Annotated in this window: 104 protein-coding genes, 6 tRNA genes and 1 pseudogene (2 of these 111 only partly in view); 40 read left to right on the top strand and 71 right to left on the bottom strand. The window is 67.6% G+C overall.

Going from position 1 to position 113549, the window contains the following annotated elements:
* On the bottom strand, positions 1 to 13 hold the start of the coding sequence (locus EII42_RS05510) for an ABC transporter ATP-binding protein (protein WP_125171111.1). 1748 nt of this gene lie to the left of the window's left edge; 13 of the gene's 1761 nt are visible here — the first part of the coding sequence; the start codon lies at positions 11 to 13; the stop codon falls past the left edge of the window.
* A protein-coding gene (locus EII42_RS05505) for a glycosyltransferase family 4 protein (protein WP_125171110.1) crosses the window boundary here: on the bottom strand, positions 1 to 1145 show its 5' portion. Its footprint begins 4 nt before the window's first position; only the first 1145 of its 1149 coding nucleotides appear in the window; its start codon is at positions 1143 to 1145; its stop codon lies beyond the left edge, outside the window. Before EII42_RS05505 ends, EII42_RS05510 begins: the two co-directional genes overlap by 17 nt.
* The gene (locus EII42_RS05500) at positions 1142 to 2347 is read right to left on the bottom strand and encodes a glycosyltransferase (protein WP_125171109.1); all 1206 of its coding nucleotides are present in this window, start codon (positions 2345 to 2347) and stop codon (positions 1142 to 1144) included. Before EII42_RS05500 ends, EII42_RS05505 begins: the two co-directional genes overlap by 4 nt.
* Positions 2344 to 3525 carry a glycosyltransferase family protein gene (locus EII42_RS05495; protein WP_125171108.1) on the bottom strand — a complete coding sequence of 394 codons (1182 nt, stop codon included), beginning with the start codon at positions 3523 to 3525 and terminating at the stop codon, positions 2344 to 2346. Before EII42_RS05495 ends, EII42_RS05500 begins: the two co-directional genes overlap by 4 nt.
* A gap of 321 nt (positions 3526 to 3846) precedes the next feature.
* A complete protein-coding gene (locus EII42_RS05490) occupies positions 3847 to 4443 on the bottom strand; it encodes an ATP-dependent Clp protease proteolytic subunit (protein WP_125171129.1) in 597 nt (198 codons plus the stop codon).
* Positions 4444 to 4484: 41 nt separating this feature from the next.
* Positions 4485 to 5051 (bottom strand): ATP-dependent Clp protease proteolytic subunit, encoded by a 567-nt coding sequence (locus tag EII42_RS05485; RefSeq protein WP_125171128.1) that lies wholly within the window; start codon positions 5049 to 5051, stop codon positions 4485 to 4487.
* 169 nt (positions 5052 to 5220) lie between these two features.
* Positions 5221 to 6582: a trigger factor gene (gene tig, locus EII42_RS05480; RefSeq protein ID WP_125171107.1), complete on the bottom strand. Its 1362-nt coding sequence runs from the start codon at positions 6580 to 6582 to the stop codon at positions 5221 to 5223.
* 138 nt (positions 6583 to 6720) lie between these two features.
* Here tig and EII42_RS05475 point away from each other — a divergent pair.
* Together EII42_RS05475 and EII42_RS05470 are read left to right on the top strand one after the other, a co-directional pair.
* Positions 6721 to 6791: transfer RNA gene (locus tag EII42_RS05475), tRNA-Gly, on the top strand.
* 199 nt (positions 6792 to 6990) lie between these two features.
* Positions 6991 to 7365 carry a cytidine deaminase gene (locus EII42_RS05470; RefSeq protein ID WP_125171106.1) on the top strand — a complete coding sequence of 125 codons (375 nt, stop codon included), beginning with the start codon at positions 6991 to 6993 and terminating at the stop codon, positions 7363 to 7365.
* 45 nt (positions 7366 to 7410) lie between these two features.
* Here EII42_RS05470 and EII42_RS05465 read toward each other — a convergent pair whose 3' ends face one another.
* Complete coding sequence (locus EII42_RS05465; protein ID WP_125171105.1) at positions 7411 to 8019, bottom strand: hypothetical protein; 609 nt, start codon at positions 8017 to 8019, stop codon at positions 7411 to 7413.
* Between the two features lie 102 nt (positions 8020 to 8121).
* Between EII42_RS05465 and EII42_RS05460 the strand changes: the two genes are divergently transcribed.
* The 3 genes from EII42_RS05460 to EII42_RS05450 all read left to right on the top strand — a co-directional run bounded on the left by EII42_RS05460 (position 8122) and on the right by EII42_RS05450 (position 10198).
* Positions 8122 to 8194: transfer RNA gene (locus EII42_RS05460), tRNA-Pro, on the top strand.
* Between the two features lie 208 nt (positions 8195 to 8402).
* On the top strand, positions 8403 to 9728 hold the full coding sequence (locus tag EII42_RS05455; protein WP_125171104.1) for a DUF2254 domain-containing protein: 1326 nt from the start codon (positions 8403 to 8405) through the stop codon (positions 9726 to 9728).
* Between the two features lie 29 nt (positions 9729 to 9757).
* A complete protein-coding gene (locus EII42_RS05450; protein WP_125171103.1) occupies positions 9758 to 10198 on the top strand; it encodes a hypothetical protein in 441 nt (146 codons plus the stop codon).
* 3 nt (positions 10199 to 10201) lie between these two features.
* Here EII42_RS05450 and EII42_RS05445 read toward each other — a convergent pair whose 3' ends face one another.
* From EII42_RS05445 to EII42_RS05425, 5 genes are read right to left on the bottom strand one after another with little or no spacing between them, the layout of a single operon-like run.
* Positions 10202 to 11611, bottom strand: a complete 1410-nt coding sequence (locus EII42_RS05445) for a tyrosine phenol-lyase (protein ID WP_125171102.1) — start codon at positions 11609 to 11611, stop codon at positions 10202 to 10204.
* A gap of 50 nt (positions 11612 to 11661) precedes the next feature.
* On the bottom strand, positions 11662 to 12399 hold the full coding sequence (locus EII42_RS05440) for an alpha/beta fold hydrolase (protein ID WP_125171101.1): 738 nt from the start codon (positions 12397 to 12399) through the stop codon (positions 11662 to 11664).
* A 2-nt stretch (positions 12400 to 12401) separates the two neighbouring features.
* Positions 12402 to 13697, bottom strand: a complete 1296-nt coding sequence (locus tag EII42_RS05435; RefSeq protein WP_125171100.1) for a hypothetical protein — start codon at positions 13695 to 13697, stop codon at positions 12402 to 12404.
* The gene (locus EII42_RS05430; protein ID WP_125171099.1) at positions 13646 to 14479 is read right to left on the bottom strand and encodes an Fpg/Nei family DNA glycosylase; all 834 of its coding nucleotides are present in this window, start codon (positions 14477 to 14479) and stop codon (positions 13646 to 13648) included. Before EII42_RS05430 ends, EII42_RS05435 begins: the two co-directional genes overlap by 52 nt.
* The gene (locus EII42_RS05425) at positions 14480 to 14920 is read right to left on the bottom strand and encodes a ribose-5-phosphate isomerase (protein WP_125171098.1); all 441 of its coding nucleotides are present in this window, start codon (positions 14918 to 14920) and stop codon (positions 14480 to 14482) included.
* Between the two features lie 50 nt (positions 14921 to 14970).
* Between EII42_RS05425 and pepN the strand changes: the two genes are divergently transcribed.
* Positions 14971 to 17523, top strand: a complete 2553-nt coding sequence (pepN, locus tag EII42_RS05420) for an aminopeptidase N (protein WP_125171097.1) — start codon at positions 14971 to 14973, stop codon at positions 17521 to 17523.
* Positions 17524 to 17568: 45 nt separating this feature from the next.
* On the opposite strand, the gene EII42_RS12880 is transcribed toward pepN, so the two are convergent.
* Positions 17569 to 17721 (bottom strand): hypothetical protein, encoded by a 153-nt coding sequence (locus EII42_RS12880; RefSeq protein WP_158676416.1) that lies wholly within the window; start codon positions 17719 to 17721, stop codon positions 17569 to 17571.
* Between EII42_RS12880 and pyrR the strand changes: the two genes are divergently transcribed.
* From pyrR to EII42_RS05395, 5 genes are all read left to right on the top strand, one after another.
* Positions 17720 to 18235 (top strand): bifunctional pyr operon transcriptional regulator/uracil phosphoribosyltransferase PyrR, encoded by a 516-nt coding sequence (pyrR, locus tag EII42_RS05415; protein WP_125171096.1) that lies wholly within the window; start codon positions 17720 to 17722, stop codon positions 18233 to 18235. The genes EII42_RS12880 and pyrR overlap by 2 nt on opposite strands.
* Positions 18232 to 19134: an aspartate carbamoyltransferase catalytic subunit gene (locus EII42_RS05410; RefSeq protein WP_125171095.1), complete on the top strand. Its 903-nt coding sequence runs from the start codon at positions 18232 to 18234 to the stop codon at positions 19132 to 19134. The genes pyrR and EII42_RS05410 overlap by 4 nt, the downstream gene beginning before the upstream one ends.
* Positions 19131 to 20384, top strand: coding sequence for a dihydroorotase (locus EII42_RS05405; protein ID WP_125171094.1), 1254 nt, complete (start codon positions 19131 to 19133; stop codon positions 20382 to 20384). The genes EII42_RS05410 and EII42_RS05405 overlap by 4 nt, the downstream gene beginning before the upstream one ends.
* A gap of 143 nt (positions 20385 to 20527) precedes the next feature.
* Positions 20528 to 22360 (top strand): DUF294 nucleotidyltransferase-like domain-containing protein, encoded by a 1833-nt coding sequence (locus EII42_RS05400; RefSeq protein ID WP_125171093.1) that lies wholly within the window; start codon positions 20528 to 20530, stop codon positions 22358 to 22360.
* A gap of 1 nt (position 22361) precedes the next feature.
* On the top strand, positions 22362 to 23036 hold the full coding sequence (locus tag EII42_RS05395; protein ID WP_125171092.1) for an exonuclease domain-containing protein: 675 nt from the start codon (positions 22362 to 22364) through the stop codon (positions 23034 to 23036).
* On the opposite strand, the gene EII42_RS05390 is transcribed toward EII42_RS05395, so the two are convergent.
* The 3 genes from EII42_RS05390 to EII42_RS05380 are packed head-to-tail and all read right to left on the bottom strand — an operon-like array spanning position 23014 to position 26417.
* The gene (locus EII42_RS05390; protein ID WP_125171091.1) at positions 23014 to 23727 is read right to left on the bottom strand and encodes an NAD-dependent deacylase; all 714 of its coding nucleotides are present in this window, start codon (positions 23725 to 23727) and stop codon (positions 23014 to 23016) included. The genes EII42_RS05395 and EII42_RS05390 overlap by 23 nt on opposite strands.
* Before the next feature lie 36 nt (positions 23728 to 23763).
* Positions 23764 to 24588: a thioesterase family protein gene (locus tag EII42_RS05385; RefSeq protein ID WP_158676415.1), complete on the bottom strand. Its 825-nt coding sequence runs from the start codon at positions 24586 to 24588 to the stop codon at positions 23764 to 23766.
* 2 nt (positions 24589 to 24590) lie between these two features.
* Positions 24591 to 26417: a long-chain fatty acid--CoA ligase gene (locus EII42_RS05380; RefSeq protein ID WP_125171089.1), complete on the bottom strand. Its 1827-nt coding sequence runs from the start codon at positions 26415 to 26417 to the stop codon at positions 24591 to 24593.
* A gap of 133 nt (positions 26418 to 26550) precedes the next feature.
* Here EII42_RS05380 and EII42_RS05375 point away from each other — a divergent pair, with 133 nt between their 5' ends.
* On the top strand, positions 26551 to 27036 hold the full coding sequence (locus EII42_RS05375) for a MarR family winged helix-turn-helix transcriptional regulator (protein WP_125171088.1): 486 nt from the start codon (positions 26551 to 26553) through the stop codon (positions 27034 to 27036).
* Between the two features lie 7 nt (positions 27037 to 27043).
* Positions 27044 to 29767, top strand: a complete 2724-nt coding sequence (locus tag EII42_RS05370; RefSeq protein ID WP_125171087.1) for an FAD-binding and (Fe-S)-binding domain-containing protein — start codon at positions 27044 to 27046, stop codon at positions 29765 to 29767.
* 554 nt (positions 29768 to 30321) lie between these two features.
* Here EII42_RS05370 and EII42_RS05365 read toward each other — a convergent pair.
* Both EII42_RS05365 and EII42_RS05360 read right to left on the bottom strand, forming a co-directional pair.
* Complete coding sequence (locus tag EII42_RS05365; protein WP_125171086.1) at positions 30322 to 32121, bottom strand: ABC transporter ATP-binding protein; 1800 nt, start codon at positions 32119 to 32121, stop codon at positions 30322 to 30324.
* Positions 32118 to 33908 (bottom strand): ABC transporter ATP-binding protein, encoded by a 1791-nt coding sequence (locus EII42_RS05360; RefSeq protein WP_125171085.1) that lies wholly within the window; start codon positions 33906 to 33908, stop codon positions 32118 to 32120. The genes EII42_RS05365 and EII42_RS05360 overlap by 4 nt, the downstream gene beginning before the upstream one ends.
* A gap of 549 nt (positions 33909 to 34457) precedes the next feature.
* Between EII42_RS05360 and EII42_RS12875 the strand changes: the two genes are divergently transcribed.
* Genes EII42_RS12875 through EII42_RS05345 form a run of 4 tightly spaced genes read left to right on the top strand, consistent with a single transcriptional unit; the run spans position 34458 to position 37667 of the window.
* Positions 34458 to 34997: a hypothetical protein gene (locus EII42_RS12875; protein WP_158676414.1), complete on the top strand. Its 540-nt coding sequence runs from the start codon at positions 34458 to 34460 to the stop codon at positions 34995 to 34997.
* Positions 34994 to 36016 (top strand): peptidoglycan-binding protein, encoded by a 1023-nt coding sequence (locus tag EII42_RS05355; RefSeq protein ID WP_158676413.1) that lies wholly within the window; start codon positions 34994 to 34996, stop codon positions 36014 to 36016. The genes EII42_RS12875 and EII42_RS05355 overlap by 4 nt, the downstream gene beginning before the upstream one ends.
* On the top strand, positions 36007 to 36633 hold the full coding sequence (locus EII42_RS05350; protein ID WP_125171083.1) for an ABC transporter ATP-binding protein: 627 nt from the start codon (positions 36007 to 36009) through the stop codon (positions 36631 to 36633). Before EII42_RS05355 ends, EII42_RS05350 begins: the two co-directional genes overlap by 10 nt.
* Complete coding sequence (locus EII42_RS05345) at positions 36624 to 37667, top strand: FtsX-like permease family protein (RefSeq protein ID WP_125171082.1); 1044 nt, start codon at positions 36624 to 36626, stop codon at positions 37665 to 37667. The genes EII42_RS05350 and EII42_RS05345 overlap by 10 nt, the downstream gene beginning before the upstream one ends.
* A 12-nt stretch (positions 37668 to 37679) precedes the next feature.
* Here EII42_RS05345 and EII42_RS05340 read toward each other — a convergent pair whose 3' ends face one another.
* Complete coding sequence (locus EII42_RS05340; RefSeq protein ID WP_125171081.1) at positions 37680 to 38309, bottom strand: hypothetical protein; 630 nt, start codon at positions 38307 to 38309, stop codon at positions 37680 to 37682.
* 198 nt (positions 38310 to 38507) lie between these two features.
* Here EII42_RS05340 and EII42_RS05335 point away from each other — a divergent pair, with 198 nt between their 5' ends.
* Both EII42_RS05335 and EII42_RS05330 read left to right on the top strand, forming a co-directional pair.
* Positions 38508 to 39458: a hypothetical protein gene (locus EII42_RS05335; protein WP_125171080.1), complete on the top strand. Its 951-nt coding sequence runs from the start codon at positions 38508 to 38510 to the stop codon at positions 39456 to 39458.
* 23 nt (positions 39459 to 39481) lie between these two features.
* Positions 39482 to 39964, top strand: a complete 483-nt coding sequence (locus EII42_RS05330) for an RNA polymerase sigma factor (RefSeq protein WP_125171079.1) — start codon at positions 39482 to 39484, stop codon at positions 39962 to 39964.
* A 60-nt stretch (positions 39965 to 40024) separates the two neighbouring features.
* On the opposite strand, the gene ettA is transcribed toward EII42_RS05330, so the two are convergent.
* From ettA to EII42_RS05300, 6 genes are all read right to left on the bottom strand, one after another.
* Positions 40025 to 41704 carry an energy-dependent translational throttle protein EttA gene (gene ettA / locus EII42_RS05325; RefSeq protein WP_125171078.1) on the bottom strand — a complete coding sequence of 560 codons (1680 nt, stop codon included), beginning with the start codon at positions 41702 to 41704 and terminating at the stop codon, positions 40025 to 40027.
* 39 nt (positions 41705 to 41743) lie between these two features.
* Positions 41744 to 43225 (bottom strand): GTPase, encoded by a 1482-nt coding sequence (locus EII42_RS05320; protein ID WP_158676412.1) that lies wholly within the window; start codon positions 43223 to 43225, stop codon positions 41744 to 41746.
* Positions 43222 to 44880 (bottom strand): ABC transporter, encoded by a 1659-nt coding sequence (locus EII42_RS05315; RefSeq protein WP_125171076.1) that lies wholly within the window; start codon positions 44878 to 44880, stop codon positions 43222 to 43224. The genes EII42_RS05320 and EII42_RS05315 overlap by 4 nt, the downstream gene beginning before the upstream one ends.
* Positions 44877 to 46172 (bottom strand): PrsW family intramembrane metalloprotease, encoded by a 1296-nt coding sequence (locus EII42_RS05310; protein ID WP_125171075.1) that lies wholly within the window; start codon positions 46170 to 46172, stop codon positions 44877 to 44879. The genes EII42_RS05315 and EII42_RS05310 overlap by 4 nt, the downstream gene beginning before the upstream one ends.
* Positions 46173 to 46247: 75 nt before the next feature.
* A tRNA-Arg gene (locus EII42_RS05305) sits at positions 46248 to 46323 on the bottom strand.
* A gap of 39 nt (positions 46324 to 46362) precedes the next feature.
* Positions 46363 to 47052, bottom strand: a complete 690-nt coding sequence (locus EII42_RS05300) for a hypothetical protein (RefSeq protein WP_125171074.1) — start codon at positions 47050 to 47052, stop codon at positions 46363 to 46365.
* Between the two features lie 32 nt (positions 47053 to 47084).
* Here EII42_RS05300 and orn point away from each other — a divergent pair, with 32 nt between their 5' ends.
* Both orn and EII42_RS05290 read left to right on the top strand, forming a co-directional pair.
* Entirely contained in the window at positions 47085 to 47708 is a 624-nt protein-coding gene (orn, locus tag EII42_RS05295; protein ID WP_125171073.1) for an oligoribonuclease, read from the top strand.
* A 63-nt stretch (positions 47709 to 47771) separates the two neighbouring features.
* Positions 47772 to 47847: transfer RNA gene (locus EII42_RS05290), tRNA-His, on the top strand.
* A 105-nt stretch (positions 47848 to 47952) separates the two neighbouring features.
* Here the strand turns inward: EII42_RS05290 and EII42_RS13435 are convergent.
* Positions 47953 to 48193, bottom strand: a pseudogene (locus tag EII42_RS13435) (leucine zipper domain-containing protein); the annotation flags it as partial.
* A gap of 224 nt (positions 48194 to 48417) precedes the next feature.
* Here EII42_RS13435 and EII42_RS05285 point away from each other — a divergent pair.
* A complete protein-coding gene (locus EII42_RS05285) occupies positions 48418 to 50214 on the top strand; it encodes a hypothetical protein (RefSeq protein ID WP_125171072.1) in 1797 nt (598 codons plus the stop codon).
* A 332-nt stretch (positions 50215 to 50546) separates the two neighbouring features.
* Here the strand turns inward: EII42_RS05285 and EII42_RS05280 are convergent, their stop codons facing one another.
* Together EII42_RS05280 and EII42_RS05275 are read right to left on the bottom strand one after the other, a co-directional pair.
* The gene (locus tag EII42_RS05280) at positions 50547 to 51425 is read right to left on the bottom strand and encodes a nucleotidyl transferase AbiEii/AbiGii toxin family protein (RefSeq protein WP_125171071.1); all 879 of its coding nucleotides are present in this window, start codon (positions 51423 to 51425) and stop codon (positions 50547 to 50549) included.
* A complete protein-coding gene (locus EII42_RS05275; RefSeq protein WP_125171070.1) occupies positions 51422 to 52231 on the bottom strand; it encodes a hypothetical protein in 810 nt (269 codons plus the stop codon). The genes EII42_RS05280 and EII42_RS05275 overlap by 4 nt, the downstream gene beginning before the upstream one ends.
* A 177-nt stretch (positions 52232 to 52408) precedes the next feature.
* Here EII42_RS05275 and EII42_RS05270 point away from each other — a divergent pair.
* A tRNA-Lys gene (locus EII42_RS05270) sits at positions 52409 to 52481 on the top strand.
* A gap of 58 nt (positions 52482 to 52539) precedes the next feature.
* On the top strand, positions 52540 to 54108 hold the full coding sequence (locus tag EII42_RS05265; protein ID WP_125171069.1) for a GNAT family N-acetyltransferase: 1569 nt from the start codon (positions 52540 to 52542) through the stop codon (positions 54106 to 54108).
* A gap of 88 nt (positions 54109 to 54196) precedes the next feature.
* Here the strand turns inward: EII42_RS05265 and EII42_RS05260 are convergent, their stop codons facing one another.
* Together EII42_RS05260 and EII42_RS05255 are read right to left on the bottom strand one after the other, a co-directional pair.
* Positions 54197 to 54520, bottom strand: coding sequence for a co-chaperone GroES (locus EII42_RS05260; protein ID WP_125171068.1), 324 nt, complete (start codon positions 54518 to 54520; stop codon positions 54197 to 54199).
* Positions 54517 to 54849, bottom strand: a complete 333-nt coding sequence (locus EII42_RS05255) for a DUF3618 domain-containing protein (protein WP_158676411.1) — start codon at positions 54847 to 54849, stop codon at positions 54517 to 54519. The genes EII42_RS05260 and EII42_RS05255 overlap by 4 nt, the downstream gene beginning before the upstream one ends.
* Positions 54850 to 54901: 52 nt before the next feature.
* Here EII42_RS05255 and EII42_RS05250 point away from each other — a divergent pair, with 52 nt between their 5' ends.
* Positions 54902 to 55381, top strand: a complete 480-nt coding sequence (locus tag EII42_RS05250; RefSeq protein WP_125171066.1) for a peroxiredoxin — start codon at positions 54902 to 54904, stop codon at positions 55379 to 55381.
* Positions 55378 to 56028, top strand: a complete 651-nt coding sequence (locus tag EII42_RS05245; RefSeq protein WP_370318099.1) for a YigZ family protein — start codon at positions 55378 to 55380, stop codon at positions 56026 to 56028. The genes EII42_RS05250 and EII42_RS05245 overlap by 4 nt, the downstream gene beginning before the upstream one ends.
* On the opposite strand, the gene EII42_RS05240 is transcribed toward EII42_RS05245, so the two are convergent.
* Positions 56025 to 56435 carry a GNAT family N-acetyltransferase gene (locus tag EII42_RS05240; protein ID WP_125171064.1) on the bottom strand — a complete coding sequence of 137 codons (411 nt, stop codon included), beginning with the start codon at positions 56433 to 56435 and terminating at the stop codon, positions 56025 to 56027. The genes EII42_RS05245 and EII42_RS05240 overlap by 4 nt on opposite strands.
* A 66-nt stretch (positions 56436 to 56501) precedes the next feature.
* On the opposite strand from EII42_RS05240, the gene EII42_RS05235 reads away from it, so the two are divergent.
* From EII42_RS05235 to EII42_RS05220, 4 genes are all read left to right on the top strand, one after another.
* Entirely contained in the window at positions 56502 to 59027 is a 2526-nt protein-coding gene (locus EII42_RS05235) for an RNA helicase (protein ID WP_125171063.1), read from the top strand.
* Positions 59028 to 59089: 62 nt separating this feature from the next.
* Positions 59090 to 59722 carry a hypothetical protein gene (locus EII42_RS05230; RefSeq protein ID WP_125171062.1) on the top strand — a complete coding sequence of 211 codons (633 nt, stop codon included), beginning with the start codon at positions 59090 to 59092 and terminating at the stop codon, positions 59720 to 59722.
* On the top strand, positions 59719 to 60048 hold the full coding sequence (locus EII42_RS05225; RefSeq protein ID WP_125171061.1) for a hypothetical protein: 330 nt from the start codon (positions 59719 to 59721) through the stop codon (positions 60046 to 60048). The genes EII42_RS05230 and EII42_RS05225 overlap by 4 nt, the downstream gene beginning before the upstream one ends.
* Entirely contained in the window at positions 60048 to 60887 is an 840-nt protein-coding gene (locus EII42_RS05220) for a hypothetical protein (RefSeq protein WP_125171060.1), read from the top strand. Before EII42_RS05225 ends, EII42_RS05220 begins: the two co-directional genes overlap by 1 nt.
* 248 nt (positions 60888 to 61135) lie before the next feature.
* Here EII42_RS05220 and EII42_RS05215 read toward each other — a convergent pair whose 3' ends face one another.
* From EII42_RS05215 to clpS, 16 genes are all read right to left on the bottom strand, one after another.
* On the bottom strand, positions 61136 to 62425 hold the full coding sequence (locus EII42_RS05215; RefSeq protein ID WP_125171059.1) for a PQQ-binding-like beta-propeller repeat protein: 1290 nt from the start codon (positions 62423 to 62425) through the stop codon (positions 61136 to 61138).
* Positions 62426 to 62623: 198 nt separating this feature from the next.
* Positions 62624 to 63865, bottom strand: a complete 1242-nt coding sequence (locus tag EII42_RS05210; protein ID WP_125171058.1) for a hypothetical protein — start codon at positions 63863 to 63865, stop codon at positions 62624 to 62626.
* Between the two features lie 144 nt (positions 63866 to 64009).
* Positions 64010 to 69454 carry a carboxyl transferase domain-containing protein gene (locus tag EII42_RS05205; RefSeq protein ID WP_125171057.1) on the bottom strand — a complete coding sequence of 1815 codons (5445 nt, stop codon included), beginning with the start codon at positions 69452 to 69454 and terminating at the stop codon, positions 64010 to 64012.
* Between the two features lie 229 nt (positions 69455 to 69683).
* Positions 69684 to 70535 (bottom strand): carbohydrate ABC transporter permease, encoded by an 852-nt coding sequence (locus tag EII42_RS05200; RefSeq protein WP_125171056.1) that lies wholly within the window; start codon positions 70533 to 70535, stop codon positions 69684 to 69686.
* Positions 70532 to 71476: a carbohydrate ABC transporter permease gene (locus EII42_RS05195; RefSeq protein WP_125171055.1), complete on the bottom strand. Its 945-nt coding sequence runs from the start codon at positions 71474 to 71476 to the stop codon at positions 70532 to 70534. Before EII42_RS05195 ends, EII42_RS05200 begins: the two co-directional genes overlap by 4 nt.
* A gap of 60 nt (positions 71477 to 71536) precedes the next feature.
* On the bottom strand, positions 71537 to 72832 hold the full coding sequence (locus tag EII42_RS05190) for an ABC transporter substrate-binding protein (protein ID WP_125171054.1): 1296 nt from the start codon (positions 72830 to 72832) through the stop codon (positions 71537 to 71539).
* Between the two features lie 750 nt (positions 72833 to 73582).
* Positions 73583 to 73664 (bottom strand) — tRNA-Leu (locus EII42_RS05185).
* Between the two features lie 79 nt (positions 73665 to 73743).
* Positions 73744 to 74292 carry an RNA 2',3'-cyclic phosphodiesterase gene (gene thpR, locus EII42_RS05180; protein ID WP_125171053.1) on the bottom strand — a complete coding sequence of 183 codons (549 nt, stop codon included), beginning with the start codon at positions 74290 to 74292 and terminating at the stop codon, positions 73744 to 73746.
* A 9-nt stretch (positions 74293 to 74301) separates the two neighbouring features.
* Entirely contained in the window at positions 74302 to 75609 is a 1308-nt protein-coding gene (locus tag EII42_RS05175) for a DNA polymerase IV (protein ID WP_233558284.1), read from the bottom strand.
* The gene (locus tag EII42_RS05170) at positions 75606 to 76082 is read right to left on the bottom strand and encodes a dihydrofolate reductase (protein ID WP_125171051.1); all 477 of its coding nucleotides are present in this window, start codon (positions 76080 to 76082) and stop codon (positions 75606 to 75608) included. The genes EII42_RS05175 and EII42_RS05170 overlap by 4 nt, the downstream gene beginning before the upstream one ends.
* Before the next feature lie 8 nt (positions 76083 to 76090).
* Entirely contained in the window at positions 76091 to 76882 is a 792-nt protein-coding gene (locus EII42_RS05165; RefSeq protein ID WP_125171050.1) for a thymidylate synthase, read from the bottom strand.
* Positions 76879 to 77487, bottom strand: a complete 609-nt coding sequence (gene rdgB / locus EII42_RS05160; protein ID WP_125171049.1) for an RdgB/HAM1 family non-canonical purine NTP pyrophosphatase — start codon at positions 77485 to 77487, stop codon at positions 76879 to 76881. Before rdgB ends, EII42_RS05165 begins: the two co-directional genes overlap by 4 nt.
* Positions 77484 to 78206, bottom strand: a complete 723-nt coding sequence (gene rph / locus EII42_RS05155; protein WP_125171048.1) for a ribonuclease PH — start codon at positions 78204 to 78206, stop codon at positions 77484 to 77486. The genes rdgB and rph overlap by 4 nt, the downstream gene beginning before the upstream one ends.
* A gap of 193 nt (positions 78207 to 78399) precedes the next feature.
* Complete coding sequence (gene murI / locus EII42_RS05150; protein WP_125171047.1) at positions 78400 to 79200, bottom strand: glutamate racemase; 801 nt, start codon at positions 79198 to 79200, stop codon at positions 78400 to 78402.
* Entirely contained in the window at positions 79197 to 79805 is a 609-nt protein-coding gene (locus tag EII42_RS05145) for a DUF2017 family protein (protein ID WP_125171046.1), read from the bottom strand. Before EII42_RS05145 ends, murI begins: the two co-directional genes overlap by 4 nt.
* Positions 79802 to 80080, bottom strand: a complete 279-nt coding sequence (clpS, locus tag EII42_RS05140; protein WP_199729803.1) for an ATP-dependent Clp protease adapter ClpS — start codon at positions 80078 to 80080, stop codon at positions 79802 to 79804. The genes EII42_RS05145 and clpS overlap by 4 nt, the downstream gene beginning before the upstream one ends.
* Before the next feature lie 183 nt (positions 80081 to 80263).
* Between clpS and EII42_RS05135 the strand changes: the two genes are divergently transcribed.
* Both EII42_RS05135 and EII42_RS05130 read left to right on the top strand, forming a co-directional pair.
* Positions 80264 to 81601 (top strand): nicotinate phosphoribosyltransferase, encoded by a 1338-nt coding sequence (locus EII42_RS05135; RefSeq protein WP_125171044.1) that lies wholly within the window; start codon positions 80264 to 80266, stop codon positions 81599 to 81601.
* Positions 81598 to 82350, top strand: coding sequence for a hypothetical protein (locus EII42_RS05130; protein ID WP_125171043.1), 753 nt, complete (start codon positions 81598 to 81600; stop codon positions 82348 to 82350). Before EII42_RS05135 ends, EII42_RS05130 begins: the two co-directional genes overlap by 4 nt.
* Before the next feature lie 70 nt (positions 82351 to 82420).
* Here the strand turns inward: EII42_RS05130 and EII42_RS05125 are convergent, their stop codons facing one another.
* Genes EII42_RS05125 through EII42_RS05115 form a run of 3 tightly spaced genes read right to left on the bottom strand, consistent with a single transcriptional unit; the run spans position 82421 to position 84638 of the window.
* On the bottom strand, positions 82421 to 82879 hold the full coding sequence (locus tag EII42_RS05125; protein WP_125171042.1) for a hypothetical protein: 459 nt from the start codon (positions 82877 to 82879) through the stop codon (positions 82421 to 82423).
* Between the two features lie 14 nt (positions 82880 to 82893).
* Positions 82894 to 84321: a hypothetical protein gene (locus tag EII42_RS05120; protein ID WP_125171041.1), complete on the bottom strand. Its 1428-nt coding sequence runs from the start codon at positions 84319 to 84321 to the stop codon at positions 82894 to 82896.
* Positions 84318 to 84638, bottom strand: a complete 321-nt coding sequence (locus EII42_RS05115) for a hypothetical protein (RefSeq protein WP_125171040.1) — start codon at positions 84636 to 84638, stop codon at positions 84318 to 84320. The genes EII42_RS05120 and EII42_RS05115 overlap by 4 nt, the downstream gene beginning before the upstream one ends.
* 67 nt (positions 84639 to 84705) lie before the next feature.
* On the opposite strand from EII42_RS05115, the gene EII42_RS05110 reads away from it, so the two are divergent.
* The gene (locus EII42_RS05110) at positions 84706 to 85308 is read left to right on the top strand and encodes a hypothetical protein (protein ID WP_125171039.1); all 603 of its coding nucleotides are present in this window, start codon (positions 84706 to 84708) and stop codon (positions 85306 to 85308) included.
* A gap of 54 nt (positions 85309 to 85362) precedes the next feature.
* Positions 85363 to 85932, top strand: a complete 570-nt coding sequence (locus EII42_RS05105; RefSeq protein WP_125171038.1) for a hypothetical protein — start codon at positions 85363 to 85365, stop codon at positions 85930 to 85932.
* A gap of 151 nt (positions 85933 to 86083) precedes the next feature.
* On the opposite strand, the gene malQ is transcribed toward EII42_RS05105, so the two are convergent.
* On the bottom strand, positions 86084 to 88237 hold the full coding sequence (gene malQ / locus EII42_RS05100) for a 4-alpha-glucanotransferase (RefSeq protein WP_125171037.1): 2154 nt from the start codon (positions 88235 to 88237) through the stop codon (positions 86084 to 86086).
* On the bottom strand, positions 88237 to 88956 hold the full coding sequence (locus EII42_RS05095; RefSeq protein ID WP_125171036.1) for an RDD family protein: 720 nt from the start codon (positions 88954 to 88956) through the stop codon (positions 88237 to 88239). The genes malQ and EII42_RS05095 overlap by 1 nt, the downstream gene beginning before the upstream one ends.
* A gap of 69 nt (positions 88957 to 89025) precedes the next feature.
* Here EII42_RS05095 and EII42_RS05090 point away from each other — a divergent pair, with 69 nt between their 5' ends.
* Together EII42_RS05090 and EII42_RS05085 are read left to right on the top strand one after the other, a co-directional pair.
* Positions 89026 to 90111: a serine/threonine-protein kinase gene (locus EII42_RS05090; RefSeq protein ID WP_158676410.1), complete on the top strand. Its 1086-nt coding sequence runs from the start codon at positions 89026 to 89028 to the stop codon at positions 90109 to 90111.
* A 211-nt stretch (positions 90112 to 90322) separates the two neighbouring features.
* The gene (locus tag EII42_RS05085) at positions 90323 to 90565 is read left to right on the top strand and encodes a DUF3039 domain-containing protein (RefSeq protein ID WP_125171034.1); all 243 of its coding nucleotides are present in this window, start codon (positions 90323 to 90325) and stop codon (positions 90563 to 90565) included.
* A gap of 3 nt (positions 90566 to 90568) precedes the next feature.
* Here EII42_RS05085 and EII42_RS05080 read toward each other — a convergent pair whose 3' ends face one another.
* From EII42_RS05080 to EII42_RS05060, 5 genes are read right to left on the bottom strand one after another with little or no spacing between them, the layout of a single operon-like run.
* Positions 90569 to 90997: a type II 3-dehydroquinate dehydratase gene (locus EII42_RS05080; RefSeq protein WP_125171033.1), complete on the bottom strand. Its 429-nt coding sequence runs from the start codon at positions 90995 to 90997 to the stop codon at positions 90569 to 90571.
* Entirely contained in the window at positions 90994 to 92001 is a 1008-nt protein-coding gene (locus tag EII42_RS05075; RefSeq protein ID WP_233558283.1) for an SIS domain-containing protein, read from the bottom strand. Before EII42_RS05075 ends, EII42_RS05080 begins: the two co-directional genes overlap by 4 nt.
* The gene (locus EII42_RS05070) at positions 91998 to 92183 is read right to left on the bottom strand and encodes a Trm112 family protein (protein WP_233558282.1); all 186 of its coding nucleotides are present in this window, start codon (positions 92181 to 92183) and stop codon (positions 91998 to 92000) included. The genes EII42_RS05075 and EII42_RS05070 overlap by 4 nt, the downstream gene beginning before the upstream one ends.
* A gap of 10 nt (positions 92184 to 92193) precedes the next feature.
* A complete protein-coding gene (gene manB, locus EII42_RS05065) occupies positions 92194 to 93546 on the bottom strand; it encodes a phosphomannomutase/phosphoglucomutase (protein ID WP_199729802.1) in 1353 nt (450 codons plus the stop codon).
* Between the two features lie 12 nt (positions 93547 to 93558).
* Positions 93559 to 93918 carry a DUF3499 domain-containing protein gene (locus tag EII42_RS05060; RefSeq protein WP_255416242.1) on the bottom strand — a complete coding sequence of 120 codons (360 nt, stop codon included), beginning with the start codon at positions 93916 to 93918 and terminating at the stop codon, positions 93559 to 93561.
* A 38-nt stretch (positions 93919 to 93956) separates the two neighbouring features.
* Between EII42_RS05060 and EII42_RS05055 the strand changes: the two genes are divergently transcribed.
* Positions 93957 to 94370, top strand: a complete 414-nt coding sequence (locus tag EII42_RS05055) for a metallopeptidase family protein (protein WP_125171031.1) — start codon at positions 93957 to 93959, stop codon at positions 94368 to 94370.
* Between the two features lie 101 nt (positions 94371 to 94471).
* Here EII42_RS05055 and EII42_RS05050 read toward each other — a convergent pair whose 3' ends face one another.
* From EII42_RS05050 to EII42_RS05030, 5 genes are all read right to left on the bottom strand, one after another.
* Positions 94472 to 95701: a DUF5719 family protein gene (locus EII42_RS05050; protein WP_125171030.1), complete on the bottom strand. Its 1230-nt coding sequence runs from the start codon at positions 95699 to 95701 to the stop codon at positions 94472 to 94474.
* The gene (locus EII42_RS05045; protein WP_125171029.1) at positions 95698 to 98634 is read right to left on the bottom strand and encodes a glycosyltransferase family 2 protein; all 2937 of its coding nucleotides are present in this window, start codon (positions 98632 to 98634) and stop codon (positions 95698 to 95700) included. The genes EII42_RS05050 and EII42_RS05045 overlap by 4 nt, the downstream gene beginning before the upstream one ends.
* A gap of 11 nt (positions 98635 to 98645) precedes the next feature.
* The gene (locus tag EII42_RS05040; protein WP_199729801.1) at positions 98646 to 98906 is read right to left on the bottom strand and encodes a WhiB family transcriptional regulator; all 261 of its coding nucleotides are present in this window, start codon (positions 98904 to 98906) and stop codon (positions 98646 to 98648) included.
* A gap of 97 nt (positions 98907 to 99003) precedes the next feature.
* Positions 99004 to 99843: a hypothetical protein gene (locus tag EII42_RS05035; RefSeq protein ID WP_125171028.1), complete on the bottom strand. Its 840-nt coding sequence runs from the start codon at positions 99841 to 99843 to the stop codon at positions 99004 to 99006.
* Positions 99840 to 100913 (bottom strand): mannose-1-phosphate guanylyltransferase, encoded by a 1074-nt coding sequence (locus EII42_RS05030; protein WP_125171027.1) that lies wholly within the window; start codon positions 100911 to 100913, stop codon positions 99840 to 99842. The genes EII42_RS05035 and EII42_RS05030 overlap by 4 nt, the downstream gene beginning before the upstream one ends.
* Positions 100914 to 100946: 33 nt before the next feature.
* On the opposite strand from EII42_RS05030, the gene EII42_RS05025 reads away from it, so the two are divergent.
* A complete protein-coding gene (locus EII42_RS05025; RefSeq protein WP_125171026.1) occupies positions 100947 to 101594 on the top strand; it encodes a TIGR03089 family protein in 648 nt (215 codons plus the stop codon).
* On the opposite strand, the gene EII42_RS05020 is transcribed toward EII42_RS05025, so the two are convergent.
* Genes EII42_RS05020 through EII42_RS05010 form a run of 3 tightly spaced genes read right to left on the bottom strand, consistent with a single transcriptional unit; the run spans position 101560 to position 106040 of the window.
* Positions 101560 to 103593, bottom strand: coding sequence for a prolyl oligopeptidase family protein (locus EII42_RS05020; RefSeq protein ID WP_158676409.1), 2034 nt, complete (start codon positions 103591 to 103593; stop codon positions 101560 to 101562). The genes EII42_RS05025 and EII42_RS05020 overlap by 35 nt on opposite strands.
* A gap of 17 nt (positions 103594 to 103610) precedes the next feature.
* Entirely contained in the window at positions 103611 to 104576 is a 966-nt protein-coding gene (locus EII42_RS05015; RefSeq protein ID WP_125171024.1) for a glycosyltransferase family 2 protein, read from the bottom strand.
* A 9-nt stretch (positions 104577 to 104585) separates the two neighbouring features.
* A complete protein-coding gene (locus EII42_RS05010) occupies positions 104586 to 106040 on the bottom strand; it encodes an LCP family protein (protein ID WP_125171023.1) in 1455 nt (484 codons plus the stop codon).
* Positions 106041 to 106142: 102 nt separating this feature from the next.
* On the opposite strand from EII42_RS05010, the gene EII42_RS05005 reads away from it, so the two are divergent.
* Together EII42_RS05005 and EII42_RS05000 are read left to right on the top strand one after the other, a co-directional pair.
* Positions 106143 to 107471, top strand: coding sequence for an LCP family protein (locus EII42_RS05005; RefSeq protein ID WP_125171022.1), 1329 nt, complete (start codon positions 106143 to 106145; stop codon positions 107469 to 107471).
* A 72-nt stretch (positions 107472 to 107543) separates the two neighbouring features.
* Positions 107544 to 109103 (top strand): proline-rich domain-containing protein, encoded by a 1560-nt coding sequence (locus tag EII42_RS05000; RefSeq protein ID WP_125171021.1) that lies wholly within the window; start codon positions 107544 to 107546, stop codon positions 109101 to 109103.
* A gap of 74 nt (positions 109104 to 109177) precedes the next feature.
* Here the strand turns inward: EII42_RS05000 and purE are convergent, their stop codons facing one another.
* The 5 genes from purE to EII42_RS04975 all read right to left on the bottom strand — a co-directional run.
* Positions 109178 to 109675: a 5-(carboxyamino)imidazole ribonucleotide mutase gene (purE, locus tag EII42_RS04995; RefSeq protein WP_125171020.1), complete on the bottom strand. Its 498-nt coding sequence runs from the start codon at positions 109673 to 109675 to the stop codon at positions 109178 to 109180.
* Positions 109668 to 110816 (bottom strand): 5-(carboxyamino)imidazole ribonucleotide synthase, encoded by a 1149-nt coding sequence (locus tag EII42_RS04990; RefSeq protein WP_255416241.1) that lies wholly within the window; start codon positions 110814 to 110816, stop codon positions 109668 to 109670. The genes purE and EII42_RS04990 overlap by 8 nt, the downstream gene beginning before the upstream one ends.
* A 27-nt stretch (positions 110817 to 110843) precedes the next feature.
* Complete coding sequence (locus tag EII42_RS04985; RefSeq protein WP_125171019.1) at positions 110844 to 111350, bottom strand: PH domain-containing protein; 507 nt, start codon at positions 111348 to 111350, stop codon at positions 110844 to 110846.
* A gap of 12 nt (positions 111351 to 111362) precedes the next feature.
* Positions 111363 to 112151, bottom strand: a complete 789-nt coding sequence (locus EII42_RS04980) for a biotin--[acetyl-CoA-carboxylase] ligase (RefSeq protein WP_125171018.1) — start codon at positions 112149 to 112151, stop codon at positions 111363 to 111365.
* Positions 112152 to 112230: 79 nt separating this feature from the next.
* Positions 112231 to 113549, bottom strand: a 1319-nt coding sequence (locus EII42_RS04975) for a tetratricopeptide repeat protein (protein ID WP_148098038.1), incomplete at its 5' end; no start/stop codon positions are given.

The raw sequence follows: 113549 nt of genomic DNA, 5'->3' as shown, positions 1-113549 counted from the left end.
GTTGTTTCTTCATCCCGCTCTCCTCGAATCCGCTCCAATACCTTCGCCCAGCTGTGTTCCCGCGCCATCAGTTCGCGTCCGGCCAGGCCCAGTCGGCGCGCCCGGTCCGGGGCGCTCACCAGGGAGTCGATGGCGCTCGCCAGGCTCTCGGGCTGCGACGGCGGCACGAGCAGCCCCGTCTCTCCGTCGGCCACGATCGCCGGAATCTGCCCGACGTTGCTCGCGACCACCGGCAGCGCGGCGGCCGAGTACTCGAACACCTTGAGCGGCGAGAAGTACTGGTCCTCCTGCTCCGGGTAGGGAGCCACTGCAACCCAGGCACCCGCCATCGCATCCGGGATCTCCGACGGCGCCACCGCCCCGACAAACTCGACGTCGACGCCCAACTCTGCGGACAATCCCTCCAGGCGGGCGCGCTCCGGGCCATCGCCGACGATGCGCAGCCGCCAGGGCTGACGGGCCAGCGCGGCGGCCCGAATCAGATCCTCCGTGCCGTGCCAGGGCTTCAGCGTGCCGACGAACAGCACCACCGGCTCCGGCCCCTGCTCCACCGGCCGAATCCGTTCCAGGTTCACCCCGTTAGCGGCCACGACGATGCGCTCGGCCAGGTCAGGATCTCCACCGACACGCAGGCACCAGTCCGCGACGTCCTGGGAAACGGTCGCCACCCTCCGGGCTGCCCGCAGCTGCGCGCGGAGTTCCGCCCAGCAGCGCTCCTCGTCGACCAGGATCCGGTGCTTCAGCTGTTCTTCGACGAGGGGAGCGTTCACCTCCAGATACCCGGGGATGCCAAGCTTGGCGCTCACCTGCGCCAGCACGGTCGAGAACAGCGAGTAACGCTCGTACACTGCCCGCGCGCCGGAGAGTTTGATCATCCGGGCGATCTGCTGGGCAGCGGCCGCCACTTCCCGTTCCCGGCTGGCGGCGCGCTCCCGCTCGGTGGCTCCCGTGCCCTTCCCCACCGGGATGTGAGTCACCGGCACGTCCGCCAGGTCGGCGGGGCGCTCGTCGCCGAGTCGCGTGCAGTAAATATGCACATCGTGGCCGAGCGCACGCCAGGCCCGAACGATCTCCTGGATGTGTACCGAGGCACCCTTCGTGCCGAATACGGGGATGCCAGGATCCACGCAAACGTAGGCGATCATCGGTTCACCGCCTGAACTTTGAGCGCCTGCACGGCCGAATCGTGCTCCTGCTCCACATAGGCTCGCCCGGAGCGCGCCACCTGACGGTACGGGAAGCTGGGGCTGGCCAGCGCAACCAGCGCGTCGCTCAGCGACGCGTGGTCGCCAGGTTCGAGGAGGATCCCCGTCTCCGGTTCCTCAATCGTGCCCCGGATCGCTTCCGGGATACCCGTAACCCGGGTGGAGACCACGACGACGCCTTTGGCCATCGCCTCCAACAGCACGGTGGGCAGACCATCCGCGTTGCCGTCAGCTCCGACGACGCAGGGCGCGGCCATCACGTCGGCCCACTCCAGCAACCGCACGATCTCGCTCTGCGAGCGAGGACCCAGGAAAGTGACGCAGTCGGCGACGCCGAGGACGTTCGCGAGGTGGGTGAGTTCACGCAGGAGGCCACCATCGCCCGCGATGCGCACATCGCACTCCGTGCCGCGGGCGCGGGCCTCGCTCACGGAGCGCAGCAGGATGTCGAATCCCTTCTTTTCCACCAGACGCCCGACCCCGCACACCTTGAGCGGCCCCTCAATCGGCTGCGGATCGGCGTAGGTGAAGCGGTCGAGCTCAAGCCCGTTGCGCACCAGCTCGACGTGCCCGGCCAACTCCGGGAACCGGGCCAGCAGATAGTCGTAGTTGTATTGGCTGATCGCAATCACCTTGTGTGCCCGCGTGAGCAGCGCACGCAGCAACGCCGGATCGACCTCCTCGTGGAAGATGTCCTTGGCGTGCGTCGTGACCGACCAGGTGATCCCTGTCAGCCCGGCCGCGATGCAGGCCACCCGGGCCGCCGAGGTGGCGAAGTGCGCGTGCAGGTGGGTGACGCCGTCGGAGTGCAGCCGCGACGCGATCTGCACGGCTTGCGCGATATCCCGCCCGTCGCTGCGTTCCAACACCGGCAGCAGTTCTTGGATGCGCTCGAACAGCTGAGGGACGCTCGCCCGCAGCGACAGCAAGGACTCGAACGGCGTCGGCAGCTCGATAGGATGCGAGAGGTGGGTCACGGGCGCCTGAACCATCGCGATCTCCGGATGGAAGCGAGCGTCGCTGGTGGGCCGGGTGGCGTAGATGCGCAGCCGCTCGCCGGCGGCCTCGCGCGCGAGTATCTCGGTGACAATGAAGGTCTCCGAAAAACGTGGGTAAACCTTCAGAACGTATGCGGTGGTCATGCCACGGCCTCCTTGCGGTGAGTGGTGAGGAGTTCGGCTGCGAGCTTCCCAACTCGGCTCAGCCCATCCAGGTGTAGTTGTGTCTTGCTTACGTGCTTGCCCACCGCGGAGGCGAACCAGCCGGTGAGCTGCTGCGGGGTGAGGGTTGCGGCGTCGAGGTAGTCGGCCGCGCCGACGGCGGCCAGCCCCTGCGCCCGGATGAGTTGCTCCTTGCGCGGCTCGCTGCGGGGCACCAGCAGGTGCGGGATCGGCAGAGACAACGCCTCGGTGACGGTGTTGTACCCGGCCATCGAGACCAGCGCCGCCGCGCCGCGCATGGTGGCCAGCCCGTCGGGCACCGTGCGCACGACCCGGGTTCCGGCTCCGGCTTGAGCGGCGATCTCGTGGTATTCCTCGTCGCTCATCTGCGGCCCGGTCACGACGATGTGGTCGTGCCCCTCGGGGGCGACGGCTCCGGCGGCTGCCCGGCAAAGCGCGCCGCCGTCGGCGCCGCCACCCACCATCGTGAGCACATAGGGCCGCTCGGCAGCCACGTCGCGCCGCGGCCGACCGTTCGAGAGGTATCCGGTGTGGGTGACGAGACCGGCCAGCTGGGTGGGCACCTCGCCGGTGCTTAGCGCGTCGTGCACCCGGGGGTCACCGTAGAGCCAGATCGCGTCGTACAGGTCAGCAACCAGATCAGGTGATCCCAAGCGACGCCATTCCGCTGCGGCGGCCTCCGGCTCGTCGAGCACCTCGCGCAGGCCCAGCACTATCGCCACCTGGGGGCGGTCCTCGCGCAGGCGGCGCAGCGCCCATTCGAACTCGCCGCGGAAGCCGAGCGCGTGCCGGTCCACGATCACCAGATCGGGTTCGAAGGCCATCATCGACGACGCCAACAGCTGGGAGCGGATCCTGACAAGCCGCGTCATGGAGACGTCGAGCCTGCGAGGCTGATAGCTGCCGGATTCCTTGCTCAGCCCGGGGAGAGAAACGTGATCGAAACCGGAGGGCAGCTGCTCGGAGACCGAGTCGAAACCGGTGAAGAGCAGCCCGGTGATCTGCCGGTCGGTCTCTGCCGGAATGTGTTCGCTCAAGGCGTGCGCCAGCGCCAGATTGCGGCGCACGTGGCCGAGTCCCAAAGAGTCGTGCGAGTAAAGTGCGATGCGCCACGGGCGCGGGTTACGCGACGAGAACATTGTCGCCTCCTTCCTGCTGGTAAAGAGTCAACCGTGTTCAGGTAACAGAGCTATGAGCCCTACCTGAGAGAACTCTCACAAAAGCCTCAGGATGTGCGACACCCAGTTAGTTGCCGCTCGGCCTTCCTCTTCCTCCGCACCGACCGTCCCCCGCATTCAACCGGCCGGGGTATCGTCTGCCCCGTCGGCCCCGGACTTCCCGCGTGGGCGCGTTCACCGCGTCGCAGTCCTGCTCCCCCCGCCGCTCTGGGCGACAATCGCCGCTGCGGGAAAAGAATTCGGCCCCGGAGCAGGATTTCCGGGGCCGAAGTGGTGACTGGTTCAGGATTGCTTGCGCGGGACGAAAATGTCGTCGATGATGCCGTATTCCTTGGCTTCCTGCGCGGTCAGGAACTTGTCACGCTCGATATCCCTGGAGATCTTCTCCACGCTCTGGCCGGTGTCGTCGGCGAGCATCTGCTCCATGAGTGCACGGATGCGCAGGATCTCGCGCGCCTGGATCTCCAAATCCGACGACTGCCCGCGGCCGCCCTCCGTCGCGGGCTGGTGGATCAGGATCCGCGAGTTCGGCAGCGCGAACCTCTTTCCCTTCGCCCCCGCGGCGAGGATCACCGCTGCCGCCGAGGCGGCCTGCCCCAGGCACACGGTCTGCACCTCGGGCTTGATGTAGCGCATGGTGTCGTAGATTGCGGTCAGCGCTGTGAAGGAGCCTCCGGGCGAGTTGATATAGATCGAGATCGGCCGGTCGGCGTCCATTGACTGCAGGCACAGCAGCTGGGCCATCACCGCGTTGGCGATCTCGTCGCTGATCGGAGTGCCGAGGAAGATGATCCTGTCCTCGAAGAGCTTGGTGTACGGGTCGATGCGGCGCATCCCGTAGCTGGTGCGCTCCTCCCACTGCGGGATGTAGTAGTCCATCGTCGGGCGCAGCGCAGCGCCGCCGGAGAGCGTCAGGTCGTTCACTTGTTGGGTCCCTCCGACTTGATTTGCGACGCACGCTCGTAGACGTGGTCGATGAAGCCATATTCGAGTGCCTGCTCGGCGGTGAACCAGCGGTCGCGGTCCGAGTCCACCTCGATCTGCTCGACGCTCTGGCCGGTGTGTTCGGCGATGAGCCGCGCCATCGTCTTCTTGATATGCAGCGACTGTTCCGCCTGGATGCGGATGTCCGACGCGGTGCCTCCCAACCCGCCCGACGGCTGGTGCATCATGATGCGGCTGTGCGGCAGCGCAAACCGTTTGCCCCGAGTACCCGCCGACAGCAGGAATTGTCCCATGGACGCCGCCAGGCCCATCGCCACCGTCGCCACGTCGTTGCTGATCCACTGCATGGTGTCGAAGATGGCCATGCCGGCGTCCACCGAGCCGCCGGGCGAGTTGATGTACAGGTAAATGTCGCGCTTGGGATCCTCCGCGTTCAGCAGAAGCATCTGCGCACAGATCGCGTTGGCGTTCTCGTCGCGCACCTCGGAGCCCAGGAAGATGATGCGGTTGGCCAGCAAAGCCTGGTAGACGTTGTCGTTCATCCCCAGGCCCCCGCCATGACCGCTTGCGGTCGGGAGGTTGTAATCAGTCACGAGTAATAACTTACCGGCACCGGGCGGCAGACCCAACCCTTCGCGTTCGCCCGTCGAGAGCACGCAGGGTTGAGGGCAGCCCCGCGCCGGGAACCGCCCTCAACCGATCAGCCGTGACTCAGGCCTGATCGGACTCTTCCGCTGCTTCGCTCTCCTCGAACTTCGGCATCTCGACGACGTTGCCATCGACGTCCTTGATGACCGCGGAGTCGCAGATCGCGGCCAGCGACTTGCTGCGTCGGACCTCACCCATCCAGGCCGCCATGTGGTCGTGCTCCATCATGTGCTGGATCTCCTGCTGCGGCGTGGTGCCGTTCATCTGGGCCTTCTGGAAGATTAGCTCGGTGAGGTCCTGCTGGGACACCTCAACCTTGTTCTCCTCCGCGTACTTGTCGAGGATGATCTGCGCACGCAGCGCCTGCTCGGACTGTTTGGCCAGCTCCGCCCAGAACTCGTCGGCGGTCTTCGCCTCCTCTTCCTCGGACTGCTCCAGGTACTGCTCGATGCTCAACCCAGCGCCGGCGAGCTGGCGCTCAACCTGCTGACGGCGGGCGTCGAGTTCGCTCTTGAGAAGCTTCTCGGGCAGTTCGAAGCTGGTGGCCTCGACGATGGCCTCCACCACCTTGTCGCGCGCAACCATGAGCTGCTTCTGCTTGGCGGCGGCCTCGACGGCCTTCCGCAGGTCCTCGCGCATCTCCTCGACGGTGTCGAACTCGGAGACCATCTGCGCGAACTCCTCGTCGACCTCGGGCAGTTCCTGCTCCTCGACCTTGCTCACGCTGACCTCGATGTCGGCCTCCTCGCCACGGTGGGCGCCGCCGAGCAGCTTCGAGGTGAAGGTGGCGCTCTCGCCGGCCTTCAGCCCGACGATCGCGTCCTCCAGGCCGTCGAGCAGGTTCTTGTCCGCGCCCAACTCGACCGGCACGCCCTCCGCGGACGCGTCGTCGAGGGCCTCGCCGTTCTGGCTGGCCTTGAGATCGACCGTTACGACATCGCCCTTCTTGGCCTTGCGTTCGACCTCCTTGCGGGTGGCGAAGCGCTTGCGCAGCAGTTCGATGCGCTCCTCGATGCCCTCCTCGACAGACTCGGCCGCATCAACCTCGACGGCCACCTTGTCGAACTCGGGCAGGTCGAAGGCGGGGCGAACATCCACCTCGGCCGTGAACTCGACCAACTCGTTGTCCTCAAGCTTGGTGACGTCCACCTCGGGCTGGCTGAGCGGAGCCAGCTCGTGCTCCTGCACGGCTGCGTTGTAGGCCAGCGGAAGCGCAGCGTTGATAGCCTCCTGCAGCACGACGCCCCGGCCGAAGCGCTGGTCGATGACGGCCGCCGGCACCTTTCCCTTGCGGAAGCCGGGAATGTTCACCTGTCCTGCGATTTCCTTGTACGCCTTGTCGAGGTGCGGCTTGAGGTCGGCAAACGGGATCTCGACGGTGAGCTTCACCCGCGTGGGGCTGAGCTGCTCGATGGTGCTGGGCACGAAACTAGTCTCCTGATAATGACGATTGTGACTGTGCAATCCTAGCCACTTGTGTCAACTCACACCTAGTTCGGGCACGCCGCCGCCCGACAGCGAGTTGTTGCTCGGCCCGGACGGGATGCTAGACTCCGGTCGTTCGCGGATGTAGCTCAATGGTAGAGCCCCAGTCTTCCAAACTGGTGGTGCGGGTTCGATTCCCGTCATCCGCTCGAATGCCGGATCTCCCGGCTGCCGCAGCCCACTCGGGGGTCAGGCCCGGTTTCGGGAGCCGTCCCGGGGGCGACGTGCCGGTTCGGCCTCTCGATAGGGTGCCTGCATGGATCAGCACCTGGAAGCTCTGGTCGATGCCTGCCGGAGTCTCATCGCCACACGCTTTCCCACAGGTAACAGCCCCGACGGGCCGCCGCCATGCTGCTCGCGGATGGCAGCATCGTCGTGGGCACCGCGCCGCAAGTCCTCAACCCCAGCGTAGAGCTGTGCCACGAGACGGAGCCGTTCTGCGCGGCCCACCGGCTGAACCAACGCATTGTCGCCTCCATCTGCCTGTCGCGAGACGCGTCCGGCAGGCACCTCATCCTCAGCCCGTGCGGCGTGTGCCGCGAGCGGCTGGCGATCCATGGGCCTGACATCATCGTCGGTGTCGCCAGCCGCGAAGATCCCACAACATGGCTCTGGAAGAAGCTCGGGGACATTCACGTCGACTACTGGGCCACCGTGTTCTTGGAGCCTGACGAAGCGCAGGGCTGGCGCCCATCGTCGATCTGCCCCGAGGCGGACGCCTGACCGGCGTGACTGGCGACGAACACGGGCCGCGGGCGGGGCCCCTCCTCAGGGCCGGACGCCCACAAAGGTAGGCCAGGTGAGCGTCGTGACAGAGCCGATCATGCCACCCACCGGCAGCATCGTCAGATCGTGCCAGCCGTAGTGCACGACGAACCTGCGCCTGTTTGACGTCAACCCGTAAGCCAGCACCGCGTGGTAGCCGGCACCGGGGAAGTCGCCGAAGAGGATCACGGGGCGCCCCTGCTCAATCTCGTGGCGCGCGCCCAGCGCCAGGGGCCGCCAGGCCGCCGACGCCGCCAGCCCCCGAGCGCGCAGATAGTGGTTCAGCCCCCGCGCCACGCTGGCCCCCCACGACGCATTGTGGCCAGGGCCGCGGAGCACGTCGGCGAGATCCGGGCCGTTCTCCGGCGCGACAATGTCGTCGCCAGCCAGATGCGCGGCACCGATCAGCCCGAGCCGAGGCAGGCGCGCCTGCCAATAGCGCAACAGGATACTCGCCGCCACCCAGCCGCAGCGGTTGGAATCATTGGGCAGGACGGTGCAGCGCTCGATCAGCTGGTGCTCGGGCACCAGCACCTCACCCCCACTCAGCTGAAGCGCCTCCGGCGTGGGCCTTGCCCGGGCGAACCCGCCGCGCAACCGTTCAACACTCACAGACGCAAACTAACACCGGAATCACCCGACGATGTCCCGAGTGAGCGCATTCCCCACCCGGGCCCGTTTTGCAGTAGACTGCTCAGGCCCGCACAACGGGACCGGGGCGTAGCGTAGTGGCTAGCGCGCCTGCTTTGGGAGCAGGAGACCGCAGGTTCGAGTCCTGTCGCCCCGACTGCACAAGAAAACCCCGCGACGAGGCATCACTGCCTGCCGCAGGGTTTCTTTACGTCTTCACGCTGCTTCACGCTGTGCAGCGATCGCTCTGAATCTGAAAGGGTGTCATCCTGCGCAAGGTGTGGCACGGCTCTGCAACAGGTTTGGCGCGTGGGCGACCAGCAGGCGCCCTAACTAACCGAGAAACCAGCCGGTAGCATCGTCGGATGTTGAAACTCACCCGCAAGCTGAAACACATCTGGTCGAGCTTCTGGTTTGTTCCGGTGTTCTGTGTGCTCAGCGCCATCGGCGCGGCGGAAACGCTAGTGCTGCTCGACCGCCAGCTCCAGGCCAGCGGCGCCCAGTGGTGGCAGAGCACCGCACTCAGCTTCGGCATCGACGGCTCACGTGGCCTGCTGAGCGCGATCGGCGGAGGCACCTTCGGCGCGGCCGCCACCGCGTTCTCCATCACGGTCTCGGTGATCGTCACCGCCTCCACCAGCTATGGCCCGCGCCTCGTCGGCAACTTCATGAGCGACCGCCGTAACCAGTGGACCCTAGGCTTGCTGGTCAGCACCTTCGTCTACACCATCCTGGTTTCGCGTTGGCTGCGCTCCAACCTCGAAGACGGCACTTCCTTCGTCCCCCGCGTGGCGGTGCTCGTCGCGCTGATCCTGGCGATCGTCAACGTTTTCCTGCTCATCTCATTCATCCACCACATGGCGTCATCCACGCGCGTCTCCGCAATCACGGTCACGGTCTCGGACCAGTTGCGCCGCGTCGTCGAGAACGTCTACAGATTCGCCCCGGCCCGCACCGCGCAGCTGGCGGCGCCCGTCGGCGGTCGTATCGTCGTCGCTAAGTCCAGCGGCTACGTGGCGCGCATCGACCTGCTGGGCATCGTCCGCAACGCGAACGCAGCCGACGGTTGGGTCGCGCTCGAAGCCGCCGTCGGCGACCACGTGCTCGCCGGGATGCCCGTCGCGCGGGTGGGGGCAGCCGATGCTGAGCGACTCGCCGCCACCCTGCCCGCCGACATCGACATTGCCCGCGACCGCGAGACCGCCCACGACGTCCGCTTCGCCCAGCAGCAACTCGCCGAGGTGGCGGTTCGAGCGCTCTCCCCCGGAACCAACGACCCCTACACCGCCGTGGCGGCCATCCACGAACTGGCCGCCGGGCACGCCGAACTCGTCACCCGGCCCGCCCTCGACTCGGCCGTTCTAGACGACGATGGCACACCCCGCGTCTACTGGCGCCCACCCCGCCAGCGGGAACTGCTCGACGACCTCTTCAACCAGCTGATGCCGTACATCGGGGAGGACCACAACGTCTACTGCGCGCTCGCGCAGCTGGCGCTGGGCGTGGAGTCCGCCAACTACCACGCCCACCTCGTGGGCCACGCCGACGAATACGTCGCCGAACTGCGCACACGCGCCGAACGCAACTCGATGCACCGCACCGTGGCCGCTCTGGACGAACTGACCCGGCGCGCCGAGCATCACCGACGCCTGGCCGTGGCAGCAGCGGAGCAGGAGGAGGCCCACGGCTGACGTTGGCTGAGCCCGTAGCCTTGGGTGATATGCAGGCCCCGAGAATCCTCCACCAACTGCTGGCCCTCGCCGGTGCCGCGCTGCTCGTCGCCGCGACCCGACTCGACTGGATCACCGCGGATGACCCCGGTTGGCAGCAGCAGGCGGACCCGCCGCCAACCGTAACGCTGCTCGCGGTGGCGGCGCTCGCGGCGGTGGCCGCAACTCTTCCCCGTCGGATGCGGGCCTGGGTGCCCGTCGTCGTGCTGGCTTTCTGCGCGACGACGATTGCCTTCCACTTCCCCAGCCTCGAAGGCCACCTCCTCTGGGACGGCGTCACCGCGGATGGCCAGCCGACGGGGGGTCTCGTCGTGTTCACGCCCGGCCCGGCCGCCTGGCTGGCCGTGGCCGGGGGCGCAAGTTGTCTCCTCTCCGCGCTCTTCGCCCTGGCGGAAGCCCGGCGGGCGAGGCGCACCCCGCCCGCCGGCTAGCGCTCAGGACAGCGGCTCGAACCGAGCCTGGAAGAACCGCAGATAACGCGGCTCATACACCATGCGCAGGCCCTTCACGCCCTCGCGCTGCTCGTAGCATTCCTTGACCGACTCGGCCACCACGTCGAGATGTGCCTGTGTGTAGACGCGCCGCGGGATGGTGAGCCGCGTCAGCTCCAGCTTCGGCCGCCGGTGATCGCCCGTGATCGGGTCGCGGCCCGCCGAGACGATGCCCCGCTCCATCGCGCGCACCCCCGAATCCACGTAGAGCTGCCAGGCCAGCGTCTGAGAGGGGAACTGGTCCTGCTCCAGGTGCGGGTAGAACGCGCGGGCGTCGAGGAAGATGCCGTGCCCGCCGACGGGCTTCACGAACGGCACCCCCCACTGCTCCAGCAGCATCCCCAGGTAGCGGACCTGCCCGACGCGCGACTTCATGTGGTCGTCGTGCACCGACTCGCGGATGCCGATGGCCATCGCCTCCATATCACGCCCCGCCATGCCGCCGTAGGTGTGCAGCCCCTCGTAGACCACGACGAGGTTGCGCGCCTCCTCGAACACCTCCCGGTTGTTGGTAGACAGCCAGCCACCGATGTTGACGATCGGGTCCTTCTTGCCCGACATGGTGGCGCCGTCGGTGTACGAGCAGAACTCCTTGAGGATCTCCGCCACCGACTTGTCCGCGTAGCCCGGCTCGCGCTCCTGAATGAACAGGGCGTTCTCCACCGCGCGCGTCGCGTCGAGGTAGATCGGGATGCTGTGCTTGGCGGTGAGTTCCCGCACCGCCTTGATATTTGCCATCGAGATGGGCTGCCCGCCCGCCATGTTCACCGTGGCCGCGACGCAGACGTAGGGAATCTTGTCGGCGCCCACCTCGTCGATCAGCCGCTCCAGCTTCGCCAGATCCACGTCGCCCTTGAACTCGTGGAGGCTCGACGTGTCGTGCGCCTCGTCGATGATGATGTCGTGGAAGGTGGCTCCGTTGGCCTCCTGGTGGTAGCGGGTGGTAGTGAAGTACATGTTCCCGGGCACGTGGTCCCCGGGTTTGATGAGGGTCGAGGACAGCAGGTTCTCCGCGCCCCGCCCCTGGTGGGTGGGCACCAGGTACTCGTAGCCGTAGCAGTCCTTGACGGCCTGTTCCAGGTGGTAGAAGTTCTCACTTCCCGCGTACGCCTCGTCGCCGAGCATCATCCCCGCCCACTGCCTGTCGCTCATCGCGTTGGTGCCGGAGTCGGTCAGCAGATCGATGTAGACATCCTTGCTGTGCAGCAAGAAGGTGTTGTAGCCAGCTTCCGCAATGGCCCGCTCACGGTGCTCGCGGGTGGTCAGGTGAATCGGTTCCACAGCCTTGATCTTGTAAGGCTCGGCCCAGCTTCGGCGGTCCTGCTGCTGGCCCATCGTGTGGAGGCTTGCCATGGGTGATCTTCTCCTCTCGCCGGGCTCCCTTGCCCGGTCCACTGACGATGCTAGGCCGATTTGGTCTCGCGCGCGGCGAAAACGCCCGACGATCCGGCAACGGATGCGCAAATGGTTCGCAGGCGCTCCGCCAACTGCTCGGGGTGCGTCAACGGCAGCAGGTGCGTTGCCCCAGGCACGATCATCTGCTGCGCGCCGCCCGCCGCTTCCGCATAGGCCCGCGCGTCCAACCTCATCTGATCCCATTGGCCGTTGATGATCCAAACCGGCGTCTCGACTCCGTGCAGCCGCTCGGGCCCGCACTCGTCGAACACTAGCTGCCAGGCTTCGCCCAACGCCTCGTACAGCTCCGGCCCCGGCTGCACCTCCTTCACCCCCACCAGGCGCACCACCCGGTTGACGAAGCGCGTCATCCGCTCGGCCCCCACCCAGTCGAGCAGCTTCGCGAACCCCCGGTAGACCGCCGCCAGCGGGCGTGCGGGGTCGGCGGTTGCGCCCACCAGCACCAGCGCGGCCAGGTCGGGGCGACGCCGCGCGACGTACCACATGCTGAAGTAGCCGCCCAGACTGTGGCCGACGAGGATCACCGGCTGGCCCGGTCTGCGCCGGGCGAGGGCGGCGTCAAAGGCGTCCAGGATGTGGGTCCGGGTGCAGCGCAGCTCCTGCCGATCGCCGTGGCCCGGCAGGTCGAAGGCGTGCACCTCGGCCTGCGGCAGCAGCTCGTCGTAGCCCGCCCACTCCTCCTTGGTGATGCGGGTGCCGTGCACCAGAATAACCAGCGGCTTCATGGTCACGGCTCCAGCGACAGCCAGGCGACCGCCTGCGGGTCGAAGGTCTCCGAGGCGCGGCAGCGGGCCCTCGCCGACGCCCGGGCGAGCATCGCGCCCACCCGCACCCCGAGCGGGCCCTCCCCCAGCCCCGCGAGCCAGAACCTGACGGGAAGCAGTTCGCGTTCCGCGCCGTCGGGGTAGCCGGTGACGAGCCTGCCGAAGCCGAAGCGGGCCAGCCCCTCGTAGGCGCGCGCCCCCAGCCGCTCCCCGACGACGCAGCCCACCTCCGCGAGCCCGCGCGCCACCAATGCCAGCTTTCCGGGCAGGTCCAGGGTGGGCAGCGTGCGCTCGGCCGCCCGGCGGGCCTGCTCCCAATCGATCAGCCCCAGCCCGACGGCCTGCCCGGCGGCCAGCACGGCCCAAAGCGTGGGCTCCTCCAGCGCCTGCGCGAGCCGCACGTCGAGCTCGTCCAGGTCGGGCTGCGCGCACAGGCTCGTCAGGTAACACCAGAGATCGCCCTCGGCGCGCGCCCGCGCCCCGGCCAGCAGCAGCCGCCAGTCCGCAAACCACCCCACCTCAAGTCGGGTGATCCCGGTGGGGCCCCCGACCTCTGCGACGTGCAGCCCCGGGCGGTCCACGAGGCGGAACCCGTCGTCGCACTCCTGGAATCCGACACCGGTGACCACCCCGTCGGGGCAGCACAGTTCCAGTTCTTCCCCGTCGGCCAGGTAGCGCGCCCCGGGCACCCAGTCGGGCTCCGGGGGCAGCGTGAGCAGGTCGCCCGGCAGCCGCTCCACCACCCAATGGCTCGTGAGCGGATGCCCGGGCGCGACGACGAGCGGCTCCGGAAACAAGCCAAGCTCCGCCAGGGTGCCCGAGCAGAACCCGCGGCGTTGCACCGCGTGCACCGGCCCCGACGGGGTGAGCGCCACCACCTCCGCGCTCGCGCCCGCCAGCCAGCCCACCAGCGGGTGCTCCGAGTCGAGGGTGACCGTCGGCGGCGGCAGGTGGGCCACTGATTCGGCCGGCAGGCAGGTCAGCTCCAACCGGGTCCGGTCGCCCGCGCGCACCTTCGCGACGAGCCGCGCCCCCGTCGGGTGGGACCAGCGCAGGTGGTCCTCGTCGGGCACGGGTCGCCACGGCTCCGGCACGTGCAGCGCCACCGAGATGTCGTGAACTCGCACTATCGCCTCCTGCAGAATCAGGCACCGCCCGCCCGACGTCGGCCGGCCGGGGCACTGCCCCCAAGCGTAACCGCGCGCGATCACCCGCCCGCCAGCGGCCGAGCCGTCCTTCGCCGCTGACATCTCGGGCACCAGTAGAGGTTTCGGCCGTCCAACACGCGCGCCCTGACCGGGGTGGCGCACACCAGGCAGGGGTCGCCGGCCCGGCGGTAGACGTAGACCTCTCCCCCGTGCGGGTCGTCGCGCGGCGGACGCTGCTGACTCTCCGGCGAGTGCTCCGCCAGCACGGTGTCGATGCGCCCGGCGTCGACCGCCGGGGTCATCAACCCCACCAGGTCCGCCCAGAGAACCTCCCAGGTGGCGCGGCTGATGTCCCTGCCCGGGACCAGCGGGTCGAGGCCCGCGCGAAACAGCGCCTCGGCGCGGAAGATGTTGCCCACGCCCGCGGCCACCCGCTGGTCCATCAGGAGCTGGGCGATGGGCCGACCGGATCGGCGCACCCGCGCGAATCCGGCGTCGGGGTCCGCGTCCGGGCGCAGCGGGTCGGGTCCCGACGAAGCCAGCACGTGGTCGCGCTCCGCCTCGCCGATCAGCCGACACCACTGGGGGCCATGCAGGTCGGCCGCGCGTTCACCGTCGGCGATCCGCAGCCGGACGATGCCGCGCGGCTCGGCCAGCGGGCCGATCCGCAGCTTGCCGATCAGTCCGAGGTGGATGTGGACGTGGCCGGGCTCGGGGACGTCGAACGCGAGGAGCAGGTGTTTGCCGATCGCCTCGGCCCGCACGAGCGGGGAGCCGTCCAGCGCGGCCGCCTCGACGGCGAACCGGCCCTGCGGCGACGAGACGCTGAGCGGCCGGCCGCTGAAGTCGGTGAGTTCCCGGGCCAACCGATGGATCACGTGTCCTTCGGGCAACTAACCCTCGTAGGCCGAGATCGCGTCGATGCGCCGCTGGTGGCGCTCCTCACCGGTGTACTCGGTGGCCAGGAACGTCTCGACCATCGCCCACGCCTCCTCCTGCGGCTGCATGCGGCCGCCCAGGGAAAGGATGTTCGCGTTGTTGTGCTCCCGCGCCAGGCGGGCCAGCTCGGTGTTGTATGCGAGCGCTGCGCGGATGCCCCGGACCTTGTTGGCCGCGATCTGCTCCCCGTTGCCGGAGCCGCCCAGCACGACGCCCAGCGCGCTCTCGGCGGCGACCGCCTCCGCGCACGGAATGATGAAGGTGGGGTAGTCGTCGGCGGCGTCGTAGACGTGTGCGCCGTGGTCCACGACGTCGTGCCCGGCCTCCTGGAGCCGCTCAACGAGGTAATTCTTCACTTCAAAAGCGGCGTGATCCGTCGCAATATGTACTCGCATGGCACAACTATTGCACGGAGAAGTCGTCTTGGTGCACTAGTCTGTAAGACATGTCGACAGCCAATATCACGCGCGACGAAGCTCGCGCCCGATCCGAAATTGTCTCCGCCCGCGCCTACGAGGTCCACGTCGATCTCACCGGGCGAGACGTGCAGGACCCTGAGCGACAGTTCGTCTCCACAACCCGGTTTTCGTTTGATTCGGCGGCTGGGCAGACCCACCTGGATCTGATTGCAGACGAGATCCGTGCCGCCACCTTGGATGGCGAGCCGCTGGACGCGACGGCCTTCGACGGCTACCGCGTGCCGCTCAACTTGGCGGAGGGGGAACATCTTGTCGAGATCACTGCGGTGATGCGTTATTCCCGCTCTGGCGAGGGTCTACATCGCTTCGTCGATCCCGCCGACGGACGCACCTACCTCTATTCACAATTCGAGACCGCGGACGCCCGCCGCATGTACGCGACCTTCGAACAGCCCGACCAGAAGGCCACCTTCCAATTGACGGTGGATGCGCCCGAGGGCTGGACGGTGTTCAGCAACGCGGCGGCAGCCACCCCGGAGCCCATCGCCGACGGATTTGCTCGCTGGGCGCACGAGCCCACCAAGCTGCTGCCCACCTACCTGACGGCGCTCGTCGCGGGCGAGTATCACGTCGTGCGCTCCACCATCCGCTCCGCGTCCGGTGAACTCCCGGCCGCCGTGGCGTGCCGCCAATCGCTGGCTGAGTACCTCGACCACGAGCGCATCCTGACCACCACGCAGCGCGGCTTCGAGGTGTTCGAGGAGGCCTTCGGCGTGCCTTACGCCTTCGGCACCTACGACCAGATCTTCGTGCCGGAATACAACTTCGGCGCGATGGAGAACGCCGGCTGCGTGACCTTCCGTGACGAGTACCTGTTCCGTTCCCGGGTGACCGCCCGCGAGCTGGAGTCGCGGGACAACACGATCCTGCACGAGCTGGCCCACATGTGGTTCGGCGACCTGGTGACCATGCGGTGGTGGGACGATCTGTGGCTGAACGAGTCGTTCGCGGAGTGGGCCAGCCACTTCGCCGCCGACAGGATTCAGCGCCGCCACGGCGGGGACGCCAACCCCTGGGTCTCGTTCTCGAACGAGCGCAAGGGCTGGGCCTACAACCAGGACCAGTACCCCACCACGCACCCCATCGCTTCCGACTCGTCGGATCTGGAGAAGGTGGAGCAGAACTTCGACGGCATCACTTACGCGAAGGGCGCCTCGGTGCTGAAGCTGCTGGTGAGTTTCGTGGGCGAGCAGGCGTTCTTGAGTGGCGTCAGCGAGTACTTCAAGAAGCACGCCTACGGCAACACCGAGCTGGCCGACCTCCTCACCGAGCTGGAGGCCGCGTCGGGCAAGAGCCTGGCCTGGTTCACCGCCGAGTGGCTGGAAACCGCGGGCGTCAACACGATGACCGCAGACTTCGACGTTGACGATGAGGGCCGCTTCACCCGCTTCGAGATCGTGCAGTCCGCGCACCCCGACTGGCCGACCCTGCGCACGCATCGCGTGGGTATCGGCTGCTACACGGCGGGCGAGCGCAGCGAGTACGTCGAGGTGGATGTCGCCGGCGAGCGCACCACCGTCGAAGAGCTGATGGGCAAGCAGCGCGGCGACATCGTGCTGCTCAACGATGGCGACCTGACCTTCACGAAGGTGCGCTTCGATGAGGCCTCGCTCGCGAAGCTGTCCACCCCCCTGAGCGACCCGCTGGCCCGTGCCGTCAGCTGGGCGGCCATGTGGGACATGGTGCGCGACGGTGTGCTCGCCCCCCAGCGCTACGTCGAGCTGGTGCTCGCGGGCCTGCCGAGCGAGCGTGACATGGCCGCCATGTCGACGCTGCTGAACCGGGCCCGGGTCGCGTCCAAGGGCTACACGGCGCCGGAGCTGCGCGACGACGTGAACGCCACGCTGGTCTCCGGGCTGGCGCTGCTGCTGAAGGAGGCGGAGCCCGGCTCGGACAAGCAGGTGATGATCGCCAAGGCGCTCATCAGCGCCGCCGAATCGGATGCCGCGCTGGAGCTGGTGCAGGGTTGGCTCTCCGGTGAGGAGGTGCCGCAGGGCCTGGCGATCGACACGGCCGTGCGCTGGGCCGTCGTCGGTGCGCTGGCTGCGGCGGGCAAGATCAGCGCCGACGATGTGGAGGCCGAGCGCGCCGAGCACGACAACACGTCGGCCGGTGCCGAGCGGGCGGCCGGGGCGCGCGCCGCGCTGCCGGTGGCTGAGGAGAAGGAGCGGGCCTGGCGGCTCGCCACCGACGAGCCGGAGCTACCCAACGAGACCCACCGCCAGGTGTGTTTCGGGTTCTGGCAGTACGGTCAGGACTTCGACTTCACCGACCAGTACCTGGCTCTGCTGGGCGACATCTCGCAGCGTCGGGGGTCGTGGGCGGAACGCGGCTACGCTGCCATCGCCGCCGCCGTGAGGGGCTTGTTCCCGACGCCGCTGGTCTCGGCGGAGCTGGTGGCCCGCGTCCGGTCGTGGCTGGACGACAACTCGCCGAGCCAGCAGGTGCTGCGGATCGTTCGGGAATGTCTCGACGACGCCGAACGCGCGTTGCGAGCGCAGGAGAAGAGCCGCAGCTGATGAGCAAACAATCGCCAAAGTGGATTCCACTTTGGCGATTGTTTTTCAGTCCTTCTTCTTCGCCCAGCCGCTGGCCAATACGATTGCGGTGATCGCCGCGCAGGCAAGGATCGGGCCGATGACCATCAACATCCACAAGAACAGGGCCGAGGTGGGCTCGGCTTCAGGCCAACCTGGGAGGGTTTCAAGGAAAATCATGGGTGCAGCCTACCTGATGAATGGCGAGGAGATGAGCCGCACGCTGACGCGAATGGCTCACGAGATCGTCGAGCAGAACAAAGGCAAGGATTTCCTGCTGTTGGGCATCGTCACCCGCGGGGTGCCGCTGGCGCGCCGCCTGGGCGCCGAGCTGGGCGTGCCGGTGGGCGAGCTGGACATCACGATGTACCGCGACGACCTGCGTTCGCAGCCCACGCGGGTGGCGCAGCGCTCGGTGCTGCCCGCGTCGATCGACGACCAAGTGGTGGTGCTCGTCGACGACGTGCTCTACTCGGGCAGGACCGTCCAGGCGGCGCTGCTCGCCCTGGCGGATCTGGGTCGGCCCAGGCGCGTCCAGCTGGTCGCGCTGGTGGATCGCGGCCATCGTGAGTTGCCGATCCAGGCGGACATCGTCGGGCGGAGGATCCCGACGGCCCACCAGGAGCGGATAGTCGTGCACCTGTCGGAACTCGACGGTGAGGACGCCGTGCTGATCGAGGCGAGGCCCGAATGAAGCACCTGACCAGCATCAACGACCTCACCCGCGACGACGCGCTGTCCATCCTGGAGTTGGCGCGCGAGATGCACGACGTGCAGCGGCGGAGTGTGAAGAAGCTGCCCGCGTTGAAGGGGCGCACGGTGGTGAACCTGTTCTTCGAGGACTCGACGCGCACCCGCTCCTCGTTCGAGATCGCCGCGAAGTGGCTGTCCGCCGACGCCATCAACTTCTCGGCGAAGGGCTCCAGCGTGAGCAAGGGCGAGTCGCTGCGCGACACTCTCCTGACCCTCGACGCGATGGGGGTGGATGCGATCGTGATGCGCCACCCCGGCTCGGGCTCCGTTCACCAGGCCCGGCAGTGGGTGCGCGCCGGCGTCGTGAACGCGGGCGACGGCACACACGAGCATCCGACGCAGGCGCTGCTCGACTCGTATGCGATGGGGATCGACGTGGCCGGCCGGACCGTGTCGATAACGGGCGACCTGCTGCATTCCAGGGTGGTGCGCTCCAACGTGCTGCTGCTCAACAAGCTGGGCGCGCACGTCGTGCTGGTGGCTCCCCCCACCCTGCTGCCTCCCGGTGTCGAGTCCTGGCCGGTGGAGGTGTCCTACGACCTGGACGCGGTGCTGCCGGAGGTGGATGCCTGCATGATGCTGCGGGTGCAGCGCGAGCGAATGGCCGGCGGGTTCTTCCCGAGCGAGCGGGAGTACATCGCGCTGTACGGGTTGACCGCGGCCCGGCTGGCCTTGCTGAAGCCTGGGGCCGTGATCGCGCACCCGGGCCCCATGAATCGCGGATTGGAGATCTCGTCGGCGGCGGCCGACGACCCCCGATCCATCGTCTTGAACCAGGTCTCCGCCGGCGTTGCCGTGCGGATGAGCGTGCTCTATCACCTTTTGGCAGGTAACGAATGAACTACCGAATCGTTGGTGCCCAGCTGCCCGACGGCACCGTCACCGATCTTGTCGTTTGCGACGGCAGGTTCGTCGCTGAGGCGCCCGACGCGGAGGTGATCGACGCGAGCGGGCTCGTGGCACTGCCGGGCCTGGTGGATCCGCACACGCACCTCCGGGAGCCGGGCCGGGAGGACGCGGAGACCGTCGCCTCCGGGTCGTTGGCCGCCGCCCGCGGCGGCTACACGGCGGTGTGTGCGATGGCGAACACCCAGCCGGTGACCGACACCGCGGAGAAGGCCGAGCACATCGCACGCCTGGGCGAGCAGGCCGGCCTGGTGCAGGTGGCGCCCATCGGCGCCATCACCAAGGGCCTGGGCGGCAAGGAGTTGGCCGAGCTGGCGCTGATGAACCGTTCCCGGGCGAATGTGCGCATGTTCTCCGACGACGGGTTGTGCGTCATGGACGCGGCGATCATGCGCCGGGCGCTCGAATGGGTGAAACCGTTCGGCGGGGTCATCGCCCAGCACGCGCAGGACGCCAACCTGGCCGGGCCGGGCGCGTGCTGCCACGAGTCGGAGCTGTCGGGTCGGCTCGGGCTCGGCGGCTGGCCGCCGGTCGCGGAGTCGGCGATCATCGCCCGCGACGTCATGTTGGCCGAGGCCACGGGTTCCCGGGTGCACGTGTGCCACATCTCCACCGCGGAGGGGGTGGAAGTGGTGCGGTGGGCCAAGCGACGCGGCGTGCAGGTCACCGCGGAGGTGACCCCGCACCACCTGCTGCTCGGCACGGAGCTGCTGGCGGGCTACGACACGACGTTCAAGGTGAACCCGCCGCTGCGCACAGCCGAGCATCGGGAGGCGATTCTGGAGGCGCTGATCGACGGCACCATCGACGTGGTGGGCACGGATCACGCCCCGCATGCACCTCAGGACAAGGATCATGCCTTCGCCGACGCCCGCCCGGGCATGCTGGGGCTGGAGCAGGCGCTCGCGGTGATCATGGAGCTGGCGTTGGATCGCCTGGGCTGGTCGGGCATCGCCGAGCGGATGAGCCACGCGCCCGCCCGGCTGGCGGGGCTGGCCCAGCAGGGTCGTCCGCTGGCCGCCGGGGAGCCGGCGAACCTGGTGCTGGTGGACCCGACGGCCCGCGCCGTCGTCGACAAGCACCGTTCGGCGTCGCTGAGCCGGAACAACCCGTACCACGGCCTGGAGTTGCCCGACCCGGTGCGGCTGACCATGTGGGCGGGCCGGATCACCCACCGTCGCTGAGCGTAGGCGGGGGCGGAGCCGCGCCCGGCCCCGCTCCTCGGATTGCGCGTGTGGGGCCGGCGTTTCGAAACTTCTCCGACTCCGAGTAGGCCTATTTCGGCGGTTCTGCCCCCAAGCGTCCGCCGGATGGGTCACCATTGGGCATGGACATTGAGGTCTCCGAGGTTGTCGACTTTCTCGCCCAGCACTCGCCGTTTCGGGAGCTGCCCCTCGACGCGCGCCGCGCGCTCGCCCGGCAGCTGACCATGGGCTACTTTCGACGCGGGACGACGATCATCGAACTGGGGGCGCGCAACGACACCCTGTACCTGATCCGCTCGGGCGCGGTGGATCTCGTGGAGGAACACGGGGTGCTGATCGACCGAAACGCCGCCGGCGAGACGTTCGGCTCACTTTCCCTGATGGGCGAGTCGCCCTCCCCCTACCGGGCGCGCGCCATCGAGGACACGCTCGTGCTGCGCCTGGGCCGGGAGCAGTTCCTGCACCTCTACGAAACCCACGACGCGGTGCGGGACTACTTCGCCCCGCGGCAGCGGGGCCGCCTGCGGCGCGCATCCGAGACGCTGCAGGCCTCCGCGGATCCAATCCTGCGGCTCAGCGCCCGCGACCTGTTCACGCGCTCCCCCGTCACCGCCTCCCCCACCACCAGCATCCGAGACGCCGCCCAGCTGATGACCGCCGAGCGGGTCTCGGCGCTGCTGCTCACCACCGACGATGGCCGCCTCTCCGGGATCGTCACCGACCGCGACCTGCGCTCGCGCGTGGTGGCCCAGGGCGTCGAGGTCTCGTCGCCGGTCGGCGAGGTGATGACCACCGACCCGGTCGTGGTCGCCGCGGATACCCGAGCCTTCGAGCTGCTGATGGTGATGACGTCGCGCGGCGTGCACCACCTGCCCGTGGTGGCGGAGGGCAAGCCCGTCGGGCTGGTCAGCGCGGGCGACCTGATGCGGCTGGAGACGGCCAACCCGGTGTTCCTGGTGGGTGACATCGCGCGCCAGTCCGGCGTCGAGGGCGTGGCTGACGTGGTGGGTCGCAGCCCGAAGCTGGCGGCCCAGCTGCTGGCGCGCGGCGCCAGCGCGGAGGACGTGAGCCAGGTGCTGACCGCGGTGCAGGATGCCGCCACCAGTCGGCTGATCCAGTTGGCGGCACACGAGCTGGGCCCCGCGCCCGGCCCGTGGTGCTGGGTGGCTTTGGGGTCGCAGGCGCGACGCGAGTCGTCGCTGGGCTCGGACCAGGATCACGCGATCGTCGTGGCGGACGGCACGGATCCGGCCTGGTGCCGCGCCCTGGCCGAGCGGGTGGTGGCGGGCTTGGAGGCGTGTGGGTATCCGAGATGCCCCGGGGAGGCGATGGCCACCAAGTGGTGCCTGACGCTCGCCGACTGGGTGGCCCAGTTCGGCCGCTGGCTCTCCGCGCCGGAGAGCGGGGCGATCCTGCACACGCAGATCTTCTTCGATATGCGCCCGGTGTACGGCGACGCGCAGCTGGCGGAGGGGCTGCGCTCGACGGTGGTGCAGCGGGCGCGCTCCGCAACCCGCTACCTGGGGCATCTGGCGGCGATGGCGGTGCGCAGGGAGCCGCCGCTGGGCTTCTTCCGGGGCTTCGTGGTGGAGCGTTCCGGCGAACACTCGGGCGCGCTCGACATCAAGTCGGGCGGTTTGCACGGCATCATCGAGCTGGTGCGAACACTTGCCCTGAGCCAGGGCCTCCACCAGGTGGGCACTGCGGCCCGGATCGAGGCGCTCCGGGGCGCGGGCCAGTTCACCGACGACGCGGCCGCCGACCTCGTGGACGCGTTCAACTTCCTGAACGAGTTGCGCATCCGCCACCACGTCGAGGATGGGGCGAGAGACAACTACGTCTCCCCGGAGCACCTCACCCCCGCGGCGCGGCGGCACCTGCGCGACGCGTTCGGGGTGATCCAATCGGCGCAACGCACCTTGTCGTATCAGTTCCAGACGCACCGGATGAACTGAAATGGTCTTCTGGTCCCGCCCCGCAGATGCCCGACGTGCCCGCGCGCTGCGCTCCTGCCCGGCGGGCGTGGTGCGCGACTATCTGAGCGCCCCCTTCCCCGCGCTCAGCTCGCCGCTGTCCGAGGTGGAACTGCTGGCGATCGATCTGGAGACCACCGGCCTGGATCCGGCGAAGGATCGGATACTGAGCATCGGGTTCGTGCCGGTGACGGGGCTAAGCATCGAGTTGGCGGGAGCGCGCAGCATCGTCGTGGCCTCCGACGCCGAGGTCGGCCAGTCCGCAACGATCCACCGGCTCACCGACGACGACATCGCCCGGAGCGTGCCGCTGCCGCAGGCGCTCGCGGAGACGCTCGGGCAGCTGAGCGGCCGGGTGCTGCTGGCCCATCACGACGCGGTGGAGACGGAGTTCCTGGCGGCGGCATGCGTGGCGCAGTTCGGCGCCGCCCCGGTGTTCTGCTCAGTGGACACGCTGCGGTTGGGCATGGAGTACCTGGAGCGCATCTCCGACGAGGGCGCGGGCAAACTGCGCCTTGCCGCGCTGCGCTCCCGGTTCGGCCTGCCCCGCTACCGGGCGCACGACGCGCTGACCGACGCCCTCGCCGCAGCGGAGCTGTACCTGGCGCTGAGCGCCGAGCTCGGGCTCACCCGGCTCAGGCAGGCTTGCTCGCGGTGAGCACCTCGTCGACCCATTCGGGCACCACCTGGCTCGCCGGGCCCTGTCGACACTCGTCGAAGTAGCTGGCACCGAGGCTCGACTCCAGGTTGAGTTCGACGGTGTGCGCGCCGGCCGCGGCGGCCAGGGCGACGAAGCCGGCCGCCGGGTAGACATTGCCGGAGGTGCCGATCGACACGAAGATCTCGCACTCCATCAGCTCGCGGTGAATCTCGTCCATCGAGTAGGGGATCTCCTCGAACCACACGATGTTGGGCCGCAGCCGACCCACCTCCCCGCATAGCGGGCAGACGCTCTCCTCGTCCACGTCGGTCAGGGTCTCCATCCGGCCCTCGCAGGCAAGGCACCAGGAGGTGAGCAGCTCGCCGTGCATGTGGATCACCCACGGGCTGCCCGCGCGCTCGTGCAGGTCGTCGATGTTCTGGGTCACGATGCACACCTGCCCGGGCAGCGCCTCGGCGAGCCGCGCCAGGGCGAGATGGGCCGGGTTGGGTTGCACCTCGGGGCTCAGCAGCTTGGCGCGCCGCTCGTTGTAGAACCGGTGCACGAGTGCGGGGTTGCTGGCGAAGGCCTGCGGGGTGGCCACCTGCCACACGGGGTAGTTCTCCCAGAGGCCGTCGGAGGCCCGGAAAGTGGGGATCCCGGATTCGGCGGAGATGCCGGCGCCGGTGAGGATGACAATTCTGGCCATGCAACCATCCTCGCACGCCGGCGAGGGCCGGGGGGCTCAGACGAGGAATTGCTCGATGCGCGCCCTGTTCGGCACGGGTGTCGGCTTGAGCTGCCGGTCGGCGCACACGACGACGGTGCGGCCCCGCGCGAGCAGCTCCCCCGTCGGCGCGTACACCTCGCCCACCGAGGTGATTGATGAGGTGCCCACCCGTACGGGCGCGGTGAACACCTCAAGGGGCGCGAAACTGTGCTGGATCTGGGCCAGGTAGTCGACGTCCTGGCGCACCACCAGCCAGACGTGGCGCGCGTCTCCGCTGCCGGTGCGGGCCATCGTCGGTTCCCATTGGGGGGAGACCTCCACCCGGGCCTGTTGCAGGTATTCGAAGGAGAGCACGTTGTTGACGTGCCCGTAGCGGTCCAGGTCGCTCCACCGGGTCTGGTGCAGCGTGCGCAGCCCGCGCCGGCCGATGGCCGGGGCCGCCAGCTCAGGGAAGGCTCCCCACCCGACGCGGTGCTGCTCGAAGTGGGCCCGCATAGTGGGGCTCAGCCGACGGGGTCGCTGCTCGCCGAAGTCGAAGGCCGCCAGCTGGCTGCGTGCCTCGGCCACCACCTCGTCGCGCTGGCGCAACTCGTAGCCCACCTCAAGTTTCGCGGCGCCCATCAAGGTGACGCCGAGTTCCACGTCGAGCGGCTCGGCGGAGTACTCGATGGGCTTGCGGTAGATCACCTGGTGGCCGACCACCACGACCCCGTGCTCCAGCAGGCCCGAGTCCGCCACCAGGTGAACGCGGGCCTCCTGCAGGTAATCGGCGACGCGGGCGTTGTTCACGTGCCCTTGGGCGTCCAGGTCGGACCAGCGCAGCTGAATGCCGACGTGCACGCTCAGTCTTCCTTCGGGTAGAGCCCGTCCACGATGTCCTGGTATTCCTTGGCGACGATGCTGCGCCGAATCTTCATATTCGCGGTGGTTCCACCATTTTCGACGGTCAGCTCGTGGTCGAGAATCGCGAACTTCTTCACGGTTTCCCACCGCTCCAGCCGGGAATTGGCTTTGGCGAGCTGCTTTTCGAGTGAGGCCGCGATTTCGGGGCGCTGGCTCAGCTCCGCATAACTCAGATCGGCGAGCCCGCGCTTTTCGGCCCAGGATTTCAGCAACTGCGGATCCATCACGACGAGCGCCGACACGTATTTCCGTCCCTCACCGACGGCGATGGCCTGCGAAATGTACGGGATGTTCGTGGTGAGCGCGGCCTCCACCTTCTGCGGGGAAACGTACTTGCCGCCGGAGGTCTTGAACAGGTCCTTCTTCCGGTCGGTGATCCGCACCCGTCCGGAATCGTCGATCTCGGCAATGTCCCCGGTGCGGAACCACCCGTCGGCATCGAGGGCTTCGGCGGTAACCTCGGGCAGGTTGTGGTAGCCGGAGAACACCGACGGGCCCCGCACCAGGAGTTCCCCGTCGTCGGCCAGTTTGGTCTCCAGCCGCGGCAGGGGCAGGCCGACGGTGCCGAACCGCGGGTTCTGCGGCTGGTCCACGGTGGCGATGGCGGAGGTCTCGGTGGAGCCGTAGCCTTCGATGATGGTGATGCCCGCGGAGTTGAACCAGGTCTGGACCTGCTTGTTGAGCTGCGCGGACCCGGAAATCATGAACTCCATCCGGCCGCCGAGCTTCGCCTTCAGCTTCGAGAAGACCAGCTTCTCCGCGAGCGCGTACTTGACCTTGAGCAGGCCGCGTAGTTCTCCAGCCTCGCGCGCGGCGACGGCGTCGCGGCCAACCGCGAACGCCCAGTGCGAGATGCGGCCCTTCACACCCTTGCCGGTGATGACCGCGGCACGCACCTTCTCGAAGATGCGCGGCGCGCCGCACATGATGCCCGGGCGGGTTTCCGCAAGGCCCTGCACGATGCGGTCGATGCGGCCGTCCACCGCGTTGTGGATGTTGTAGCCCAGCGACGCGGCGAGCAGCGCCTTGCCGAACACGTGGCTGAGCGGCAACCAGAGGTACATGAGGGTGCCCGGCCGGATCAGGTCACGTTCGACGAGGCCCACCGCCTGCGCGATCCACACCCGGTGCGGCAGCCGCACGCCCTTCGGGCGGCCGGTGGTACCGGAGGTGTAGATCAGGGTGGCCAGGTCGTCGCGGCCGGTGGCGGCGATGGCGTCGTCGACGACGCTGCTGCGCTCAGCGAGCACATCGCGGCCCTCGGCGCGCAGCTGCTCCAAGCTGAGCACGCGCTCGTCCAGCTCAACCCCATCGGGCAGCAGCACGACGATGGTGTGCACCTGGTCGGTGATGTCGTCGTCGTTGATGATCTTGTCGAGCTGGGCCCGGTCCTCGACCACCACGACCTTGGAGCCCGAGTCGGTGATGATGAACTTGACCTCGCCGGGGCCGGTGTTGGGGTAGATGGTGGTGGTGGCGCCGGCCGCACACGCGATGCCGTAGTCCATGAACACCCATTCGATTCGGGTGGTGGAGCAGATGGCGACGCGCTCCTCCGGGCGCAGCCCCCGTCCGATGAGCCCGGCGGCGATCTCGTCCACGATCACCTTGGTTTCCGCCCACGTGTATGGGGTCCAGGTGTTCGCGCCGGGAGCGTAGTCGGGGGCGCTGAGCGCCACATCGTTCGGGGTCTCCGCGACACGCTTCCGAAACAGTGCGCCGAAGCTGTCCGGGGCAGCATCGAAGTTGTCGATCGACGTGGGCATGGGGCTCCTCAAGCTAGGTTCTGACGCGGTTCACCCTATCCCAGCGCCCGTCGGCCCTCCATGTCAGTTTCCGCCAGTTTGGCCGGGTGTTCGTTGTCGGTTGGTCCTCGTCTCCCTTGTAAACTAGCCGACTATGACGACACCCCGACTCGGCTGGTTGAGTATGCACCAGCAGCGCATTTGGCGGAGTTACCTGCTGGCGAAGACCAGCATTGATGACTACATGTGCGCTGCCCTTGCGGAGTTCTCACTGAGTCTGGACGAATACGAATTGCTTGTTCGGCTCTCGGAGGCGCCGGAGCACGCGCTGCGCATGGGCGAGTTGGCCCAGAGCATGCGCCATTCGCGTTCCCGGCTGACGCACACCATCTCCCGGCTGGAGATGCGCAAGCTGGTTTATCGCGAGCCGTGCCCATCCGACGGCCGGGGGGTGCAGGCCGTGCTCACGGACGCCGGGTTCGAGCTGCTGCGCAGGGCGGCGCCGGCGCACGTGGATTCCGTCCGAGAAATCTTTGTCGACGCGGTCTCCCCAGAGGATTTCGAGGCCATCGGGCGCGCGATGACCGCGGTGCTCGCCACCGCGGACGAGAAGCGAACGAGCGACGGCCGGTTGATTTAATGGTGCCGTGCCCTTCGTCGATTCCTCCGCGCTGACCCGAGCGCTGTACACCTCCGACGGCTCCCTGTACCGGGTGGAGCCCGCTGGGGTCATCGTGCCCCGCACCACCGAGGAACTGATCGATGCGGTGCGGTGGGCGCTGCGGAAGAAGACACCCATCACGATGCGCGGGGCGGGCACGTCGTGCGCGGGCAACGCCGTCGGCACCGGATTGATCATCGACGCCTCCCGGCATTTGACACGCATCCACGCGATCGACGCCGCCAACCGCACCGCAGTGATCGACCCGGGCGTGGTGCAAGACGTGCTGCAGCGCGCCGCCAGGCCGTTCGGGCTGCGTCTCGGGCCGGACCCGTCCACGTCGTCGCGCTGCACCGTGGGTGGCATGATCGGCAACAACGCGTGCGGCCCGCGCGCGCTGGGCTATGGGCGCATGGCGGACAACGTCGTCGAGCTGGAGATCGTTGACGGCAGGGGCGAGCTGCGCACGCTCGGCGTTGACGACTTCCCCGAGCTGCGCTCCCTGGTGGCCGCCAACCTGGGCATCATCCGCACCGAGTTCGGCCGGTTCACCAGGCAGGTTTCCGGCTACTCGCTGGAGCACCTGCTGCCCGAGAACGGATTCGACGTCGCCAAGTTCTTCGCGGGTTCGGAGGGCACGCTGGGCGTCATCACCCGGGCCACGGTGCGGCTCGTGGCGGACGCCCCCGAGCGGATCATGGTGGCGTTGGGGTATCCGACGATGGCGCACGCCGGCGACGACATCTCCCGCCTGCTGCGGTTCCGGCCCACGGCGTGCGAGGGGCTGGACCGGCGCATCATGGCCGTGGTGGAGCGGAAGCTGGGCCCCGAGCACGTGGGGGAGCTGCCCGCGGGCGACGGCTGGATGTTCCTGGAGCTGGTGGGTGCGGAGGCCCAGGAGGTGCGCGCCCGCGCCGAGGCTCTGCTGGCTGAGGCCCGGTGCCTGGACGGCTGGGTGGTGGACGACCCGGAGCGGGCCAAGCGCCTGTGGCAGCTGCGCGCGGACGGCGCGGGCCTGGCCGGGGTGTCGCTGGCCAAGCCCGCCTACCCGGGGTGGGAGGATGCGGCGGTGCCGCCGGAGCAGCTGGGCAACTATCTGCGCGCCTTCGACGAGTGCCTGGTCCGGCACGGGATGCAGGGCCTGCCTTACGGCCACTTCGGCGACGGCTGCGTGCACTGCCGGATCGATTTCCCTCTCGACGCTCCCGACGGTGCGGCGCGCTACCGTGCCTTCGTCGAGGATGCTGCCCGGATCGTGGCGGGTTTCGGCGGCTCGATGAGCGGTGAGCACGGCGACGGTCGGGCCCGCTCGGCGCTGCTCAGGCACATGTACTCCGACGAGGCGCTCAGGCTGTTCGCCCAGGTCAAGCAGCTGTTCGACCCCGACAATCTGCTCAACCCCGGGATCCTGGTGGATCCGGTACCGGTGGAGGCGGACGCGCGCATGGTGGCGGCGAGCAGGTCGCCGCTCAACGTCTCCGATCCCGACTTCGTGGCTGCCGTGCACCAGTGTTCGGGGGTGGGCAAGTGCCTGGCCGACAACACGTCGGCGGGGGGCGTGATGTGCCCCAGCTTCCAGGCCACCCGAGAGCAGAAGGATTCGACGCGGGGTCGCGCCCGGGTGCTGCAGGAGATGGTGAACGGCTCCATCATCTCGGCCGGCTGGCGTTCCCCGGAGGTGAGCGAGGCACTGGAGCTGTGCCTGCAGTGCAAGGGCTGCGCCCGCGACTGCCCCACCGGCATCGACATGGCCGCCTACAAGGCGCGGGTGACGCACGAGCGCTACAAGGGTCGGCTTCGCCCGCGCAGCCACTACTCGCTGGGTTGGCTGCCCCGCTGGGGCCGACTGGTGACGCGGCTCAGGCTGGGCGGCGTCGTGAACCTGTTGGCCGCTTCGCCCGTCGGGCGGCTGCTGAAGTTTGGGGCGGGGGTGGACGGCAGGCGGCAGATTCCACGTTTCGCGGCCCGCTCGGCGCGCTCGGAACATCGGTGGAGGGGTCCGGGTGGTGAGAAGGGCCGGGTGCTGGTGTGGGTGGATTCGTTCACGGACTGTTTCGAGTCGACGGCTTTCGCCGCACTGGTTCAGGTGCTTGCCGGGTTGGGTTACGAGCCGGTCGTGCTCGACGAGACCGCCTGCTGCGGGCTCACCTGGATTTCCACGGGCCAGCTGGACGGCGCCCGCCGCCAGCTGGCGCGCGCCGCAGCGGTGCTCGCGCCGTTTGTCGAGCGGGGCGTGCCTATCGTCGGGATCGAGCCGAGCTGCACGGCGGTGTGGCGCGGCGACGCGCAGGAGTTGCTGCCCGACGACGCGGCGGTCGCCGCGCTGCGGGGCAAGGTGCGCACGTTGGCGGAGTTCCTCGCCGACGATCCAGACTTCGTGGCCCCCGATCTGAGCGGGCATACCATCGTGGCCCAGCCGCACTGCCACCACGCGTCGGTGATCGGCTGGGCTGCGGATCGCGAGTTGCTCGCCGCGACGGGCGCGCAGCTGGTGACGGTGGGCGGCTGCTGCGGGCTCGCGGGAAACTTCGGCGTCGAGCGTGGCCACCACGAGGTGAGCGTTCAGGTGTTCGACAACGCCTTGGGGCCCGCCGTGGCCGCGCATCCCAGCGCTATCGTCCTGGCCGACGGGTTCTCCTGCCGCACCCAACTGTCCTCGCTGGCCGGCCGGGACGCCATGACGCTCGCCGAACTCCTGGCAACCCACTGAGGCGCGCACGCTCGCGGGTAGCCGCGCGTTGCGGGGTCGTTGGTGCAAGTGTCCCGCACCAGGCTTTCGGGGCCCTCTTCCCCAGAACCGATCACGATCGTGACCCCAGCAGCGGCGGCGCGAGCATCTCCCACACAGAGAGGTCGAACCCCGCGTTGGTATGTCATAGCACCCGGCCGCCAGGTCCGATCGGATAGCTCTCCTGACGCCCCTGCCAAACAGTTCAGAAGCGCCTCGCGCCCGACGAGGACCACCTTAGGGACACCACCTGCCGCCCGAGAGGTGTGGCTCACGCAGCAGCGGGCGCCGCCGTCGTGTGCGCCCAGCTGGAGGGCGTCGTCGCACGGCCCGAAGCGGCCCTCCAACGCGACGTGGGGCCTCGACTGGCTCGCTCCGCCACCATGTCGTCCTCCCCCCCCCAACCTGCTTCGACAGGTGTGACGCGGCGCGGAGGATCATGTCGTGGAGCCCGTCACGGAGGACAAGGCGCCCGCAGTCGATGCTGGCGACAGCGTCAGGGCTGCCCCGGGACGCGGATGATCTCGTTGCCGATGTTACGTTTCATCCGCGTAGGCCCTCCTCTGCGTGCTGAACAGATCCGCGTAGCGACCGCCGAGACTCATGAGTTCGGCGTGGGTTCCGCTCTCCGCGACCCGGCCCTCTTCCATGTAGAGGACGAGGTCGGCGACCTCAACCGAGTTCAGCCGGTGCGTGACGATGATGATGATCGTGCCCTGCTCTGCTGCCAGCTCCCGAGCGTGCCGGAAGTAGGATTCGAGTAGGCGCGCCTCGCTGAGCGGGTCGACGGCGGCCGTGGGCTCGTCGAGCGCGAGCAAGACGACGTCACGCGGCATGAGGGAGCGCGCCAGCGCAGTCTTCTGCCACTGACCGCCCGAGAGCTGGCGCCCGTCGGGAAAGGAGGAGCCCAACCTGGTTTCCAAACCTTCTGGAAGCTCATCCAATAGCGTCGCGCCATCGACCGACGCCAGAGCGTCCAGGACGCGACCGGGGGTGGGATCGCGCACATCGCCGCAGCCGACCACGTCCTGGAGCGGGAACTCGAACTTGGTGAAGTCCTGGAACGCCGCCGAGATCTGGCGCTGTCCCAGTCGGGAGGCGGGTGGGGCCCCTGCGACCTTGATCGAACCGGCCTCGGGCTCGTAGAGCCCCAACAGAAGCTTGACCAGGGTGCTCTTCCCTGCACCGTTCTCGCCCACCAGAGCGACGACGCTGCCCGGGGCGACGGTCAGGTTAACGTCGTCCAGCGCCAGGCGGTCGGCCCCCTGGTAGCGGAAGGAGACGTGCCGCACCTCCAGACCACAGCGCTCACCCGTCTTGGACACGAGGGGAGCACGATCGGCGACGGGAGCGGGAGGTCCTGCCGGAGCGTGGGAGGCCTCCAGGAGTCCACCGAATGTTTCACCGACTGCTGCCACCCGCATCAGGGCGGTGCTGAAGAAGACCAAGGAACCCAGCTGCGAGGTGATGGAACTCACTAGGAGGACCGCGAGGACGACTCCTCCGGCGGTGATCTGGCCTCCGATGAAGCCCTCAGCGACCCAGTAGAGGGCGGCGGCATAACCCGCTCCGAAAATGAGCCAGCCGAGCGCAGCCACTAGGGCAGCCTTGAGGTTGGCGCTGGTTGAGTGGCGCAGCGACTCCCTGAAGTCGGACCTGGCCGTGCCCAGCAGGTGCGGAGCATGCCCGAAGGATCGTAGTTCGAAGGCGACGCTCTCGTCCTTGACCATGTCGCACATGGTCGTGGCACGGCGATGGTGGGAGGAGGCTCGCGCCATGCCGACAGAACGCAGGCCGCTCCCCCACCGATTGATGCGGACGACAACGATGCCCACCACCAGAAGCGCCAGCAGCCGCAGGTCGACACTGCCCAGGAGCAGCAGGGTGAGGGTGAGCCGCACGATCGCGCCGACGAGCAGTGCCAGGACGTCGATCCCCTCGGTGAGGTGCCGTCGTTCCTGGCGGACGAACTCCATCTTGTCCAACACGTCGCTGGACTCAAAGTCTTTCACCGACAGCTTGCTGACGCAGAGGTCGAACAGTGTCTTGTCCAGCAGTCGATCGCTGAGCTCAATCAGCTTGGTGTCGACGGCCAGCGCGCTGCGGCCGACCAGCATAGAGATGCAGGCCAGGACGCCAGCACCGATGGAGGCCATCAGCGTGAGCTGCCCGTCGTCGTTCACGGCGGCATCGGCCAGGACGGCCAACAGCCAGAACATACCTACCGACATAGCGGGACGCACCGCAAAGAGAAAGAGAGTGAGCCACGAGCCCCAGCGGTCTGCCCGCAACGAAAGTCTCGTGGCCACGCCGACCCCGGACAAGAACTTCTTCATCTTTCCTGCGATTCCTCGTCGAGATCGAACTTCGCAGCCTGCTCGGTGAACATCCGGGCGTAGAGACCGCCGCGCCGCATCAGCTCCTGGTGAGATCCGGCCTCCGAGATCCTCCCGTGCGCGAGCACCATGATGAGGTCTGCCCTGCGCACCGTGGCGAAACGGTGGGAGATCAGGAGGGTGGCGCAGTCGCTGCTGTCGATCACAGCATCGTAGAAGCGTGCCTCGGCCCGGGGGTCCAGGGCTGCGGTGGGCTCATCCATGACCAGGAACTGCGCTCCCGTCTGGGTGGCTACCAGGGCACGCGCCACGGCGACGCGCTGCCACTGACCGCCGGACAACTCCACGCCACCAGGGAACTTGTTGGATAGGACCGGCCCCGTCTCGGACATGTCTCCGCCCGGGAGGCGCGAGATCCCCGCCCGCTCCGCGATCCCAGCCAGGTCCTGCGGCAAACTGCGGCTTCCCAGCATGACATTCTCGCGCAAGGTCATCGGGTAGCGTCCGAAGCGCTGCAGGACGACGGCGAAGCGCCTCTGCCACGCGGTCCGACCCACCTCGCCGATGGACGCGCCCGCCATCTGGAGGTGGCCCTTCTCTGGCGCCAGCATGCCGCACACGACCTTGACCAGCGTGCTCTTGCCTGCACCGTTGACGCCGACGATCCCGACCGTCTGCCCTGGGCGCACACCGAAGCTCACGCCTCGCAACACCCACTCATCGGAGCCCGGATAGCGATACCAGACGTCATCGACCACCAGGTCGCCGCCGGGGATGCCGGATTCAGTCCCCCGCGAGGAAGGCGTCTGAGCCGCCTGATCGCTGCCGAGGATGGAGAGCACCTCGAAGATCACCGGAAGACGGCGCAGCCCCTCTCGCCGGTAGAGCAGGTCCATTGTGAGCGAGAGTAGACCCATGAGACCGGCCAACGCGGAGCTTGCCAGCATGAGAACACCAGCACGGTCGCCCACGTCGACGGTGCCCTGCGCCAACCGGACGAACAAGAAGGTTTGCGCGACGGCGACCAACGAACCCAGCCCGATGATCTGGAGAGTGACACGAGTTGTCCTCGCGGGAAGCGGCGTCGGCACGTTCTCGAACGAGAAGTGCTGGGACAACCATTCGCCCAGGCCGAAGACCCGGATCTCCTTCAGCGCTGCACCCGACATCGCCAGGTTCCGAAAGTAGTCCCCGCGAGGGCGCAGCGCTCCTTCGCCGTAGAGCTGGCTCTGCTCCACGGCGTACTCGGACGTCGTCCTCCGCGACAGCGCCCAGTAGCAAACCGTGGTCAGGCTACCCACCACCGGGTCGAGCACCACCAGCAGCACGCCGCTGAAAAGTGCCTGAGCTTCTAGCAGGACGAGGCGGAAGGTGGCGGAGAAGGCGGTGTGCAGCTCTGTCGTGCGAGCAGCGGGTCCGAAGGCGTTAGCTAGAGCAGCACCCAGCTTGGGCTCAACCAACCAGTCGAGCGTCTCCAGCTCGCTTAGAGCCTGCGCAACCTGCAGATCCAGCTCGCCGCCGACCAATCGGCCCAGTCGCTCGCTCTGCACGTCGAGGAACCGGCGCAACACTTGGGACGCGACGGAGCTGGCAACCACCACGCCGATCAATGTCCACAGCACCGCGGCCGACAAGCTGCCGGTCACGCCATGCTGGACCAGGTAGCCGAAAACAAGCACCGGGGCGAAGGCAAACAAGCTCTCTGTCACCAGGATCGCGACGAGCAGGGCGGTCCCGAGGCGGTCGTATCCCCACGCCGTGCGGGCGAGCCTCAAGGCGGACCTCATGGGGATCTCCTTCTTCAGAACCGTTGGCCAGGACAGCAGCCGCCGTTCTCATGTGGTCACGGGCCGCACAATGCCCACCGGACACGGCCCTGACTCTCAGCTGCCCTGCTGGCACGTGGGCCAATCATGCCAGCAAGTCGTTTACACCGACGAACGGATCATCGTCTCCTCCGCCCACGAGCACCCGGTGCTGAGGGCAACCTCGGGCCAGCGTCATGGCGGTGAAGGGGCTACCTCCGGCGTGGGAAAGCACCGCAGCCGGCGACGTCCTTGCGGGCCGATGCGCGACACGTCTCGTTCAAGAGCTAGCGTCACAACGAGTCTCCCTGTGGCAGCTAAGCTGGAGCAAGCTGTCTTCATGAACGAAGATCCTGCCGCAGCTTTTCCTGGGGCTTGCGGGAGGCCCCAGGGGCTTCCTACACCCTCCCGCAAGTCAGACAAACCAAATCTCTAGAGTCAAGGACCACCCGTTCCTCCTGATGATGCTGATGTTGAGGCGATGCGACATCCAGCGTCGAGCAACCCAAACAAAGGAATCTTTCCAGAGAAATGAGATACGCCCCTCTGCTACTACCCACGATAATTGCTCTTTCGGCTTGCAGTTCTCATTCTCCGAGTTCTGCGCCGGATCGTGATGCGCTTTTTGCGGACTACATAACCGCCGTCGAAGCGGAACGCCAGTGCGTCATCGACCTGGGCTACGAAGTGAGCGAGGTGCTCCCGGACCGCTCCGAAAACCGTCCCCACTTCAACTACCACTCCCAGCTGCCCGAACCGGGCTCCCCCGAGAACGCCGAACTCGAAAAATGCTGGGAACTGTCAAAAGAAGCCGGTAAAGCCTACCTGTCCGCCCTCGTTCCCGTGGATGACACGGAGCGTGCCGAACTCTGGACCGGTTTCGTCTCCTGCGCCCGCGGCTATGGGGTAACCGAAGACTTGAGCGGCAAAACCGACTACGAAGTGGCCACCGTGCTGTTCCAACACGGCGACTCGCACAACTGCATGCACCAATATCTTGGGCTCTTCCCCCAGCTCACCGGCGTCGGCGACCCCGAACGAACCATCGTCTCCACCGGGAAAGACCGGTGAAATCCCTCATCTGGTTCGCCGCCTGCCTCCTCCTCAGCGGCACCGCAGTGACCACAGCCTGGCTGATCTCCGGGGCCACTTGGACCACGCTGCCAGAGCTGGACCCTGCCCCCAGCGAAGTCCTCGTCCACGCGGAGCCCTCCACCACATCCCCCGGGCAGCGGGTGTCGATCAAGGTCAGCTCATCGCCCAGAAGCGAGGTGCTGTCCTGGGCAGAGTCGGGAGTGGTCACCGCAATCCACATCAACGAAGGTGCGGCGGTGGCAGCCGGACAACGTGTCTTCGACGTCGACCACTCCGCCGTGCTCGGCTACACCGGCCAGCCCTTCCACCGCGACCTCGACCTGGCCGCCACCGGCCCGGACGTCGTGGCGCTGCGCCAGCTGCTGCGCTCGGCAGGCAGCACCGTCGCCGCCAACGGTGCCTTCGACGAGGCGCTGAAGCAGGCGACGAAAAAGTGGCAGACGGCAAACGCGATCCAGCCCGCTGACGGGGTGTTCCGGCGCTCCTCGCTCGTGTTGCTCCCCCAGGCTGGTTCCGCCACTGGCATCCAGCTCAAGCTGGGCGCCCCGGTGCCCCAGGCGGGTGCCGCAGTATTCAGCATCGGCACTAACACTCGCGTCCTCACGCTACCCGAAGCGGACGTTCCGCCCGGCGAGTACACGCTCGCCGTGGCCGGTGCCCGAAGCCCCGTCACCCTAGACGAGGCCGGCCAATACACGGCCGCCGAGCTGGACCGACTGCTCACCAAACTGGAGGCCCACGAGGACGGTTCCTTCACCGGCAACGGGCAACTCAAACCCACCACCGAAACACCCGTCCTGCTGATCCCCGGAGCCGCGCTCATCACGGCACCCGCCGAGAAGACCTGCGTGGCGCTGCCCGGCGGTCAGCTCACCAACGTCACCGTCGTCGGCACCGACACGGAGGGCCGCGCCATGATCGAGCCGAGCCTGCCCGACGGCGCTCGGGTGGTGGCCAACCCCTTGGCGGCCCATCCGGGGGCGAGATGCCCCTGATCCTCGACAACGTCGCCTTCCGCTACCCGGGCGTCGAGGAAACCGTCTTCGCCAACGTTTCCCTCACCATCGACGATGGTGCGGCCGTGGCGCTCGTGGGCCCCTCCGGCGTCGGGAAGAGCACCCTGCTCGCCGTGGCCGGTGGCCTGCTCGCGCCCAGCTCGGGGCGCGTGCTGCTCGACGATGACGCACCCCGGCCGCACCACGTCGGGTGGATTCTGCAAAGCACCAACCTGCTACCCCGCCGCAGCGTGCTGGACAACGTCACGCTGCCCGCCATCATCCGCGGCCAGCGCCGACAGGACGCCGAGCGGGCCGCCGTCGAACTGCTCAACGCCGTCGGACTGCCCGGCTTCGAGCAGCGCCCGGCACGCAAGCTCTCCGGCGGGCAGGCGCAGCGCGTGGGCGTCGCCCGGGCCTTCCTGGCGCGGCCCCGGATCATTCTCGCCGACGAGCCCACCGCCAACTTGGACGCCCGCACCGCCCGCCAGGTGGCCGACAGCCTGCTGGCCATCAAGCGGGAAAACGTCTCTTTGGTGGTGGCCACCCACGATCTCGCGGTCGCCGAGCTTTGCGACCGCATCATCCCCTGGGAGGAGCTGGCGCCATGCGGGTGAAGGACGTGTTCACCGAGGCGACCCGCCAGCTGACCCCCCGCGTGCTGCTGGCGAGCGGCATCGCCGGGCTGATCCTGCTGGGGATCACCACCCTGACGGCAATCCAGGCCCTCGCCGCGCTGAAGCAGGAGCACGACGCCAGGCGGGCCGGGAAATACGTCTATCAGATATCGAGCGAGTCTTCCCCCCTGTCCGCTTCCGCGTGCGAGTCCTTGAACTCCGTCTCCGGCGTCTGGGCCGCCGGCGGTGAGCTGGCCGAGGCGCCGACCCGGCTGATGCTCACCCCACAGGGTAGGCCCCTACCCGCGGCCTTCCTCACCCCCGGCGCAGCACGGGTCTGGGGCCTGTCCGAGAGCGAGAGCTACGTGGGTCGGGAGCTGGAACACAGACGGATCGCGGCCCCCGGCCAGGAGCTGTTCCGCGACGAGGGCGCCCGGCTGCGCATCTCCGCGTCGTTGCCCCCCGATGGTGTCCCGGGCCCGCTGCAATCCGCGGTGGTGGAGTTTCGGCCCGCATGGGGAATGGTTTCCGTGTGTTGGCTGCGCATGGCACCCGGGAATCAGGAGGCCGCGGCGGAGCTGGCCCGCTTCGTATTCGACACGCCGAATCTGAAAGTGCAGCCCCTGCATTCCGATCCTGCGGCGGCCGCAACCCCGCACGAGCAGTGGCTGCGCTACCTGGGGATGCGCCCAGCCTGGTTCGCTGGCCTCACGATCGGCGCGCTGGTCGGCCTGATCGCTTTCGCGGATCGGCCACAGTGGGCGATCTACCGCACTTTCGGCGCATCCCGGTGGGAGGTGTCCGCGATCCTCCTGGCCCAGTACGTGGTGGCGGGGTTCCCCGTGCTGCTGGCCGCGGCCCTGCTCGGGCCCACGCTGGCCGGCACCATCGTCGGGGTGCCGGTGCCAGTGGCGGTGAGCCTGGTGAGTTGGGGGCAGGCCCTCGCCGCCTGGTGCGTGGGACTGGCCAGCGGCTGGCTGGGCGGCGTGCTCGCCACCGCGGGTAACCCGCAGTACCAGTTGAAGGACCGCTGACTAAGCGGGAGGTCAGGGCTGCCAGCTGCCTGCCGGGTAGGGCGGCTGAGCATCGCACGTCGGGAATCTGTTGTCCCCGTAGCGTTCCCGGTAGTCCTTGGCTCCCTGGCGCCGCGCCTCGTTCGATTCTCTGAAGAGAAAGAAAAATGCAACCGCGAGGCATATGAAACCACTCGCAGTCATCAGCAGCATGCTCGTTCCCAAAGCATCCTTGTTCAGGACCGTGAGCAGCCAGGGCAGCTGGTAGCTCGACCTAGCGCTGTAAACCACGGCGGGAAAGATCGCCAACGCAGTGCTCAACAACCAGTAGGAGGACAAGGAGAGCGCCGTGGCGCGGGTTCCCAGCGCACGGGGGCTCCACATGCTGCCACAGGAGTTGGCGAACCCCAGGAAAGCGCCCTGGCCAACGAAGTGGACCGGAAACAGGGTGAAGAGCACGACAAGATGAGGCAAGTCGAAATGCCCGGTGAGGGCCTGCAAGGTAATAATCACGGTTGGCGCAGCCAGCCCGACGCCCGTCGCATGTAATCCCAGCCGCTGGAAGGCGGTCGCTTTCAGCGGGATCGCGGGGCCTTCCACGGTACTAACGATTGCCGGCGGGGGCGGGCCTTGAGTGGGTTCCATCGGATGGTGATACGTCATGCATCAAGGGTACTGTCCTGCCAGGTCACCATCCCCTCCGCGCATCCGCGCTGTGACCCCGGCCGGGACCGGCGTTCACTTCGCCGTCACGCAAAAATCGATGCAACCGTGAGCCGCCCCCCAGCGTATTAGGGGTGAAAGGATCGCGAGCCGCCCACCCCGGCGACCGATCGCGACCAAATCAAGGAGAGAGCAGAAATGAACGAGCACTTTGACTTCGAGTCACTGGCCGCAGCGGCCGAACGAAGCCCGATGCTGCAGGCCGCCGAGGTGCGCAGACTGGGCGCCAGGCGTCGGCTGGGTCGCCAGCTGCGCGTGGGCGCCGGCATGCTGGCGCTCGGCGTGGTGGCCGGCGTCGGGCTGTGGTTCTCGCCGCTGGGCAGCAGCACGACGGTGGTGCCCGCGAACCCGACCAGCGCCGGCGAGGTGTCACCCACCCCGGATGTCTCCCCAACGCCCGACGCCTCCCCCACCGCCCACGACACGCCCAGCCCGGAGCCGGCCAGCCCCAGCCCGGAACCCACGGAGACGAAGCAGCCGACCGAACCGTCGGGTGGGAAGCCCGGCAGGAAGCTGAGCTTCACTCTGCTGCCGGAAGCCGCGGAACTCCACCCGTCCGACGAAGGCCTCGTCGTCACGAAGGAAGCCGAGGGACGCCCCGACGCCAAGATTTTCCCGTGCTTGCAGGAAGATCTGGGTGAGAAGCGGGCCATCTACCGCACATATGGCTCCCCTGGCTATCCCAGCTACATGACGGCTCTCGCGCTCGACTTCGGCTCGACCGACTCGGCCAGTGCCGCTGCCGAAAGCATCAAGGCCGGCCTGAAGAAGGACTGCATCGAGAAGCTGACTGCCGCCGGGGTGAAGAAAGTCGAATTCCTCGACACCACCGATATCATCAAACTGGATACCGACGGAGTGCAGGCCAACCTGGTTCAAGTCGGTTCCTACTCCGTTGGCGGCTTCCTCGACGACGACAATGGTGGGCGCAGCATCATGGTTGACTTGGTCCAGGCCGACAATCAGGTATTCGCGCTCATCCGCAACCACGTCGGCTGGGACGACGACTGCGTGATCGAACCCGACGAGTTCCGCCCGTACTGCCCCGAATACCTGGCCGCGGCAAGCGTCCTGAAGAAACTGTCCTGAGAACGGCTAGGAGGAACAATCCCATGAACGAAACCCAATTCGATTCGTTCTACCAGTCGTCCTTCACCCGCATCGTCGGCCAGATTTACGCGCTCTGCGGCAATCTCCAGTCGGCGCAGGACGCCACCCAGGAAGCCTTCGTCAGGGCGTGGGACAAGCGGGGGAAGCTCCGCTCGGCGGACAGCCCCGAGGCCTGGGTTCGCACCACCGCCTACCGGATCGCGGTCAGCGAGTGGCGCTCCATGAAACGCGCCCAACGGCAGCCGGATCGGGCGGTGGAGTACCGCCGCCCCGCGGAGCCCAACCCCAACGCCGTCGCCCTGGCCGCGGCACTCGCGAAACTACCCAGCGACCAGCGACGCGCGCTCGTGCTCTACCACATGTGCGACCTGAGCGTCGCCCAAGTGGCCAAGGAGGTGGGTGCGCCGGAGGGCACCGTCAAGGCCCGGCTCTCCCGAGGCAGGCAGGCCCTGGCCGCGCTGCTCGGGCAGGAGGCCCGCGTCTAAACGGTTGAAGGTGGGCCCCGGATGATTTTCCGGGGCCCACCTTCAGTGTGCGGTATCAGCTCAGCGCGTCAGCTTGCGGTGCGCCGTCGACTTCGGCCGCGACGCCTCCGGGCCGAGACGCTCCACCTTGTTCGCCTCGTAGTCGGCGAAGTTGCCCTCGTACCAGAACCACTGCGCCGGGTTCTCGTCAGTGCCCTCCCACGCGAGGATGTGGGTGGCCACCCGGTCGAGGAACCAGCGGTCGTGCGAGATCACGACGGCGCAGCCGGGGAACTCCAGCAGCGCGTCCTCCAACGACTGCAGCGTCTCCACGTCCAAGTCGTTGGTGGGCTCGTCGAGCAGCAGCACGTTGCCGCCTTGCTTCAAGGTGAGCGCCAGGTTCAGCCGGTTGCGCTCACCGCCGGAGAGCACGCCCGCCAGCTTCTGCTGGTCCGGCCCCTTGAACCCAAACGACGCGACGTAGGCGCGAGACGGCATCTCAAAGTTGGCTACCTTGATGAAGTCGAGGCCGTCGGAGACCACCTCCCAGACGTTCTTCTTCGCGTCGAGGCCCTCCCGCGTCTGGTCAACGTAGCTGAACTTGACCGTCTCGCCGATCTTCAACGAGCCGCTGTCGGGCTCGTACTGGCCGGTGATCGTCTTGAACAGGGTGGTCTTGCCGACGCCATTGGGGCCAATGATGCCGACGATGCCCGCGCGCGGCAGCGTGAACGACAGGTTGTCGATCAACACCCGATCGCCGAAGCCCTTGGTGAGGCCGTTCGCCTCCAGCACGACAGACCCGAGGCGCGGGCCCGGCGGGATGTTGATCTCGGCCAGGTCGACGGCGCGTCGCTTCTCGGCCTCCGCCGCCAGCTCCTCGTAGCGGGCGAGACGGGCGCGGTTCTTCGCCTGGCGAGCCTTCGGGTTGGAGCGCACCCACTCCAGCTCCTTCTCCAGGATCTTGGCGCGCTTGGCGTCCTTCTTCCCCTCGATCTGGAGCCGCTGGCGCTTGGTCTCCAGGTAGGTGGAGTAGTTGCCCTCGTAGGGGTGCAGCCGGCCGCGGTCCACCTCGCAGATCCACTGCGCCACGTTGTCAAGGAAGTAGCGGTCGTGGGTGACGGCCAGCACGGCGCCCGGGTAGTTCTTCAGGTGGCCCTCCAACCAGTTCACGCTCTCCGCGTCGAGGTGGTTGGTGGGCTCGTCGAGCAGCAGCAGGTCGGGTTGCTCCAGCAGCAGCTTGCACAGCGCCACCCGGCGGCGCTCGCCGCCGGAGAGCTTGGTGACGTCGGCATCGCCGGGCGGGCATTGCAGCGCGTCCATCGCCTGCTGCAGCTGGGAATCGATGTCCCACGCGTTGCGGTGGTCGAGTTCCGTCTGCAGCTGGCCCATCTCCTCAAGCAGCTTGTCGTAGTCGGCCTCCGGGTCGGCCAGCTCCGCGGAAATCTCGTCGAACCGTTTGAGCATGTTCTTGGTATCCGCAACCGCCTCCTCGATGTTTTCGAGGACGTTCTTCTCCTCGTTGAGCGGCGGCTCCTGCAGCAGGATGCCGACAGTGGCGCCCTTGGCGAGCATCGCGTCGCCGTTGTTCGGCTTGTCCAGACCGGCCATGAGCTTAAGCATGGTCGACTTGCCCGCGCCGTTGGGGCCCACGACGCCGATCTTGGCGCCGGGGAAGAACGACAGGGTCACGTTGTCGAGGATGACCTTGTCACCCACCGCCTTGCGGACATTGTGCATCGTGTAGATGAACTCAGCCACGAAAGTCCCTTTCTGAGTAAAGATCGCGGTCCACGCGATTCAGTCGGGTGCAAGTATGCCAGTCATCCTGGCGAGAGCGGACCTTGCGCGCTCGTAGTCGGCCAGTTCCTCCTCAACCGCAGCAACCACTGGCAGCACGCACCCGTCGGCCGCGGCCTGCAGGCGCTTCTTGGCCCTAACCGCGGCCCGACGTGCCCCACGTCGCAGCACCCACGACGAGCCGACCGCCACCGCCAGCACAGCTGCGAAGGCCACGCCTGCGGTGCCCAGCGTCGTGAGGTCGAGCGGGCGGCCGGTGAGCACGGGCAGCAGCAGCCAGCCGGCGAAGGTGACGGCCGCGACGATGGGCAGCCACTTCGCAACCCGGCCGAACCCCCACGCGAACGGGCTACCCAAGTCGGACAGGTCCACGTCCCGCAGGGCCGTGTGCAGCCTGGCCGGCAGGGTCTCGGCTTGGGCGAGCACATCGTCGCGCACCTTCTGCCCCCACACCTCCGGCAGCCCCGAGCTGGCCGCGACGGCGAAACGCCGAAGCGCGGTCTCCACCTGGGCGTCTTCCGCCGCCGACGCCACCCGGCCGCCGATCTGCGGCGGTTCAGCCCCGGCGCCGAGCAGGGAACTGCGCCTGGTGAAGTCGAGCTGTAGGTCGGCGGCCAGGCGGTCCACTCCGGCGGCGCGGCCGACGTCCGCCAGCAGTTGCTCGACCGGTGGTTCGACCCGCTCGATCTCCGGCAGCCGAACCTCGCCCAGCAAGGCGCGCAGGTCACCGGCCAACCGCTCCTGGGCGGCGCGCTTGTGGCTGACCACCATCGCGAGGTGGTCGCGCAGCCGGGCGACCCCCTCCCCCGTCGCCGCGCTGGTGACGAAGACCGGCACCCCGGCCAACCCGTCGTCGGCGAGCAGCAGCTTCAGGTGTTCGACGACGGGCGCCAGCTCCGCCGACAGCCGGCCGTCGGCGTCGAGAACGGAAGGCGCCAGCCGATCCGCCTGGTTCAGGGTGACCGCGATCACCTCGCGGTGGCTAGCCAGGCGTTTGAGGTAGCGGTCGTGCAGGGCCGCGTCCGCGTACTTCTGTGGGTCGACGACGAAGACGAACTGGTCCACGAGCTCCACGAGCCGATCCACCTGCGCGCGGTGGTCGGCGCGATCCGAGTCGTGGTCGGGCAGGTCGATGAGGATGAGGTTGTCGAGCCCGGCTGGGGGCTGCGCCTCGTGGCGACGGGTGATGCCCAGCAGGTCGAGCAGCTCGGTGTTGGTGGCGGAGAAGCTGATCGCGAGCGGCGTGGAGGTGGTGGGGCGGCGCGCGCCGACCGCGGCCAGCCGGGTTCCCGAGATGGCGTTTACCAGCGACGACTTCCCGGACCCGGTGGCCCCGGCGAGCGCCACGACGCACTGCTGCCCGGCCCGCAGCCGCCGGTCGGCGAAGCCGAGACGGGCCGCCGCGCGGGCCTCCCACTCCGGATCGACGCGCCCGGCGACCAGTTTGAGGAACCGTTCCAGCTCGATGAGGGCCTTGATCACAGTGCCTCCCTTGCGGCTCGCACCCGCTCGGCCGCCGCAGGCAGGCCGCCGTCGTCTGGTCCGAAGCCCGCGAGGCGCTCGTTGAACCGCGCCCGATCGTCGGCGAATAGCGCCGCCGCGCGACCGAGGAAAAGCTCGCGCGCCTCACGGGCCAGGCGCTCCACCGCGCCCGCGCCAAACACCGACTCCAGCACGCGCTGCGCCAGCAGCGAAGTGCCGCCCGCGATGCCCGCCTCCGCGCCGGTCAGGCCGCCGGTGGAGAAGAACACGGCCACCATGAGCGTGGCGCCGAGCGCGTTGGTGCCCAGCGCCAGCAGCCGTGCGCGCAACCGTTTACCCTTGCCTTGCTCCTGCACCAGCTCCAGCACGTCCTGCTGCCAAGACCGCACCACCGTCGCAGCCTGGGCGGACAGCTCCGGCCTGGGCGGTTCGTCGGCGAGCACCGCCCGGCCCCACGGGGTGCGCCGCCAGACCTGGGTCGTCTCGTCGGCGGCCCGCTCGGCCTCCGCGACAAGCACCCCCGCCAGCTGGTCGGAGATCTCGACCTGCACCGCGCGCGCTTCCGGCTCGGCCTGCACCCAGCGGCGGGCGCGGGCCCGCAGCGCGGCGACCGCCTCGTCGACCCCCTTGAGGATGCGGCTGGTACCCACTGCACGGTGCCAGTGCTCGACGATCTCGCCGCGCAGCAGCGACCCGTCGGAGATCTGGGCCTCGATTCGGCTGCGCGCGGTGGCGTAGGCGCCGTCGCAGATCTCCTGGAGTTCGCGGGCGGCGTCGCGTTGCGCGGCCACCCCGCCCAGCAGGTTCTCGACGATGGTGTCGGCCTGGCGCAGCGTGCCGACCAGCGACTGCCGCACCACCCGCGCCCGCTCCTCCTTGCGCGACGCCAGCGAGCCCAGCCAGGAGCGGATTGGGCGCACCGCCGCGGCCGGGATCATGCCCTCGACGAGCGGGGTCTCCGCAAGCGCGAACAGCGGCGCATCGCCTAGGCCCTCCGCCCCAAGCATCCGGCCCAGGTCCGGGCCCACGACGCCGATGCTGCTCGGCGGGCAGCGGTTCAGCACCACCGCCAGGTACAGGTCACGCGCGGCGGCCTCGCGCAGCAGGTTCCAGGGAACCGCGTCGGCGTAGCGCGCGGCGGACGTGACGAAGAGCCAGAGGTCGGCGGCGAGCAGCAGCTGACGGGCCAGTGAGCGGTTCCCCGCGTCCACGGAGTCGACGTCGGGGGCGTCGAGCAGCGCGAGGCCGGCGGGCAGCTCCGGCGCCTCGACGACGCGCAGCGCGCGGCTGTCGGGCAGCTCGACAGCGGCGCGGGTCAGTTCGGGCAGCACCGCCTCGGAACGAAACCAGTCCGCGTCGCCAGGGTGACAGATCAGCACAGGCGACTTGGTCGTGGGACGAAGCACGCCCGGCTTGGTGACGGCCCGGCCGATCAGCGAGTTGACCAGCGTGGATTTGCCTGCGCCCGTCGAACCGCCGACGACGGCGAGCAGCGGGGCGTCGAGCTTGGCGGCGCGGGGCGCCAGATAGTCGCGGATCTGCGCCGCCAGCGCGGCGGCGGCCTGGGCGTTGGCCTCGGCGTCGGGCAGGGGCAACGGGAAGCGGGCCTTGCCGGCCGCCTCCTGCAACCCGATCAGCGCCTCCGCCAGCGTCATGCCCGGCCCGCGCTCCCAGCCAGCGACCGACGGCGCCTCTTGCGCCAACCAAACCAGCGCACGTTCGGGTCGAGGGACAAGGCCAGGGGCCGCAGATCCTCGATCTGTTGCACAAGCTCCGCGATGCGCTCGGCCCCGCCTTGACCCACCTGGCCGCGCGTCTGGGCGGATCGTAGGTAGGCGAGCTCCGTCACCGCGCGGGTGAGGCGAGCCGAGTACCACCAGCGCTTCGGGCCCCAGCAGACCGCCTTCATCAGGTACTTCAGGCGGGGAAAGACCCTGCCGAAGAGTTCGATGTCGCCCGGCTTCAGCCATCCTTGTTCCGCGAAGTCCGTGAGGCGACGGCGGATCAGCCTGGCCTGCAAGAACACCGAGACGATGAGCACGATGACGATGATCCCAACGACCACCAGCGCAGCGACCCAGTGCCAGAACAGCTCCTCGGTGGGATGGGTGGAGGCGAGGCCGTTGAACAGCATGTGCCCGGCCACCGCCAGGAAGAACCCGCCGATCGGGGCGAGCACGCGCACCAGTTTCGAGCGCGCGGCGATTGCCACGGCCAGCCCGACGGCGGTCATCGTCGTGAATAACGGGTGGCCGAAGGAGGTGTACAACCCGCGCAACAAAACCAGCTCCCGCACTGCGGCCTCCGGGTCTTCGACGGAGATGTCGTTGACCGCGTAGGTGATCGCCCGACCGTAGTAGATGATGTTCTCCACGAACGCGAACCCGATCGCGGAGAGGCCGGAGAGCGCGATGATCGACAGCCGGGAGACGACCTGGCGGCGCATGAGAATGATCAGCAAGAAGAGCACCGTTGCCTTGGTGGCCTCTTCGATCACCGGGGCGGAAAACACCGCGGAACGCGCGCCCGTGTCGGCGTCGGCGGCGGTGGTGGCCATGTGCTGGCCCATCCAGGTGTTGACGTGCAGCGAGAACCAGGTGGATGCAGCGGCGCCCCACCCGAAGGTGAGCAGCCAAACCATCGGACGCTGCGGGCGGAACCGGTCCAGCCACAGAAACAACGTCGAGTAGATGACGGCGGTGGGCAGCGCCAGCAGGGCGGCCTGCCTCAGGGTCTGCACGGTGAACGCCAGCGTCTCGGTACCGTCCTCAAACTCCTCCGCGGTGGAGAACATGACCCACTGGTGCACCAGCATCAGCGCGTACATGGGCAGCAGGATGACGCTCAGCCAGAAGACCGGGCTGCGCAACATGCGGCCCCACCACGGCCTGGCGATGCCCGAGGGCACCCCGGACAGCCGACGTTCGCGCTTCGAAATCTGATTCATCGGCACCAAGCCTACAAGCTCGGGCGCCCGCCCACGCCGACGATGGTGCCAGACCGATGCCCATCGTCGGGTGGTTGGCGCGCCCGGCAGGACTCGAACCTGCAACCTGCGGATTAGAAGGCCGATGCTCTATCCATTGAGCTACGGGCGCATCGCCGCTGCCCCGCTGGGATTGGCCCCTGAGCAGCAGCTATTTTCGGGCCTGAACTTTAGCATTCCCGGGCGCAAACCAGGTAACCGAGTTGTCCGTCACACGGGCGTTCTCGCTGGCTTCGAGCACCGGGCCCGCGAACTCCATCCGCAGACGGAACAGCCCTTGGGCTGGGTCGGCGCCGTAGAGGCCGCTCAGGTCGACCTCGACGCGGTCGTCAGCCACCACCGGCTTGGGGACGAACCCGTCGCCGCCCCATTCGTCGAGCGAGAAGGTGGCCGTAGTGTCGCACACCACGTACCCGTCGCGGACGGTCTTCGCAGCCGACCAGTGATCGCCGAAGCCCACGAACTCCTGCGTGAGCTCCCCCTCGTCGCAGAATTCCACCCCGCCTTCCTGCACCGTCTGTTCGTCGAGCGCGACCCGCACATGCGCCCGAATCGCGTCCAGGTTGGCGAAATCGAAGCGCACGAGACGAATCAGCCCCGCCTTCTCTTCGATCCGGGGCAGCTCCTCCGACCAATCGTCCCAGCGAACGTCCTCGCTCCAATCCGCCGCGGTGGGCAGATCGACGGGGAAGGCCGAGGGACTCGCGGTCAGGGCTGGCGAGGGGGCGACGGATCCGGAAAACAGCGGCGTGCTCGGCTCGGTGCCGTCGCCAGCGCCTGCCGAGCAGCCGGAGAGCGCCAATGCCGCAAGCATCAGCGCGGTAAGTGAGCGACTCATCATGCGCCCCAGCCTAGTTGGCTAAGGTTCACTGTGTGAATGACTACCTGGTGTGGATCGACTGCGAGATGACCGGCCTCGACCTGGCGGCCGATGGGCTGCTGGAGGTGGCGGCCCTGGTTACCGACGGTGAACTGAACGTGTTGGGCGACGGTGTGGACATCGTCATCAAGCCCACCGACGAGCAGCTGGCCAACATGGGCGAGTTCGTCACCGAGATGCACACCAAGTCCGGCCTGCTGCCGCTCCTGGCCGCTGGGCTATCCCTGGCGGAGGCTGAAGCCGCCGTGCTCAGCTATGTCCGCACCTTCGTGCCCAACCCGCGAAAGGTACCGCTGGCCGGCAACACCGTCGGTACCGACCGGATGTTCCTGGCGCGCTACATGCCCGAGCTGGAGCAGCACCTGCACTACCGCAACGTGGACGTGTCCAGCATCAAGGAGTTGGCGAAGCGCTGGTTCCCCAAGGCGCACTACAACGCACCTGCGAAGACCGGCAACCACCGGGCGCTCGCCGACATTCAGGAGTCCATCGAGGAGCTGCGCTACTACCGCGAGGCCCTGTTCGTGCCCCAGCCCGGCCCGACGACGAAGCAGCTCACCGCGATCGCGCAGAAGCACTGCGGCACCCTGACCGGCGCGAAGCCCAGCGCTGAGTAGCCAGTTTCGCGTTCCGCCCCCGCTTCCTGTATAGTCGTCTCGCGTCACCAACGCGTGACAGTGGTGGGTATAGCTCAGCCGGTAGAGCGTCTGGTTGTGGTCCAGAAGGTCGCGGGTTCAAGTCCCGTTACTCACCCCAGCCCAAGGGCCCCGGAGCAGTCTGGCTCCGGGGCCTTCCGCTTGGTTGGCGAGCCAGCTGTACTGACCGGGGAGGTTGGTCAAGCGTGTGGTGGGTAGCTTGTTCCCGCAGGCTCACCACCCGCGCCACCACCCGATCAGGAGTCTTGCTCGATGACCTGTGAGGACGCGAGGAACGGTCCCGCATCGGCTCACCGACTCGGTGTCTGTCAAGCCCAACATTCCGCTGTCGGCCAAGCGCACTGGAGCCTAGCAGCGACCTCGGAAACTGGATCTCCCTGATCGACGACAAGCTGAGCGGCCCGCAAACGGGAGCGTGGGATCAAAGCCGCGTTAGCGTGAGACACAAAAGGGCCTTTCTGACAGCGAATACCTTCACAAGTCCCGCTCAACCAGCAAGGCCTTCCCTCACCCACACGCCCGGATCGCAATCCCTCAACCAACTTGCCCGGCCAGTACAACTAGCACGTCGCCTTCCTGAGGTTCCTGCCATTTCTCCAGAACCCTCCCGAAGGCCATCTTCTTAATGGGATACTTTTCTCGGCACTTCCCAAGAACAAAGGAGGAACCGATGGGCACCCTAGAGTTCCTACAGTCGCTCAGACCAAGTGAGGTGGTCTTTTGGACTGGCGCAGGCATTTCTGTTGATGCACCCACGTGCGCCCCCAAAGGTCGGGAGCTGACCGATCGTTCCCTTGCGGAGTATTTTCAGGCTGACCTCGGAAATCGCTTGAAGGAGATATATAAGGCCTTGCAGGTGCCGAACGCCGCCTTTCGACCGCGTCTGGAAACGGTGCTAGAGGCCCTTACCACTGTCTACGGCTTGTCGGGTCTTAGTGACGTACTTTCCGACCTGTCCGTGGCTACACCGAACGGGGTTCATCGGTTCTTCGCCCGCCATCTCAAGGAGGGCGGGTCGCACATCACCGCTAATTTCGATACGTGCGTTGAGCGTGCGCTACCCGACACGCCAGATGCCCACCACTTCCACGGACGACTTGGCAGCACGGACGATCTGGCGCGACTCGGTGCACGGATGAGCGTCATCGAGAACGGGTTCCCCGCAGAGGTCGCGAAAGACCTGGACGCAACCCTGTGCGCGCCGGGAATCAAAGCGATCATATTTGCCGGATACAGTGGCAGCGACTTCTTCGACGCCACCCCATACTTGAGGTCCCGGTGGCATTTGTTCCATGAAAAGCACGTCTTATGGCACGATTACCAACCCAGCGACGAACTGTTGAGCGGGGTTGAATGCGATTCGCACCCGCTCTTGGCCGAGGCCCGATCACGGGGAGCAGTGGTCCACCTGTCACGTGGGTCGTTGCGCAATGCGCTGGGCGATCTGGCCGTCGCCTGGGGCTGGCCTCCGCTTGAGACCAGCGACTCCGAGGCCTCGCCTTGGCACTCCCGAGTCCGCCCCACCGCCGAGCAGCGGGCCTCCGCATCAATCTCTTTGGCTGCCCGGATGGGGCTGCACAAGGTGGTGATCGAAATCATCGAGGCTCAAGGAGGCCCCGGGTCCCCAGAACAGGCTGATCAGTATGCCGACGCGCTGTGGGGATCGGGCAAATATCGGGCGGCCCGAGCCGCCTGGCGGCGTGCTTTCCCCGGCACGGATGATGCAAGTGTTGCACGGCGCACGGAGCGCGAGTGCGCAGTGTTGTGGATTCGCGGCCAGCTGGTGCAGGCGGAACGCCGCCTCCGATCCGCTTGCAAGAGCTGGATTTCGCCCGACTCAAGAGTCCCTCTGACCACACAGGCCGCTCTTGCGGAAACCTATGGTCGTGTTCTGACCCACATGCGTCGGACGCCTGATACACGTTTCCTCTCCACCCCAGCACGACGAGTTCGGGCCGCTGAACAAGTTAACCGAATCCGAGAGGAGATGGCGGGCCAGGAAGGCATCCATCGTCGCGCCAAATCGGAGTCGGTCATTGCAAATCTGTCCGGCGTACCCGATAAAGGCATTGCGGATCACGTGGCATCATTCGACGAATCCGAGGCACTGCATGCTTGGCTTAGTTATCAGCATCATGCGCTTCGACAGCACGCTGAAGATGGCCATCTTCCGACTCGCGAAGATTTGGAAAAGCTAATCGGCAGGAGAAAAATCATCGGCGCACACGGCGACGCCGCACTCGTCTTCATGCTTCCAGGAGCAAATCAGTTGCTCCCAGTCAAAGACTTCCTGAGAGCCGTCACGGAAATCGACATCACAACGTGGCATCGAATCAGGATGTCGGCAAAATTCCTCCTCCCACGCCTTAAACATCTTCAGCTTCACCGAAAAACCCTTGCGTTGGCGGCCTGTTGCGCTGCATTCTTGGCGATCAGGGCTCTCTACAGCACTCGACCAAAGAGCTGACATCTGCGTGCCGATCAATCCCAGTTGAACTTCAGTCTAGAAAGCAGCTCGGATCAGATTCCGCACCCGATTTCGGGCTCCCGGACCTCGTAACAATGCCCGAGCAGCTACTACTCGCCCGCTGCAAACGACCGTCATTATTGACTCCATTTTCGGCCGTCGGCGCCCTCTAGCCTGCACAGCTTCTAACAAAGACAGCGAGACCGGGCACATGGGCTGGGTCATTAAACTTAGCACCAATAGCAAAGCCAGATACGCCTTTTGCCGGCCCGAAAGCAGCCGAGACTAGCCACAAGCTCTCCAGCTGTTCTCTTGAGATCTTGACCCGAGTGCTACTCGATATTGGCCAGTGCGCTTTCGACGTCGTAGCGGTCGCGTTCATTGCATTCCGCCCAGCGCAGTTCATCGTCGGTTAGCTCATTCAAGAATGCGTATCGTGTGCGCACTGTGCTGATCCATTCGTCGATTCGCACTGGCCGAGTGAGGTAGCCGATGTCTTCTGGCCGGAAATCGTCGGCCACCCGGGGGGAGAGCACGTCGTCGGGATGAATCGGCTTGGTCCCGCGCCCGTCCACGACGATGTCACGGTAGACCTTCAGCACCCAGAGTTTCCGGACGAGCGGCTGATCCATGGCGCCCGCGCAGGCGTACCACTGGAGATCGTAGAGATCGCGGGCCAGCGACACCCGCCGGTAGCGCGCCAGCTTCTCCGCCACCGCTTCCTCCACCCGCACGACGGGCGTAGCGGGCAGCGTGAAATCGTAGCGGCTGTGGATGGGCAGACGGACGGCCTGCAGCACGTCGGGCGCGAGGCTGAGCGCGTGGCGGGCGAGTTCCACCTTGGCTCCCAGCCGTGGCGAGCCAAAGGGGGTGTCGACCAGCAGGTCGCCGCGGCGTCCGTCGTCGCCCAAGTTTTCGATCCGGAAGGAAAAGCCGTCCAGTTCGGCCCCGTCGAGCGCTTCCAACACGCTCAGCGCCAGGTCCTCGTCGGGGGCGGCGAAGTCGAGGTCGGTGGAGAACCGGCCCGCGTTGCCCGCCCGGAACTTCCTCAGCGCGGTCCCGCCCTTGAACACCAGCCCGCGCTCGAACAGCCCGGCGCGGTGCAGCAGGTGGAGCGCGTGGTCCTGCGCGATGTCGAGCAGTGCCGCGTCGCGGCCGCCCTTGACTCCCTGGTAGTGGCGCACCAGATGCCCTTCGGTCACACGGCTCATGCGCCACCTCCCACGTCGAGATACCTGGCCAGCATTGTGTCACTGACCTTGGTCAGGGGGTCGTAGCGCCCCCCGGCGCGACGGGGCCCAAGCCAGGCGGTGGCGGTTGCCGGGTAGTGCTCCACGACGATGTGCGCGGCCTCGGCTGCCCCCGCCGCCTTGAGCAGGTAGGCCGCCCGCTGCCGGGTGCCGGGTTTCGCGGTTGCCAGCAGCCGCAGGATTCGGTCGGCGTCGGGCGCGAGCGTGCCCTGGGTGAGCCACTGACCCAGCCCCGGGGTGTCCCGATAGGCGGCCGGGCGGGTGGCGATCCCGACGATGAGTCCTTCCAGGTTCCACGACGGCAGGCCGGCCACGCGGGTCTGCCCGTCGGGGCCCAGCCTAAGCGCCACCGTCCGCCACTCGCCTGCCAGCGCTTTGGCGAGCGGCACCCCCTCGGGCAGCGCCAGCACCTCCCGCTCTGGCAAGCGCTGCGCCAGCCCGAGCACGCTGGCCGCCGATTCCATCGCCAGCACCCCCGGCCACTTGGGCTGCACTGCAAGCTGGGCGCGCAGCTCCAGGAAGCGGTCCCCGGAGCTGTAGGGCCCCCCGCGCGCCGCGGGCAGGAACTCCCAGGCCCCGCGCGTGCGCAGCGAGCCCAGCCAGCCGTCGCGTTGGAGGAGATAGGCGACGCGACGCGGGTCGGCTTCGCGGCCGAAGTCTTCCAGCACCTCGGCGATGCGCCGGGGGGTCACGATGACGTCACCGTCGAGCTCGAACTGTTCAATGACGTCGGCCAGGGACCGCCGAATCACGCGCGCCACTGTCATCACCACCCTTTCTTACAATGATATTAACAAACTACGGCCTCGGAAGACAGCACAGACGCAGGCTGAGGCCCCAGGCGACCTTCGCCGGTCGACCTGCGGCGCCGCCAGGCGTTTCAACCGGTGGGGTCTCGATTTTGCGCTACGCTTGGAAGTGCGCTAGAGTTTCTTCTCGCGCAAGCACCACTAGCTCAACTGGCAGAGCAGCTGACTCTTAATCAGCGGGTTCAGGGTTCGAGTCCCTGGTGGTGTACGAGCGAAGGCCCCGATGATTATTCGGGGCCTTTTGTTTCCCCTAACAGAAGGATGCCATGAGCGGTTTCAGCCCCGTAGCCGAGTACCACGAGTTCTTCATGACTGAGCCGTGGCTTCGCCTCAGCCGCCGCCTGGCCGAGTTGCCCGCGCCGCGCCACGTCGCGGAGCTGGGCGCCGGCTCCGGCCTCGGCACCGTCCGGCTGGCCCACCTGTGGCCAGGGGCGCGCTTCACCGTCGTCGAACCCGACGACACCATGCGTGCCATGCTGATGGCGCGCCTCCAGACCGCCGGCCTCGCCCACCGGGTGGAAGTACTGCCGCTCGCGGTATCCCCGGAAACAGCCGACTTCCTGCGCCGCCGTCTCGCCGACGCCGACCTGCTCCTCGCCGCACACATGCTGCGTCTCCTCCCCGACGATGCGCGCCGCGTGATCTACGACCTCGCCCGCGCACTCCCCCCGGGCGGGCGCTTCGTCGCTACCCTCGGCAAACCACACGGCCACGAGTTGCGCTCGGCCTCGCTCGGCGGCCAGCTCATCATCGAGAACCCCGACGGCGCCGTGCGCTACCGGCATCTCGATGTCGGAGGGCACGTGCTTCGGGAGGCCGACAGGCGCGGTCTGCCGGACGGTCCGGAGCACCCCAACGACGACGCCTTCCTGGCCGAGGCGCTGGCGGCCGGGCTGGACGCCGGCGTCGTCGACGGTTTGCTGCTGTCCCCGCCTACCGAGCGGCCTCGGGTGGAACCCAGACAACTCACCGACGCCCACAACCGCTGGCTGACCAAACTCGACCCGCTCTGCGGCCCCGTCACCCCGCCGGAGGGCGACGAGTGGCTCGCCACACCATCGACGTCTGGCCTTGCCGGGACGTGGCGGACCACCGAGACGCCCGCGGATGCGCCCTACGCACTGTGGCTGCCTCCCACTGAGGAATGTCTCACCTTCCGCTCGGCGCAGCCGCCCACCGCCGACGACTTCGGCCACCTGCTGCGCGCTTGGCAGGCCGTGCGCGTCCCCCAGTCCGCGACGCTCACCGTCGATATCCCGGCGGCGGCACTGCACCTCACCCGGCCGCTGCTGGAGGCCGGGTTCTGCCAGACGACTTCCCTGGCAGCGCGCCTGGTCGTGGACGAGCCCGCACCATCGTCGGCGGTCGAGGTCCGGCCCATGAGCGCAGCCGATCGCCCTGCTCTGCTCGATCTGCTCCTCGAACTGCACCACACGGACAGCGCGGTCGGCAGCGCCAACCCGCTGCCCGACGCCCACCGCCACTACGCCCACTACCTCGACGAAGCCTTCGCCCGCCCCGGTTGGTCATGGGTGGCTTGGGCGAACGGCCACCCGGCGGGTCTGCTCACCTTGAACCCGCTCCGGGACTCTGCCTGGATCGCCCCCTGCGTCTCCCTGGAGCGGGTCTGTTACCTCGGGTTCGCGACGGTGGGGTCCGCTCACCGCGCCCGCGGCTTCGGGCGGGCGCTCGTCGAACATGCCATGCACCGGGCCGCCCTGGCGGGAGCTGAGGCCGTGCTGCTGCACCACGCCGCAGCCTCGCCCCTGTCCAGCACCTTCTGGCATCGGCAGGGCTTCCGCCCGCTCTGGTCCACCTGGCGCAAGCAGGCCTGAAGCATCGCAGCCACCCGTCACGCCCCCGTCCGCGTCCCGACAGCCCGACCGGCAGGCACGCCCACGGGTGGCGAGTCTTCGGCCACCCTCAGAGATACAGACCGGTGCCGGAGTCGGTGATTCGCTCGGCGGCGACGGCGTGGATGTCACGCTCGCGCATCAGGATGTAGCGCTTCGAGTTCAACTCCACCTCGCCGCGCTCCTCGGGGTCGAACAGCACCCGGTCCCCCGTCTCGACGCTGCGCACGCTCGGCCCGATCGCCACCACCTTCGCCCAGTTCAGGCGCTTGCCCATCTGCACCGTCGCCGGGATCAGGATACCGCCGCCACTCTTGCGCTCGGTGGCACCGGATTCGGCGTCGACGAGCACCCGGTCGTGCAGCATTCGGATTGCCAGCCCGGTGTCGTTCATGCTGCCGTGATCGCCTTGCGCTCCCCAGCCACCCGCAGCTGACGCGTGCCCGCCAGCCGGCTGACCGCCACGTAGAACACCACGGTGCCGACGACGGCCCCCGCGATGGCCAGCACACGCTTGGCGCGCACACCACCGCGCTCGTCCACGAGCTGGGCCTTGGCCGACGCGTACTCGGCCTTCGCGAAACTCTTCACCTCGTCCACGCTCTTGCGCATCAGTTTCTTGGGCTCCAGGGACTCACGCAGCTCTGCGAAAGAGTTCTGCAACTGCCTGCGGGTCTGCGCCATCTCTGCACGGATATCTTCCACGGTTCGCTCTTTGGCCATGAACGCTCCTTTGACGGGTCTGTCACCAAGCCTAGCCAATATAGTTGCGCTCATGGTTGAACGACTAGTGTCCGGCGCCCCGGCGCCCGCATTCACGCTGCCTAATCAGCACGGCGAGCCCGTTTCGCTATCTGACTTCAAGGGCTCGACGGTGATCCTGTACTTCTTCCCGGCCGCGATGACGCCGGGCTGCACCACACAGTCCGTCGACTTCTCCGCCGCGCTGCCCGATCTGGAAGGCGCGGGCTACACCGTGCTCGGCTGCTCCCCCGACCCGGTCGAGAAGCTGAAGAGCTTCACCCAGAAGGCCGAACTCGGCCTCGTCTTGCTGTCCGACCCGGAGCGCACCGTGCTGAACGCCTACGCCGCCTACGGGGTGAAGAAGCTCTACGGCAAAGAGGTGGAGGGCGTCATCCGCTCCACCTTCATCATAGATGTGGACGGCGACGGCAACGCGGTGGTGCGGGAAGCACAGTACAACGTGCGGGCGACGGGCCACGTCGCCAAACTGCGGCGGGAGTTGGGCGTCTGAACAGCTACCGCACCATCGACTGCGATCCGGGCGGCGGGGTCGACGTCGAGCTGGAGATCCGGCGCAGCCGATTCCTCACCCGCATTCGCCGCGTCGACTCCGAGGCGGCGGCGCGGGCCGTCGTCGAGGAGCGGCGGGCCCAGCTACACGACGCCCGACACCACTGCAGCGCGTTCATCCTCGGCCCCGACGGGCGCACCGGCGGATCGAACGACGACGGCGAGCCTGCGGGCACGGCCGGGATGCCGATGTTCACCACGCTGCAGCACTGCGGCCTCACGAATGTCGTGGCAGTCGTCAGCCGCTATTTCGGCGGGATCAAGCTGGGCGCGGGCGGGCTGGTGCGGGCGTACTCGGAGGCGACCCAGCAGGCCATCGACGCGGCCGGGACGCGTGAGGTGCGGCTCATGAAGCTGATTCGGGTGGACGTGGACTACGCCGACGCAGGCCACTACGAGAATCAACTGCGCGGGCTGAGCCTGCCCTCCGGGCTGCGGGTGGCGGTCGTCGGCGTGGAGTGGGCCGCGCGAGCTGAGATCACCGTCGGGGTGGATGCTGCGGCGGTGGCGGAGTTCGCGTCCGTTCTGCAGTCGTTGTCGGCCGGCACGCTGGCCGGCACCCCCGTCGGCGAGCGGTGGGTGGGCTAAGGCTGATAGCGCGCGAAGGCGCGGCCGCCGATCTCGCCCACCAGCTTGAAGCCGAGTGCCTCGTAGAACTGCCGCTGTCTCTCCTCCAGGTCGGTGAGGAGAACGTGCTGGCGCACGTCGCGGTAGGGCTCGAACACGGCCTCGACGAGGGCCCGGCCGAGACCTTGCCGCTGCTGCTCGGGGTGCACGAGCACGTCCTGTAGGTAGATGATGGTCTCCCCATCGCCGACGACGCGCGCCAGCCCGACCAGCCGGTCGCCTTCGCGGGCCGTGGCCACCCCCAGCGAGGCCCGCACGCCGCGCAGCAGCCGGGCCGGATCGCGGGTGTAGGCCGACCAGCCGACGGAACCGTAGAGCTCGACCAGCTCGTCGAGCGTGGGGAGGTCGTCGGTGCGGATTATCGCCATGCGCGCAGCCTAGTTGCTTCGCCGGATGGTTGGCCAGGCGCGCGGAGGCGTGTCACGATTGGGGTGATGTCGCTCACCGAGATTCTGGAACACACGCCCAACACCCCCGACGCGCTCTACGAGGCCTTCGTCGGGTGGGCCGAGCGCGGCGGTTTCGCGCTCTACCCGCATCAGGACGAGGCGCTGACGGCGATCCTGGGCGGCGCCAACGTGATCGTTACGACCCCCACTGGCTCGGGCAAGTCGATGATCGCGACGGCGGCGCACTTCGTCGCGCTGGCGGCGCGGGGCCGCAGCTATTACACGGCGCCCATCAAGGCGCTGGTGAGCGAGAAGTTCTTCGCGCTCGTGGATCAGTTTGGCCCGGATCTGGTGGGCATGGTCACGGGCGACGCCTCGGTCAACCCGGACGCGCCGATCATCGCCTGCACCGCGGAGATCCTGGCGAACATCGCGCTCAGGGAGGGCGCGCTGGCCGACATCGATCAGGTGGTGATGGATGAGTTCCATTTCATCGCCGACCCGGACCGGGGCTGGGCCTGGCAGGTGCCGCTGGTCGAGATGCCCCAGGCGCAGTTCGTGATCATGTCCGCCACGCTGGGCGACACCACGCGGCTGCAAGATTCGCTGTCGGCGACGACTGGGCGCGAGACCCTGGAGATCTCCGACGCGGTGCGGCCCGTGCCGTTGAAGTATTCGTGGGCCACCACCCCGATCCACGAGACCATCGCCGAGCTGATCGCCGACCAGAAGTCGCCGGTGTACGTCGTGCACTCCACCCAGGGCGCAGCCGTGGAGCAGGCGCAGTCGATGCTGTCGCTCGGCGTCGCCAAACCCGGCAAGGAGCGCGCAGCGGAGCTGAAGGAGGCGATGGCGGGGTTCAAGTTCGCCAGCGGTTTCGGCTCCACGCTGCGCAAGCTGCTGACCGCCGGGATCGCGGTGCATCACGCGGGCATGCTGCCGAAGTATCGTCGACTGGTGGAGCAGTTGGCGCAGAAGGGGCTGCTGCAGGTGATCTGCGGCACCGACACGCTGGGGGTCGGCATCAACGTGCCGATCCGCAGCGTGCTGTTCTCCACTCTTTCCAAGTTCGACGGTCGCAGGCAGCGGCACCTGAAGTCGCGTGAGTTTCACCAGATCGCAGGCCGCGCGGGCCGCGCCGGCTTCGACACCATCGGCTACGTCGTCGCCCAGGCGCCCGAACACGAGGTGGAGAACCTGCGCATCCTGCAGAAGTTTGCCCACGATGAGAAGAAGCTGAAGTCCGTTCGGCGCAAGAAGCCGCCTGAGGGGTTCGTTAACTACACGGAGGCGACCTTCACAAAGCTGATCGAGTCGGTGCCCGAGGAGCTGCATCCCAGGATGCGGATCACGCATTCCTTCCTGCTGAACCTGCTGGAGCGCGACGAGGATGTGGCGCGCGCGGTGACCAGGCTCGTCGATTCCACGACGAAGGATCGCAGGGGGCGGCGCAAGCTGCTGTCGCGGGCCGTGGCGTTGGGGCGGTCCCTGCTGGCGGCGGAGATCATCACCCGGCTGCCGGAGCCGACGCCGGGCGGTAGGCGCTACCAGCTGGACGTTGACCTGCAGCGGGATTTCGCGCTGAACCAGCCGCTGTCCGCGTTCGCGCTGGCTCTCATGGAGACGATGGACGAGAGCGACCCCGACTATGCGCTGGACACCGTGAGCGTGATCGAGGCGACCCTGGAGGATCCGCTCACCATCCTGCTGGCGCAGCAGCACCGCGAGCGCGGCGAGGCGATCCGCGAGTTGAAGGAGGACGGCGTCGACTACGACGAGCGGATGGCGATCCTGGAGGAGGTCACCTGGCCGCGCCCGCTGGCTCAGAAGCTGGAGGCCGCGCACCGCGAGGCGGGCGCGAAGTACCCGTGGCTGTTGGAGACGCCGGTCAGCCCGAAGTCGATCGTGCGGGACATGTACTCGCGGGGCATGACTTTCTCCGAGTACGTGGCGCACTTGAAGATTCAGCGTTCCGAGGGACTGCTGCTGCGTTATCTCACCGATGCCTACCGCGCACTGCGGCAGACCGTGCCGGAGGGGTTCCGCGATGACGAGCTGGCCGACTTGATCGCTTGGCTGGGTGAGCTCACCCGGCTCGTCGACTCCTCGCTGCTCGACGAGTGGACGCAGCTCACAGCGCTCACCGGGCAAGAGGTGACCACCGACGACGCGCCGCCCCCGCCGTCGCGTCCGGTGACCGGCAACGAGCGTGCCCTGCGCGTGCTGGTTCGCAACGCGATGTGGCGCAGGGTGCAGTTGATGAGCGCCGACGATGTGGACGCCCTCGCGCAGCTCGACGCGGGCGGGCCGATGACGCGCATGGCGTGGGACGACGCGTTGGGCGCGTACTGGGACGAGCACGACGACCTGTACACCGACGCCGACGCGCGCGGCCCCAGGTTCTTCGAGATCGAGAAGCCGAAGGGCTCGCGCGTGTGGCTGGTGAGGCAGATCATCGACGACCCGGAGGAGAACCACGACTGGGCGCTGCACGCCCGCGTCGACCTGGACGCCTCCGATGAAGCGGGCGAGTTGGTGCTGCACTCGCTGAGCTTCGCCCGCCACGATTAGGGCCGCCGCCGAAGGCTTTAGTGACCCGCCCCTCGTCTAAGGTGGTCAGCGAGGAGGAGACAATGGATATAGTCACCACCAAGGACGACACAGCTCAGGTGTCCATCAATTGGCTCGACGGCGAGTTCGACGAGGTTGTGGTCGGGCCCCGCTGGCAGAACTCCATCCAGCCGGATGAGCTGGGCGGCGTCATCACGAGGCTCTACCTGCGGGGGCCGCACGATTCCGACGATGAATCGATCCCGCCGCCGACCATCCTGGTCCGCAACCCTGCCTATTCAGAGGAGCGGATGGGCAAGGTTTCCGTGTCGGCGACGCTGGAGGCGTTGCGTCAGATTCAAGCTAAACTCGCGCAAGCGGTGGAGGAGGCCTATCAGGATTCGCTGCACAGCCCGCCTGCGGAGCCGCAGGAGTCGCATCCCAGCAACGTCAACGTCGGCGTGCAAACGCTGGGTGGTGACCTCGTCGGGATCACGCTCCGGCCTGACTGGGTCGAGCGCTCAGCCGCGCAGACCATCAGCGAGAACGTTACCAAGAGCCTCAAGGCTTTCCTGGCGGACGGGAGTTCCGAAGAGCAGTCGAAAGCACCGGATAACCCACACCTGACGCGAGTCGCAGACATCCGAAAAGACCTGGAATCGATCATTGAGGAGGTGGGGCTCATGCGGGTCCCCAATCCAGAAAGGCAACAGTGAACCAGAAGATCCAATATGGGGTGCGCTATTTCAGAGAGCACCAGCTTCATTGGTACCAAACCAGCGGCAAGCTCCACGGGGCTACTTCGCTTGCCCGGGCGGCCAAAGCGCCGGCGAGCGGCCTCTGGACCACGCTGGTCCCTGGGTTCCAAAAAGCGCACGACGATATCGCCAAGATGATCACCGATGACCTACTCGCTAAGGGAGCGACTTCCACGCGCGAGATTGGTGAGAAGTTGGAGGAAGTGGCCCGCGCATACGCCGCCGCCGAGGCAGAGAATGAGCAGATCGCCAACCAAATCCTAAAGGAAGAGGGCTACGAGTAATGTCGATCGAAGCGACTGTCCGTGAATCCTGCACGACGCTCAGGGATAAGTGCACAAGTTTCCAGAATGACCAGACGGGCCACTACAACAAGATGGTTGACCACTACAACAGGCAGGTCAATGATCGTAACGTCTTTCAGCGAATCTGGGATTGGATAAGAGACAAGCTCACAAGAGTAGTCGAGGCTTTCAACACACTGGCTGGGAAGATCAAAGAGGCAGCAGAGTGGCTCGGCAAGGAGATTCTCGACTGGGTCATGGGCCCGGTTGACCTGGCGGTGTCTTGGTCTAGGTGGCAGCAGGTCAACGAGCTGGTAGCCCGAACGACGGGTGGCATGAGCCCACACAACCTCAAGGTGGCTATCGAGTGGCAGGGTCCGGCCGCGGCCGGGTACAAAGCGACCGCCGAGGAACAAGTTCAGGCAGGTAAGGTAACCTCCGAGTTGGTGATTGCCTTGCAGGATTTCATCGAGAAGCACCTTCAGGGAGTCGTTAACTACCTTCTCCAATGCATCACTCAGCTGGCGGACCTATATGCTGCGGGCGCTGAGGCAGCAATCAAGTTTGTCGGCGCAGCCAGCCCCACCACCTGGGCCGAGGTTCTGGAAGGGCTGAGCGGTCTGATCGCAACAGCCATCAAGACTCTTGGCGAGCAGGTAAAGGCGCTGGTCCAGTTCATCACTGAGGGTATCCAGTCGATGGCCGACCTGAAGCAGCAGACCTTGGCCGCCCATCAGCTACCAGGAGGTGGGGGCACCTGGCCCCCACCGTACTCGACGATCACGGCCCAGCCTCCCGCAGAGGAAGGCGGGCCGAAGTATCCCGGCTGGCATCAGTAGCGCCCAGCCCGGATGCTGCGAAATCTGGGGCGTGGACGCCCGAATGAACCGGCGTCCACGCTCCAGGCGTCAGGAACAGGGTTTTCCTCGGAGAGCGGACGCTTCTTTTCTTTTGACGGTCGTGATCGTGCGCCGCCAACCGACCGGCGAGACACCCGTGTCCCTCGGCGAGCACCCTGGCCGAGCGAGCTTGGCGCTGGCTCGGCCTCTGCGCAGCGGTGCCGCCGCCCTCCACCATCCGCTCGGTTTCAGCGGTACAGCTCCCAGGTACCATTCGACCGTTCCACCAAGAGCCCCTCTGCAGTCCACCGCTTGACGAACTCTCGCAGTACCCACTTGGGTTCTCCGTTGGCCGGGTCCACCGCTTCGAGGCCCCGTGGGGAAGACAGGATGGCGGAGTCTCCCAGGCAGCCCGCGATGGTTCTGTCTTGCTTCTGCCACTTGAGCTTCCCGGTGCCGGGTTCGAGGGCCACCACGTCCCGGCCGGTGGGCACCAGCAGCGTTTCGCCGCAATGACGTGCGGGGTAGTGGCCCAAGGAACCCGGGTGTTTCGCTAGCTTCTCCTTGTCCACCTGCACATCGGGCATGTCCACGCTCCAGAGGGACTTCATCTCGATGTCGTATCTCTCGATGCGGCTGCCCTCGATGCGGAAGAATCCCTTCGTCTCCGGTCGCGTTCCTTCCAGCACCAGGCCCGCAGCGTCTCCCTCGGCCTGCACCTCGCCGCTCAGGTTGAGTAGCCTGTGCCGCCCCTCCTGGTTGACCGCCACGAACCGCCCCGCGATGCCGAGGAACACACCGTTCAGTTTCGCTGGCGCCAGTTCCTTCTGCGAACCGTCCAGCAGGATAAGCAGGTCCTCCTCGTTCTTATGGAGCACGGCGCCATGCTGATTGATCGCGTGGTAGTCCAGCGACCAGCCGACTGTGTCCGGAGCAAGTTGGGAGATGCTCTCCGTCTTGAGCACGCTGATCAGTTCGCCAGAGTCCGAGACCAGAGCGAGTATCCACCCCCGATAGCCACCCGGCCCGCCATCATCGTAGGCCATGAACATCCTGGACCCGTCGGCCCCTACACCGTACAGGTTGATGTCGATCTCCTCCGGCCAATCGGCAGGATGCCAGTTCGCCTCTCGCCATGCGCCCTTTTCCAGGTCGAGTTCAAGCAGTTTGTCGCCGTCTTTGCAAAGCATTCTGTGGAAAGAAACCTCGCACCTGCCCAGGCTCGCCGAGGACAGGAATTCTCCCCCACTGGTCTGCCACTGTTCGGCCCCATCTGGGGCGAGACCGCGCACGGTTTTCTGCTCGCTGTTGACCACTACCCAGATCGGAGACTCGTCCTTTCGATAGAGCAGGAATGGCTCGCCGTCGAACTTCATCGAGGCTTCCTTCTTCGCCGCCTGCGCCAGCCCTCCTTTCCCAACAGATAGGGCAGGGAAGTATCCGGCCTGCCACAGCACCAGGCTCACTAACGCGGCAAACCACAAAACTCCTCCCACCATCAGCTTCCAGAGATCGCCGTCTTTAGTACGTATTCGCATTTTTCGCATCCCAATCATTGAAAATATTTGACGAGATTGATTCTCCCGTCGAAGTGTTCTAACAAAAGCAACATCCCGGCCCGACCACCCGCACCTTGGTCAAAATGCGTGTCCGCTTTCCGACGCAACGGCCAACGGCGGCCATCCTAATCCCTCCAACCCGCTGCACGAGCGCGCCAGCTCCCGGCCATCGGGCCGTCACCGATGCACCACCCACTCGCCCTCGCCGCGGTTCACCAGAATCCCGCGCTCGCTCACGCTCTCCGCTTGCACGCTCAAGGTGCGCTCCACCCCGCCGTTGGCCGGGTCAACGAGTTGCGCGTCCCGCTCGCCTGCCAGCACGGCCTTCCCCGCAACGCATCCCTTCGGTTGGCGGCCAGCTGACCGCCACGCCAGCCGACCGGTGTCACTCTCCAGCGCCAGGGTCTCGCCGCCAGTGGGCACCAACAGCATGTTCCCGCAGTGGCGGGCCGGGCGGTACCCAAAGAACTCCGGCTGAGCTTCCTTCTCCTGCTCGGCCACCTTGGCCCCCGGCACCTGCGTCGCCCACAACGACTTCAACTCAAGGTCAAACGCCTCGACGCGTTCCCCCTCCACCCGGAAGAATCCCCGAGGCTCGATACCGTCCTCGCCGATCAGCAAGCCTGCCGCGTCGCCGGCGGCCTGCACCTCTCCGTGCAGGTTCACTATCTGGTGTTCGCCCGACACGTTGGCCACCGCGTAACCGCCGGCCAGCCCGACGACGCGCCCGGCCACGTCGGTTACCCCCGCCCCCGGCGTCGCCGCGTCGAGCAGGGAAAAGTGCTCCTCGTCGGGCCCGAACAGCAACGCCCCGCGCGACGAAACGTAATGCAGCGTGGAGGTCAGGTGAGTCACGTACTGGGCCGGGTGCGGGCGTCGGCGATCCCCCAGCTTCAACTCGACACTACCCAGCCGCTCACCGTCGGCGGAAAGCAGCACCGCCTCCTCCCCGAACGGCTGCGCAGCCACCAGCAGCAGGAGGCTGTTGTCCGCGCCCAGCGCGAAGTCTCGCACCTGCACCCCAGCAGGCAGGCCGTACTCTCCGGCGATGTCGACGAGCCGAAACGAGCCCGAACCCAGGTCGAGCCTGGTGAGACCCTCCTCCGTGAGGCACAGCACCCTGGAGCTCGACGCCGCACAATTCTTGCCCGGGTGCCGCACCCCGTAGGCAGACCAGAGTTGCGTGCCCTCCAGATCGAGGCCGCGCACCGCCTCCTCCTGCTCGTTGAACGCCACCCACATCGCCGACCCATCGTCCCTGTGCACCAGATGCGGCTCGCCTTGCGTGACCAACCCATCGGCTGGAGATCGATCCCACAACCAGGGGAAAAACCAAAGAGAAACAATCAATACAAGCACGATCGCCGACGCGATACCGCCCCACAATAGGCCCCGGCGGGCGCCCGACTTACCAGTCATGAATGTGTCCTTTCAGACAATCTTGCCAACATGGGCCACCGCCCGAGGCGCGCCAGATACGGGAATATGAAGGCGCGCGCCGGTCACGTCGGCCGCCACAGCGGCAAAACGGTGAGCCCGTACTCAGGCTACCGCCCAGACGGGTCAGGCTGGCCGGCCAGCCCCGGATGCGTCGTCTATGGTGGCAACAATTGCGGGACGCAATTCGGCCACGGAAATCACCCGATCCACCGAGCCCACCTCAACCGCCCGGTGAATCGAATGGATGCCGTCGAACTCGCCAGCGATCTCACCGATCTTCTCCGCCCGCACGCCGCCGCGCACCTCGTCAAGCTCCGCGGCCAGCGCCGCCCGCTCCCCCGGGGTTGCCGCGCGCAGACGAGCTTCAAGCTCGACGACCCGCGCATCCGTCGCAGTACGCTTCGCCACATCGCCGGCGAAAACCACCGCCGCGGCCGGGGCCCCGCCCAGCACCGACGCGAACGATCCCTCCAGCGCCAGCACCGTCATGGTGGGGTTCAGCCGCTTACTGAACACCACGAACGCGCCGCCGTGGTAGCGGGAGATCACCACGAAAACGATCGGGCCGACGAAATTCACGATCGCGCGGCCTATCTCCGCGCCATACTCCAGCTGCAGCTGCCGCATCGACTCGGGCGAGCCGTCGAAGCCCGACAGATTGGCCAGCACCACCAGTGGTCGGTTCCCCGACGCCGCGTTGATCGCCCGCGCCACTTTCTTGCTGGAGCGCGGGAACAGTGTGCCTGCCGTGAAGGTGTCGGGGCCATCCGTCGGCGGGAAGCCCGCGCGCACCACCGGCTGAGACTCGATGCCGATCAGGCACGCCGAATGCCCACCAAACCGCACGTCGGCCACCACCGCGGTCTCCGCGTCCGCCATGCCCGCCCAGCGCTCCACAAACGGCCCGTCCGCATCGACCACCGCCCGCATCACGCTGCGGATGTCGAACGGCTTCTTCCTCTCAGGGTTCAGCTCCGCCGAGAAGATCTCCCCCACCGTGCGAAACTCTGACCCCGGCAGCGCGTGCGGGGCCAGCGAAACATCGCGCTCGACCGGATCCGCCGTCTCCGCCCGACGCGGCCCCGCCTCACCGGGCGCGACATAGGTGGCGTCGTAGTGGCGCATCAGAACCCCGAACGCGCCGGGCAGATCCTCCGCCCAGTACTGCGCCTGGCCATTCGGCCCCATCACCCGGTCGTAGCCGCCGATGCCGAAGTTGTCCTCTGCGGACACCCCACCCGAATAGTCCAGCGACTGCTTGCCGGTGAGTACCATCGCAGAGTCCGGGGTCATCACCAGGATGCCCCGGGTGTGCATCAGCATCGTCGCCTCCGCCGCCCAGTAGGGCTGCGCCCCGACGGTGATGCCCGCGATCACCATGTTGATCTCGCCGCCGGCCTGCGTGAACTCGACGATACGTTTCAGCGCCGCGCCCACCCAGTCCATGTTCTCGGTGCCGGACGTCATCGACACGCGCGCCCCGGAGCTCAGCGCATACCACTCCACCGGCACGCCCAGCTCCTCGGCAAGGTCCAGCGCGGCGATGATCCGGCGGCACTCCGCTTCCGCCACCGCGCCCAGCCCCTTCGTCGGATCTCCGGCCAGCACGATGCGCGTCACCCCCTGAGGGTGCAGCGCCGTCGGGGTGGTTACGCGCGCGACGATGATGCCCGCCGAGTTGCGCCCGTAGGGCCGATCCACCTCGACGAGCCGGCCGCCCGAGCCGGCCAGATCCAGCTCCACCAGGTGCCCGCCCCCGCCGGCGAGCGTGCCCGCCAGCTCGTAGGGGTACACCAGCCCGCGCCGTTTGGCGCGCAGGACCTTGCCCCGGTAGTCGTTGATGGGTTGCAGCGGGCCCGTCGGCGGCGGGGTGATCTCCGCGCCCACCTCTCCCGACAGCAGCTCGTGGAACCGCACCAGCAGCTCCCGTTCTGCCCCGTCGAAGTCGAAGGTGCCGTGCACCGCCACCTCCTCGATGCCCGCCGAGTCCGTGAGCGGGGTGATCCTGCGCTGCAACTCGCCGGCCTCCGCCGGGTCCAGTCGCATCGTCGGCCACACCCGCACCCACACGTGGTTCATGTCGAGGTGGCTTCCCGCCCGGCCCAGCGCGGCACGCGTGCGGCGGATCGCCTCCAGGCAGTGCTCCACTGCGCGCTCCACGTGCGGCACCCCGATGAGGCGACCGCCGTCGCGCACCACCGCCACCTGACGCACCTGCGCCATCGCGATGAGTCGGTGATCGGCCGGATTGTTACGAGCGCGCGCCTCGATCAGCAGCACGTCCTCGGGTGCAGGCAGCCGGCTGATGTCGAACTCGCTCAACCGCCACAGGTCCAGCTTGCGCGCCACCATCGGGTGATGATCCCGGATGATCTCATCCTCGACGAGGCCCGCACCCGAGCGCAGCGTCACGTAGGTGATGCCCTCGTGGCACAGCGCCAACACGATCCGCCGCACGCTCGCGGGCAGCCAGGAGCCGATCAGCTCCCGCAGCTCAGCCACTTCCTCAGGCGACGGCGCCCCACCCGGCTGAGCCACGTACAGCTCCACGACGCACCCGTGCCCGTGATCGGACACCCGCTCGCCGACGATCCGGTGCACCGCCCGCCCCGGGCCCAGCTCGTCGTGGCGCGCGGTGAGCGTGACGAGCGGGGTGCGGCGCCCGTCAATGCTGTACTCGCCGGTGAGCACCGGGCGGCCTTCGACGTGGCGCACCTCGACACCAGCCAGGCCGTGGCCCTCGTAGTGCTTGCGGGCCAACACCTCCAGCATCGGCTCCGGTCCCAGCTGGCCGCCCGCCAGGCGCGCGGCCAGGGTAATGTCGTTCTTCTCCGGCACCGCCACCAGGCGCGCGATCCCCGCCCGGTAGCCCGAATCCTCCCGGTCCAGGACCGCCAGGCGCGCCACCTCGTCGGCCATCTCCGCCCAGATGCGGGCCCGCTCGGCGTCGACGAGTGGCGCGTCGAACCAGCGGAACCGGACGGAGCGCGCCAGATCTCCGATGGTGGCGTGGCGAAGCTGGGTGGCCCGCTTCAGCCGCTCCAGCTGCTCGCGCGCACGCCCCGCGTGCTCCGGGCTGGGCACAGGTTCCGTCAGCCAGCGCTCCAGCACCCCGACGATCAGCCGCTGGGCGTCCCGGATGTTCTGAGTGGCCAGGAAGACCCGCAGCATCGCGGCCTCCAGCTCCGGTCCGCGCTCTAGGGAGTCCACCCCGTAGCGCTTGAGCATCGCGGTGAGCCGCTCGACGAACAGAGCGGGCAGGCCCGCACGCTCGGCGTCGAAGGTGGTTAGGAAGGTGTGCAGGTACTCCCGGTCGGAGTGGATGCGCAGTTCGGTGCGGGCCTGCTGATCGGCCGGCCGGTTCCGGGTCAGCTCCGCCAGGCCGGAGAACGCGGCGATCAGCTCGCACTCGCCGAGCAGCACCTCCGGGTCGCCGGCCAGCGCGGCCCGCGTCGCGAGATAATGCTGCAGCGCGCCCGGGACCGGGTCGAATCCCAGCACCTGGTTCGTGAGATCATCCAGCGCCCGGCGCCAGGCCGCCCGCGCCGGCAGCTCGCGCGGCTCGGGCAGCGCCAGCTGCCCGCCGGCCGCCGCCTCCGTCTCCCCCAGCGGCTCCAACCGCACCAGCGGCGCCAGCCCGGCCACCTGCGTGCCCGCCTTGACCGGCACCTCCCGGATGCGCGCCGCGAACGGCGCGGGGATCGCGGTTTCCATCTTCATGGATTCCAGAATCACCAGCGGCTGGCCGGCGACCACCTCGTCGCCGGGCGCGACCAGCGTCGCCACCACCAGAGCCGGCGCGGGCGCGCGCAGCACGCCGCCCTCATCGCGCGACACCCGGTGGGCCACCGAGTCCACCTCGACGAAGAACACCGGCCCGTGCGCCGCCAGCACCAGCCGGTGCCGCCGGCCCTCCACATCGATCCGGGCGTGTCGGTCGTCCAGCCGCTCCAGCCGGGCGCGCGCCCGCGCGTCGCCGCTGGCCACCAGGTATTCGTTGCCCCCAACCCGGGAGACCACCAGCTGGTGCGCAACCCCGCGCAGCTTCAGGTCGACGGCCAGCTGCGGCTCGTGCACCGCCTGTGGCCGGCCGCCGCGCGAGGTCTCCTTGAGCCGCGCCGCCTGCTGACGCTCCGCCTCCTCGTAGGCCTCGATCGCCGCCGCCAGCAGCGCCACCTCGCTCCAGCGGTCGGTCACCAGTCGGCCCTCGGCGCGCGCCGAGTCGATCCACGACGTGTCCGCCCATCGCGCGCCGCCGACCACCTCGGGCTGGGCGAGCAGGTCGATCAGGAAGGACTTGTTAGTGGCCCCTCCCCGGATCACGACGGTGGTGTCGGTCAGCGCGCGCCGCAGCCTGGCCAGCGCCTCGTCGCGGGTGCGGCCGTGCGCGATGATTTTGGCGATCATCGAGTCGAAGTCCGCGGGGATCTCGTCGCCGGCCGCCACACCGGTATCGATCCGGATCCCGGGGCCGGTGCCGAAGGATAGCTTCTCGATCAGCCCCGGGGCGGGCGCGAAGTCCCGGTCGGGATCCTCCGCGTTCAGGCGGGCTTCGACGGCGTGGCCCAGCTCCTGGGGCCGCTCGCCCAGCGCCTCGCCCGCCGCCACCTTGAGCTGCGCCTTCACCAGGTCGAAGCCCACCGTGACCTCGGTGATCGGATGCTCCACCTGCAGGCGCGTGTTCACCTCCAGGAACGCGAACGCCCGCTCCTCGGGCTGGTAAAGGAACTCGACGGTGCCCGCCCCCTCGTAGCCCACCGCCAGCGCCAGCCGCTCCGCGGCCGCCTTCAGCTCGGCGGTCTGCGGCTCGTCGAGCAGCGGCGACGCCGACTCCTCGATCACCTTCTGGTTGCGGCGCTGGACGGTGCAGTCGCGCACCCCGAGCGCCCACGCGGTGCCGTGCTGGTCGGCGATCAGCTGCACCTCGACGTGGCGCGCACACGTCACGAGCCGCTCCAGGAACACGGTGCCGGAGCCGAACGCCCGCTCGGCTTCATCGCGGGTGCGCTGGTAGGCGTCGGCCAGCTCGTCGGGGCCGTTCACCTTCCGGATGCCGCGCCCGCCGCCGCCTGCCGTCGCCTTCAGCATCAGCGGGTAGCCGATGGCCTCCGCCCAGGCGAGGGCATCGTCGAGGGTGTCCACCCCGCCGCGCGACCAGGCGGCCACCGGCACGCCCACCTCCTCCGCAAGCAGCTTGGAGCCGATCTTGTCGCCCAGCCGGCGCATCGCCGCGGCCGACGGGCCGATGAACTTGATGCCCATGCCGGTCACCAGCTCCGCAAAATCCGCGTCCTCCGCAACGAAGCCCCAGCCCACCCAGACCGCGTCGGCGCGCACCTCTTCCAACACCCGCGCCAGCAGCGCGTGATCGAGGTAGGGGCGTGCTCCTGCCGGCCCCAGCGGGTGGGCCTCGTCGGCTTCGCGCACGAACATGGCCGTGCGCTCCACGTCGGTGTACAGCGCGATGGTGGCGATGTCCTGACCCAGTTCGGCGCTCAGGTCGCGGACGGCATGGATGAGGCGCATGGCAGCCTCGCCACGGTTGATGATGGCGATGCGACGGAACAATTCGACTCCTTCGGTTTACCGCAAAGACCTTGGCAGCCTCGGGCCGTCGAGCGAAAGCCCCGGGGGCAGGGTTGCACGAAACTCACCAATTGGCGGGCCCAATTTTCAATCCCGGGCCGAAACGTTGTCGGTTCCTCACAATCCCCGGCCGACGACGGCGCGGCCCCGCCGGTGACATACAGCTGCGGGCGGGGAACAACTCCCCGCCCGCCGCCTCTGCTTCCGCCGACTACTTCACGGAGCCCGCGGTGAGCCCACCGATCAGGCGCTTCTCGATCAGCGCAAACAGGATGATCACCGGGACGATCGCCACCATCGCGGTGGTGAACAGGTACTGCCAGTCCTTGATGTACAGCCCCAGGAAGCGCGGCATCGACACCGTGAGCGGCTGCAACTCCGGCTGCTGCACCAAGACGAAGGCCGCCGCGTATTCGTTCCACGTGTTGACGAACACGAAGACGATCGCGGTCACGATGCCCGGCCACACCAGCGGCAGCGAGATCTTCAGCAGGGTCTGCACCCGGCCCAGACCATCCACGAGGGCGGCCTCATCCACCTCCTTCGGCACGGAGGCGAAGAAGGCCTGCATGATCCAGATGGCGAACGACAGGTTGAACGCCCCATTCACCAGGATCAACGCCCCCCACACCGCGTAACCCGTCCAGTTGGAGAACTCCTGGAAGATGCCAACCGCCAACACCGTCGGCTGCAGCATCTGCGTGATCAGCACCAGGAACAGGAAAGCCAGCCGGCCCCTGAACCGGAACCGGGCCACATAGTAGGCGGCCGGGGTGGCCACGAGCAGCACCAGCAGCGTCGCGCCCACCGAGATGACGGTGGTGGCGAGCAGCGACTGGCCGGGCGCCACCGAGGACGACCACACGTCGAGGTAGTTGCTGAACTGCGGTTTGCTCGGCACGTAGTCCGGCGGGATCCGCCGCACGTCGGCCTGCGTCTTCAGCGAGCTGATCAGCATCAGCATGTAGGGGAAGCTGAAGAACACGACGATGAAGATCGAGCCCAGGGCCACCAGCCATGGGTTCGGGGCCTTCTCCACTGATTGGGAGCTGCGCCGGCTCATGCATCCACCTCTTTCGTGGGCTTGACGACCGCCAGGTAGATCACGATGATCACCAGGCAGAAGGCGAAGTTGATCACCGACAGCGCGCTGGCCACGCCGGGACCCAGCTGCGCCTTGTACTCGAAGATCAGCGTGGTTGTGGTGTGCCCGGTGTGGTAGCCGGGCGTGTCGTTGAGGATCTTGAGGATCGGCAGCGAGTTGAAGACGTTGATGATATTGATCAGCGTCGCCACCGCGATTGACGGCCTAAGGATGGGCAGGACGATGTGCCAGTAGCGCTGCACCGCGTTGGCCCCGTCGACGTGGCTCGCCTCCAGCACGTCGGCGGGCACCGCCTGCAGGCCGGCGAGGATGGTGTACGTGGTGAATGGCAGCGACACGTAGACCGCGACGAATACCGCCACCCAGAACGCTGCGGTGGGGTCCTTGGTGAAGCCGTAGGCGGTCTCCAGGATTCCGGTGTCTACCAGCAGCCGGTTGAACAGGCCGACGTCGGTTTGCAGACCGTAGTTGAACACCGTCGTCGTCATCACCACCGAGCAGGCCCAGGGCAGGATGATGAACAGCCGCAGCAGCTTGCGCCCCCGGAACTTCTTGTTCAGGAACTGCGCCAGGGCCAGCGAGAGCAGCACCGTCACCGCGACAGTCACCACCACCCACACCACGGTGTTGATCAGGATCTGGCCGATGGGCACCGTCGGGAAGGTCAGCGCGCCCGCTTTGCCGAAGTAGTTGTCGAACCCGGCGAAGCCCTGGCTGATGCCGAACTTGTTGTACTTCACGAGCGAGTAGTAGAAGAGCAGCACCGCGGGGTAGAGCACGACCCCGAAGATCAGCAGCACCGTGGGCAGCAGCCACGGCAACGCCCGCAACGACTCCTTCCAGACATTCGTTCTCGACGCCCGCGGCTTGGGCGACACCTGGTCAACGCTTGTTGTCATCACTCGCTCCTTGGATGGGCGGGGGCCGCCCGGTCAGCGGCCCCCGCTTCACATTTCCGCTCAGCCCTGGGCGTCGAGCTGGGCCTGGATCTCGTCGAGCACCTGCTCCGGCGAGTTGTTCTCCAACTTGCCCGCCGTCTTCTGTAGCGCAACCTGCAGGGTGTCCCACTCGGGGTTGCCCACAGGCTGGAAGGACACGGAACTCAGGGTCTCGTAGAACGGGGCAAAGTGCCCGGCGTCAGCGGTGGCCTTCTTGATCATGTTCTTGGTCACCGGCATGAGCCCGGTGCCCTTGTACCAGCTCTCGTAGTGCTTGTCGCTGTACATCAGGTCGAGGAAGGCCTTGGTGGCTTCTTTACGCTTCTCGTCCTGATTGTTGAACGCGACGATGAAATCGGTCACGCCGTAGGAAACGCCCTTGCCGTCCTTCGACGGCACCGGGGCCAGCTTGTACTTCACGTCCGAGAAGTCCTTATCCGTCTGGGTGAGGACGCCGGTGTGCATGAGCAACATGCCGAGCTTGCCGTTGTTGAACAGATCGACCGCGCCCTGGCGGTTGGTGGAGCCGACGTTGGGCTGGGTGAGGCCTTCGTCGATCATCATCTTCATCTGCTTGAATGCCTCGACAGCCTTGTCCTGCTTTGCAGTCAGCTTGCCGTCAACGCCCCACTCGCCGCCGTTACCCCACAGCCACAGCGACGTTTCCACCTGGGCCTCTTCTTCCCCGAGCGGCAAGCCGTAACCGTAGGAGCCGTCGTTGAGGTCCTTGATCTTCTTTGCGGCAGCGGTGAGTTCATCCCATGTCTTCGGCGGCTCCGTGATGCCTGCCTTCTCGAAGATTCCGGTGTTGTAGGCCATCAGGCGCGCCGACGCGATATCCGGCACCGCCCACAGTTTGCCGTCGGAACCCTTACCATTTTCGAGCAGCTTCGGCTCAATCAAGTCGATGGTCTCCTTGCTCATCACCTCCTCCACGGGGTAGAGCAGGCCGCCGGCGGCCATCGTCGCGTAGTTGTTGTCGTTCAGGATGTCCGGGTAGTCCTTGGCCTGGATTCGCGCCTGCACCTTCGACGTGAAGGCCTCCCAGCCTTCGATCTGCAGCTCAACCTTCACCTTGGGATAGGACTTGTTGAACTCGGCGATGATCTTCTCCCAGTCGCCCTTCGACGTCTCGGCGTAGGAGGGGGCGAGGATCTTGATCGTGGTCTCCAGGTCGGTGGCAGCCGACTTGCCCGCTTCTGAGGACTCCTTGCCCTTTCCATCGCCGGCGGCCGGAGCTGTGTCACCGCCCCCGCAGGCAGACAGCGCGAAAGCGCTGGCGAGGACCATCGCGCCCAGCTTGAACATACGCTTCATTGGAGTATGCCTTCCTTTAGTTTCACAAACAGCTTTGGTTGCGTGCGCACACAATAGTAATGCTCAAGAACGCTTGTGAACCCAGCCCCCCTTGAGCGCTCAGCTCAACTGCGCACAGCTCCTGCTAGCGTTCACAACCCCAAGTGAGCGGCGAAACGGCAATACACCTAGTGGAAAGGCGATTGCGCACGTTCCTCGGGAACCCAAGCGCCAGCGGGCCGGGAAATATAACAAATTGGACACATTTGTCGCCGCCCGCCGGACGGACAAGAAGCTGGTACAGAGGAAAGAACAGGCCGCACCCGTTCATGCCCCCTGGGTGCCTACCTAGGAGGAAGGCGTGAAGTGAGTGGTTGGTCCTGCGTCGCCCGTTGCTGATGCTCCCCCGGCCGCCAACTACGCCCGACCTTCCCGCGAACGAGCCCAAACAGCACCACGTGGGGGTGCGGCGCGCTCAACGGAGCTCTCGATCCCGTGCTCGGTGCAGCCCCGGGAATACGGCTAGGATCCTGAGCAGAAGACGGCAGGCAGTCCACCGTAACTCTGGGCTTCGGGCAGCCTAGCCCGCCTTCGACGTGGCGCAGCACCGGAGGTTCACATTCGGGGCTGCGCCTGTTCACGCCAGCATCATGTACTGGGCCGCCGGATGGGCCACGGGTCTCGATGAATCCGCCCACGTCCGCCCAGCAAACAGCTCGGCAACCCGGCCCAGGCGCAGCCGGTGCGCGACCAAGAGATATGCACACTTCGTACGGAAGAAGGGACTTGAACCCTCACGCCCTAAGGCACTGGAACCTAAATCCAGCGCGTCTACCAATTCCGCCACTTCCGCGTGGGCCAGGTGGCTGGCCACGACCCGGCCACAGTACCAGCCCCGACGCGACCGGGCCAATCGTCTCCGCGCTGCTTGGCTAGCCAACGCCCAACGGCGTCCGCTCCAACACCTCATAGCCTCGGCCCATCCCGAACGACCGAACCAGCGCGACCTCGCGGGCCACGAACTCCCACCTCGGCCAGCCGTCCAGCCGCTCAACCCACTCGGTCAGGCGAGTACCCGCCTTTGCCCGGGCCAGGGTCAGGTGCCCGACAAATTCCGACTCGTCCGCCGCTGCTCCGGCCCGCGCCGCCGCGGCCCGGCTCTGGGCGGCCAGCCGGGCCAGCTCGTCGTGCCCCGACTCGACTGCCAGCGCCAACAGATGCCCGCTGGCGTGCCTCGGGAAAGCCAGTCCCCCGCCGATCCGCAACCGGAAAGGCGCGACGCCCCGTGCGGCCCGCGCCAACTCCGAACGCACTGCCTCAGTATCGGGCACGTCGGCCATGAACGCGGTAGTCACGTGCCATCCCGCCGGCCGGGTCCACCTGAGCCCCTCCCCCGAGGCGCGCAGCGGCCCCAGCAGCCTGGACAACTCGTCGATCATCTCGCCGGGCGGCAACACCGCCGCAAACAGCCTGTCTCCCATCTACCCAGCCTAGTCCGGCAAGGCACAGACCAGTGGCAGCGGCTCCGCCAAGCTGAGTCCAGGGTCGGACAACGGCAGCGTCCGAATCGGCCCAGGTGAGCTGCCGCGCCACTCGAACCGAACCGTCACCAACCCCTTACCACTGCCCCACACCCAGCCCCGGCCGTGCTCGGCGTGCACCACGTCGGCCCCCGGGAAGAAGCCATGCCCGCGCACCGTCGCCGACGGCACCTCCTCCCGCACTTCCTCCGCAGCCGCCTGCGGCTCGCCGAACAGGGGATCCTGCGCGGCCGCCGCGAAGTTGCTCACCCCGATGCCGAGCAGCCGCACGCCTGCACGCAACTCGACGCCGGCGAGCAGCTGCACACCAGCGGCGGCTATCGTGTCGCCATCGTCGGTGGCCCCGCCCAGCGACGCCGACCGGGTGATGGTCTCAAAGTCGGCGAACCGCACCTTGATCGACACGGTGCGCGCGAACAATCCCTGGCGCGCCAGCCGCCGAGCCACCGCCGCCGCATCCCGACGAAGCAGGCTCTCCAGGTGCGCCCGGCTCAGGATGTCCGCCTGAAAGGTGTCCTCCGTCGAGATCGACTTCGCCTCCGAACTCGGGTTCACCTCCCGCCGATCGATGCCGTGGGCCGCATCCCTCAGCCAAGCGCCCGACGCCGCGCCCAGCTCCCGCTCCAGCTCACCCGGCTGAGCGCGACGCAGATCGTCCACCGTGTACATGCCGATCGCCACCAACCGCTGCTCGGTGGCGGGCCCAACGCCCGGGATGGCGCGAACCGGCAGCGGCCCCAGAAAACCCGGCTCCTCGTCGGGCGCCACCAGAAATACCCCGTTCGGCTTCGCACGCTCGGAGGCCAGCTTCGCCACCAGCTTCGTGGAACCCACCCCCACCGAAGCCGTCAGCCCCTCGGTGCGGCGCGTGAGTTCGGCGCGCAGCTCGGCGATGCGTCCGGGAAGCTCTTCCGCCGACCAGCCGGCGGGCGCCAGGTCGACGTAGGCCTCGTCGAGGCTGAGCGGCTCGACCAGCGGCGAAACCTCGCGCAGCAAGCCCAGCACCACGCGCGACGACTCGCGATACGCGGCAAACCGCCCGCCCAGGAACGCCACCTTGCCGCCCGCCCGCCTCCGGGCCTCGGCGCCGGACATGGCCGAGCGGATTCCGAAGGCGCGGGCCTCGTAGCTGGCGGTGGCCACCACCCCACGCACGCCACCGCCGCCCACCACCACCGGCCGCCCGGCGAGGCTCGGCTTGTCGCGCTGCTCAACCGACGCAAAGAAGGCGTCCAGGTCGAGGTGCAGGATGCTCACTTGGGCGTGGGCAGGTAAGCGACGAAGTCGAACTTCTCGTGCGGTTCGCGGGAAACTTCCGTCCATTCCCGCGGGGAGATGTAGGGGAAGGTGGCCGCCCCTTCGGGGGCCTGGTGGACGTGGGTGATGTCCAGCTCGGTGAGGTACGGCCAGGCGGCCGCGTAGATCTCCGCGCCGCCGCCGATGTAACAGACCTTTTCCGGGGTCTGCGCTGCCAGCTCCAGAGCCTCCTCGATCGAGTGCGCCACCTCAACCGTGTCGTCGCGCCAACTGCGGTCGCGGGTGACGACGATGATGCGCCTGCCCGGCAGCGTCCGGCCGATCTGCTCGTGGGTGCGCCTACCGAAGATCAGCGTGTTTCCCGTGGTCACGGCCTTGAAGCGCTTGAAGTCGTCCGGGAGGTGCCACAGCATGTCCTCCCCGGAACCGATCACCCAGTTCTCGGCCACTGCCGCGATCGCGACGATCCTCATCAGCCCTCCTAAACCGCCACGGGTGCCTTGATGGCGGGGTGCGGATCATAGCCCGTGAGCTCGATGTCGGCCAGCGTGAAGTCGAATAGGTCCGTCACCTCGGGATTCAGCCTGAGCGTCGGCAGGCCCCGCGGTGCGCGCGTCAGCTGCCTGCGGGTCTGCTCCAGGTGGTTGCAGTACAGGTGCGCGTCGCCCAGGGTGTGTACAAACTCCCCCGGCCGCAACCCGCAAACCTGCGCCACCATGTGGGTGAGCAGCGCGTAGCTGGCGATGTTGAACGGCACCCCCAGGAACACGTCGGCCGAGCGCTGATACAGCTGGCAGCTGAGCCGCCCGTCGGCGACGTAGAACTGGAACAGCGCGTGGCACGGCGGCAGCGCCATGTCGTCGAGTTCTGCGACGTTCCACGCCGACACGATGTGCCGCCGCGAGTCCGGGTCGGCGCGGATGGCCTCGACCACCTGCGAGATCTGGTCCACCTCACCGCCGCGGGTGGGCCAGCTGCGCCACTGGCGGCCGTAGATGGGGCCGAGCTCGCCGTCGGCGTCGGCCCACTCGTCCCAGATGCTGATGTCGTTTGCGTGCAACCACTCGACGTTGGTGTCGCCGCGCAGGAACCAGAGCAGCTCGCCGAACACGCTGCGGGTGTGGACCCGCTTCGTGGTGAGCAGCGGGAAGCCATCGGCCAGGCCGAAGCGCATCTGATGGCCGAATACGCTGAGGGTGCCGGTGCCGGTGCGATCCGGCTTTTGCACACCGTGGTCGAGGATGTGGTTTAGCAACTCCAGGTACTGCTTCACTGCGTCTCCCCCAACCACTCGACGAAGGCACGCACCGCCTTGCCGCGGTGGCTGATGGAGTCCTTCTCCGCCGACGTCAGTTCCGCCGACGTCCGCTGCTTCCCCTCCGGGATGAACAGCGGGTCATAGCCGAAACCGTTTTCACCACGCGGGGCCTCCGCGATCGTGCCCTCCATGGCTCCGCTCCACACCCGTTCTTCGCCCTCCGGGCTGACCAGGGCGAGCGCGCACCGGAACCGGGCCCCGCGCCGCTCGGGCGCGACGCCGTGGAGCTGGGCCAAAAGCAGTTCGTTGTTTTCCTCGTCGTCGCACATCGGGCCCGCCCAGCGGGCCGAACGCACCCCCGGCATCCCGTTGAGTTCGTCCACCTCCAGGCCAGAGTCGTCGGCGACGGCGAACTCGCCAGTGTTGCGCGCTGCGGCCCGCGCCTTGATCAGCGCGTTTCCGTCGAAGCTGCGCTCGGTCTCCTCCGGCTCGGGATAGCTCGGCAGATCGCTCAGGCCAAGCACCTCCAGCGTCAGCCCCGCGCCGGCCACGACGCGACGCAGCTCCGCGAGCTTCTTCGGGTTGTTGGTGGCCAGCACCACCCGCTGGGGACGCCTCATGCCAGGGCCTCCCGTTGCAGCTCGGTGAGGGTGCGGCAGCCGGCCTCGCCGAGGTCGATGAGCCGGTCGAGCTCCGCTCGGGTGAATGGCTCGCCCTCGGCCGTGCCTTGCACCTCGATGAACCGGCCCGAGCCGGTCAGCACCACGTTGAGGTCGGTGTCGGCCTTCGAATCCTCCTCGTAGGCCAGGTCGAGCAGCGCCTCGCCGCCGACGAAACCCACCGAAACTGCGGCGACGGAATCCTTGAGCGGGTTGCCCTTCAGCGCTCCCCGCGCCTTGAGGGTGGCGACGGCGTCCGCCAAGGCCACGTAGGCCCCGGTGATGGCGGCGGTGCGAGTGCCGCCGTCGGCCTGCAGCACGTCGCAGTCCAGCACGATCGTGTTCTCGCCCAACGCCTTCATGTCGACGACCGCCCGCAGCGACCGGCCGATCAGCCGGGAAATCTCGTGGGTGCGTCCGCCAATCCGACCCTTGCGCGACTCGCGGTCGGTCCTGGTGTGTGTCGAGCGCGGCAGCATCTCGTACTCCGCGGTCACCCAGCCGAGCCCCGAATCCTTGCGCCACCGGGGCACCCCGACGGTGGCGCTCGCCGCCACCAGAACGCGGGTCTTCCCGAACTCGATCAGCACCGACCCTTCCGCGTGGTCTAACCAGTTGCGGGTGATGGTGACCGGCCGCAACTCGTCCAGGCTGCGGCCGTCAATGCGGGAAAAGCTCATGGCTCGCTAGCCTAGCCGCTTCCCCGGTCACACGTCAGTTTCTGGCCCGGTCAGCGCGGGCAGGTGCACCGCTGCTCCACGGGCACCCCCTCCAGGGCTTCCTCGATGTGCTGGCCGCAGCCGGCCCAGGTTGGCTTTCCGCACTTTTCGCAGGTGACTCGCTTGCACATGGTTTCCTCATCACCTCCTCCGCTCAAGTCAGCGTGATCGAAGACACGTCGGAGACGAACCCTCCCACCAGCCTGCGTCCGATGCCTTGGAAGTTTGTTGCGTCTCCGGTGGTGTAGAAGAGCCGTCGCACGTCGCGCGGCTGATGGTGGGCCAGCCCGGCCTGGGTGAGTTGGACGTAGGTGGACTGGGCACAGGCGTCGGCGCTGGACACGAGCGTCACGGAGTTGCCCAGCACGTAGGAGATCACGCCGCTCAACAGCGGGTAGTGGGTGCAGCCCAGGATGAGAGTGTCGCAGGCCGCAGCCTGAATCGGCGCAAGGTACTCCTCGGCCACCGCCAACAGCTCGGGGCCGCCCGTGATGCCCGCTTCTACGAACTCCGCGAACCGGGGAGCCGCCTGCAGCGTCAGTCGGATGTGGTTCGCCACGCCGAAGGCTTCCTCGTAGGAGCCGCTCGACACCGTCGATCGCGTGGCGATCACCCCCACCGAGCCGTTCCGGGTGGCTGCGACAGCCCGCGACGCCGCGGGCAGGACCACTTCCGTGATGGGCACCGAGTAACGCTCCCGCGCATCCCTCAGTGCTGCCGACGAGGCGGAGTTGCAGGCGATCACCAAGGCCTTCACGCCCTGGTCGACCAAGAAGTCCAGCCCTTGCAGGGCAAAACTTCGCACCTCGGCGATCGATCTGGGACCGTATGGGGCGCGCGCGGTGTCGCCCAGGTAGATCAGGTCCTCGTTGGGCAGCTGCTCGACAAGGGAGCGCACGACCGTGAGACCGCCGAATCCCGAGTCAAACACCCCGATGGGCAATTCTTTGCTCACTCGTCCTCCAAATCAGCCCACATCTCCGGGTTCAGCCCTTCCCCAGCCCGCACGCATTCGTTGCGGCTCTCGATCATGACCTCGATCAGGTAGGCGAGCCAGTCCAGCAGCACCGCCATCGGGCGATCCGCGCTCGCCTGCTCTGGCGTGGGTTGCACCAGGCGCTCCGGAGAGCCTGTAAGTTCCGCCGTCAACATCGCCCGGTTGGCGCCCAACACCTGAAGCCAGCAATCAAAGTCGCGCTCCGCAACCTGCACGACCGGACCCTCGTGCAGCAGCGCGCGCAGCACTACTGAGGATGCTTCGTGCAGCGCCACCGAGCGCGACCGAACCATCTCCTCCCAGGCTGAGGAGTCACCGTCAAACTCCTGGGGAACCGGACGCGGGAAGAGCCTCCGCAGCTCTGGAGACTCCAATTTGGCCAGTGCCGAAAACTGCTCGTCAGCCATCAGCGCGGCCAGGGGATCCGCGAACTCCCGGCAGGCGCTCGGCGGCATCAGTTGCTCCAGCTCGCAGCTGAAGGTGAACACGATTCTGCGCAGCAGCGACTTGGTGTCGCCCCGGCCGTCGAAGGCCCAGACGATGGCATCCGGCGGCAGACTCATGCCGGCTCCATGCTCGCCCACAGCGAGTAATTCTGCATCGCCATCACGTCGCGCTCCATCTCTTCCCGGTTGCCCGTCGAGACGACGGCTTTTCCCTCGTTGTGCACTTGGAGCATCAACCGCTCGGCCTTCGCCGCCGGGTATTTGAAATAGTCTTGGAAGACGTGCGCCACGTAGCTCATCAGGTTCACCGGATCGTCCCAGACGATGGTCACCCACTGCCGCTGCTGTTGCAGGGCAGCCGCTCGTTCCGTTTCGGCGATCAACTCGGTCACCCTCCTAGCCTGCCATCGTTCAACAAAGATGGCACCTCAATCGGCGACGGAGCGTGTTTCCGGAAGTGCCGATCCTCCCAGCGTGATCTGAGGCAACGGTAGGGACGGGGTGAGGGGCCGATTCGCCCCACCCGGCAGGTCGCGGCCCTACGCGACTTTCACGACAGGTCCTAGACTGCGTACATGACTACCGCTCTGCTGACGGACCACTACGAGCTGACGATGGTGCAGGCCGCTCGCCTGGCGGGCACCGCCGAGCGTCGAAGCCTGTTCGACCTCTTCACGAGACGGCTGCCCGAAGGGCGGCGCTACGGGGTGCTGGCTGGGATCGGGCGAGCGCTCGACGCCGTCGAAAACTTCCGCTTCAACGAACCCGAAATCGACTTCCTGCTCCGAACCCGCGTGGTGGACGAGGCTACCGCCCAGTGGCTGGCCGACTACCGATTCACCGGGGATATTTGGGGCTACCCGGAGGGGGAACTGTATTTCCCGGGCTCGCCCGTATTGTCCGTCGAGGGCACCTTCGCCGAGGCCGTCGTTCTGGAGACCGTGCTGCTCAGCATCTTGAACTACGACTCCGCTGTTGCCTCCGCCGCCTCGCGCATGACGTGGATGGCGGGCACACGCCCCTGCGCCGAGATGGGCGCCAGGCGCATGCACGAGGAGGCCGCCGTCGCCGCCGCACGATCCGCCTACATCGCAGGCTTCGCCTGGACCTCCAACCTGGAGGCCGGCCGCCGCTACGGCATCCCGACGGCAGGCACGGCCGCACACTCCTTCACCCTGCTGCACGACTCCGAGGAGGACGCGTTTCGCGCCCAGCTCGACACGTTCGGATTCGGCACGACGCTGCTCGTCGACACCTACGACATCCCGGGCGCCATCCGCAAGGCCGTCGAGTTGACGGACGGCAAGCTGGGCGCGATCCGCCTCGACTCCGGTGATCTCGCCCTGGTGGCCCGCGAAGCCCGCGACCTGCTCGACGACCTGGGAGCCACCGACACTCGCATCATCGTCACCTCCGACCTCGACGAGTGGCAGATCGCCGCGCTGTCTGGCGCCCCCGTCGACGGATACGGCGTGGGCACACAGCTCGTCATCGGCTCGGGGCATCCCACCTGCTCGTTCGTCTACAAGCTGGTGGCGCGCGCCGATGACGATGACCCGTCGTCCGAGCTGCTGCCGGTGGCGAAGAAGTCGAAAGGCAAAGGCTCGCTGGGCGGCCGCAAGTTTGCGCTGCGCCGGCGCGGACCAGACGGCGTTGCCGAAGCCGAGGTGGTGGGTCTCGGCGCACCACCAAGCAACGATGGCAACGACCGTAGTCTGCTTGTGCCCATGTTCACCGCCGGGAAACGCGTCTACCACGAGCCGCTGGACGCAGCCCGTGCCCGGCACGTGGCCTCCCGCGACGAGCTGCCGCCGGCCGCCAGGCGGATCTCCAAAGGCGAGCCGGTGCTGGAGACCGTGATCGTTGACGAATGGGGTGCTGAATCTCCGAGCCCCTTTACGAGGAGTTCGTGAGAGTGGTGGAGATCTTCCTATTCGCCCTGTTCGGCATCATGTTCATCGCCGGCGGGGTCGTCGCTTTCATCGCCGTAGCTCCCCAGCTTACCGGGCTGGCCTTGCTGCTGCTGGGGATCACCTGCCTGGCCGCGGCCGCGGTGGGGTGTTGGCTGTTGGCCCAGATCCCGGCCCAACTTCGGCTCGGCCGAGCCATCAACGCCGACGACTTCCTCCCGCTGGCCTCCACGGCCGGCGCCAGCAACGCCCCCGCCGACGTCCAACAGCTTGCGCGCGCACTGCACAGCGAACTCGCGGGCACGCCCTTCACCATTTCCGCCAGTTCCGACGCGGTGCGCGCCGAGTTCGACACGGGAAAGTTCGGCGGCGCCTCGGCACAAGCCCGGGCGCTGCTGCGTACCACGCTGTCCCGCTCGGCGGGCGGCTTCGTCCGCACGGACCAGTCGCTGGAGTGGGACGCGCACGCTGGCACTTTCCAGCTTCGCGGGCGAGGGTCCGCCACCAGCGGCAGGCAGTGGAGCTTCGGCCGCGAACTAGAGTTCACCCCCGGCCCGGACGGGCTGACCAAGACCGGCGACAGGCAGCTCGGCCCTGCGGGCCTGGACTCGGCGATCAAGCGAGCCCTCGCCGCGTGCGGGCAGCGCGCCAAGCTCGACGTGGCCAGCAAGGTGGGCGTTGTGGCGGCCGTTGCCTCGGTGGTGTTGACCTTGCTCGCCGGTGCCGTGGCGGTGGCTGCCGGAGCCCTGTAGCACCTGCCCAGTGAATTAAACGAAGAAGGGGCGGTGGATTCAACCACCGCCCCTTCTTCGTCGTCACAGCTCAGCTGATGCGCGCAGAACCGACGAACTGCTGGAAATCCTCGACGTACTCGCCCAGGCTCGAAGCCTCCGCCGTCAGCATGAAGCAGTAGGTCACGAATTCGCCGCCCTCGACGCTCTCGGCCACGACGATGACCTGCGCCTGGGACAGGCTGATGGCCCGGCCTTCCTCGTCGCGCGCCACCGTGTTCACCTGCTGGAGGATGGTTCGCTTGCTCTCATCGATCTGCCTCTTGGCGATCTTGAGATCGGGATCCACCAGCCGGAGCCGCCCGGCAACGGTGTCTGCCAACTGCTCCAGCGTGGTTTCCGGACGCAATGGCGCCATGTCCACCGCGATGTTTGGGCGGAACACGTCGAAGTCGCCGGAGCGCATCGCCAGGAACTGCTGGCCTGCGGCCGGCGGAACCGACAGCCACAGGTCGTTGGGCAACGAAAACTCAATCGTCTTATCCATCATCGGCCCGAAGCCTATCACTTGAAGAAGGACCTGATGTCAGAAGCCACGCCGCGAGCGCCGTCGACCACCTTGTTCAGGTCGAGAGTGACCTCGAAGCCGGCCTTGAGGCCGACGCCAAGCCCTGCGCCGGCGGAAGCGCCGATCTTGAACTTGCCGTCCTCGTAGGCGATCTTGCCGTCGGCCTCCGCGCCGACACCAGCCCAAGCTTCGCCCTTGAGCCCCACACCAACCGGGCCAGCCTCGTGGCTGATGCCGCCCTGGGCGCGGGCCCCCGCGAAGGCGCCCACCTCACCCTTGGCTCCCTTGATCTCGGAGTCCCAGCCGGCGCGCACCTTGGCTTCCGCCCGGCCGCCCACCTCTCCACTCAACTCGCCCTTCGTGGTGCCCAGAGCCGACGAGAACTGCCCGTCGCCCGCTGCCCGGAGACCGGCGAACACCGAGGCCTCAGCGCCGACGCCCTTGCCCGTGGTGTAGACGCTCGCCTCGGACTTACCAATCGCGAACTCCAACTCCCCGTGGTAGCGCAGCTTGCCGAAGCGGAAGTCACGGCTCCCGCCGTCTTCCACCTTCTTGCCCCACAAACCGTCGTACTCGGCTTTCAGGAACTCGTACTTGGCGGAGAACTTGGGTTTGCTGTCCGACTCCTCGAACTTGTCTCCCCACTCACGGTCGCGGTCGATCTTGTCCTTGCCCAGCTTCCAGCGGTCGTCCTGGCCGTAGGAGCCCTGGCCCCCCAGCTTCAGATCATCCGGCTTGCCCTCGCCGCCGAAGAGGCGGCCGCCCCACTTGAACGGGTCCTTCGGCTGCTCAACGCCGAGCAGCTTGCACAGAGCGTTGATGACCTGGCTCGCTTTCTGGAAGAACTCCTGCAGGTTCTTCACGACGGTGGCCACCTTGTTGAGGAAGTCGGCGATCTGCTTGACGATCTTGATCACCTGAGCCAAGAGGCGTGCGGCCTGAGCGATCGCCCACGCGAACCACTTGGCCAGCGATGCGCCGTAGGTGACGCTCGCCGCGGCTTGGGCGATCTGGTAGGCCACCTCGACCATGGTCACCACCTCGCGGACGAGTTGCTGCAACGACTGTGCCGCTTCCTTCGCCGCCTGAGCGGCGTTCCTCAACAGTTCGCCCATCTGCTTAAGCATCGGTGCGGTCTGCTGAACCTGCTGCACCACGTCGGACACCTTCTTGCGGAAGGCCTCAGCCGCCGGCCCTTGCCAGAACTGCACGGCACCGGATGCCTGCTGAGCCTGCGAACCGATCTGCTGGATGTTGTTGCACAGCTGATCGTAGGTAGGCGCGTTGCCTTCGACGTTGTCGGGTTCGCCGACGATCAGCTTGGTGGCCAGCATGATGCCCACCTGCACAACCGCCATCACACCCTTGGTGGGGCCAGAGCCGATCATGAATCCTTGAGCGACCTGCATCACGTACCGGTTCATCCGATGCCTCCAAAGAACTTCTCGATTGCCTGCTGGGTGCTGCTCTCAAACAGTTCGTAGAGAGACAGTGTGAAGTTCAACCCCTTCTCGATGGCCTCCAGCGACGACGTGATGTCGGCCAGCGCCTGGTTGCTTTGGCCCAGGTTCTCCTGGAAGGCGTTGAACAGCGTGAGGATGCCTTGGAGACATCCGAAGTCGTTAGAACCGATGTTGACGGTGGACAGCAAGCTCTGCTGCTGGGTCGACTGACCCTTGAGCGTGGAGAAGGCGTCGCAAGCCGTCTTCAGCTCAGAAATCTGCACTTGGAAATCGCTCATAGGAGCAACACTAGGCGTAGATGGGTTCACTCACGGCAAGAACCCGGACTGTGATTCAATTCAGTTCATGACCGAGGATTGGAACAGCACCTTCGAAACCCCCCAGATCAAGAGCCTGCTGCAGCTCGCTGAGGCACAGTTCACCGCTTACGGCCCCCAGGGAGCCAGCGTCACCGTAGACAGCACCGGCGGCGTCGTCGATGTGGTTTTTGGATCGTCAGACCTGCCCGGAGACGTAGGATCTTTCCTTGTTGGCGCCTACAACGACGCCCTCACCAGCGCCGAGAGCGCGGCCAGGACGATTGGCCTTGCGACCGCACAGCTGGCCCCCGAGGTGGAGGAGGCGATCCGCGAACCGGGCGACCCCACGGGTACCCTTCCCGAGGAGCACCGTGCAGACTCCGCTGACGGCAAGGCCTCGGCAACCGTCGACGCCGTGCGGATGCGGCTGGTGGCGCTTTACCTCGAAGACGTGGAAGACGCCACCCGCCGCAGCGTTGGCGAGGCGATCGACGCGGCTTTCTCGATGGCCCGCGGCCTGGAAGGCCAGAGCTTCAACTCAGTGTCCAACGAGGTCATGACCAACCTCAGCAAGGCGATCAGCGCGTTGGAGGGCAACCTCAGTCAGATCTCGGACAGCGTCAGCCAGGCGATGCGCAACTTGGACTGAGCGATTCTCGCCAAACCTGCCGCTTCAGGGGGTTGCGCGTGGTTGAATCCAGTCATGGACTACCCACGAGACGAACACCCGTGGGACGAGCTCGCTCGCTTCGCTGAACGCCGATTCGAGGGGATTTCCGGCCATGCAACCGCCGTCGTTGACGGCGCGCTGTCGCTGGTGTCCGTCGAAGTCGACGGGCCATTCCACGAGAACACCTCGGCTTGTATCCGCAAGTCGATAAATCGCGCTCTGACAGCAGCCCGCGCCGCACTGGCGCGGCTGCTGGCGAGCGATCGAGCCATAGAGATGCCCGAACAGGTGCGCGCTGTGTTGAACGGTGCCTCCGTGCCCAAAGACGGCACCGAGCAGCGTGATTTCGAGGCCAAACACGTCGGGATCGTGATCCGCATCGACGGCAAGGATTGTCTGGTCGCCTGGGTGGACGCACCCAGCCCTCGCCACCTGTTCCTACTGCCACGCGTGGTCAACGCGGGGCTGCACGCCGTCGAGAGCGGAACCCCACAAGCTGTGCAGCAGGCCTTCGACTCCAGCTGGGCCGACATCATCGGCGGTCTGGACGATTTGGAAAGCCAGCTCGACGGCGTCATCGCCGAGCACGGCCTCGGCGGCTAAAGCCTGTCACGAAAGTGCTGTCGGAGCGGGGACGCCCGGCTTGGGGTCCTTGGGCCACCAGCAGCCGCGCCCGACATGCCCGGGCGGTAAGCAGGGGCCGCTGTAGCCCGATCCGATGCGCCGCCAGCCCGGCGTCATTCTCGCTCAGACGCTAGCTCTCCCAACGCGAATCCGGTTGCCGCTCCAATCCATTCATCACGGCCGCGAGGCGGGCCGCAAGTGGCGACGAGTAGATGCTTTCCAGCGGGATCGGCTGCCCCGACCCGTCGGCAAGCGGTACCCGCCAGTTGGGATACTCGTCGATCGTTCCCGGCTGATTCTGCATCCGACGCTCTCCCACGGCATCCGTGAGGCTGGCCAGCAGCACCTTCGATGGCGTGCGCCCCAGATAGCGATGCATCGCCAGCATCACCTCAACAGGGTCCCCCGCCAGATCCGCTTCCAGCACCCTGGTCTCGATCAGCTTGTTCACCCAACCAGCCTGCTCGTTCGCGGCGAACTTGAGTTCCTCGTCGAGCGACTCCGTGAGCAGCCCCAACTCGTGGCGGAGCCGCACGTGATCGCCGGCCAGGTATCCGATCGTCGGAGGAAGATCGTGCGTGGTGACGCTCGCCATGCAGTATTCACGCCAATGCTCAGCGTCGAGCGGTCCGCCGTCGTAGCCGTACTCGAACCACAGCACCGACGTGCCCAGCAGCCCTCGACGGGCCAGGTAGTCACGCACCCACGGCTCCACAGTCCCCAGATCCTCGCCGATCACCAGCGCCTGCGCTCGGGTCGCTTCCAGCGCGAGAATGCCCACCATCGCCTCGTGGTCGTAGCGCACATAGGTACCGTCGCGCGGGCTCATCCCGTCTGGTACCCACCACAGTCGGAACAGACCGAGGATGTGGTCAACCCGCACCCCTCCGACGCGGCGCAGCGCAGCGCGCACCATTGCCCTGAACGGCGCGTAGGCCAACTGGGCCAGACGATCAGGGCGCCACGGCGGCTGGCCCCAGTCCTGCCCAGTCTGGTTGTAGGCGTCCGGCGGTGCACCCACGCTGACGCCCTGCGCAAACACGTCCGCCATCATCCACGTCTCCGCCGAGTCACGGTGCACGCCGACCGCCAGGTCGCTCACGATGCCGACGCGCATCCCCACGTCCTCGGCAACCCGCTGAGCCGCCGAAACCTGTTCCTGGGCCACCCACTGCAGCCATGCCCAGAACCGCAACTCGTCGGCGTGCTGTTCGGCGTAGACCGCGCATTCGCGGCTCGACGGATCCTGATACTCCTCGGGCCAGGAGCGCCAGCTCTGCCCAAACTCGATGCTGAGCGCGCTCCACAGGGTCAGGAGTCTCAGCCCCTCCCCCTCGCGCCGCACAAAGTCCTCGAAGGCCAGCTGCCGCGCCGGACGCAGCCCAGCCGCATACAACCGCTTCAGGGCCAGCATGCGCCGCTTCCACACCGCGTCGCGCTCCACCGCACCGCTGCGCTCGCCGGCATCCCGAGCGGTGATACGCAGCACCTCGATGTACTTGCGATCGGCCGCGCTCAACTCCACATACTCTTCGATCGCCTCCGGCCGGATGTACAGCGGGTTGATGAACCGACGGCTCGCCGGCAGGTAAGGCGACGGCTCCATCGGGCACTCCACCTGGGCGAGGTGCAGCGGGTTGATGAGCACGTAGTCCGCGAATTGCTTGGTGCCCGACCACGTGATGAGGTCAGCCAAATCAACCAGGTCGCCCACTCCCCACGAGCGCTCCGAGGTGATCGAGTAAAGCTGCGTCCCGTAGCCCCAGACCCGGGTGTCGCGCATCCGGGCGGGGAAGCCCACGAAGCGGGGGGTGACGATGAACGTCGCCAAGTATTGGACGCCGTCGGTCGAGGCGACCAGCCGGTGGTATCCGAGGGGCAGGTCATTACCTAGCCAGAACGTGGCCTCGCCGCGCCACTGCCCCGCCACCTCGCGATCAGGCGCAAAGTTATCCACCTGCCAGGTGGGCCGGGTGCCCCCCTGCTCCAGCTGGATGTGCACCTCGACAGAACTCCCAGCTGCCACGTGCACGTTGATGTGCGTGCCCTGTCCCTCCTCCATCACCACCACGGGCGGGAGGACTTGGAGCCAACGTTCCTCCTCGATGCGGGCGAGTGCCGCATCACAGTTCTCGGGCGTACTCGCGTCCACGTCGAAGGCCGCCAGTGCCCGGATGATGGTCTCCGACTTGATCTCGACGTAGCGGCCCTTCCAGTCCCAGAAGTCCCGGGCGATGCCGAAATGATCCGCGAGCGCTTGGAGCGACGGGTGCAGAGTGGACATTACAGTGTTCTCCTCGTGTCAAGCGTGACGGCTTTGGCCAGCATCTCGTGCAGCGTCTGCTTGTTCTCGCTGAACAGCACCGGCAGTGCGGCGAAGAAGCCGATCAGCCCGTACAGCACTGACCCGACAGCACCGCGCAGTACCGCGGTCTTCCAATCCAGCGGCTCCACCTGCTCGGCGCCAAGCCGGACGACCTTGAGACCAAAGACGCGCTGTCCGAGCGTAGCACTCCACGTCTTAAGAAGAATCACGCGGTAGGCGGAAGAAAGCGCCAGGCTAATCAATGAAATAACCATCAGCGCGGTGAAGTAATCGCCTGCCGCAGCGAGGGCGGGCTCGGCCCCCAGCCCGGAGAGTGAGTCGGGGTCGGTCAGGAGAACGAGTTTCGGCCCGAAGTAGCCCCAGAACCCGGCAACGATGGCGACGACCGCGCTCTCAAGGATCAGCGAGTCAACGATCGAGCCCAGGACCCGTCGGCCGAAAGACGCGAAATGGTATCCGCTCTGCCCCAGCCTGGTCAGCTGCATGCTCCCATACGGCGGCTGGGGAACTGACGTCCCCATCGGCTCCCCTGGGTAGCGATTACCCGGGCCAACCGGGGTGACGGGGGCGTCGCGCGTCGCCTGCGACCATGCCACGCCGTCCCAGAATCGCTCGTATGCCTGACCGGCCGGATCGGGGTACCAGCCAGGAGCTGGCTGCTGTGGGGAGTTCGTCATGGGTCAAGGATGCCAGAAACGCGACGGCACTTCCCTTTGCGCAGCGCAGGGCAGATAATAGGCGACGTTATGGAGATGATTGGCCGCTATCGCGTCACGGGCAAAATCGGCTCGGGGTCGTTCGCAACCGTGTTCGAAGGTTACGACGACACACTGCAGGTTCCCGTGGCCATCAAGGTGCTGAGCCCCGCATGGGCAACCAATGAGGACGTGCGAACTCGGTTCCTGGCGGAGGCCAGGCTGCTTAGGCAGTTCTCCGACGATCGGCTACTGCGCGTGTTCGACATCGGCACCACCGTCAGCGGCCAGCCGTACTTCGTGATGGAGCTGGCCAACGGCGGCTCGCTAGAGAACCTGCGACGCCGCCCGGTACAGCCCGGCATCGCACTGCGGCTCTGCGCCCAGGCAGCGCGAAGTCTCACCCTGCTGCACAAGAAACACATCATCCACCGGGACGTCACCCCGGGCAACGTGCTCCTGATGAACACCGCCGAGGGCACGCGTGTCCTGCTGGCTGATCTCGGCGTCGCCAAATCCCTCCTGGACGAGCATCACGACGAGATGACCGGCGGCACACCGGCGTACATGGCGCTGGAGCAGGCCCGCGGCAGCCAGTTGGATGAGCGCTCCGATATCTACTCGTTGGGCTGCGTCAGCTACTCGCTTCTCACCGGACACCCGCCCTTCCCGGTGAAGACAATCCAAGATGTGCTCTCCCGTAACCCGATGATCGGTCCAGTGCCCATCGCCGCCCGCGTCGGCGCCCCGGCAGCGCTGGATACCTTCTTCGACTCGGTGCTCTCCCCCGATCCGAACCGCCGCCCACAGACGGCGGAACGCGTTGCGGAGATCCTGGATGAGCTGGCCGATCGGATGGGTGGGAACATCCGCATCGCCAACAACTCCGCGTATGTTGCGCGCCCCGCGCCAGCCCTCGCCCCCGCCACGCCGTCACCGCCTACAAGCCCTCCCGGCCCCGCGATCCCTGCAGACACCCCCGGCAGAGTGCTGAACGCGTATCTCGGGCAGGGCAAGTACGCGCCACGCAAGAGCAAGGAAACCCACCAGATCTGGTTCTGGGTGTGGGTGATCGCCAGCACACTCGCGTTGGGCGGGTTGGCCTGGTGGGTCACCGTCGTGTTTCTCTCGGGATAGCCCAGCCAGAGGCACGCCCATAGCCTGCTTCGAAAGTACTGCCGGGAACGAGGACGCTCCGAGCTAGACGACCTGGGCGCTGAAACATCTGCCGCCGTACCGGATGCACAGGTCAGGAAGCTAAGGGTGAGGATCGCCCGATTCGGTGCGCCGCGCCCCGGCATGACTCGCGCCCCGGCATGACTCGCAGAGCAGGGCCTAGAATGGCCCCATGAGTGAGCTTGCCCCCGGTTCCCAGACCGCTGTCGAAGAACGAACAGAACTATTCGAGGACGGCGATCAGGATCGCTTCTCCCACTACGTGCCCAAGAGCAAGCTGACCGAGGCCATGGTCAACGGCACCCCGGTCGTCGCACTGTGTGGCAAGGTCTGGGTGCCCTCCCGCAACCCAGACCGCTACCCTGTGTGCCCCGACTGCAAGGAAATCTGGCAGTCGCTCAACCCGGGAGAATAGTTCTTAAGCGGTCGCGAGGTGGACGAGCGCCAGGTCGTAGCCGCCCACCCCACACCCGACGATGACCCCGGCCGCCCCGGCACTCAGCACGCTTTGCCGACGGAAGTCCTCGCGGGCGTAGACGTTGGAGATGTGCACCTCGACGTAGCGGCGTACAAGTTGGGCCGCGTCGGCGATGGCATACGAGTAGTGCGACCAGGCGCCGGCATTCAATACGACACTTGCGCCCACGTCGGCCGCCTCGTGCAGCCAAGCGATCAGCTGACCCTCGTCGTCGGTCTGACGAACCTCTACGTCAAGGCCCAGATCAGCCCCGCTCTCCACCAGGTGCCGCTCCAGTTCCTCGTGGGTCATCGACCCGTAGATCTCCGGCTGTCGCGTGCCCAGCCGGCCCAGGTTCGCGCCATTCAGCACCAGAACTCGATTACTCAATTCATTCCTCCAAGCCCGACGCGCAGATATTCGGCGCCGTACAATCCGGTGGCCAGCAACGTCATGTATGCCTCGACGGTGGTGCGGCCCAGATCAGCTTCTCCCGAGGACATCGTGGCCACCGGCACCCCGGTGCGCAGCGCCTCCGCCTCCAGCCGCCCGGCCTGTTCTGCTTGGTAGCCCGTCGCTTTGTCCGCGTCCAGCAGCACCAGCAGCGGCTGGGGCGGGCTGTCCTCCGGATCCGCGAACGGATCCCGTGGTTGCACCCCAGACAGCACGGCCAGCAGCTCCGCAGCGTCCGCAGCCAGCGCCGGCACCTGGCTGGCTCGCCGCACCGCCTCCGCCAGCCTGCGCCCGGCGCGGTGGGCCAGCACCGTGCCGCCCCAGATGAACGGGACATGCTCGGCCAGCTGCTGCGCCAGCACCTTTCCGGGGTTGACCGACAGATCCCGAAGCGGCGAGCAGCCCTCCGCCACCAGGTCCAGGGCCGCGGCCACCAACTCCACGTCCACCATCGGGCCAAGACCGAGTTGACCCAGCACGGCCAGCAGCGCGACCGCAGACGCCGTCGGGTCACCCTCCTCCGCGCGCAACAGCACTGATGTCGGTTTGGCGACGGCCCTGGCCAGCTCGCCGTTCTCGCTGCCTGCGGCTAGCACCGTCGCACCCCGACGGGCGGCCTCCGCGCCGGCCGCTACCGTGTCGGCAGAACCCGCCGTCCCGACGATGGCCACCATGTCCAACGGCCCCACCCAGGCCGGCAACCGTGCGCCCTGCCAGGCCATCATCGGCACCGGGCACACCGGCTCCAGCACGGCGCGGATCAGCCGGGCCTCCGGCCCGAGCAGCAGCACCCCCCGCGGGCGTTGCAGATCCCCCAGCGCCCGCAGCTGGCCGTACAAGCCCGCCCGACGCACACGCGCACCCATCGAGGCCAGCCAACGCAGACCCTCGTGATCAACCAGTTCCGGCTCCTCCAGCCGGCTGTCCAGGAACTCTCTCACAGCGTGGAACGGGCCTGGTCGATGAGGAGCACCGGGATGTTGTCGCGCACCGGGTAAGCCAGCGCACAGCCCTGGTTGGAGCAGACGAGCTCTTTCGCGTCGTAGTCCACGGCGAACTTCGCGTGGCAGGAGGGGCACGCGAGGATCGCCAGCAATTCCGAGGACAGTTCCATGTTCGCCATGCGCCAAAGTCTAATCTGCCGCGCCCGGGCCACGCACAAGCGCCAGCGTCTCGTCGCGCAGCTCGCGCATGGTCTTTTCCTCCCTGGCCTCGACATTCAGCCGCAGGAGGGGCTCCGTGTTCGACGGGCGCAGGTTGATCCACCAGCCCGACTCGTGCCGCACCGTCAATCCGTCACCGCGGGCGAGTTCCCCGCGGGAGGCGAAGGCCCCGGCCACCCGCTCCAGCACCGCGTCAACGTCGGACACCGTGGAGTTGATCTCCCCCGAACGCGAATAGCCGTCATACACGCTCGCCAGTTCGGAGAGCCTGCCGCCGGAACGAACCTGCTCCAGCACGTGCAGCGCCGCCAACATGCCGGTGTCTGCGGACCAGAAGTCGCGGAAATAGTAGTGGGCGGAGTGTTCCCCACCGAAGATGCCACCCTCGCTGGCCATCAGCCCCTTCACATAAGTGTGTCCCACGTTTGAGCGAACCAGCCGCCCCCGGTCTCCGACCGCGTCGGCAACGCACTGCGACGTGATGGTGTTCACAACAATCACTCCGCCGGGTTCCCGAGCCAATTCTGCTGTCGCGATCATCGCGGTGATCACCGACGGGTCCACCACCTCGCCGCGCTCGTCAATGATGAAGCAGCGGTCGGCGTCGCCGTCGAAGACCAGCCCAAGATCTGCGCCGTTCTCGCGCACTGCTCGCTGCGCGTCCACCAGGTTCTCCGGCACCAGTGGGTTCGCCGGATGGTTCGGGAAAGAGCCGTCCAGCTCCAAGTAGAGCCCGACGACGTCGAGGTTGCGTCCAGCCAACACCGCGCCTGCGGTGTGGCCCGCCATGCCGTTTCCGGCATCGATGACCACCTTCAACGCTCTGGTACCCGCTACGGGAACCAGAGCGTTGAGCTTCGCGGCGTAACCGGGCAAGGAATCCCAGTGGGTCAGTTGTCCGAGCAGCTCATCACCGATCTCGACAGTGTGCGCAAGCCCGCGCAGCCGCTCCATGAAGTCCGTTGGCACCGGTTTGGCGTCGGCCAGGCAGAACTTGATGCCGTTGTATTCCGCCGGGTTGTGGCTGGCCGTGAACTGGACTCCCGGCAGGCTCGTCTCGCCCGAGGCGAACCAGAGTTGGTCGGTACTGGTCAGCCCAAGGGCCACGACGTCGGCGCCAGCCCGGCGGGCGCCGTCGACAAACGCCGTGGACAGTTCCTCCCCTCGCTGGCGCATGTCCCGCCCGAGCACGAACTTTGTCGCGCCCGTGAGTTCGACGAACGCCGCGCCTAGCGCCCTAGCCCCCACCTCGTCCCATTGCGGATCCGGCCCGGAGACGACGCCCCGGATGTCGTTGGCCTTGAAGATGACGTCTTTCAGCACGGTTCGCTCCAGCTAGTTCCGAATGATTCGCAGGTGCGGCGCCCCCGGCACCACGGGCTCGGGCACCAGGGGCTCGGCCACGACGGGGGGCGGCGGGTCGTCGTGACGCAGCCCGATCTGCCGCACCGCGTCCGCCAGCGCCATCAGGTCGTCGCCCACCCGCTCGGTCGGGTTCGTTCCATCGGGCGACAGCCGAATCATTTCCCACCCCATGGGCACCGAGATGGACTCCGCGTGCCGCGCACACAGGTCGTAGGCTCCCGGCTCACGATCCGTCGCGAGCGGACCCAGAACCGCAGTCGAGTCCGCGTAGGCGAAGGTCATGGTTGCCACCGCGGGAGCCAGGCAGGCAGTCCGAGAACATTTGCGCACAAGCGAGAGCTTAAACCTTGTGGGGATAAAGTTGCCTTATGCCACGCAGGAGAGACCGACATGATCGCGGAATCCGTGGTTCGCTGGCGCTGCCCGGCTCCCCGAGCCGGCTCAGGAAGCGCTCTTCACGGCCCGATTTCTTCAACGAGTGCCTGATGGATGCCATCTCGCGTGTCCTGGCCAGGGATCCGAACGCCCTCGACGACATCGTGGTAGGCGTCGAGGAGGTGCCCTACCTGAACAGCGCCTGGTCCGGCGACCGCGTTCCGCTTTCGGCCGCCGTCGAGGCCTCACGCCGCGAACGCGCCCGCGTGGTGCTATACGAACGCCCCATCGAACGGCGTGCCCAAACCCCGCGAGAGCTGCGCAGGCTGGTGCACCGAACCCTCGTGGAGCAGCTCTCCACGCTGACCGGGCGCAGCATCTCATCGCTGGGCCTGGACGAGGACTGACAGCCGGGCCCCGCGCCCGCAGATCGTGCCAGGCTCCGGCGCACCACGCAGGTGTTTAGGAGCCCGCAGCGTCCTCGCCTGCGACGCTTCCGACGCGGGCCCTAGCGCAGCGTTCTGACCAGTTCCGCCTCCATCGGGTCGGGGTCGGGCACCTTAGTTGGGGTCAGGGGGATCACTGCGGTCGCGTCGGGCGTCACGCCGGCGCCGAACAGTTGAGCCTCAGCGCTGGCCTCCACCAACACCGGATCCCCCTCGGGAATTGCGACGACACCCGTCGCCCGTGCGGCGACGCTCAGCGTGGTGGGCTGGCCCCCGATGAGTACCTCGACGCTGGTCTCCTGCGCGGACAGGTTCGTCAATTGCAGGGTGGAGCCGCCGGGCAGCAGCGCGCTCAGCGCGGTGTCCGCAGCCGCCGCTCCGCTGGCCGCCTGGGGCTGTGCGCCTCCTGTGATCAGGAGCGCGCTCACCGGCCGGTCCGCCTCCACCGTGAACGCGCCCGGCTCGCCCGCCACGCCCTGGGCAAGATCCAGTTGGACGACGGAGTGCGGGGGAATCGACACGTCTTCGCCGCCGGCCGGGACGAAGGTGGCCGTCGGCGAGTGGAAGTTGACCGTGGCGGAGGCCCGCTCGGCGTTCATGTTGAGCAGCAGGAGCTTCGGCTCCGCGCCCGCTGCCTGCCCCGGCAACTCGTGTCGCGGGGCGCTGCCGAGCGGCGGGATGACGTAGCGCTGCGCCGTACCAACGGTGTTGCCGCTGGCGATCACTCGGCCCCGGCTGGTCTGCCAGTAAACGCCGATGGCGCCCTCCGTGCTCGCGGCCAGGACCGAGACGGCCACCGGGCGTGTCTCCCCCGGTGCCAGGTTGATGCCGCGTGTGCCGAGCGCCTGTAGTTCGCCTGCCGAGCTGTAAATCTTGATGTCGACGGAGGCTTCCCGGCTATCGGGGTTAGTCAGCACCAACTGAGCGGCCTCAGCCGACGGGAAAATCACCTGGCCGTTGGTGGCCGCCTGCTGGCACGGGGTCCAGCTCTTGTCCGTGCCGAAGATGCCGCCGCTGGGCAGGATCCCGCGGACGGTGTGGAGCTGTTCGATCGTCGTGATCGACGGCGCCTGGATGGTCTGGGTCTGGCCGCCGTGCTTCGCGAGCTGGAGATTGGTGCCTGTGAGCAACAACTCGCCGGGCACTGTCGGCTGGCAGGCCACCCGCGTGTCAAGCGGTGGCGCCACCTTCGTGTAGCGCGGCACGTCGCCGGGCGCGACCAACGACAAACCAACCGCGGCCGCGCCAACCAGCAGAAGTGTCCCTGCCTGAACCGGATGAATCTTCATCATCTGCTCCCAGCTCGTCGGGCGCCGTCGGCCTGCCCCAGCGACGGCATAGCGAACAACGCCAGCAGGGCGAAGATGACCAGGCTGAGCCAAGGTCCGAACGCGCTGGGCGCGGGGCGGAAGTCGAGTGTTCCCGACAGCTCGCCCAGGCGGAATGTGCCCGGCTCCTCCGCAGGCTCCAGGGTATGGCCGGCGACGCGGGCGGTCACTCCGGCCTCGCTGATCCGCAGCAGCCGGTCGTCGCCGCCTGCAGGCACCACGCCGTCGACGACGGGTTGTGGCTCCTGCCCCGGCACCAGCACCAGCGCCCGACTGACCAAGCCCACGACGGTGAACACGGTGGCCTCGTCGCCGTCGGGCGCTGAAGTGAGCCCGTCCGCGTTGGCCACCACCAGCAGCTCGTCCTCGGTGAACCCCGAGAGCCAAACGTGGGACACGCCCAACCCCATCAGCTGGCTGGCCAGATCCTCGGGCACCGGGCCGCCAGTGAACACCTGCACGAGGCCCTCAAACTCCGCCGCGTACTGCGGCCGCAACTCGCCGGAACCCCACTGCGGATCCTGCGCGTCAACCACGTTCCAGGCGAGCCTGCCTCGTGTCTTCTCCACGAGCAGCGCCCGGCTAAGCCGGGGCGACTCCAGAACCGAGGTCACGTAACCCGGCAGCTCCGGGTGTTTGGCCTGCACCGGCCCGGTGAGGCCGAAGAACGGCCAGGCGAGCACGGGCGTCAGCGCCGCGACGGCGGCGAGGCCGAGCGGGATCGGCCAGGATCGCTCATTCTGGCGGCGCTCCACCACCATCGCCGCAACCGCAGAGGCCACCGCCAGCAGCAGCCAGGGGCTGAGCAGCGCCCGCACCTCGCCGTCGCCGAGCGGCAAAGCGAACCGAGAGACCGCAACCCCGATCAGCGGCGGCAGGCCGAGCGCGAGCGTGAACATCCACCGGCTGCGCGCGCCAACAATGCGCATGAGGCACCAGAGGACCACGATGCCAAGCAGGCCGAAGAAGGATATGTTCACCCAGATGGGTATGCCCGCGCGGAAGATCCGGCCGGCGAATAGCGCGTAGCTTGCCGGCGGGATGGCCGGCCACGCGAAGGGATCCACCCCGGTGAGCAACCGCGCGGGATTGCTCAACAGCGCGCCCAGCCAGGGCAGAAAGAGCACCCAGACGGGGGCCACGAGCATCGCCCAGCGCGCTCGGGGCCGGCCACAGGCCAAGACCAGAATCAGCGCCACAACTGTGGCGATCAGCAGCGCAGGCGGCCAAAACGCCGCCAGGACGAACAGCCAGAAGGCACCAACGGCGGGACGGCGCAGCCCCTCCGCCCCGGTGGCGTCGTCGGTGAGCATCGCGTAACCGGCCTTGGCCAGCAGCGGAGCAACAACCGCGAACACCAGACCGCTGACGTCGCCGGCCGAGGGCAGGCCCAGCGTCAACACAGCTCCCGCCCACACCGCGGCCCCAACCGCGCTGGTCTTGGGGGCGAGACCGGCCGCGCGCAGGGCCGAGTTGGCTGTGGCGGCCGCCAGGGCGGGCCCGAGCAGCACCAGCAGGAGCGGGATCAACTGCAGGTAGCCGAAGGTGAAGAAACTCACGACGGCGCCGATGCCTAGGGCGGGCATGCCCGAGGCCAGGTACGACTGCCAGATGTCGTCGAAGCCGCTCGGCGCGGGCAGCAGCCCCCCTCCCGCCACGGGCGCGGTACCCCAGAATCGCCATCCCGCAAGGATGCCGACGACCGCGAAGAGCGCCACGACGATAGCGTGCGGAGCGAAACGCGCCCGCTTCTGGGAGGCCACGCTCTGGTATTCGTCCGAGGTCAGGTCGTCCAGGGAGGTGTCGGTGGAAAACTCGCGCCAGCGATCCATGAAGGAACTGCCGAGCCTGTCGAAGCCGTGCTTGATGGCCCACAGTTTGGGGGCCAGGAGGTCGTCGGCCGCGGACGTGTCGCCTGCGGGGATGCGGCTCGCGAGCGACCTGGTCTTCTCCGGCGTGGCCCGAAACTCTCGATGGGCACGCAACTCCGCCCCAGCGAAGGACGGCGAGCGGGCCAATAGGTAGCCGAATGCCCGAAACCAACTACTGAGCCGCAGCGCCAGCCGGCTAGTGCCGCGCGCGGCCACGATGCGCAGCGCCCCCAGCCGGTCGTCGCGATGGGGGTGCTCGGGCCCGACCCGCTGGAAGGTTCGCGACGCCGCGCTGTGCGCGATGGCCGCCAGCGGAGCCGTCACGACGCGGTGCCCCGCGACGTTGGCTCGCCAACCGAAGTCGACCCCGGCGCGGTGGTTGGGGACCTCGGGGGCCAGCCCGCCCAGCTCACACCACGTCGAAGCCCGAACGAACATGCCCGCAGTCGAGCCGCCCAGCACCGCCCCCGGCTCGATCTGCCGCTGGTCGACCTCCCCTTCCTCGGCCGCGCCAACCCGGAATCCAGTTCGCGAAATTGACTGCCCACATTCGGCGATGATGTCCGGATAGTTGCGCCGCTTGGGGTGCAGAAGCTTGGGGAAGACGACGTCCGCGGTGGCTGCGGCGCGCGTGATCTCGGTGAGCGCCGTGGGTCGGGGGACGCAGTCGTCGTGCAGCAACCACAGCCAGTCCTCGGTGCCGTCGAGCGCCGCGGCGACAGCCTCACCGAACGGCATCCGGCTAACGCTGACCACTTCGTCAATCACGCCCAGTTGACGGGCCTCGGCCAACAGGAGCGTGGTCCCGTCGCGGGAACCCACGTCCACGGCGACGATGCGCCCCGGCCTGAGTGCACTGTCTACTAGCGCTTTCAGAGCGTCAGACAGCCACTCCTCGGCGTCGCAGGCCACCAGGATGGCCTTGACCGAGGCCGGGGAGACGGGAGGAATCGCTTCCTCATCGTCGTATTGATCTGCCCAAGCCCAAAGTTCCTTAAAGCGCTCCCCCTCGTCGGGTTCGCTCACGCTTCCTCCCGTCAGCCGGCTGAGCGCTTGAGCTTGCGTCGCTCGCGCTCAGACATCCCGCCCCAGATTCCAAAGCGCTCGTCGTTGGCGAGCGCATATTCGAGGCATTCAGCGCGCACTGTGCAGCTCTGACAGACTCGCTTGGCCTCACGGGTCGAGCCGCCCTTCTCGGGAAAGAAGGCTTCGGGGTCGGTCTGCGCACAGAGCGCTTCCGTCTGCCAGGCGAAAGCGACATCGTCCCCTTCCAAAAATGCTGCTAGTTCGTCGTACATGGCCCCCTCCTTCCTTAAAAATTACACTAGTGTTGTTCGCTTGCGTCAACCCCGGACGCGAAAAACGACTCGCAGTTCGCCAAACCAGCAACGTCAGTTAGCCCTTATCACTTCTCCTACCGCGAATCCGAGTCCGCCGAAGCACGGTGCCATCGGGGTCATCCAGATCCTTGCTCGGCCAAGGCGAGCCAGCCTGGCTCCAGCTCTTGGCGTCGGCTGTGCCCATTGACGATAGCTTCAGCGACGGAGTGGCCGGGCTGGCCGGCGGCTGAGCGGTGGCCCCCGGCGCCGGGGGCCGGCTGGCCGGGCTGAGTGGCTGAACCGTCGGGCTGATGGGAGTGGGCGCAACGGGACGCACCGCAGGGCCGGGGGCCGTGGGGCGCGGGATGGGAGTATTCCCACCGTGCGCAGGCCGCTTCGAGCGCTTGATGGCCGCAGCCGTCCGGCTGAGCAGTGAGGTGTCCTTCAACGCACGGCTGCGCTCCAGAACAGAAAACGGCGCTGGGCTGAGTGGCGATCTGGGCTGAGGCTGGCTAGCTTGTGGTTTCGCCAGCGAGGTCTTGCTGCGCCGGTCGGCGTCCCAGAGCACCCAGAAGGTGAGAGCGAAGCCCATCAGGCAGTAGGCCACCGTCTCCAGCAACACCACGGTGTTGCCCATGACCTGGGCGCGGGACATGTAGGCCAGGCCCGCAATCGTGACCGAACCCAGCGCGGTGCCGCCCGCAACCGCGAACCGTACGCCGAGATGCATGCGATCGCCGCCGGCGGTGAGCACCGCAGCAATCCAGAGCGGCCAGAACATCGGCACGGAGTAGGCGCTGTCGAACGCAGCAATCCGGGTCCACAGCACGGCCGCGACGTCGAAGGCGCCCGCTATGAGCAGAGCGCCGGCGCAGAACGACGGCCAAATGCTAGGTCGAGATTGCTGATCGTTCATGCCCAATCTGCTCCCTGTTCTTCCTCCACTAGTGCCACAAGTTGCTTAACCTGCTCGACGTCGTCCAGGTCCGCCACGAGCGTCGCCTGGCGGGTGACCACCACCAGCTTCCGCTCCAAGCCGAGTGTCGCGACGACGTGCTCCGAGCCAGTCATGTTAACGACGATACAGTGTGATGAGTTCATCGACACAGTTCGACCGCTACGGATATTTCCCTGTTCGTCGGATCCCAGCAGCTCCGCATAGCTCACGTAGCCTCCGACGTCCCTCCATTCTACGTCGAGTGGAACGCTGAGCACACAAGCATCCGTTTTTCCTTGTGAAACCGGCTCCATGACCGCGTAGTCGACGGAGATTTTGCGCAGGCTCGGGAACAGTTCGTCGAGGCGTTCGGGGTGCTCCGCGAGCTCCCGAACGGTGCGTGCCGTTTCCGGCAGCAGTTGCGTCAGCTGGCCGAGGAAGGTGGCCGCCTGCCAGACGAACATTCCAGCGTTCCACCAGTACTCCCCGCTGGCCAGGTACGCCTCGGCCACCTCCCGGCTCGGCTTCTCCTTGAACTCCGCCACCCGATGGACCCCCGGCTCCACCTCCTCGGCTCGGTGCAGATAGCCGTAGCCGGTGTGCGGCTCGTCGGGCACCACGCCCAGCGTCACCAACGCGCTCGGGTGCCGCTCAGCCGCCTGGAAGGCGATGCCCAGAGCCGTCTGAAAGCGATCCACCGGCGTGATCACCTGGTCGGCAGTCACCATCGCCACCACTGCTTCCGGGTCGCGGTGGGCCAGCACGGCGGCGCTCCAAGCCACGGCGTTCAACGAGTCCCGGCCCTCCGGCTCGCCGAGGATGTTCTCCCGACGCAGTTCCGGCAGCTGCCGCGCGACGTCGTCGGCATAGGCCCGTCCCGTGCACACCAGAACCCGCTCATCGGGCACCAGGCCCCTCAGCCGCTCATAGGCCAGCCGAAGCAGCGACTTGCCCTCGAAAATCTCCAACAACTGCTTCGGGCGGCCCTTCCGAGACAACGGCCAAAGCCTGGTACCGGAACCACCAGCCATGATCACGACGTAACGCATAGGGCCACCGTACCTGCCGGTAGCATGTCCCGCATGCTGAACACGGCCCTGTCCCGGCTCGGCCCGGGACCGCTGCTCACCTACTACGACCCGGACTCGCGAATCGAGCTCTCCGGGGTGACCTTCAACAACTGGGTCGCCAAAACCGCAAACCTGCTCGACGACTGCGCGACAGGTCAGCGGGTCTGCCTGGGGCTGGCGGAAACTGACCCCGGACACTGGGTGACCCTCGTGTGGGTCGCGGCGACGTGGTTCAGCGGCCGCGAGCTGGTCGTCGGGGTGCCCGACGGGGCCGAGTTCGTCGTGGTCAACGGCGACGATGCCCGATGCGGGGAGACCACCGTCGCCTGCTCGATGCATCCCTTGGGGCGAGGGCTACCCGCTCCCCGAGACGGCGCCATCGACTACGCGGACGTGCTGGCCCAACCTGATGCGGCCCTCGCGCCGCAGCCTGAACCCGACGACCCGGCCTGGGGGTCCCGAAGCCACGCCGACCTGGCGGTCCCCGGCAGGCGCGACCGCCTGGCCTTCGTCGATCCCGACTTCGACTGGCCGACCGTCGCCGCCCTCCTACTGGCCCCGATCCTGGGCGGCGGGTCCAGCGTCGTGATTTGTGGGCTGAACGGGCACGAGATCGACAGGGCTCTCACTGCGGAGAAGGCAACGCGGTGGCGGGCGTGAGCCCGGTGTGGTGCGCCAGGAAAGCCAGCTGATCGGCAAGCTCCGCGAGCGACGCCGACTTCGGCTTGCCCTGCCCGTGGCCGACGCGGGTGTCCACCGCCAGCAGGAAGGGCCCGCCCTCGCCGAGGTGCTGCAGCTGGGCCGCGAACTTGTACGAGTGCGCGGGCACCACGCGATCGTCGTGATCGCCCGTGGTGATGAGCGTCGGCGGGTAGCGTTGCGGGCGCACGTTGTGCACCGGAGAGTAGGCCAGCAGGTATTCGGCGGCCGCCGGGTCGTCCGGGTCGCCGTAGTCCCAGGTCCAGGCCCAGCCGACCGTGAACTTGTGGAAGCGCAGCATGTCAAGCACGCCCACGCCCGGCACCGCTGCGGCCCACAGGTCCGGGCGTTGCGTCAGCGCGGCGCCCACCAGGAGCCCGCCGTTGGATCGCCCGTGCAGCCCCAGCTGGTGTGCGGTGGTCACGCCCCGCGCGATGAGCCCCTCGGCCACGGCGTAGAGGTCATCGAAGACCTGCTGCTTGCGCTCCCTGGTGCCCGCCGCATGCCAGGCATCGCCGAACTCGCCGCCGCCGCGCAGGTTGGCCACGACGAGCGTGCCGCCCGCCGCGAGCCAGGCGGACAGGACGGTGCGGTATTCGGGGACCATCGGGATGTTGAATCCCCCGTACCCCCAGATCAGCGTGGGCTGCGGCCCCGCCTGCGCCGACGTCGGGCGCAGGATGAACGACCGGACCGCCGCGCCGTCGCTGGAGTTCACCTCGAAGCGTTCCACCCGGCAGGGCACGTTCACCGCGCCCGGCGCCGGCTCGATCCGCTCCCAGGACACGAGCTCTGCCCCGCGGAGCCGGGCCACGAAACGCTCCCCGCGGTCGCTGAACCTGCTCGTGGCGAGGAAAACCTCCTCGCTGTCGGGTAGCGAGTTGAGCCCGCTGATGCTGCACGCCTCACCCACGGGCAGCTCAGCGCCCGGGTTGCCCCGCCGATCGAGCGGCACCAGGAGGCACTGGGCGTCCTCCATGTAGTGGGCGACGTAGCCTGCGGCCGTCGGCTCCAGGCCCACCAGGACCCGGCTCGGGTGCTGAGCCAACAGCTCGCGTGTCTCCCCCGTGTCCAGATTGACGGCCGCAGCCCGGCCGCGGGGTGCGTCTTCGTAGCTGACGGCAATCAGCTCGCCGTCACGCACGACGACGGGCCACCACTCGTGGGCCCCGTCCACCAGCAGGCGTAGCTGTTCCTCCTCGTGACGGCGCACCCAGATTTGGGTCTCCGGCTCCATACGTTCGCTGGTGGCCAGCACGAACCACTCGTTATCGCGCAGCTGCGTTCCGTGGGTCTGCTCCGTCGGGGGCAGCCACAGCGTCGAGCGCTCGCCGCTGTCGACGTTGAACGCGGTGAGCGTCCCGGTGTGGCTCACCTCGGTGAGCGCGTTGCCGGATGGCTCGTCGTAGCTCAGGAAGGTGAAGGACCGCCCACCGGGCAGCCACACCGGGTCGTTCCATTTCGTCCAACGGATCTCGTGGCCCAGGTCGGTGAGCGTTTCGAGATCCAGCACCCGGATCGTGCGCCAGTCGGATCCGCCCTCGGCGACCGCATAGACGAGCAGGGTGGCGTCGTCGTTCACCACGGCGCTCACGACGGCGGCCTTCCCGTCGGTGCTCAGCAGGTTGGGATCGAGCACGGTTTCTGCTTTCTCCAAACCGGCAACCGTGGCGGATCGGATGAGCCGGGGCTGGTCCGCGCCGTCGTTCACCCACGCGAACAGCCAATCGCCGCGCCGCCACGGGCAGCCACGCACCGGCGCGTCCAGCAGCCGGGTGAGGATCTCGACGAACCCTTTCCGCTCCGGGAGCGCCTCCAGGTAGGGCCGGGAATGGGCGTTCTGTTGATCGATGAACAGCGCGACGTCGGCGCCGTCGCCTTCGAGCCAGCGGTACGGGTCGGGCACCAGCCGTCCGGCGATATCGATATTGACCTCGTCGCGACGCGCGGCGGGATACATCCAACAACTCCTCGGGTTCAGGCCGGGGAGTTCCGGAAGAATCCAGCTCCCCAGCAGCAATGCATGGTGGCCAGCACGAGTGGCAGCCATAGCCTAGCGGCGGGGTCCGTCCGGATTCGAGACGCAGCGAAGATCAAAAAGACGGCGTAGGTGGCGGGCGCGAGCAGCGCCGCGGCCAGCCGGTTGCGCAAGCCCAGCCCAATCAGCCCCGCGACGAGGCCGCTCGCCAACCCGGCCACCGCTACCGGCGGAACAAGGTAGCGCACCGCCGCCGTGTCGGGGTGCCTGCGGATGACCTCCCTGCGCCAGCTTCCGGTCCGGTAGAACTGCACGGCCAGGGCGCGCAGGGTGGAGCGAGGGCGATACGTCACCTGCAGGGTGGGCGAGAAGTACACCAGGTGGCCGGCCTTCCGGAGACGGTAGTTGAGCTCCCAGTCCTGCGCCCGGTGCAGGCTCTCGTCGAATCCACCGACCTCCGCCAGCGCCGACCTGCGAAACACCCCGAGGAACACCGTCTCCGCTGGCCCGGCGGGCGTGGAGGCCAGGTGGAAGCCGCCGCCGCCCAGCCCGTAGGGCGAGTTGTAGGCGGCGGCCACCGCCCGCTCGAAGGGGGTGTGCCCGACCGCAACCATGCGCCCGCCGACGTTCGCGGCGCCCGTTTCCTCCAACAGCCGCACCGCCTCTCGAATGTAGCCATCAGCCAGCTCGCCGTGGCCGTCGACGCGCACTATGACGTCGTGGCTGGCCGCCGCTATCGCGATGTTCAGCCCGGCCGGGGTCAGCCCGGTGGGGTTGTCCACCACCCGCACCTCGGGATGCCGCTCGGCGAGCCGCCGGGCGATGGCGGCGGTGGCGTCCCTCGACGGGCCGACGGCCAGGATCACCTCCATCGGCCCCGGGCTGTCCTGGGCCAGCACTCTCTCCACCGCGGCGGCGAGGTGACGTTCCTCGTCGCGCACCGGCATCACGACACTTACGCTCATGACCCGAGCCTATCCGCTGACCGAACAGACCTGTTCGAGGTCCTCGACGGCTCCGGCCGGCTGGTAGGGCTCAGGAGTTTCGTCGGGCCCTGCCTTGTCCTCGGGCTGGGCGGGCTTCGGCTGATCCTGTTGCGCGCTTTCCGTGGGCGCTTCGGCCGCGGGCGTGGCCTCGTCTGCCTGTTCCGCTGCGGAGATCCGCTCCCGCACCAGGCGCCGAATGAGCTGGAAGTCGGGGTTCGCGGTGCGTTCGATGACCGGCGGGGAGAAGTTGATCGAGGCGACCTGCAAATCCTTGCCTTTGGCGGCCAGCGAGACCAGGTTGACCAGTTCCGAGCCGGGCACGTCGGTCTTCAGCAGGTCCTTTCCCGCCTCGGACAGCTCGACGAAGCGGTCCGCCACGGTCTGCGGGTCGAGTTGCTTCGACATGGCGGAAAGCACGCACTTCTGTCGCTGCATTCGCTCGTAGTCGTCCGCCCCGATGCGCGACCTCGCGAACCACAGGGCGTGGTAGCCGTCCAGGTGCACGCCCTCACCCGGCTCGATGTGCCCGCTCACCGGCGAGCTGCCGCCGCCGATGGGGATTCGTTTCTTAATGTCCAGTTGGATGCCGCCCAGCGCGTCCACCATCTTGGCGAAACCGTTCATGTCGACCAGCGCGTAGTAGTTGATCTCTAGCCCCAGGGTCTCGCTGACCGCGGCCTTGGTGGCCTCCAAGCCCGGGTTTACGTCGGCCGGGAACTCCGCGGCGCGGTCCTCCCCCGCTGTCCAGACCGCGTTTAGCATGCACTTGTCGTCGGGGCAGTGGAACCCGTTCGGGTAGGCTTTGCGCATGGGGGAACCCTCGGCGAACGGCACCCGCTGCATGTTCCTGGGTAGCCCGAACACGACGGTGCGGCCGGTTTCCGCGTCGATGGAGACGAGGTTGATGGAATCGGGGCGCACACCATCGCGGTCCTCGGCCGCATCCACCCCCAGCAGGAGAACGTTGAACCGACCCTCTTTGGCCGATGTTTCTCCGCCGCCCGGCAGCACTTGGGCGACGTTCGCGGCGGCCGCGAGGAGGCTCGAAACATAGGCGGCGCTGAAGCCGACCGTCGCGGCCAACGTCACCACCGCGATCGTCATGCCCAGTCGCGCGTTCTGTGGCATGGACATGGGCTTGGATAGCCGCCAGGCATCCAGCATCATGACTAGCCAGCCGACGAAAACCACCCAGAGCAGGATGCGCGCGACACCGGCCACCCCGGGGCTGAGGAGAAGCCCGACGATGGGCCCGGGAAACAGCCACAACGCCAGGCCGAGGAGCACTACAATGCCGACGACGACGCCCCACACCCGCAGGGCGATTGTTCCCAACGCCCTATGACCCGCGTAACGCTGCACGACGCCGGGGAGAAATGTCGTGAGCAGCAGAAAACCAGCCCCCCGACGCCAGTGACTCCCCGCACTCGACGAATTAGTCATCCCTCGCCCTCCTGACTTGGTTCACACAGTCTCAATCCTCGCGTTTATTGTGGGGACGCGGCGCGCCGAGTAAGGCTCAAAACGGGCGCGTAGAATTGCTGTGTGACCAACGAAGACTTGCGCTGGCTGTATCGGCAGGACCCTCAGACGGAGGAGACGAAGGTGCTGTCCACACCCGAGCAGTACGGCGCGTCCGGCGACTATCCGCAGCCGGGTTCGGCGCAGCCCGCCTGGGGCCCCGGCGTCGGCCAGGCAACCCCGCAAGGCGCTGGTTATCCGCCCTCGGGGGCCCACCCAGCCCCCAGCGGCTACCCGCCGTCGGGCGCCCACCCAACCGGCGTCGGGTACCCAGTGCCGTCCGGTTACCCAGCCGCCGCGGGCGCCGGGCAGCCCGGACACCCTCCGCCCGTGTACCCGAGCGCCCAGCCGACGCGCCCCGCGGCCGCCGAGCCGCCGTCGAGCCGCCCCACCCGCAGGAGGCGTCGACGGCGGTTCAGGCCGGTGCGCACCCTGCTGTTGCTGTTCCTTGCCTGGATCATCTACCTGGTCGGCGCGCCGATCTACGCCTACCTGACCGTCAGCACGCTGCCGGAGGCCGCCTCCACGCTGCCCGATCAGCCGGGCACCACGGTGCTGCTGGTGGGCTCCGATGCCCGGGATGACCTGACCGACGAGGAGCAGCGCCGCCTGGGCACCGGCTCGACGGAGGGCCGGCGCACGGACTCGATGCTGCTGCTGCACACCTCGACGAGCGGCAAGTCGGTGTTGCTGAGCCTGCCGCGCGACTCCTACATCGACATCCCCGGGAAAGGCAAGAACAAGCTGAACGCCGCCTACGCATTCGGTGGCCCGAGCCTGCTGATCCAGACGGTAGAGGCCAATACCGGCATCAAAGTTGACGGCTACGTCGAGATCGGGATGGCCGGCCTGGCGGATCTCGTGGACGCGGTGGGTGGCATCGAAGTCTGCCCCGAGCGGGCCTGGCAGGATCAGGACTCCCACTTGGACATCCCGGCAGGCTGTCAGCGGCTCGACGGGGTAACGGCTCTCGCCTATGCGCGGATGCGGAAAGAGGACCCGCGCGGCGACCTGGGAAGAATGGAGCGCCAGCGCGAAGTTCTTGGCCAAATTGTCAAAGAAAGTCTCCACCCAATGACGTTTATCAACCCGGTGCGTTATTGGCGAGTCAATGCTGCTGTGGCCTCCACTCTTCGCCGCACGGAAAACACGGGAATGAGCGCTTTGTTCAGCGCGGGCACCGGCCTGGTTTCCGGTTGGAGCGGCAGCGGCATCGAGTTGACGGTCCCCGTGTCGGACCCGAACGCAAAAACGAAGGCGGGATCTTCCATGATCTGGGATGCTAAGGCCGCCCCCCAGGTGTTCGAGGCCATCGCCAAGAGCGACCTGGACCAGCTGGAACGCTTCCGCTGACCCGGCTCCACCCCGAACTGATCCCCCTTACCCCTATCCTAGTGAAAGCCACCTATAACGAATGGAGAGGTAATGAGCCAGCACCCTGGGAACTTCCCCCAACCCGGCCAAGGCATGCCGCCTCAGCCAAGTGGAAACTACGGCCCCGACCCCTACGGACAGGCCCAGGGCGGCCCGCAGGGCCCCCAGTTCCCGTCGCAGCCCTCCGGCCCCGCCCCTCAGGGTCCGCACATGCAGCACCCCGGCGGTATGCCGCCGCAGGGCTACCCCCAGAACGCAGCGCCCGCGAAGAAGAAGTCCAAGGCCCCCGTTATCGCAGCCAGCGTGCTGGGCGTCGCCGGACTCGGCGTGGGTGGTTTCTTCCTGGCCAACTACTTCCTCGGTGGCGGCAGCGTCTCGGCTGCTAGCTCCGCGATCCCGAAGGACGTGGTGGCCGCCGTCGAACTCAATCTCAATCCCGGAGCCTCCAACCTGGTGGCGCTGCGCGACATCGCCAAGAAGTTCCCCGGGCTTGATGTCCCGGAGACCAACGACTACAAGGAACTCGTCTACGGCCTCATCCCGGACGGGGATATGCCGGATTACGAGAGCGAGATCAAGCCGTGGCTGGGCGACGCGATCACCGTCGCCATGACCGGCCCGGACGCTGACAACATCGCGCCGATCATCGCGATGGCCACCACGGACACTGCCAAGGCCGAGGAGTTCGCCAAGAAGCATCTGGCCGAGGGCGACTACCTCATCCAGAACGGCACGCTGGTGCTGCACAAGGGCAGCCTGGACGCGAACTACCTCAAGGACGGCGCGCTCACGGACAACCCGGAGTACAAGTCCGACATGAAGGCCGTGAAGAGCGACTCCCTGGCGGTGGTGTGGTTCGGCACCTCGGCGGCAGAGAAGCTGACCCAGGGGCAGCTGCAAGCCCTGCCCACCGGCGTCAACTACGCGAAGTCGCACGGCACGGTTTCTCTGCGGGTCGCCACCAACACCCTGGAGCTGGTGGCTAACACCACGGCCGACCAGGAGATGTCGTCGGGCAAGAAGGTCAAGGAAATCGTTGATGCCCTGCCCAACTCGTCGTCAATCGCCTTGGGCTTCAGCCTGCCGAAGGAATTCGCCGAGGTGTTCTTCGCGGCCGCCGACAACGCCACGGGCGAAATGCTTGGACGGTTCGGCATCAAGAATGCTGAGGAGTTGAGCGCGCTCGTGGGCGATCGCATCGCGATCTCATTCAACCCAGCCACCGGCGCCTTCCTCTTCCGGGTGGACACGCCGGACATGGCCAAGCATGAGGAAATTGCCCGAACCTTGATCCAGAACTTGAGCCAGCTCATGAGCGGCGTGGAAATCAAGGCGATCAAGCAGGGAGAAAGCGCCGTCTACAGCTTCAACATCGATCCGGCCCTGGCCTTCTCCGATGGGCTCGGCAAGGCCGAGCGCTATCAGAAGGCGGTGTCGGGTGACGGCCAGGGCGTGGCCTATATCGACGTTGAGATGCTGCTCAGCACCCCCACGGTCACGCAAGTCATGTCCGGCTTCGAGGAGTTCCTGCGCCCCATTGAGGCCATCGGCATGTACAACTCGACCAGCGGACAAACCAGCGAGGGCATGCTGCGCGTCACCTTCCGCTGACCCGCCCGTCAACCCAAGTAAAACGGGGGTGGCCGCGTGATACCGCGGCCACCCCCGTTGTTCTTTGCCTGGGTTCAGGCGCCGTGGGCCCGAACTCGCGCGCCCTTCGCCTGGGCTTCCTCGTTCAGTCTGGCCTGGAACTCCACCATCCGCTGAACCAGCGCGTCGTCGCCCACCGACAGCATCCGCACTGCCAGCAGCCCCGCGTTGCGGGCGTTGCCGACGGCCACCGTCGCCACCGGCACGCCGGCGGGCATCTGCACGATGGACAGCAGCGAGTCCATCCCATCCAGGTGCTTCAGCGCCACCGGCACCCCGATCACCGGCAGCGGGGTCAGCGCCGCCAGCATGCCCGGCAGGTGGGCGGCTCCCCCCGCCCCCGCGATGATCACCTTGATGCCCCGCTCGTGCGCGGCTCGCCCGAAAGCCACCATGGCCTCCGGCATCCTGTGGGCCGACACCACGTCGGCCTCATACGCGATTCCGAACTCCGCCAGCGCTTCCGCGGCCGCCTGCATCGTCGGCCAGTCGGAGTCCGAACCCATCACGATGCTGACCAGCGGTTCAGTCATCTTTCACTCCCATCAGATAGTTTGCCGCGTGCCGAGCCCGGCGGCGTACGTCGTCGAGCTCGAAACCGGTGCAGGTGACGTGGCCGACCTTGCGGCCCGGCTTCACCTCCTTGCCGTAGAGGTGGACGTGGGCCATCCGGTCGCGCGCGTAGACGTGCTGCAGCGCGCCGGTCAGGTCCTGCTCGCCGCCGCCCAGCACGTTCGCCATCACCACCACCTCTGCGGTGAGGTCCGGGGCGCCCAGGGGCAGATCCAGCACCGCCCGGATGTGGTTGTCGAACTGGCTGGTGACCGCGCCGTCGATGCTCCAGTGGCCCGTGTTGTGTGGCCGCATGGCCAGCTCGTTGACCAGGACGCGCCCGTCGGGCGCCTCCATCAGCTCGACGGCCAGCACCCCGACCGTGCCCAGCGACTGGGCCACCAGGATCGCCCTGGCCTGTAGCTCTGCGGCGACCTCGGGGTCGAGCCCGGGCGCCGGGGTGGTGGTTTCGACGCAGATCCCGTCGCGCTGGACGCTTTCGGAGATGGGGTAGGCCACCACCTGGCCCGAGGCGGAGCGCACCACGAGCGCCGACAGCTCGCGGACGAAGTCGATGTATTCCTCCGCGACGACGCGCACCGGCTTGCCCGCGGAGGCCTCCGGCTTGTGCGCGAATACCTCGGCCACCTCCTCCGGGCCGTGCACACGCCACACCCCCTTGCCGTCGTAGCCGCCGCGGGAGGTTTTGAGGATGATGGGCCAGCCGAGCCGCTCGCCGAACTCGACCGCGTCGTCGGGGCTCGCGCAGATCACGAACTCCGGGCAGGGCACCCCCAGCTCGCGCATCTTGAGCCGCATGTCCGCCTTGTCCTGGGCGTAGCGCAGCGCCTCCGGCCCGGGCCGCACCTCGGTGTCGAGCTGGGTCAGGTGTTGGGTGGGCACGTGCTCGTGGTCGAAGGTGAGCACCTGGCAGGCGGAGGCGAACTCACGCAGCACCGCCAGGTCGGTGTAGTCGCCGACCGTGGTGTCCGGCACCACCTGGGCCGCGGAGACCTCGGGCCCCTCGGCCAGCAGCCGCACGTCGATGCCCAACGAAATGGCTGCCTGCTGCATCATCCGGGCGAGTTGCCCGCCGCCAACGATCCCTACTGAATAGCGCACGGCCCGACTCTACTGCGAGTCGGCGGGTCATTCGCCCTGCGGATCGCCGTCCGGGCCGTCGCGGAACAGCAGGTCGGTGATGGCGACGTGCACTCGCTCGACGTTCGGGATGTCGTGGAGTTCGAGCGGCTGCCCGGCGGCCGTCTCCATCGTCAGGGTTCCGCACCCGAAGATCCGGTCGACCAGGTCTCTGTCGTAGTTGACGTTGTTGATTCGCCTGAGCGGCAGGTCGTGCCCCTTGCGGTTCACGATGCCGCTGCGGGTGATGATGCGCCGGTCCGTGATGGCGATCGTCGTCGTCATCCATTTGAGCCACGGCCAGAACACGAAGACGAGGAACAGCGCGAGCGCGACCCCGATCACCGCATAGTTCCCCCACGGGGCCCAGTTCTCGGGCAGGTAGCCGATGGCAGCCCCGGTGCCCGCGCCCAGGAGGATCAGCAGGATGATCGGCCAGAACAGCCGCTTCGGGTGTTCCCTCAGTTTGAGGACCATGACCTCGCCCTCGCCGAGGTGGCGTTCGTTGAAAGACATGGCAGCAGTCTGTCACGCCAGCCGGGCGTGCACCACGTCGCCGACCGCGAAGGAGCGGATGCCGTCGGCGGTGCGCACCTCCAGGGAGCCGTCGGCGGCGATGCCGTGGCCCACCCCGGGTAGCGGGGCGCCCCCGGTGGGGGTGATCGTCAGCTCCGCCCCGATGGAGGAGCACTGCGCGAGGTAGTCGTCGCGCAGCGTTGAGCTGGCCTCCCACTTCCGGTAGTAGCGCTCGAATGCGTTGAGCACCCCGGCCACCACGTCGTTGGCGTTCGTCGAGTACCCGGCGATGGCGAGCGACGTCGCGTTGGGCACCGGCAGCTGTTCCTCGGTGAGGGTGAGGTTGATGCCCAGGCCGACGACCGCCAGCGCCCGCCCCTGCTGCTCCAGACGCTCCGAGAGGATCCCGCACACCTTCCGCCCGTCGATCAGCACGTCGTTCGGCCACTTCAGCGTCACTTGGACGCCGGCGGGGGCCAGCCCCGCCAGGGCCGCCCGCACGGCCAGGCCCGTCAGCAGCGAGAGCCACCCCCAGTCCTTGGGCTCGGCCCGGGGGGCGAGCAGCACCGACAGGGAGACCGAGCGGCCGGCGGGGCTCACCCACTGCCGGGCGAGCCGCCCGCGGCCCGATGTCTGCTCTCGGGCGATCAGCACCTGCCCCGGCGCGGCGCCCGCGCGCGCGGCCTGCGCGAGGTCGCTGTTCGTTGACCCGGTGGAGTCGACGACGCGGATCGGGCCGAACATCGTGTGGCCGGGAAGCAGGCCCGAAATGGCCTCGGGGTCAGGGCGGGTATCGAACACGAGAAGACCCTATCCCACCCGTCCGCCCAAGGATTGCGGCCGACGAGGCTCGCGGGCGCGGTTGGGGCGCGGGCGGGCCCTACTCTTCGTCGGGCTGGTCGGCCTCAGGCTGCTCCAGCCGGGTGAGCAGCCGGGCGGCCTCCTCGTGGCCCTCGTCCGCCGCCTTCTGCAGCCAGCCCCGCGCCTCGGCCGAGTCTCCCCTGGCCAGCCAGAGACAGCCGAGCCGGTACATGGCGTCGACGTGGCCCAGCTCAGCGGCCCTGCGCCACCAGCCTTCGGCGTCGGCGGCCCGGCCCCGCTGTTTGAGCAGCCGGTCGAGGGCGTTCGCTTCGACGACGTGGCCCAACCGCGCGGCCGTGCCCCGCATCTCTTCGAGCGCGCGCTCCCGCGCGTGGAGCAGGACGCCGAGGTTAACCATGGCTGTGGTGTTGCCTTGCTCGGCGGCCTTGCGCCACCAGGTTTCGGCCTCCTCGGTGCGGCCCCGCGCGTGGAGCAGGACGCCGAGGCCGGCCATGGCGTCCGTGTTGCCTTGCTCGGCGGCCTTGCGCCACCAGGTTTCGGCCTCCTCGGTGCGGCCCTGCTCGTGGAGCAGGACGCCGAGGTTAACCATGGCGGTGGTGTGGCCTTGCTCGGCGGCCTTGGTGTACCAGCCTTCGGCCTCACCGACGCGGCCCTGCTCGTGGAGCAGGCGTCCGAGGTTGTTCATGGCGTCGGTGTGGCCTTGCTCGGCAGCCTTCGCGCACCAGCCTTCGGCCTCACCGACGCGGCCCTGCTCGTGGAGCAGGACGCCGAGGCCGGCCATGGCATCGGTGTGCCCTTGCTCGGCAGCCTTGCGCCACCAGCCTTCGGCCTCACCGACGCGGCCCTGCTCGTGGAGCAGGACGCCGAGGTTAACCATGGCATCGGTGTGCCCTTGCTCGGCGGCCTTCGCGTACCAGCCTTCGGCCTCGTCGGCGCGGCCCTGCTCCTTAAGCAGGACGCCGAGGATGATCATGGCGCCGGTGTTACCTTGCCCGGCGGCCTTCGCGTACCAGCCTTCGGCCTCACCGACGCGGCCCTGCTCCTTAAGCAGGACGCCGAGGGTGATCATGGCGCCGGTGTTACCTTGCCCGGCGGCCTTCGCGTACCAGCCTTCGGCCTCACCGACGCGGCCCTGCTCCTCAAGCAGGACGCCGAGGTTGAACATGGCTGTGGTGTTGCCTTGCTCGGCGGCTTTGCGCCACCAGGTTTCGGCCTCGCGGGTGCGGCCGGCCTCGTAGGCCCAGAAACCGATAGCGAAGGCCTCCTCGGGGGTGGCGAGTTCGCATGCGGCCTCCCAGAGGGAGTCGGTTGTTGTGGTGGGCAGCTCGTCGCGGTCTAGCAGGTAGTCAGAGATGCGGTAGCCGCTGCCGGTACGGG

Source organism: Tessaracoccus sp. OH4464_COT-324 (genome assembly GCF_003932855.1).
GTDB lineage: Bacteria > Actinomycetota > Actinomycetes > Propionibacteriales > Propionibacteriaceae > Arachnia.
Note: the sequence above shows the minus strand (reverse complement) of the source record. Positions and strands in the feature narration are given on the sequence as shown.

Bases quoted from the DNA above. Each gene is read 5' to 3' on its own strand.
- EII42_RS05500 (WP_125171109.1), bottom strand. From the start codon at position 2,347: ATGACCACCGCATACGTTCTGAAGGTTTACCCACGTTTTTCGGAGACC.
- EII42_RS05495 (WP_125171108.1), bottom strand. From the start codon at position 3,525: ATGTTCTCGTCGCGTAACCCGCGCCCGTGGCGCATCGCACTTTACTCG.
- EII42_RS05490 (WP_125171129.1), bottom strand. From the start codon at position 4,443: ATGGACTACTACATCCCGCAGTGGGAGGAGCGCACCAGCTACGGGATG.
- EII42_RS05485 (WP_125171128.1), bottom strand. From the start codon at position 5,051: ATGAACGACAACGTCTACCAGGCTTTGCTGGCCAACCGCATCATCTTC.
- EII42_RS05470 (WP_125171106.1), top strand. From the start codon at position 6,991: ATGCTGCTCGCGGATGGCAGCATCGTCGTGGGCACCGCGCCGCAAGTC.
- EII42_RS05455 (WP_125171104.1), top strand. From the start codon at position 8,403: ATGTTGAAACTCACCCGCAAGCTGAAACACATCTGGTCGAGCTTCTGG.
- EII42_RS05450 (WP_125171103.1), top strand. From the start codon at position 9,758: ATGCAGGCCCCGAGAATCCTCCACCAACTGCTGGCCCTCGCCGGTGCC.
- EII42_RS05445 (WP_125171102.1), bottom strand. From the start codon at position 11,611: ATGGCAAGCCTCCACACGATGGGCCAGCAGCAGGACCGCCGAAGCTGG.
- EII42_RS05440 (WP_125171101.1), bottom strand. From the start codon at position 12,399: ATGAAGCCGCTGGTTATTCTGGTGCACGGCACCCGCATCACCAAGGAG.
- EII42_RS05425 (WP_125171098.1), bottom strand. From the start codon at position 14,920: ATGCGAGTACATATTGCGACGGATCACGCCGCTTTTGAAGTGAAGAAT.
- pepN (WP_125171097.1), top strand. From the start codon at position 14,971: ATGTCGACAGCCAATATCACGCGCGACGAAGCTCGCGCCCGATCCGAA.
- pyrR (WP_125171096.1), top strand. From the start codon at position 17,720: ATGGGTGCAGCCTACCTGATGAATGGCGAGGAGATGAGCCGCACGCTG.
- EII42_RS12880 (WP_158676416.1), bottom strand. From the start codon at position 17,721: ATGATTTTCCTTGAAACCCTCCCAGGTTGGCCTGAAGCCGAGCCCACC.
- EII42_RS05410 (WP_125171095.1), top strand. From the start codon at position 18,232: ATGAAGCACCTGACCAGCATCAACGACCTCACCCGCGACGACGCGCTG.
- EII42_RS05405 (WP_125171094.1), top strand. From the start codon at position 19,131: ATGAACTACCGAATCGTTGGTGCCCAGCTGCCCGACGGCACCGTCACC.
- EII42_RS05400 (WP_125171093.1), top strand. From the start codon at position 20,528: ATGGACATTGAGGTCTCCGAGGTTGTCGACTTTCTCGCCCAGCACTCG.
- EII42_RS05395 (WP_125171092.1), top strand. From the start codon at position 22,362: ATGGTCTTCTGGTCCCGCCCCGCAGATGCCCGACGTGCCCGCGCGCTG.
- EII42_RS05390 (WP_125171091.1), bottom strand. From the start codon at position 23,727: ATGGCCAGAATTGTCATCCTCACCGGCGCCGGCATCTCCGCCGAATCC.
- EII42_RS05380 (WP_125171089.1), bottom strand. From the start codon at position 26,417: ATGCCCACGTCGATCGACAACTTCGATGCTGCCCCGGACAGCTTCGGC.
- EII42_RS05375 (WP_125171088.1), top strand. From the start codon at position 26,551: ATGACGACACCCCGACTCGGCTGGTTGAGTATGCACCAGCAGCGCATT.
- EII42_RS05365 (WP_125171086.1), bottom strand. From the start codon at position 32,121: ATGAAGAAGTTCTTGTCCGGGGTCGGCGTGGCCACGAGACTTTCGTTG.
- EII42_RS05360 (WP_125171085.1), bottom strand. From the start codon at position 33,908: ATGAGGTCCGCCTTGAGGCTCGCCCGCACGGCGTGGGGATACGACCGC.
- EII42_RS12875 (WP_158676414.1), top strand. From the start codon at position 34,458: ATGAGATACGCCCCTCTGCTACTACCCACGATAATTGCTCTTTCGGCT.
- EII42_RS05350 (WP_125171083.1), top strand. From the start codon at position 36,007: ATGCCCCTGATCCTCGACAACGTCGCCTTCCGCTACCCGGGCGTCGAG.
- EII42_RS05345 (WP_125171082.1), top strand. From the start codon at position 36,624: ATGCGGGTGAAGGACGTGTTCACCGAGGCGACCCGCCAGCTGACCCCC.
- EII42_RS05340 (WP_125171081.1), bottom strand. From the start codon at position 38,309: ATGACGTATCACCATCCGATGGAACCCACTCAAGGCCCGCCCCCGCCG.
- EII42_RS05335 (WP_125171080.1), top strand. From the start codon at position 38,508: ATGAACGAGCACTTTGACTTCGAGTCACTGGCCGCAGCGGCCGAACGA.
- EII42_RS05330 (WP_125171079.1), top strand. From the start codon at position 39,482: ATGAACGAAACCCAATTCGATTCGTTCTACCAGTCGTCCTTCACCCGC.
- EII42_RS05315 (WP_125171076.1), bottom strand. From the start codon at position 44,880: ATGACGCTGGCGGAGGCGCTGATCGGGTTGCAGGAGGCGGCCGGCAAG.
- EII42_RS05310 (WP_125171075.1), bottom strand. From the start codon at position 46,172: ATGAATCAGATTTCGAAGCGCGAACGTCGGCTGTCCGGGGTGCCCTCG.
- EII42_RS05300 (WP_125171074.1), bottom strand. From the start codon at position 47,052: ATGATGAGTCGCTCACTTACCGCGCTGATGCTTGCGGCATTGGCGCTC.
- EII42_RS05285 (WP_125171072.1), top strand. From the start codon at position 48,418: ATGGGCACCCTAGAGTTCCTACAGTCGCTCAGACCAAGTGAGGTGGTC.
- EII42_RS05280 (WP_125171071.1), bottom strand. From the start codon at position 51,425: ATGAGCCGTGTGACCGAAGGGCATCTGGTGCGCCACTACCAGGGAGTC.
- EII42_RS05275 (WP_125171070.1), bottom strand. From the start codon at position 52,231: ATGACAGTGGCGCGCGTGATTCGGCGGTCCCTGGCCGACGTCATTGAA.
- EII42_RS05265 (WP_125171069.1), top strand. From the start codon at position 52,540: ATGAGCGGTTTCAGCCCCGTAGCCGAGTACCACGAGTTCTTCATGACT.
- EII42_RS05260 (WP_125171068.1), bottom strand. From the start codon at position 54,520: ATGAACGACACCGGGCTGGCAATCCGAATGCTGCACGACCGGGTGCTC.
- EII42_RS05255 (WP_158676411.1), bottom strand. From the start codon at position 54,849: ATGGCCAAAGAGCGAACCGTGGAAGATATCCGTGCAGAGATGGCGCAG.
- EII42_RS05250 (WP_125171066.1), top strand. From the start codon at position 54,902: ATGGTTGAACGACTAGTGTCCGGCGCCCCGGCGCCCGCATTCACGCTG.
- EII42_RS05240 (WP_125171064.1), bottom strand. From the start codon at position 56,435: ATGGCGATAATCCGCACCGACGACCTCCCCACGCTCGACGAGCTGGTC.
- EII42_RS05235 (WP_125171063.1), top strand. From the start codon at position 56,502: ATGTCGCTCACCGAGATTCTGGAACACACGCCCAACACCCCCGACGCG.
- EII42_RS05230 (WP_125171062.1), top strand. From the start codon at position 59,090: ATGGATATAGTCACCACCAAGGACGACACAGCTCAGGTGTCCATCAAT.
- EII42_RS05220 (WP_125171060.1), top strand. From the start codon at position 60,048: ATGTCGATCGAAGCGACTGTCCGTGAATCCTGCACGACGCTCAGGGAT.
- EII42_RS05215 (WP_125171059.1), bottom strand. From the start codon at position 62,425: ATGCGAATACGTACTAAAGACGGCGATCTCTGGAAGCTGATGGTGGGA.
- EII42_RS05210 (WP_125171058.1), bottom strand. From the start codon at position 63,865: ATGACTGGTAAGTCGGGCGCCCGCCGGGGCCTATTGTGGGGCGGTATC.
- EII42_RS05200 (WP_125171056.1), bottom strand. From the start codon at position 70,535: ATGAGCCGGCGCAGCTCCCAATCAGTGGAGAAGGCCCCGAACCCATGG.
- EII42_RS05195 (WP_125171055.1), bottom strand. From the start codon at position 71,476: ATGACAACAAGCGTTGACCAGGTGTCGCCCAAGCCGCGGGCGTCGAGA.
- EII42_RS05190 (WP_125171054.1), bottom strand. From the start codon at position 72,832: ATGAAGCGTATGTTCAAGCTGGGCGCGATGGTCCTCGCCAGCGCTTTC.
- thpR (WP_125171053.1), bottom strand. From the start codon at position 74,292: ATGGGAGACAGGCTGTTTGCGGCGGTGTTGCCGCCCGGCGAGATGATC.
- EII42_RS05170 (WP_125171051.1), bottom strand. From the start codon at position 76,082: ATGAGGATCGTCGCGATCGCGGCAGTGGCCGAGAACTGGGTGATCGGT.
- rdgB (WP_125171049.1), bottom strand. From the start codon at position 77,487: ATGAGGCGTCCCCAGCGGGTGGTGCTGGCCACCAACAACCCGAAGAAG.
- rph (WP_125171048.1), bottom strand. From the start codon at position 78,206: ATGAGCTTTTCCCGCATTGACGGCCGCAGCCTGGACGAGTTGCGGCCG.
- EII42_RS05145 (WP_125171046.1), bottom strand. From the start codon at position 79,805: ATGAGTCTGCCGCCGGATGCCATCGTCTGGGCCTTCGACGGCCGGGGC.
- EII42_RS05135 (WP_125171044.1), top strand. From the start codon at position 80,264: ATGACTACCGCTCTGCTGACGGACCACTACGAGCTGACGATGGTGCAG.
- EII42_RS05125 (WP_125171042.1), bottom strand. From the start codon at position 82,879: ATGATGGATAAGACGATTGAGTTTTCGTTGCCCAACGACCTGTGGCTG.
- EII42_RS05120 (WP_125171041.1), bottom strand. From the start codon at position 84,321: ATGAACCGGTACGTGATGCAGGTCGCTCAAGGATTCATGATCGGCTCT.
- EII42_RS05115 (WP_125171040.1), bottom strand. From the start codon at position 84,638: ATGAGCGATTTCCAAGTGCAGATTTCTGAGCTGAAGACGGCTTGCGAC.
- EII42_RS05110 (WP_125171039.1), top strand. From the start codon at position 84,706: ATGACCGAGGATTGGAACAGCACCTTCGAAACCCCCCAGATCAAGAGC.
- EII42_RS05105 (WP_125171038.1), top strand. From the start codon at position 85,363: ATGGACTACCCACGAGACGAACACCCGTGGGACGAGCTCGCTCGCTTC.
- malQ (WP_125171037.1), bottom strand. From the start codon at position 88,237: ATGTCCACTCTGCACCCGTCGCTCCAAGCGCTCGCGGATCATTTCGGC.
- EII42_RS05095 (WP_125171036.1), bottom strand. From the start codon at position 88,956: ATGACGAACTCCCCACAGCAGCCAGCTCCTGGCTGGTACCCCGATCCG.
- EII42_RS05090 (WP_158676410.1), top strand. From the start codon at position 89,026: ATGGAGATGATTGGCCGCTATCGCGTCACGGGCAAAATCGGCTCGGGG.
- EII42_RS05085 (WP_125171034.1), top strand. From the start codon at position 90,323: ATGAGTGAGCTTGCCCCCGGTTCCCAGACCGCTGTCGAAGAACGAACA.
- EII42_RS05070 (WP_233558282.1), bottom strand. From the start codon at position 92,183: ATGGCGAACATGGAACTGTCCTCGGAATTGCTGGCGATCCTCGCGTGC.
- EII42_RS05055 (WP_125171031.1), top strand. From the start codon at position 93,957: ATGCCACGCAGGAGAGACCGACATGATCGCGGAATCCGTGGTTCGCTG.
- EII42_RS05050 (WP_125171030.1), bottom strand. From the start codon at position 95,701: ATGATGAAGATTCATCCGGTTCAGGCAGGGACACTTCTGCTGGTTGGC.
- EII42_RS05040 (WP_199729801.1), bottom strand. From the start codon at position 98,906: ATGTACGACGAACTAGCAGCATTTTTGGAAGGGGACGATGTCGCTTTC.
- EII42_RS05035 (WP_125171028.1), bottom strand. From the start codon at position 99,843: ATGAACGATCAGCAATCTCGACCTAGCATTTGGCCGTCGTTCTGCGCC.
- EII42_RS05030 (WP_125171027.1), bottom strand. From the start codon at position 100,913: ATGCGTTACGTCGTGATCATGGCTGGTGGTTCCGGTACCAGGCTTTGG.
- EII42_RS05025 (WP_125171026.1), top strand. From the start codon at position 100,947: ATGCTGAACACGGCCCTGTCCCGGCTCGGCCCGGGACCGCTGCTCACC.
- EII42_RS05020 (WP_158676409.1), bottom strand. From the start codon at position 103,593: ATGTATCCCGCCGCGCGTCGCGACGAGGTCAATATCGATATCGCCGGA.
- EII42_RS05015 (WP_125171024.1), bottom strand. From the start codon at position 104,576: ATGAGCGTAAGTGTCGTGATGCCGGTGCGCGACGAGGAACGTCACCTC.
- EII42_RS05010 (WP_125171023.1), bottom strand. From the start codon at position 106,040: ATGACTAATTCGTCGAGTGCGGGGAGTCACTGGCGTCGGGGGGCTGGT.
- EII42_RS05000 (WP_125171021.1), top strand. From the start codon at position 107,544: ATGAGCCAGCACCCTGGGAACTTCCCCCAACCCGGCCAAGGCATGCCG.
- purE (WP_125171020.1), bottom strand. From the start codon at position 109,675: ATGACTGAACCGCTGGTCAGCATCGTGATGGGTTCGGACTCCGACTGG.
- EII42_RS04985 (WP_125171019.1), bottom strand. From the start codon at position 111,350: ATGTCTTTCAACGAACGCCACCTCGGCGAGGGCGAGGTCATGGTCCTC.